Genomic DNA, 115343 nt, shown 5'->3' on the forward strand with positions numbered 1-115343 from the left:
CGCAACGTGCACAGAGTCAAATTTAATCACTTCTTTTAAAATCAATAAGATAAAAAGTTGGCACGGCATTTGTATTAATCATGGTGTGCAGGGTGCCAGGCACCTGAAATAATGACTAAAGAGGATTGAATTATGGGTATTTTTTCTCGTTTCGCCGACATCGTGAATGCCAACATCAACTCGCTGCTGGAAAAAGCGGAAGATCCGCAGAAGCTGGTACGCCTGATGATTCAGGAAATGGAAGACACGCTCGTTGAAGTGCGTTCCACCTCGGCTCGCGCGCTGGCAGAAAAGAAACAGCTTTCCCGCCGCGTAGAACAGGCCACCGCTCAGCAGGCCGAATGGCAGGAAAAAGCCGAACTGGCGCTGCGTAAAGATAAAGAAGATTTGGCCCGTGCGGCGCTTATCGAAAAACAGAACTTAACCGACCTGATCGCCACCCTGGAAGATGAAGTGGTTCACGTCGATGAAACCCTGGCGCGTATGAAAAAAGAAATTGGCGAGCTGGAAAACAAACTCAGCGAAACCCGCGCGCGCCAGCAGGCCTTAACGCTTCGTCACCAGGCCGCATCGTCTTCACGCGACGTGCGTCGTCAGCTGGACAGCGGTAAGCTGGATGAAGCAATGGCTCGTTTTGAGTCATTCGAACGCCGCATCGACCAGATGGAATCTGAAGCCGAAAGCCACAGCTTCGGCAAACAGAAGAATCTGGACACCCAGTTCGCCGAACTGAAGGCCGACGATGAAATCAGCGAGCAGCTCGCCGCGCTGAAAGCAAAAATGAACGGTCAGGATCGCGGTTAATTTTCCTTAACTGCGGTTGTGCGGGACACACCGCAGTTATTCTGAATTGTAAGGAGTACACATGAGCGCGCTTTTTCTGGCCATTCCGTTAACGATTTTCGTGTTGTTTGTTGCCCCCATCTGGCTGTGGTTGCATTACAACGATCGCGCAGCCAACGGCGGGCAGCTTTCACAAAGCGAACAGCAGCGGCTGGCACAGCTCACTGACGAGGCGCAACGTATGCGCGACCGTATTCAGTCGCTGGAACAGATCCTTGATGCCGAACATCCGAACTGGAGAGACAAATAATGGCGAATTCATTTTCCGGTCGTAAATTATGGCGAATCCCTGAAAAGGGCATGTTGAAGGGCGTCTGCGCGGGGATCGCGCAATACCTTGATGTACCTGTCAAATTGGTACGCCTGATCGTGGTTTTATCGATGATTTTTGGCCTGTTCTTCTTTGCGCTGGTGGCCTACATCGCCCTGACATTTATTCTCGATCCGATGCCCCACGGCGCGGATCGCGAAAAACCCCAGCCGACCAACAGCGACCTGCTTAACGAAGTGGACGCGCAGCTGGCCGAAGGGGAGCAGCGGTTACGTTCGATGGAGCGCTACATAACGTCCGATACCTTCACGTTACGCAGCCGTTTTCGTCAGCTTTAATCAAATCCCGGTTACCTCCCTCTCCTGGGGGAGAGGGCCGGGCTGAGGGCGTTCGGGCCGCACCACAATATCCTGATTTAAGGAGATCTCATGACTTCATTTCGCACCGCCGCGCAAAAAACCAAACCCGGCCTTAAGCTTGCGGGCAAACTGGTTCTGCTGACGGCATTACGTTACGGCCCTGCGGGCGTAGCGGGCTGGGCGGTGAAATCTGTCGCCCGTCGTCCGCTGAAAATTCTTATTGCGATGACGCTCGAGCCTCTGCTGGCGCGCGTTTTGCGCAAGATCTCGACCCGTTATAACGGCACGCTTCCACGCTAATCTGCCTTTCTTTCCGGGAAGGCAAAGAACCTCTTATCTGCTTAAGCCTCGTTACATATAAATTTGCGGTGCCTCACAAATATTTATTTTGAGGCGCCGCATTTGCGTTTTTTGCCCTCGTTTAAAGCCTGCCCGCGTTGACATAAAAATAAACGGGGAGTAGTCTCGCCTCTCGTGGTACCGCTCCCATGAGAAAACTAAAAATGCAGAAAATTAAAGAATTGCTGGATGCTATTTACGACAACGGGTTAGAAAAAGAGTTTGTTAGCGCTTTTATTGCCAGGGTTGAAAAAGCGAAAAACCAATCATTGCCGCTCAGAAAGCAGGGGTGGGATGAAAAAGATATCGTCCTGATTACCTATGCCGATCAATTCCACCTCGAAGGCGAAAAAACGCTTAAATCATTAGAAGATTTTTATCTTCGCTGGCTTAAGGACAGTTTTTCTCATATTCATCTCTTGCCCTTTTATCCATGGTCGTCTGACGACGGCTTTTCGGTTATCGATTATCATCAGGTCGACCCGATTGCCGGAAGCTGGCAGGATGTTTCGCACCTGAATAAGTCAGCGAAATTAATGTTTGATTTTGTCTGTAATCACATTTCGGCGAAAAGCGAATGGTTCAAGGGATATTTAACCGGACGGCCGGAATATCAGAATTTCTTTATTCACGTTGATCCCTCCGTTGATTTGTCTGCGGTAACACGACCGCGCGCTTTACCCTTGCTTTCGCCTTGTACCCTCGCGGACGGCACGCGGCAGCATATCTGGACGACCTTCAGCGACGATCAAATTGACCTGAACTTTGCCAATCCGCAGGTGCTGCTGGCGATGGTTGATGTCCTGCTGCACTATTTGCAGGAGGGGGCGGACTACGTGCGCCTGGACGCGGTTGGCTATATGTGGAAAACCGTTGGCACCTGCTGTATTCACCTCGAAAAAACCCACCAGCTTGTGAAGCTGTTCCGCGCCGTCGCCGATGAGGTAGCGCCGGGCACGGTGCTTATTACCGAAACCAACGTGCCGCACAAAGACAATATTTCTTACCTCGGCAACGGGTATGACGAAGCGCAGATGGTGTATCAGTTCCCGCTGCCGCCGTTGGTGCTGCACGCGATACATACCGGCTCGGCGCAGGTTATCAGCCGCTGGGCCGCTACGCTTGGGGAAACCGCGCAGGGCAATACCACCTGGTTTAACTTCCTCGCCTCCCATGATGGAATCGGGCTAAATCCGCTGCGCGGCATTTTGCCTGAGGAGGAGATACTCGCCTTGGTTAACGGCCTTCAGGAAGAGGGCGCGCTGGTTAACTGGAAAAATAACCCGGACGGTACGCGCAGCCCGTATGAAATTAACGTGACCTATATGGACGCGTTAAACCGTCGCGATGCGCCAGACGATGAGCGAATTGCACGCTTTATTCTTGCCCACGCTATTTTACTCGCTTTCCCAGGCGTTCCGGCCATTTATGTGCAAAGTATCATTGGTTCGCGAAATGATTATACGGGCGTCGAACGCCTCGGTTATAACCGCGCCATCAATCGGCAGAAATATAAATTAGATAATATAGAAGAAGAGCTGTCGGGCGGAAATGAATTGCGCCAGCAGGTTTATCAGCAGTTAACGCATTTAATTCAGGTGCGCAAGCAGCAGGCGGCTTTTCATCCGGACAGTTCATTTGAAGCACGGTGCGTAAATGAAAGTGTGTTGGAAATTAAGCGCGCGGCGAGTAACGGCGATAATATTCTTGCGCTGTTTAACCTCAGCGGTGAAATTACGTCATTCCCGCTGCCGAACCATAGTTTCAGAGAGCTGTTAACCGGCGAGATAATTAACGGCGATCGGTCTTACTCCATACGGCCTTATCAGGTGTTATGGCTTAGCTATTAATATAAGGGAATAACCATGAAAACCTATCAACCAATGCTGCTTGCAGCATTGATAGCCGCCGCTTTGCTTTCGGGCTGCAGGCAGGACGATGATAAACAGGTCACCATTGAATTTATGCATTCCTCCGTCGAGCAGGAAAGGCAGGCGGTAATTACCCATCTGATCGAACGTTTCAGCAAGGAAAACCCGCACATCGTGGTGAAACAGGTGCCGGTTGAAGAGGACGCCTACAACACGAAAGTGATTACCCTTGCACGCTCCGGCGCGCTGCCGGAGGTGATTGAAGTCAGCCACGACTATGCAAAAGTCATGGACAAAGAGCAGCTTATCGACCGCGAGGCGATTAAACAGGTCGTTTCAAGCGTAGGCGAAGCGAGTTTTTACGACGGCATTCTGCGCGTCGTCAGAACCGAGGATGCCAGCGCGTATACCGGCGTCCCGATCGGCGCCTGGCTTGGGGGCGTGTGGTACCGCAAATCTGCGCTGCAAAAAGCAGGGGTGAGCGAGCCGAAAAACTGGACAGAGCTTTTGGACGCCGCCCGCACCATGACGCGTGCCGCTGATAAAAAATACGGCATCGCGCTGCCGACGGCGGAAAGCGTGATGACCGAGCAAACCTTCTCGCAGTTCGCGCTTTCCAACGGGGCGAACGTCTTTGATGAAGCGGGAAACGTCACCGTTAACTCGGCTGCCATGCTCGAGTCGCTGAATTATTACCAGCAGCTCGCACGCTACACCATGCCCGGCTCGAACGACGTTATGGAAATCAAAGATGCCTTCATGAACGGCACCGCGCCGATGGCCGTCTATTCCACCTACATCCTGCCCGCATTTTATAAAGACGGCACTCCGCAGGATCTCGGCTTTATGGTGCCGACGGAAAAATCGCCGGCGGTGTACGGCATGATCACCTCGTTGACCATCACTTCAGGCCAGAGCAAAGACGAAACTGAAGCCGCCCAGAAGTTTGTCGGCTTCCTAGAGCAGGCGCATAACTCCGCCGACTGGGTGCTGATGTCGCCGGGCGCGGCGCTGCCGGTGACCAAAGCCGTTGCCCAGACGGAAAGCTACAGGGACAACCCGGTGATCAAGGCGTTCGGCACGCTGCCCGCCGAGCTGATTGCCCAGTTCCCTAACGTGCAGGTCTTTGGGTCGGTAGGGGAGAAAAACTTTACCCGCATGGGCGACATCACCGGTTCGGCCATTCTTAGCGAGATGGTTAATCAGGTCACGGTCGGCAAACAGGCCACGGCTCCGGCGCTGGATAACAGCCAGGCGCGCATCAATGAACTGATGAAACAACACTGAACTCCACAGGAAAAGTCATTATGAAGAAGTGGTTCTCAGGCCGCTCCGACATGCCCTTTGCCATGATGCTCCTCGCGCCCAGCCTGTTGCTGCTGGGCGGGCTGGTGGCCTGGCCGATGCTGTCGAACATCGAAATCAGCTTTCTGCGGCTGCCGCTTAATCCGAGCCTCAGCCCGCGTTTTATCGGGCTGCAAAACTACGTCAACATCCTGACCGATGCCGCATTCTGGCATTCGCTGTGGACCACCTTCTGGTACACCGCGCTGGTTGTTTTGGGCAGCACCGGGCTGGGGCTGGGCGTGGCGCTGTTTTTCAACCGCGAATTTCGCCTGCGCAAAACGGCGCGCTCGCTGGTGATCCTCTCTTACGTCACGCCGTCGATTTCGCTGGTGTTCGCCTGGAAATACATGTTCAACAGCGGCTACGGCATCGTGAACTATCTCGGCGTGGACGTGCTGCATCTGTTCAGCGAAGCGCCGCTGTGGTTCGACAACCCCGGCAGCAGCTTCTTCCTCGTGGTGCTGTTCGCCATCTGGCGCTACTTCCCGTACGCCTTTATTTCGTTCCTGGCGATTTTGCAGACCATCGATAAATCGCTCTACGAGGCGGCAGAGATGGACGGGGCCAACGGCTGGCAGCGTTTCAAAATCGTTACCCTCCCGGCGATTATGCCGGTGCTGGCGACGGTCGTAACGCTGCGCACCATCTGGATGTTCTACATGTTTGCGGACGTCTGGCTGCTCACCACCAAGGTGAACATTCTCGGCGTCTACCTCTATAAAACGGCCTTTGCCTTTAACGATCTCGGCAAAGCGGCTGCGATTTCGGTGGTGCTGTTCGTCATCATCTTCGCCGTCATCCTGCTGACCAGAAAACGGGTGAATCTGAAATGACCGCTAATAATCGCAAGCTGCTGGGGCGCGTGGGCTTCTACGCCGGGCTGGCGCTGTTTCTGCTGGTGACGCTGTTTCCTTTTTTCGTGATGTTGATGACCTCGTTTAAAACCTCGCAGGAGGCCATCTCGCTGCATCCGACCATCTTCCCGCAGGAGTGGACGCTACGGCACTACATCGACATTTTTAACCCGACCATCTTCCCGTTTTTGACCTATTTCAAAAACAGCATGGTGGTGTCGCTCACGTCGTCGGCCATCGCGGTGCTGATCGGCATTCTGGGCGCGTACGCGCTGTCGAAGCTGCGCTTCAAAGGCCGCATGACCATCAACGCCAGCTTCTACGCGGTGTACATGTTCTCCGGGATTTTGCTGGTGGTGCCGCTGTTCAAAATCATCACCGCGCTGGGCATTTACGACACGGAGATGGCGCTGATTATCACCATGGTGACGCAAACGCTGCCTACCGCGGTGTTCATGCTGAAAAGCTACTTCGACACCATCCCTGATGAAATCGAAGAGGCGGCGATGATGGACGGTTTAAACCGCCTGCAAATCATCTTCTATATCACCGTGCCGCTGGCGATATCCGGCCTGGTTTCGGTCTTCGTCTACTGCTTTATGGTGGCGTGGAACGACTACCTGTTCGCCTCAATTTTCCTCTCCAGCTCGGCAAACTTCACGCTGCCGGTGGGCCTGAGCACGCTGTTCAGCACCCCGGACTACGTGTGGGGCCGGATGATGGCCGCCTCGCTGGTCACCGCGCTGCCGGTGGTAATCATGTACGCGCTGTCCGAACGCTTTATTAAAAGCGGCCTGACGGCAGGCGGCGTGAAGGGTTAATCAATTCATCAATGTCGGGTGGCGCTGCGCTTAACCGACCTACAAAAGGTTACGAACTGGATTTTGTAGGGGGGATAAGCGCAGCGTCATCCACCGAAAAATATCAACGGAGTAATAAATGAAAAAGCTAATCGCAACCGCCCCGCGCGTGGCGGCACTGATGGACTACGAAGACCGCCCGGTGGCGGCGCATGAAGTGAAAATCAAAGTGGCCTATGGCGCGCCGAAGCACGGCACCGAAGTCGTTGATTTCCGCGCGGCCAGCCCGTTTATCGATGAGGAGTTTAACAGCGAGTGGAATCTGTTTATGCCCCGCGCCGAGGGTGCCACGCGCGGCATCGAGTTTGGCAAGTTCCAGCTCGGCAATATGGTGGTCGGTGAAGTGATTGAGAAAGGCGAGGCCGTCACCGAATACCAGCTCGGCGACCGGGTTTGTACCTACGGCCCGCTTCAGGAAACCGTGATCGCCAACGGCGTCAATAACTACAAGCTGCGCATAATGCCGGCCGGAGCAAGCTGGAAAAACGCCGTGTGCTACGACCCGGCGCAGTTTGCGATGAGCGGCGTACGCGACGGTAACGTGCGCGTGGGGGATTTTGTCGTCGTCGTGGGCCTGGGCGCAATCGGGCAGATAGCGATCCAGCTGGCGAAGAAAGCCGGAGCCGCCATCGTCGTCGGCGTCGATCCTATCGCACACCGCTGTGACATCGCCAGGCGCCACGGCGCGGACTACTGCTTAAACCCGATCGGCACCGACGTTGGGCTGGAGGTCAAAAAACTCACCGGCAAGACTGGCGCTGACGTGATCATTGAAACCAGCGGCAACGAGCAGGCACTACAGGCCGCGCTGCGCGGCATCGCCTATGGCGGCACCATCTCTTACCTGGCGTTTGCGAAACCTTTCCACGATTTCAACCTTGGCCGCGAAGCGCACTTCAATAACGCAAAAATCGTCTTTTCGCGCGGCAGCAGCGAGCCGAACCCGGACTATCCGCGCTGGAACCGCAAGCGCATCGAAGAAACCTGTTGGGAGCTGCTGATGAACGGTTATCTCAACTGCGAAGACCTGATCGACCCGGTGGTGAGCTTCCACGACAGCGCGGAAAGCTACATGAAATACGTCGACCAGCAGCCGGACCTGAGCATCAAAATGGGCGTTACCTTCTAATTTAAACGGACTTCAGATATGAAAATCGGTACTCAAAATCAGGCGTTTTTCCCTGCGGATATTCTTGAAAAATTTAAATACGTTAAGGCCATGGGCTTTGACGGCTTTGAAATCGACGGCAGGCTGCTGGTCGAAAACGTGGCGGCGGTGAAGGCGGCAATCGCCGAAACGGGGCTGCCGGTCACGACCGCCTGCGGCGGCTACGACGGCTGGATCGGCGACTTTATCGAAGAGCGCCGCCTGAACGGCCGGCAGCAAATCGCCCGTATTCTGGAAGCGCTTGCGGAAGTTGGCGGTAAGGGCATCGTGGTGCCGGGCGCCTGGGGCATGTTCACCTATCGACTGCCGCCGATGACCTCGCCGCGCAGCCAGGCGGGCGACCGCAAGGCCATTGGCGATTCCCTGCGCTATCTGGACGAAGTCGCCGGACGCACGGGCACTAACGTCTTCCTCGAGCCGCTCAACCGTTACCAGGATCATATGATCAACACCCTGGCGGACGCGCGCGCTTACATCGAAGAAAACCAGCTCAAGCACACAAAAATCATCGGTGATTTCTATCATATGAACATCGAAGAGGACGACATCAGCGCCGCGTTCCACGCCAACCGCGACCTGCTGGGCCACGTCCATATTGCCGATAACCATCGCTACCAGCCGGGCAGCGGCAGCATTGATTTTAAAAAGCATTTTGACCAGCTGCGCGCCGACGGCTACGAGGGCTATATCGTCTACGAAGGCCGCATCCGCGCGGAAGATCCGGCCATGGCCTATCAGCAATCGCTGCAGTTTTTGCGCACACTTTAAGGGCTAAACGATGAGCCGAAAACTCAGGGTGGCAATCGTCGGCGGCGGCCAGGTGGCTGAAACCGTGCATGCGTCGTATTACCTGACAAGAGATGATGTGGAGCTGGTGGCCGTCGTGGACAGCCATGTCGAGCGCGCGCAGGCGTTTGCCGCGCGCCTCGGCATTCCCCACGCCTACACGGACGCGGCGCTGATGTACCAGGAATGTCAGCCGGATATCGTTAGCGTCTGCACGCCAAATCGTTTTCACCACCAGCACGTGCTGCAGGCGCTCGAGAACGGCTGCCACGTTATGTGCGAAAAACCCCCGGCGATGACGGCGGAGCAGGCGGCTGAAATGCGCGACGCGGCGCGCGAGGCCGGTAAGGTGCTGGCCTACGATTTCCATCATCGTTTTGCCAGCGACACCCAGCTGCTGCGTGAGCAGGTTGTGGCCGGAACGCTCGGGGAGATTTACGTCACCAACGCCAAAGCGCTGCGCCGCTGCGGCGTGCCGGGCTGGGGCGTGTTCACCAATAAAGAGCTACAGGGCGGCGGGCCGCTTATCGACATCGGCATTCATATGCTGGATGCCGCGATGTACGTGCTCGGCTTCCCGGCGGTAAAACGCGTGTCCGCGCACGCCTTCCAGCGGCTGGGCAACCGCAGGCACAGCGGGCAGTTTGGGGAGTGGGACCCGGCAGCCTTTACCGTGGAAGATTCCCTTTTTGCCACGCTTGAGTTTCACAACGGCGGCATTCTGCGCCTGGAAACCTCATTTGCGCTAAACATCCCCGAGCAGTCGATATTCAACGTCGAGTTCTGCGGTGATGAGGCCGGTGCGACGCTGTTCCCGGCACATATTTATAAGGACGAGGCCGGGAAGTTAGTGACGCTGTCACAAAGAGAGGCTGCGGACGATAACCGCCACTTCAAAAGCATGCGCGCGTTTGTCGATCATGTCCTTGGCGCGCCGGTCAGCATTGCCGACGCCGAGCAGGGATACCTTATTCAACAGCTGGTTGCGGCGATTTACCGGGCGGCAGAACGTGGCGGGAGCGTCGAACTATGAGCAGCCTGACGACGCTTGCGGAAACGCAGTTCAGCCCGCATACGCTGAATAAATACGCCACGCTGATGGCCGCAGGAAACGGCTACCTCGGCCTGCGGGCCTGCCACGAAGAGGCCTATTCGGATCAGACCCGCGGCATGTATCTGGCGGGGTTTTATCACCGCGCATCGGCGATTGAAACCACCGAGCTTGTGAACCTGCCGGACGTGCTGCAAATGCGCATCGAGCTGGATGGGGAGAACTTCACGCTGCTGTCCGGTACCATCCTCGACTACCGGCGCGAGCTGAATTATGCCAACGGCGAACTGCTGCGTCGGGTCGAATGGCGGGCGGCAAACGGAAAACGCTACCTGATCGAATGCCGACGCTTCCTGTCTGCGGCGCGGCGTTCGCTGATCTGCTCGCGCATCGCCATTTCGCCGCTGGACGACGGGGCGTCGATTACCCTCAGCACCGGCATTGACGCCACGCAAACCAACAGCGGCCGCCAGCATCTGGACGAAACCAGCGTGCGCGTCTTTGAACAGCGCTATTTGCAGGGCAGCTACCGCGCGCTCGACGGCAGCAACGAGGTGGTTATCAGCAGCTTTTGCGCGGTATCCCCTGAAACCAGCAGTAGCTTTTTTGCCAAAAATCGTCGGCTGACCCAGCACTGCACCGCCGAGATCCCCCAGGGCGAAACCTTTGAGCTGGTGAAAACGACGTGGGTCGCAAGCTCCCTCGACGCGGACTACCGGCCTGAAGGCTGCGGCGCACTTTCACTGGCGAGCCTGGTGGCGTGCGTCGAGCTTGGCTACGACAGGCTGCTCGCTGAGTCCAGCGCCCGCTGGCGTGACATGTGGCAGCGCAGCCGCGTAGTTGTCGACAGCGACAACGCTCGGGACCAGCACGCGCTTGATTTCGCGCTCTATCACCTGTTTGCCATGACGCCGACGCACGGCGAACGGTGCAGCATCGCCGCGAAGGGGTTAACGGGCGAGGGCTACAAGGGCCACATTTTCTGGGATACCGAAGTGTTCCTCCTGCCGTTCCATCTGATGACCCAGCCGCAGGTGGCCCGCAGCCTGCTGAGCTACCGCTGGCACAACCTGGCTGGCGCGCGCGCAAAGGCGGTGAAAAACGGCTACGCGGGAGCCTTGTTCCCATGGGAAAGCGCGTGGTCGGGCGAAGAGGAAACGCCCGAGTTTGCGGCTATCAATATCCGCACCGGGCTGCGGCAGAAGGTTGCCTCGGCGCTGGCGGAGCATCATCTGGTCGCGGACATTGCCTGGGCGGTAGAAAGCTATTATCAGGCCACCGGCGACGAGGCGTTTATGCGCGAGCGCGGGGTGGAACTGTTGACGGAAACCGCGCGGTTCTGGATTAGCCGGACGGTGGAGGTGAACGGCAGGCTCGAACTGCACGACGTTATTGGCCCGGACGAGTACACCGAGCACGTGAACAACAACGCTTACACCAGCTACCTCGCGCATTACAACGTTGAGCTGGCGCTGCGCTACGCGAACGACGACTGGGCCTGGAGGCGGCAGGCGGAAGATTTTCTTGCACGTCTGCGGCTGCCCCAGCCGGACGATCGTCAGCTTATCGAGCAGGACGACACCTTCTTTAGCAAGCCAACGATTGACCTGACGAAATACAAAATGCAGCAGGGTACGCAGGCCATTTTGCTCGACTATTCCCGCGCCGAGGTCAACGAAATGCAGATCCTCAAGCAGGCCGACGTGGTGATGCTCTGCTACATGCTGCCATGGCGGTTTACGCCCCGGCAGCACGAGGCCAATCTCGACTACTACGAGCCGCGCACCATCCACGACTCGTCGCTAAGCAAGGCGATTCACGGCGTGGTCGCCGCCCGCTGCGGGCGTGCGGAACAGGCCTGGCAGCTCTGGCAGCAGGCGTGTCTTATCGACCTGGGTGACGAGCCGCACAGCTGCGACGACGGCATTCACGCGGCGGCGACGGGGGCCATCTGGCTAGGCGCGGTGCAGGGCTTCGCCGGACTGAGCGTTCAGCGGGGCGAGCTGCATCTGAATCCCTGCCTGCCGCAGGCTTTGCGCTCGATTGCGCTGCCGTTTTACTGGCAGGGTGAGCGCATAGAGCTGACCGTGACGCAGCGGCAGATTTCTCTTTCAAAGACATCGGTAAAACCGTTCGTCATCTGGCTTGGGCAGGAGCGCGTTGTCATACGCGAAGCTGAATTTTGCACGCCCGTAGCTGGGAGCGGTACCACGGCGGGGAGCTGGCAATGAAACCACAGGCGGTTATTTTCGATTTAGATGGCGTGGTGACCGATACCGCCCATCTGCATTTTATTGCCTGGCAGCAGGTAGCTCGCGAAATCGATATAGAGATCGACGAGCAGATTAACGAACGGCTTAAAGGCATCAGCCGCATGGGCTCGCTTGAGCTTATTCTGCGCGCTGGCGGTGCGGAGCAGCGGGTGAGCCAGCAGGCACGGCTGCGGCTGGCCGAACGCAAAAACGCGCTGTATGTGGCATCGCTAAAACAGCTCAGCCGGGATTCGGTGCTGCCGGGCATTGCGCCGCTGCTCGCAGAACTTCGCCAGCAGAAGGTTTTAGTCGGGCTGGCATCGGTATCGCTCAACGCGCCTGGCATTCTTAGCGCACTGGGGCTGAGCGACCGGTTCGACTTTTGCGCCGACGCGGGCCGTATTAAAAACTCAAAGCCCGACCCGGAGATCTTTCTCGCCGCGTGCGCGGGGCTTGGCGTTAGGCCGCAGAACTGTATCGGCATTGAAGACGCGCAGGCGGGGATTGCGGCGATTAACGGCTGCGGGATGGCTTCGGTCGGCATCGGCCCGCGGCTTGTCGACGCGGATCTGCTGCTGCCTTCCACGGCGGAACTGAGCTGGCCGCTTCTGCAAAGGCTTAGCGCTAAGACAGGTTTAACGGGCCGCGCGCGGCCAGATAACGAATAAGGGATAGACCATGGCACAACTTTCGTTGCAGCACATTCAAAAGATCTATAACAATCAGGTTCACGTGGTGAAGGACTTCACCCTCGAAATCGAAGATAAAGAATTTATCGTTTTCGTCGGGCCGTCGGGCTGCGGCAAGTCCACGACGCTGCGCATGATCGCCGGGCTTGAGGAAATAACCAGCGGTAAGCTTCTGATCGACGGCGTTTGCATGAACGACGTGCCCGCCAAAGCGCGCGGCATTGCGATGGTGTTTCAGAACTACGCGCTCTATCCGCACATGTCCGTCTACGACAACATGGCGTTCGGGCTCAAAATGCAGAAGCTCGATGCGAAGATCATCGACGAGCGCGTGCAGTGGGCCGCGTCGATTCTGGGGCTGAAAACCTATCTGGATCGCCGCCCGGCCGCGTTATCCGGCGGGCAGCGTCAGCGCGTGGCGCTGGGGCGCGCGATCGTGCGCGAGGCTGGGGTATTCCTGATGGATGAACCGCTGTCCAACCTCGACGCCCGGCTGCGCGTGCAGATGCGCGCGGAAATCAGCAAGCTGCATCAGAAGCTGAACACCACCATGATTTACGTCACCCACGATCAGACCGAGGCGATGACCATGGCGACGCGCATCGTGATCATGAAGGACGGCATCATACAGCAGGTTGGCGCGCCGAAAACGGTCTACAACCATCCGGCGAATATTTTCGTGGCGGGCTTTATCGGCTCGCCTTCAATGAACTTTATTCGCGGCACCGTCGATAACGGCTATTTCATTACCGAAACGCTTAAGCTGCCGTTGCCCGAAGGGAAAATTGAGCCGCTGCGCGAATATCAGCATAGGCCGGTCATTCTGGGTATTCGTCCTGAGGATATTATTACGGATGAAACGGGAGAGGGCGTAGACGCGTATATTACCGTGGCCGAGCTAACCGGCGCAGAATTTATGCTTTATGTCACCGTCGGCGGGCACGAGCTGACCCTGCGCGCCAATTCCGACGTGGATTATCGTGCGGCGCAAAATATTAAAATAGCCTTCGATATGAACAAGAGTCACTTTTTTGATGCTGAAACTGAATTCGCGATTGAGTGATATTTAACTGTACCCTGCCGGAGATTCTCGCCGGCATTCTTTCGTAAGCTGTTATTTTAACAAGGACCACCTTAATGAAAAGACTGTTGCAATGCGCGGCGTTATTCGCCTGCGCTGGAGCCGCCTGCGCGCAGGCCGGGGAAGAGAAAAGCTGGCACTATAATATCGGTGCAATGTATGAAATAGAAAACGTCGAAGGGCAGGCGGACGATAAAGACGGTTTATATGAACCTTCCGTCTATTTTAACGCCTCGTGGGGAGACTGGAGCATTGCACTGACCATGTATCAGGAAGGTGCCGCAGATTACGGTAACTTTACGCGCGGAACCTATTTTAACCGTCCGGAAATGGATATTCGCTATCAGTTTTATGAGGCAGAAGGCGGCACCTTCGGCTTTACCTCCGGCGTTCGTAATTACGGCTACCATTTTAAAAATGAAGACGGGTCCAACAACGGCACCGCCAATACCCAGCGCTATAAGTTCATGCCGGATTATTTAATTAAAATCAACGATGACTGGAGCTTTGGCGGCTGGCTGGCGTATTACCGCTTCGATAACGATCTTGATAAAACCGGCTATTCCGACAGCCGTGTTGAAACGGAAACCGGCGTCACCTGGCGAATCAACGAAACCTTCTCTCTGCGCGCCAATTACTATCTCGAACGTGGCTTTAATACCGACAGCGATAAAAACAACGGCGAGTTCTCAACGCAGGAGATGCGCATCTATCTGCCGATTAATTTAGGCAATACTGTGCTGACGCCTTATACCCGCCTGGGTCTGGACCGCTGGAGCAACTGGGACTGGTCGGAGGATATCGACCGCGAGAACCATGACTATAATCGCCTGGGCCTGCTGTATGCCTATGATTTCAATAACGGCCTGTCGATGACGCTCGAATACGCCTATGAATGGGAGCATCACGACGAGGGTGCGGATGATAAATTCCACTATGCGGGAATTGGCGTGAATTACGCTTTCTAAGTGAACCGTCCGTGTCGGGTGACGCCCGCGCTCACCCGACTTAAAAGCTGATGCGTTTATTCGATTAGCTAATCGAACCGTTCAGCGCAAGGGTGGTAGGAATAATCGTGCGCACCGGCGCTTTTTTCCCGGCGATTTTATCGAACAGCAGCGCGCTGCCCACCGCGCCTAATTCCAGCGTCGGCACCTCAATTCCGCCCGGCGGCGGCGAAAGTAGAAAGCTCAGCATGTCGTTGCTGTAGCCAACAACCGAAAGCTGCTGCGGAATCGAAATGCCTTTTTCGTGGGCGATGCGGTAAAGGCTCATTATTTTTAGGCTGTCGGTGGCAAATATTGCATCAGGTAGGAATTCGCCGCTCAGCAGCTTATCGGCAGCCCGTAGCGCCGTTTCGTTGGTATAGCCGCCGTCAACAATCCACTCTTCGCGCGGGGTAATATTCCTTTCACGCAGGCAGTCCTTAAAACCGGCAAGCCGGTCGACAGACACGTGATAGTCCAGCGGCGCATGCAGGCAGGCTATATTTTTATGGCCGTTATTCAGCAGGCTTTGGGTTAAGGTGATGCTGTCACGGTAATTATCGGTATCCACTGAACACACGTGCTTAAAGTCGCCGTCCACTTTGCCAATCACCACCACCGGAATAGCATATTGGTCTAATTCTTCAAAGAATGACTCATCGGTCGGCGAGCTGAGCATAATAATGCCCTTGATCATCTTCTGCTTTATTTTACTGACGCACTTTTGCAAATCTTCTTTACTGTTTTTGGATGTCTGCAAAATAACGTCAAAACCTTCCTGTTCGGCCCGCGCGGTAATGGCGTGCAGCACTTCAGAAAAGAACGGATTTCCCGCCGTGGTTTTGGTGGAGCGGGTGGAGATAACCATAATGGCGTCAAAACCCGACGAGGTGAGCGCCCGCGCAAGTTTATTCGGCTGATAATTAAGTTCTTCAATGGCCTTGAGTACCCGCTCGAGCGCTTCCGGGGAAATATTGGTTTGCTTATTCAACACCCGTGAAACGGTAGACTTAGAAACATTAGCCAAACGGGCAATATCGTAAATAGTCGGCGACATGGCTGAACCGGTCCTGTTCTGTGCCAAAAGATAACGCATATTACTGTCTGATAAACTGACTGTCTATTAAGGATGCTGCCGGGTAAATAGCGTGTAAAATTGCGCAATCCACTTTGATTTGCCAGAAATTAACCCCATTATTTCTTAATGCTCTTCAGAGCCAGGCAACCAGGACGCACATGAACAGAATCAAGAATGAACTGAATGCGCTTGTTAATCGCGGGGTGGACCGGCACCTGCGGCTCGCCGTCACCGGCCTTAGCCGCAGCGGCAAGACGGCCTTTATCACGGCGATGGTTAACCAACTTCTAAGCGTCAATAACGGCGCGCGCCTGCCGATGCTCGGCGCGGTGCGCGAAGAGCGGCTGCTCGGCGTGAAGCGCGTGCCGCAGCGCGACCTGGGCATCCAGCGTTTTACCTACGACGAAGGCCTGGCGCAGCTTTATGGCAATCCGCCAAGCTGGCCGACGCCGACGCGGGGCGTGAGCGAAATGCGCCTCGCGCTGCGCTATCGCTCCAACGATTCGCTGCTGCGCCATTTCAAAGATACCTCCACGCTGTACCTTGAGATCGTCGATTATCCGGGGGAGTGGCTGCTGGACCTGCCGATGCTGGCGCAGGATTATCTGAGCTGGTCCCGCCAGATGACGGGCCTGTTACAGGGTGACCGCGCGCAGTGGTCAGCCGAATGGCGCAGGCTGTGCGAAGGGCTTGACCCGTTAGCCCCGGCAGATGAAAACCGTCTCGCGGCGATTTCCGTGGCCTGGACGGACTATCTTCTGCGCTGCAAGCGTGAAGGCCTGCACTTTATTCAGCCGGGGCGCTTTGTGCTGCCGGGCGATATGGCCGGTGCGCCCGCACTGCAGTTTTTCCCGTGGCCGGACGTGGACGGCTTTGGCGAATCTAAACTTGCCCAGGCCGATAAATCCACCAACCTGGGCATGCTGCGTTCGCGCTTCGACTACTACTGCGACAAGGTGGTGAAGGGCTTTTATAAAAATCACTTCCTGAAGTTTGACCGCCAGATAGTGCTGGTCGACTGTCTGCAGCCGCTCAACAGCGGGCCGCAGGCGTTCAACGATATGCGCCTCGCGCTGACGCAGCTGATGCAAAGCTTCCAGTACGGGCAGCGCACGCTGTTCCGCAGGCTGTTTTCGCCGGTTATCGACAAGCTGCTGTTTGCCGCCACCAAGGCCGATCACGTTACCGTAGACCAGCACGCGAATATGGTTTCGCTCCTGCAACAGCTAGTGCAGGACGCATGGCAAAACGCCGCTTTTGAGGGCATCGACAGGGAGTGCATGGGCATCGCGTCGGTGCAGGCCACGCAGAGCGGGCTGGTTGACGTGCAGGGCGAGCAGATCCCCGCGCTGCGCGGCAATCGTTTAAGCGACGGCGCGCCGCTTACCGTTTATCCCGGCGAAGTTCCTGCGCGCCTGCCGGGCAGCGCGTTTTGGGAAAAGCAGGGCTTCCAGTTTGAGCAGTTCCGCCCGCAGATCATGGACGTTGACCGGCCGCTGCCGCATATCAGGCTTGATGCAGCGCTGGAATTTTTAATTGGGGATAAATTGCGATGAACGAACCTTTAAAACCGCGTATCGACTTCGCACAGCCGCTGGACGTTGAAAAAGAGGTGGTTTACAAAACGGCGCACGCCTTTAGCGAGCCGGAAGCCGAAAAGTTTACCCCCGCGCTGACGGCGCTTGATGAGGCGGAAGAGGAGAGCCGGGCGGAGGCGGTCGTCGAGGCCGCGCTGCGCCCGAAACGCAGCATCTGGCGGCGAATGGTCACCGCGGGCCTTGGGCTGTTTGGCATCAGCGTCGTGGCGCAGGGCATACAGTGGACGCACAACGCGTACATCACCCAGGACTGGATCGCGCTGGGCGGCGGTATCGCCGGTGGCCTGATCGTAGCCGCCGGGGTCGGGTCGATTGCCACCGAGTGGCGGCGGCTGTGGCGTTTACGGCAGCGTGCGGAAGAGCGCGACGAAGCGCGTGAACTGCTCAGCAGCCACAGCATGGGCAAGGGGCGAGCGTTTTGCGAGAAGCTGGCGCGGCAGGCCGGGCTTGACCAGGGCCACCCGGCGCTTCAACGCTGGTATGCTTCCATCCACGAAACGCAGAACGATCGCGAGGTTGTCGCCCTCTACGCCCAGCTTGTTCAGCCGGTGCTGGACGGCCAGGCGCGGCGTGAAATCAGCCGTTCCGCCGCCGAATCTACGCTGATGATAGCCGTCAGCCCGCTGGCGCTGGTGGACATGGCGTTTATCGCCTGGCGCAACCTGCGCCTGATTAACCGCATCGCCACGCTTTACGGCATCGAGCTTGGCTATTTCAGCCGCATCCGCCTGTTCCGCCTCGTGCTGCTGAATATCGCCTTTGCGGGCGCGAGCGAGCTGGTGCGCGAAGTGGGAATGGACTGGGTGGGGCAAGACATTGCCGCGCGCCTGTCAGCCCGCGCCGCGCAGGGCATAGGCGCGGGCCTGCTCACCGCGCGTCTGGGCATCAAGGCGATGGAGCTGTGCCGTCCGCTGCCGTGGCTGGAAGACGACAAGCCGCGCCTCGGCGATTTCCGCCGCCAGCTGTTGGTTCAGCTCAAGGAAACCATGAGCAAGAGCAAAACCAAGCCTTCGGCGTAACGCACCGGGCAATGCCGTGACCGTCAGGCTTTACGGCATTGCCCCATTCAACCACTTATCTGTCAACTTTTCTTCACACATCTCTTCTGACCGGCAGGTATCTGGAGTATCATCACCCCACCCAATATTTCCATTTACAGCGATGAAAGGTCACCTGCATGCGTCTGGAAGTCTTTTGTGAAGACCGACTGGGTCTGACACGCGAATTACTCGATTTGTTAGTCCTGCGCGGTATTGATTTGCGGGGCATCGAAATCGACCCGATTGGGCTTATTTACCTGAATTTTTCCACGCTGGACTTCGACTCATTCAGCAGCCTGATGGCTGAGATCCGTCGAATCCCAGGCGTGAAGGACGTGCGCACGGTGCCGTGGATGCCGTCCGAGCGCGAACACCGCGCCCTGAGCGCGCTGCTCGAAGCGCTGCCAGAACCCGTGCTGTCGCTGGATATGAAGAGCAAAGTGGAGCTGGCGAACCCGGCAAGCTGCGCGCTGTTCGGCCAGGGTGAGGAAAAGCTGCGTAACCACAACGCGGCAAGCCTGATTAACGGCTTCAACTTTATGCGCTGGCTGGAAGGCGCGCCGGCGGATTCGCATACCGAACACGTGGTGATCAACGGGCAAAACTTCCTGATGGAAATCACCCCGGTGCACCTGGACGGTGAGGACAGCCAGCCGATGCTGGTCGGCGCGGTCGTGATGCTGCGCTCAACGGTGCGCATGGGCCGCCAGCTGCAAAACATTACCCAGGCGGATACCAGCGCCTTCAGCCAGATTGTGGCGGTCAGCCCGAAAATGCGTCACGTCGTGGACCAGGCGCACAAGCTGGCGCTGCTCAACGCGCCGCTGCTGATCGTGGGCGATACCGGCACCGGTAAAGATCTGCTGGCCCACGCCTGCCACCTGAGCAGCCCGCGCGCGCAGAAGCCGTACCTTGCGCTGAACTGTGGCTCGATGCCGGATGACGTGGTGGAAAGCGAGCTGTTCGGCCACGCCGCGGGGGCCTATGCCAACGCGGTAGAGGGTAAAAAAGGCTTCTTCGAACAGGCCAACGGCGGTTCCGTGCTGCTGGACGAGATCGGCGAAATGTCGCCGCGCATGCAAACCAAACTGCTGCGCTTCTTAAACGACGGCACCTTCCGCCGCGTCGGCGAAGAGCACGAGGTGCATGTCGATGTGCGCGTGATCTGCGCGACGCAGAAAAACCTCGTCGAGCTGGTGCAAAAGGGCGAGTTCCGCGAGGATCTCTATTATCGCCTGAACGTGCTGACGCTGAATCTGCCGCCGCTGCGCGATCGCCCGCAGGACATCATGCCGCTCACCGAGCTGTTTGTGGCGCGCTTTGCGGATGAGCAGGGCGTGCCGCGTCCGAAGCTGGCGAACGATCTCAGCAACGTGCTAACGCGCTACGGCTGGCCGGGCAACGTACGCCAGTTAAAGAACGCGATCTACCGCGCGCTGACCCAGCTTGAAGGCTACGAGCTGCGCCCACAGGACATTCTGCTGCCTGATTTTGATACCGCGAGCCTGGCCGTGGGGGAAGAGGCGATGGAAGGGACGCTGGATGATATCTCGCGCCGTTTCGAACGTTCCGTGCTGACTCAGCTTTATCGCACCTATCCAAGCACCCGCAAGCTGGCAAAACGCCTCGGCGTGTCGCATACGGCGATTGCTAATAAGCTGCGTGAATACGGGCTAAGCAACAGGAAGACGGAAGAGTAATTTTTGGAAAAAGGCGGGTGGCGCAAACGCCACCCGCCCTACAATTCAGGTTGGTCGGGTAAGGCTAAGCCGCCGCCCGACATCACATCTTAAGCCTTCAGGGCTTCCAGCGCGGCAGCGTAGTCCGGCTCGTTGGTGATTTCATTCACTAACTGGCTGAAGACTACTTCATCTTTCTCATTGATAACCACAACCGCACGGGCGGTCAGGCCTTTCAGCGCGCCTTCGGCGATGCCAACGCCGTAGTCGTTCTGGAACTCTGGGTTACGCAGAGTGGACAGGGTGATGACGTTGCTCAGGCCTTCTGCACCGCAGAAGCGGGACTGGGCAAACGGCAGGTCGGCGGAAACGCACAGAACAACGGTGTTATCCAGTTCGGTCGCCAGCTGGTTGAATTTACGTACCGACGCGGCACAAACGCCGGTGTCGATGCTTGGGAAAATGTTCAGCACTTTACGTTTACCAGCGAACTGGCTCAGCGCAACATCAGAAAGGTCTTTGGCGACCAGAGAGAAGGCGGCAGCTTTGCTGCCAGCCTGCGGGATCTGACCTGCAACGGCAACGGGGTTGCCCTGGAAATGAACGAGTTGTGACATGTTTAATCTTCCTGTTTACATATAATTAACGCCGCCGACAGTGTATTCCAGGATTTAGCCGATGAATATAAAAAACTGAATCTGCACGCAAAAGTGTTGGCTCGCTATACTGAGCAGACACCCATAACGACAGGTTAACCATGAGAACAGTTAAGGTTTATCAGGAAGCATGGCCGCTTCACACGCCGTTTGTTATTTCGCGCGGGACGCGCAGCGAAGCAGTTGTTGTGGTGGTCGAACTGGAGGAGGACGGCATCAAGGCCGTCGGGGAATGCACGCCCTATCCGCGCTATGGCGAAAGCGATGCCTCGGTGCTGGCGCAGATCGCGACGATTATTCCGCAGCTTGAGCAGGGCATGACGCGAAGCGAGCTACAGGAAGCGCTTCCGGCGGGCGCGGCGCGCAATGCCGTAGACAGCGCGCTTTGGGATCTGGAGGCGCGTCGCAAAGGCTACTCGGTTTCGTATTTGTCCGGCGTGGAGCTGCCGGAAAGGATAACCACCGCGCAAACGGTGGGCATCGCCGCGCCTGAGCAAATGGCCGCCGCCGCCGCGCTGCTGTGGAGCAAAGGGGCGCGGCTGCTGAAGATCAAACTCGATGACCGCCTGTTCGCCGAGCGCATGGTGGCCGTTCGCGCGGCGGTGCCGGAAGCGGTGCTGATTGTCGATGCCAACGAATCCTGGCACAGCGAAGGGCTTGCCTCGCGCTGCCAGCTGCTTGCCGACCTCAACGTTGCCATGCTTGAGCAGCCGCTGCCGGCGGGTGTTGACAGCACGCTTGAAAACTTTATTCACCCGCTGCCGATCTGCGCAGACGAGAGCTGCCACACGCGCGACAGCCTGCCGTCCCTGAAAGGGCGTTATGAGATGATTAACGTGAAGCTCGATAAAACCGGTGGCCTGACCGAGGCGCTGGCGCTGGCGAAAGCCGCGCGCGATGGCGGCTTTGATGTGATGCTGGGCTGCATGCTGTGCACTTCTCGCGCGATTGCCGCTGCGCTGCCGCTGGCCGCAACGGTCCGCTTTGCCGATCTCGATGGCCCAACCTGGCTTGCGGTGGACGTTGAACCCGCGCTGCATTTCGAAACGGGTTCGCTTTTCACCTAGCCTCTAACGGTGCCAGTGCAGCAGGCCCATCATCGCATCAAGATAGCGCTCGCTGGCCTCGTCTGCCGATATCGGCGGAAACTCCGCCGTGATGCTCGGCAGGTTGAGGTCGGCGCACCAGCTGCCAAACGATCCCGGCGTTTCGTATCCCACGCTCGTTACCAGCGGCAGCTTTAAGGCTTCCGCCAGCCAGTTGCCCAACGCGGTATCATGCGGATCCTCAATACAGCCGAGCGGATCGTGAAAAGAGACTACCCACGCGGGCTGAAGGCTGTGAATCAGCTGGCATAAAGCGGTGGTTTCCGGTTCTGAACCGGGCTTCGCGCCCGTTGACAGCACCACGTCACGCTGGTCCGCGCTGCTGTTCCAGCGATAGACGGTTTCGCCTTCCTTCCAGTTAGCCGACGGAAAATTACGGTTGAGATCGACGCCGTTGGCGTTGGCGCGCAGGCCAAGCTGGCAGCCGTCCGGATTGACCGCCAGCACCACGTGATGGCGACGGTATTTTTCCTCAAGCGTGCGCATCGCGCAGGAAAGGGTGACTACCGCCGCGTTCTCATCGCCGTGGGTACCCGCGATAATCAGGCCGCTGCGGGTTTCGCTGGGGCTTGCCGGGAACCACAGCAGGGGCGCGCCGAAAACCGATTTACCGTAGCGCTCGCTGCCTGGAGGCAGACGGCCACGTTGGGAACGAGGGCGGTGACCGGGCATAGCAATCCTTATGTGAGAGGAGATCTTTCAACATTAATAGCAGTGTTTTGCATAAATCTCATCTGCAAACAGGCGGCTGCGGGAGGCCAACGGCGATTTTTGGCACATCTTTGCAGGACGACCCTGCGCGCGTCAAAGATTCCACATTTAATTATTCAATACGGTTGCATTGCCGCATGTTGTTTGCTTTTCTGAACGGTAAAACAAGCGATTGCGATAATTACCCGCCGTTTCTGGCGCGGGTCTGCCACCTGATAAAACCAATTCCTCAAGGGTAACTGATGAAAAAACCTTTTCGTATTACCTTCTGCGCGCTGGGCGTTGCCAGCCTGTTTTCCACCGCCTGGGCGGCGGATATTCCTGCCGGGACTAAACTCGCCCCGAAGCAGGAGCTGGTGCGCCATATTAAAGATGAACCCGCTTCGCTCGATCCTATTAAGGCCGTTGGCCTGCCTGAAATTCAGGTCATCCGCGATCTTTTTGAAGGCCTGGTCAATCAGAATGAAAAGGGCGAACTGACGCCCGGCGTCGCCACCAAATGGCACAGCAACGATAACCGTACCTGGACCTTTACCCTGCGCGATAACGCCCGCTGGTCGGACGGAACCGCCGTCACCGCCGACGATTTTGTCTATAGCTGGCAGCGGCTGGTCGATCCGAAAAACACCTCGCAGTTCGCCTGGTTTGCAGCCCTTGCCGGTATCACCAATGCGCAGGCTATTATCGATGGCAAAATGCCGAAGGATAAGCTGGGCGTCACGGCGGTTGACGCCCATACGCTGCGGATCCAGCTCGATAAACCCGTCCCGTACTTCCCGAACCTTACCGCAAACTTTTCGCTTTACCCGGTTCCTAAAAGCGTGGTGGAAAAGCTGGGGCAGGACTGGACCAAGCCGGGCAACCTGGTGGGCAACGGGGCCTTCACGCTTAACGAGCGCGTTGTAAACGAAAAGCTGGTTGTGGTGCCGAATAAAAACTACTGGGATGACAGGAAAACCGTGCTCACCAAAGTGACGTTTATTCCTATCAACCAGGAGTCCTCGGCGACCAAGCGCTATCTGGCGGGCGATATCGATATCACCGAATCCTTCCCGAAGAATATGTACCAGAAGCTGCTTAAGGATATTCCAGGCCAGGTCTACACGCCGCCGCAGCTAGGCACCTACTACTACGCTTTTAATACCCAAAAAGGGCCAACGGCGGATGCGCGCGTGCGCCTGGCGCTGAGTATGACCATCGACCGCCGCCTGATGGCTGAAAAAGTGCTGGGGACGGGTGAAAAGCCCGCGTGGCGTTTTACGCCGGACGTCACCGCAGGCTTCAAGCCCGAGCCGTCGCCGTTCGAGCAGATGAGCCAGGAGGAGCTGAACGCGCAGGCTAAAACCCTGCTGCGGGCGGCGGGTTACGATGGCACCAAGCCGCTGAAGCTGACGCTGCTGTACAACACCTCCGAGAACCATCAGAAGATTGCCATCGCCGTGGCGTCAATGTGGAAGAAGAATCTTGGCATCGACGTAAAGCTGCAAAACCAGGAGTGGAAAACCTACATCGATAGCCGCAACACCGGCAATTTCGATGTGATTCGCGCCTCGTGGGTTGGCGATTACAACGAGCCTTCGACCTTCCTTTCGCTGCTGACCTCAACGCATAGCGGAAACATCGCGCGCTTTAATTCTCCGGCTTACGACAAGGTGTTAACCCAGGCAAGCCAGGAAATCACCGATAGCGCGCGTAACAAAGATTACAACCAGGCAGAGAGAATTATTCAGGAGAAAGCGCCGATAGCGCCTATCTATCAGTACACCAACGGCCGCCTGATCAAGCCGTGGCTGAAGGGCTACCCGATCGATAACCCGGAAGACGTTGCCTACAGCCGTACGATGTACATTATTGCCCACTGATAGCCGATTTCCCTGCCCGTAAAGGGCAGGGAAGCCGCACCCGCTTGCCCCTTCGATTAAAAACCACGCGTTTTTCGTGCTATTATTAACCTTATGTCTTCGGCTTCCGGGAGGTGAAAAATGGCATCAGGCTGGGCAAACGATGATGCAGTACAGGAACAAATCGACAGCACCATAGGCGATGCTATCGCCCGTGCGCGCAGCGAGCTCCCAAAAGGCGAAAGCCTCACGCACTGCGAAGAGTGCGGCGACCCCATCCCCGAACAGCGACGTAAAGCCATCCCCGGCGTGCGGCTGTGCGTAAAATGTCAGCAGGAAGAAGACGCCAGAAGGTCTACCTTCTCCGGCTACAACCGTCGCGGTTCCAAAGACAGCCAGCTTCGTTAGAACTTTTCACCCGCGCTGTGCGAGAAATAACCTTTCCTGATGTAATTCAGCACTTTTGCCTGTCGCTGCGGGTTGCTTAACAACCCAGGATGGCTAGACTGACAGCTGAGTCTTTTCTGGCTGGGGGTAGGGTTGTGGATGTGATGAAAGGGGCCGAGCTGAACGTGCCGGATGCGGTATTTGCGTGGCAGCTGGATGGCCAGGGCGGCGTAAGGCCGATTGAAAACGACACCATCATCGATCGCGAGCATCCGTGCTGGCTGCATCTGAACTATACCAACCGCGACAGCGCCGACTGGCTGGCAACCACGCCGCTACTGCCAAATTACGTGCGCGACGCGCTGGCCGGCGAAAGCCTGCGGCCGAGAGTGTCGCGCGTTGGGGAAGGGACGCTCATCACGCTGCGCTGCATTAACGGCAGCACCGACGAGCGGCCCGACCAGCTTGTGGCGATGCGCCTGTACATGGACGAGCGTCTTATCGTTTCCACGCGGCAGCGGCAGGTTCTGGCGCTTGACGATGTGGTCAACGATCTCAATGAAGGGACCGGGCCAACGGACTGCGGGAGCTGGCTGGTGGACGTCTGCGACGCGCTGACCGACCACGCCAGCGACTTTATCGAACAGCTGCACGACAAAATTATCGACCTTGAAGACAACCTGCTCGACCAGCAAATCCCGCCGCGCGGCTTCCTCGCGCTGCTCCGCAAACAGCTCATCGTCATGCGCCGCTATATGGCACCGCAGCGTGACGTGTACGCGCGCCTGTCCAGCGAACGCCTGACGTGGATGACGGACGACCACCGGCGGCGGATGCAGGACATTTCAGACCGTCTGGGGCGCGGGCTGGACGAAATCGACTCGTGCATCGCCCGCACGGCGGTAATGACTGACGAAATCGCGCAGGTAATGCAGGAAGCTATGGGACGGCGCACCTACACCATGTCACTGATGGCGATGGTGTTTCTGCCCAGCACCTTCCTGACCGGCCTGTTCGGCGTTAACCTGGGCGGTATTCCCGGCGGCGGCTGGCATTTTGGCTTTAGCCTGTTCTGCATCATGTTGGTGGTTCTGATTGGTGGTGTTGCCTGGTGGTTACATCGCAGTAAATGGCTGTAAAATTTCACATTTTTAACAAAAATGACACTGAAAAAGGCCGCCTAATTTGAGCGAGGTCAATAAACTACCGGGCGGTTAGAGGCAATATCTCTCTCGCAGGTGAATGCAACGTCAAGCGATGGGCGTTGCGCTCCATATTGTCTTACTTCCTTTTTTAGAATTACTGCATAGCACAATTGATTCGTACGACGCCGACTTTGATAGTCGGCTTTTTTTTGTCTGCGATTTGTTGTCTATGCTTAAGGGGAGAGCTAACAGGAGGCGTTTATGACAAATCACCGTGGCATATTTCAGCTTAGTATTTCGATGAGTGACCCTTTCCCCAGCGATCCGGCACCGGTTCCCGATCCTATTCCAAGACCGCAGCCCATCCCAGAACCGCCTATCGACCCCGATCCGAAGCCAATAATCGATCCGCCACCGCACATGTAAGGGGTTCCCTCTCCGTAAAGGAGAGGGAAGGCAGGGCTATTTGATTTCGAGAACGTCGAGGCGCTGCAACGGCGCTTCGCTATCGTCTTCTTCCGGCTGCCAGCCCGCAGGCTGCATCGGCAGCTCTTCGCGGTCAAAGGCGAGATCGCCGCCGTCAACCACCTCAGCGCCGTGCTTCAGGCCTTTAAAGTCGAACAGTTCGGTATCGCACAGGTGAGAAGGCACCACGTTCTGCATCGCGCTGAACATGGTTTCGATGCGGCCCGGGTAGCGTTTGTCCCAGTCGCGCAGCATGTCACCGATCACCTGACGCTGAAGGTTAGGCTGTGAACCGCACAGGTTGCACGGAATAATTGGGTATTCGCGCGCGGTGGCGAAGCGTTCGATGTCTTTCTCACGGCAGTAGGCCAGCGGGCGAATAACGATATGCTTACCGTCGTCGCTCATAAGCTTAGGCGGCATGCCTTTCATCTTGCCGCCGTAAAACATGTTCAGGAACAGCGTCTGGAGGATGTCGTCGCGATGGTGACCCAGAGCGATTTTGGTCGCCCCCAGCTCGGTTGCCGTGCGGTACAAAATACCGCGACGCAGGCGGGAGCACAGTGAACAGGTGGTTTTACCTTCGGGGATCTTATCCTTAACGATGCCGTAGGTATTCTCTTCGACAATCTTATATTCCACGCCAATGCTTTCGAGATAGGCTGGCAGAATATGTTCCGGGAATCCCGGCTGCTTCTGGTCGAGGTTCACCGCCACCAGGCTGAAGCTAATCGGCGCGCTCTGCTGCAGATTGCGCAGGATTTCCAGCATGGTATAGCTGTCTTTACCGCCTGAAAGGCAAACCATGATACGGTCGCCTTCTTCGATCATATTGTAATCAGCGATCGCTTCGCCAACGTTGCGGCGCAGGCGTTTCTGTAATTTATTGAGATTGTACTGTTCTTTTTGACTGGTCATGGAATTCTCGGGCTGTAAACCAACACGCGTAACGCGTAATGCTGGCGTGTATGGTACGGATTGGTGCGCCGAATGCCAGCAAGTTTTAATGAAAGCTAAATGAGGGTAATAGAGCAAGGCTTTAGCGCTTTGAGATAGCGTCTTATGCAAGATACAATTAATTTTTAATTTTGTATTGATGGTAGTTATTAATGAAAAGGTTTCTGGTTATAAGTGCGGTTGTCGTTCTTGCTGGCTGCGTTAGCCATCAATGGGTTAAGGAAGGGGCAAGCGAGCAGGACAGAGAGCGGGCAGAAATCTCTTGTAAAGCTGAGGCGCTAAGGGATCTTCCCCCTAACTATGTTGTGACCAGCGCAACGACGTCAAAAGATAAGAAGCATGATACAAGCACCAAAAACTACTCCTCATCCGACGCCAATGAATTTCAGCGCAGCGTTTTGGTAAAGGACTGCATGTACAAAAAAGGTTGGGCTGAAATAGAAGTTCCGCGCTAAACCTTTCCCGTCTTTGATACCCGAAAAACTCAACGCCTGGTGCCATGGCGCGCTGAAAAATTTGTGCTAATTTTTTTATGGGTAATAAAAAGAGAGTAGGGCAATGAGTCAGCAAGAAGATCGTGCGCAGCTGATTGGCTGCGCCATTGGTGCCGCGGTGGTGAATTTGATAGCCGAGGGAACGGTGATCAATCGTGACAATATCGTGGATGAGCTTTACCGGCAGGGGAAAACCATTGGCGACGGCGTCGGGAGCGTTATCAGTCACGAAGCGGTCGAGATTGTGATGCGGGGGCAGTAGGGCAGTAAAAGATTAATTGGCTGAATTTCCCGGCGGCATGATGCTATCTTGTTTGCAATGATTAAAAGGGAGTAAATATGGGAAACCAGACCAAAGAGGAAGAACTGTACCAGGAAATGTGCCGCGTCGTGGGCAAGGTGGTGCTGGAGATGCGCGATCTGGGTCAGGAACCCAAACATATTGTGATTGCAGGCGTGTTGCGAACCTCGCTGGCAAATCAAAAAATAAAGCGTTCGGCGCTGACGGAAAAGGCGATGAGCACGGTAATAGGTGCGCTTTCCGGTGAGAGTATTAATTAAACAGTATGTGTATATAAAAAGACCCGCAAATGCGGGTCTTTTTTATACGACGCTAAATTAGAACTGGTAAACCAGACCTAAAGCAACGATATCATCGGTAGAGATGCCGTTGTCTTTATAGAAGCTGTCGTCTTCGTCCAGCAGGTTGATTTTATAATCAACGTAGGTGGACATATTTTTGTTGAAGTAATAGGTCGCGCCAACGTCGGCATATTTAACCAGGTCTTTGTCGCCATCTGCAACGTTCAGATCTTTACCTTTAGACATCAGGAAAGAAACAGCCGGACGCAGGCCGAAGTCGAACTGATATTGCGCAGTCACTTCAAAGTTCTGCGTTTTATTCGCAACGCCGTTACCGTCGCCATATGGCGTCATGTTGCGGGTTTCGGAATACATGGTTGCCAGATAGATATTGTTGGCGTCGTATTTCAGGCCGGCAGTCCACGCGTCTGCTTTATCGCCCTGTGCGGTGGTTTGGGTTTCCTGATCGTTGCTACGGTCAGAAGAGGCGTAAGCCGCGCCAGCGCTAAAGCCCATGCCCAGGTCGTAAGTAGAAGATAAGCCCCAGCCGTCGCCGTTTTCGTTACGAACGTCATTGCCGTTGTTGCGGTTAGCGGTACCTTCCTGAGAATTAGTAGAATTCTCGTTAGCACCCTGGTACTGCACCGCGATATTCAGGCCGTCAACCAGACCGAAGAAATCGTTGTTGCGGTAGGTCGCCACGCCGTTTGCACGGCCGGTCATAAAGTTATCGGCCTGGCTGTAGGAGTCGCCGCCGAATTCTGGCAGCATATCTGTCCAGCCTTCCACGTCATACAGCACGCCGTAGTTACGGCCATAATCGAATGAACCGTACTCGCCGAATTTCAGACCGGCGAATGCCAGACGGGTCCAGGACTGATTGCCGCTATTTTCAGTGTTATTTGCCTGAACGTTGTATTCCCATTGACCGAAGCCGGTCAGCATGTCGTTAATTTGAGTTTCACCTTTGAAGCCCAAACGAACATATGTCTGATCGCCATCTTTATTGGCATCGTCAGAGAAATAGTGCAGGCCATCAACTTTACCGTACAGGTCAAGTTTGTTGCCGTCTTTATTATAAATCTCCGCCGCGTGAACAGAACCCGCAGCCAATAATGCTGGGATTAAAATTGCCAATGTTTTTCTAAACATGAGAAAACCCTCTGAGTTTATTTTATTATCAATTAATTGTTTACTAATTGTACGAGATGACTCGTGAGCTCATCCTACTCAGTAAGTTCAGTTATGCTCACAGGATAAATGTAACAAAATTGAATATGATAATTCTAAAAGATACCGGTGAAATCATCATATATTTAATGAATGTATTTGGTTAATTCATTCTTAATTTGTATTTTAATTGTCGTTAATTAATTGGTAGCGTGAAGAGGTTCGTTATGTGCCAATAGCGTTCGTTATATGCTAAAGCTGTAATTTGTCTTTTAGCACCTCATTTAAAATGCTTCAAAAGCCTTTAGCCTGGATTTATCCAGGCTTTTTTTTCGCCAAAGAAAAATATTTAGTGATCGATGTCTCATTTCACACTGTTACATTTAGCGTCTGTTCCGCATGTGATCTTGCTCAGGGAAATGACCCTGGAACGTGATTCTGCTAGACTACGCGCCAGCCGCTGCCAGTCAGCCCCCTTATTGAGAGTACACACGTGACATCTTTTACAACTTTAAACACCCTGCCTGCGGAACTTCTCGCCAACCTTACCGAACTGGGCTACCACAGCATGACGCCGGTACAGGCGGAAGCGCTGCCCGCCATCCTTGCAGGTAAAGATGTCCGTGCCCAGGCGAAAACCGGCAGCGGCAAGACCGCAGCCTTTGGCCTGGGCCTGCTGCAGCACATCGATGCCAGCCAGTTTATTACCCAATCGCTGGTACTGTGCCCGACGCGTGAATTGGCCGACCAGGTTGCCAAAGAGCTGCGCCGCCTGGCGCGCTACATGCCGAATATCAAGGTATTAACCCTGTGCGGCGGCCAGCCGTTTGGCATACAGCGTGACTCTTTAATTCACGCGCCGCACATTATTGTGGCAACGCCGGGGCGCCTGCTGGATCACCTCAAGAAGGAAACGGTCAAGCTGGACGCGCTGCAAACGCTGGTGCTGGATGAAGCTGACCGCATGCTGGATATGGGCTTTGCCGACGCGATTGACGAAGTTATCAGCCACGCACCGGCCAAACGCCAGACGCTGCTGTTCTCCGCAACCTGGCCTGCGGCCATTGCCACCATCAGCAAGCGCGTGCAGAACGATCCGCTGACCATTGAAATTGATTCGGTTGACGAACTGCCGTCCGTTGAACAGCAATTTTATGAAGTATCGCGCGGCGGCAAAATTGGCCTGCTGCAAAAGCTGCTCAGCAAGCATCAGCCCGCTTCGTGCGTGGTGTTTTGTAATACCAAAAAAGACTGTCAGGCCGTGTGCGATGCGCTTAGCGAAAGCAACCAAAGCGTGCTCGCGCTGCACGGCGACATGGAACAGCGCGACCGCGACATGACGCTGGTGCGTTTCGCCAACGGCAGCAGCCGCGTACTGGTGGCAACGGACGTCGCCGCGCGCGGTCTGGACATTAAAGCGCTGGAAATGGTGATCAACTACGAGCTGTCCTGGGATCCGGAAGTGCACGTTCACCGCATCGGGCGTACCGCTCGTGCCGGGCAAAGCGGGCTGGCGATAAGCTTCTGCGCGCCGGAAGAAGCCCAGCGCGCAAGCGTGCTGGCCGAAATGCTAAACCTTTCCCTGAACTGGCAGCAGGCGCCGACCGGTATCACCATCAAGCCGCTGGAGGCCGAAATGGCAACGCTGTGCATCGACGGCGGCAAGAAAGCGAAAATGCGTCCGGGCGATATTCTGGGCGCGCTGACCGGCGACATGGGCCTGGAAGGGGCGGATATCGGCAAAATAGACGTGCATCCGATTCACGTTTACGTTGCCGTGCGCCAGCCCGTTGCCCGCCACGCGTGGAAGCAGCTCCAGCAGGGCAAGATCAAAGGCAAATCCGTTAAGGTTCGTTTGCTGAAGTAGCCCGCAGTCAATGTCGGTGGTGATGGCGCGTTGTCGGGTCGATAAGCGAAGCGCCATCCACCGTTTACCCGACGTAGGCTTCAAACGGTAGGGTGGATAAGCGAAGCGCCATCCACCGTTTACACGACGTAGGCTTCAAATCGTAGGGTGGATAAGCAAAGCGCCATCCACCGTTTACACAACCTAAGCTTCAAATCGTAGGGTGGATAAGCAAAGCGCCATCCACCACCGCAATCCCAGCGCCTAAGCCGCATCCGCCAGCACAAACATCCCGTACGGGTGAATCTCAAGATAATAATTATCCCCCACGTCGGGCTGTAGGCGCGTGGCGTTAACCTGTAGCAGCAGCGCCTGGCCGTGCCATTCCACCGTCACCTCATACTGCGGCCCCATATAGGCCACGTGCCGCACCACGCAGCGCTGGCTTTCCGCGCCTTGTTCGCTCAGCGTGATCGCTTCCGGGCGGACGCCAACCGTACCTTCGGCCTGTGAAATCGCAAGCTGCGGCGGGCGCGGCAGCCGGTAACCGTGGATCTCCACGAAGTCGCTGCCGAAGCGCGCCGGGAAGACGTTTGCATCGCCCATAAAGCTTGCCATAAAGCGCGACGCGGGCTGGCGATACAGCGTCTGCGGGCTGCCAATCTGCATGATCTCGCCTTTGTTCATCACCAGCACGGTATCGGAAACGGCGAACGCCTCGCTCTGGTCGTGCGTCACGTACAGCGACGTAATGTTGAACTGCTTTTGCAGCTCGCGGATTTTATCGCGCATGCTGCGCCTGAGGTTGGCGTCCAGGTTGCTGAGCGGCTCGTCGAACAGCAGCACCTTTGGCTTGAGGATCAGCGCGCGGGCCAGCGCCACGCGCTGCTGCTGCCCGCCGGAAATCTGGTCAACGAAGCGGTCTTCAAAACCGTCCAGGTCGACCATCGCCAGCGCCTCTTTTACGCGGGCTTTAATCTCCGCTCGCGGCGTGCCGAGCATTTTCAGGCCGTAGCCAACGTTATCCCCCAGCGACATATGCGGGAACAGGGCGTAGGACTGAAAAACCATGCAGATATCACGCTGTTGAATAGAACGATGCGTGACATCTTCGCCATCAATTAAAATCTGCCCTTCGGTCGGTTTCTCAAGCCCGGCAACCAGGCGCAGCACGGTGGTTTTGCCGCAGCCGGAGGGGCCGAGCAGCGTGACCATTTCCCCCTTCGAAATAGCCAGATTAATGCCGCCAAGCACGGTATTTGTGCCAAACCGTTTCGTGACGCCGCGCAGTTCTACAAAATGAGGTTGTGTCATGGGTTACTCCGTAATCACGCGTTGGTTTTGGCTTTCGAGCGGGAAATACGCGCCTCGCCAATCAGCCAGTCAAAAATAAAGATAATCGCCAGCATCACGACGATCAGAATCGATCCATAGGCGATCGCCACACCGTACTCGCCGTCTTCCACTCGGTTGAGGATATAGGCCGTTGCGACGCGGGTATCCGGCGTGACGAGGAAGACAATCGCGCTCACCGTGGTAATGGCGCGCACAAAGCTGTAGATCAGCGCGGAGAGAATCGCCGGGCGCAGCAGGGGCAGCAGAATGTTGATGATGGTGCGCATCGACCCGGCCCGCAGGCTAAGGGAAGCCTCGTCCAGCGATTTGTCGATTTGCCCAAGCCCGGCGATGCCCGCCCGGATGCCCACCGGCACGTTGCGCATCACCATCGACATAATCACGATGGCGGCGGTGCCCGTCAGGTAAACCGGCGCGCTGTTAAACGCGAGGATATAGGAAACGCCCGCCACGGTGCCTGGCACGGCGAAGCACAGCATGGTGGTGAACTCGATGGTCTTTTTGCCGCGGAACTGCTGGCGCACCACGATCCACGCAATCAGCAGGCCGAAGAAGGCGGTGATCGGCGCCGCGATACCGGCGTAGAGCAGGGTATCAAGCAGCGATGGCCACGCGCCGTCGCTCATGCCCTGGCCGAACAGCTTGGTGAAGTTATCCAGCGTCAGGGTGTAGTCCACGCCCCAGTTCACCGTAAAGCTGCCGTAGAAAATGCTGCCGTAGAGCAGGGCGTTAAAGGCAATCCAGATAGCCAGCAGAGCGATAACCGCCCACACCAGGGTCACCGGCAGCGGCTGCACGTCGCCACGGTTGGATTTGCCCGAAACCGTCACGTACGAACGTTTGCCGATCCACATGTACTGAATGCAGAACACCATCAGCGAGAACAGCAGCAGGAACGCGCCGAGCGTGCTCGCCGCCTGGTAATCAAGCTGGGAGCCGGTGATATAGAAATAGATTTGCGTGGCGAGCACGTCAAAGTTGCCGCCGAGCACCAGCGGGTTGCTGAAATCGGCAAGCGACTGGACGATGACAATCAGGAAGGCGTTAGCCAGCGCCGGTTTAAGCAGCGGCAGAAACACGCCTTTGAACGTTTTCCAGCGCGTGGCGCGCAGCGTATAGGAAGCCTCTTCGAGGGAAGGATGAATCGTTTTGATCGCGCCATCGAGGATCATAAATGCCATCGGCGTAAACGCCAGCACCTGCGCAAGCCAGATGCCGGTAAAGCCGTACAGCCAGTTGGTGTTGGTCAGCCCGAACCAGTCCACCATCAGCTCGGTGATATAGCCCGACCGGCCCATCATCAGCGTCACGCCAAGCCCGACCACAAACGGCGGCGTGACAATGGGCAGAATAGAAAAGATCCGCCCGATAATCGCGCTGCGTTTGGCGATGCGGGTGGTGTAAATCGCCAGCACCAGGCCGAAGAAGGTACAGCCGATGCCCACCGCAATCGACAGGCCGATGGAGTTAACGATCACCTGCACGATGTGCGCCTGGCCCAGAACCGCCATAAACGCCAGCGGCGCAAATTCCCCCGCCTCGTTGGTGAACATCGGAATGAAAATCGCGATGCTCGGCCAGACGATAAACACGCCGATAAGCGCCACGATGGCGACCAGCGAGCCGATCACAAAGCTGTCGCCGCCCAGCCATTCCAGCCGTGTAAGCGCGAGCGTGATAACCATGCCCAACGAGATAAACAGAACGATGCTCGCGTAGCCCAGGCCACGTTCGGTTACGGTCGCGCTGACCACGATAAAGGCCATGCACAGCAGCGCCCATCCAGCGTCAAAATAGTGGCGTTGCCTTTGCTCCGGCCCTTGTTCAGCGAAAGGGCGCAGCAGCAAAAGCGACGGCAGAATGTACCACAGCAGGCTGATGTTTAAGCCGGACCAGCTATAGGCGTCGAGCACCTCGTCGCGGGTGGATTCAAACAGGCCGTAATCCAGGCTCCAGCTCGGCAGCAGAGCAAAAGCCAGCCAGCACAGCGCCACCCACCAGAGAATAGCGTCCCGCTTTCGCGCAGGTCGCAAAAGTAAAGTTTCAGACATAAGTGCCTCATCGGCCGAAAGAAAAGAGGAAAAGCAGGTGACGTTACGTTGTCACCTGCGTGGGTTTATTTACCCATTTTCACGTCGGTTACCCATTTGCTGATGAGCGCCTTACGCATGTCGGTGGCGCCGTATTTGTCCATGTCGTAGCTAATCAGCTTCAGGTCGTCGAGCTTCAGTGAGAGCGGCGACGTTTCTGCGGTGGTGTTGGTCAGGATCTGGTAGGACTTGCCTTTCTGCCAGGAAAGCTCCTGCGCCTCTTTGGACAGCACCCAGTCCACGAACAGCTTAGCGTTGTCCATGTTGCGCGCGCCTTTCAGAATGCTCACGCCGCCGATTTCATAGCCCGTGCCTTCGCAGGGGGAAATCAGCTCCAGCGGCGCGCCGTTTTCTTTTTCAAGCGAATAGTCGTGCAGGAAGCCGATGCCGATGGCGGTTTCGCCGCGCGCGGCGTTACGCGCCGGGGCAATGCCGGATTTGGTGTACTGGGAAACGTTGCCGTTGAGTTTTTTCAGGTAGTCAAAGGCCTGGTCCTCGCCCCACAGCTGGGCAAAGGTCGCAAGCGCGGTATAGGCGGTGCCGGAGCTTTGCGGGTCGGCAATCTGGATTTCGCCCTTGTAGATTGGGTTGGTCAGATCCTTCCAGCATTTCGGCACCGGCAGGTTTTTCTCTTTCAGGCGCTGGGTGTTCACGCCAAAGCCGAGGATGCCAACGTACACCGCCGATGAGTAGTTGCCCTTGCGCTTAGCCGGGTCGCGGAACTGCGGCATGATCTGCTCGAGGTTGGCCGATTTGTAAGCCGTCAGCAGGTCCATTTCGCCCGCCTGGGACTGCGGATCCAGCGTGCCGCCGTACCACACGTCGGCCTGCGGGTTTTTCTTCTCGGCGTCAATTTTTGCCAGCGTGCTGCCGGAACCGTTGCGGATAAACGACGTTTTAACGTCATATTTTTCACCAAAGGCTTTGGTTTCCGTTTCGCACATTTCGTTGGTGGCGCTGCAGTAAACCACCAGGCGGCCTTTCGCCTGTGCGGCACCGGAAAGCGTCGCCAGCGCCACGCCTGCGGCAACCAGAGAAGAGAGCACGGTCAGTTTCATATTATTATCCTAAGTGTCCTGAGGTAAGGTGTTGGCCGGGTCCATGGCCCCAATACTCCTGTCCTGCGCGCTGATGCCCGCCATCAGCAGCGGCATCAGCAAAAATCCAATCATGGCGGCGGCGATGGTTAACAGCACGAACATCCCCGACCAGCCGTAATGTTCGATAACCTGCGACAAAGGCCAGCCCGCCAGCGCCGCGCCCAAATAGGCAAACAGCCCTAAAAATCCGGTCACGGTACCCGCCGCCTGCTTGTGGCTGCACTCCACGGCGGCAAGCCCTATCAGCATCTGCGGCCCAAACACGAAGAAGCCGATTGCAAAAAAGCACATCGCCAGCAGCGCGTAGTGGTGTACGGGCGACAGCCACAGCGCGGCGACGGAAATAAACAGCCCGAGGGCGAACAGCAAAATCATCGGCGCGCGCTGGCCGCGAAACAGCAGGTCGGAACCCCAGCCTGCAAACAGCGCGCCGAACAGCCCGCCCATCTCAAACAGCATCACCGTGGCGTTGGCGCTGAGCAGGTTGACGCCGTGGCTTTCCGCAAGCCAGATGTTGCCCCAGTCGTTCAGCGCGATGCGTATCAGATAGACCAGCACGTAGCTTGCGCCAAGCAGCCAGATCATCGGATTTTGCAGCACCGTGCCGCGAAACATTTGCCACAGCGGCATCGGCGGGCTTAGCTGCGCTTGGCGCATCTCGAGCGGGTCATGCCGCCATGCGCCCACCGGGGGCAGCCCGGCGTCTTCCGGCGTGCCGGTTAAACGGCGACACAGCCAGATGCCCATCAGGATGCCGATGACGCCCGGCACGAGCAGCGCCGCCTGCCAGCCAAACCACAGCGCCATCACGGCGGAAAGCAGCGGAACAGCCGCGCCGCCGAGGTTAATGGACGTGTTCCAGCAGCCCCACCAGAACCCGCGCTCGTTGCGGGAATACCAGTGCGTCAGCAGCCGCGCGCAGGGCGGCCATCCCCAGCCCTGAAAGAACCCGTTCAGCGTCCAGATAACCAGCAGCATCGGCAGGCTGTTGCCGAAGGCGAACAGCATGTTCAGCACGCCGGTTGCCAGCAGGCCCGCGCCCATAAACCAGCGTTCACCGCGCCGGTCGTGCCACAGCCCGGCGGCGAACTTCGACAGGCCGTAAGACAGATAAAACAGCGTGCCGAGCAGGCCGATATCGCTTTTGCTGAGGCCGAGATCGGCCTGCATCGCCGGGAGGACAAAGCTCACGCTTTTACGCGTCAGGTAAAACGCGGCGTAGCCCACCGCCATCGAAACCAGCAAACGCGGGCGGCGGTAGCGATACTCACGGCCAATGGCTTGCTCAGAAAGCATGAATTCCTCCGGGTTGCAGCGACTATAGAAAACGGCGTCGGAAAGGGGATGAGACAAGGTTTTAGTCGTCTAAGACTTTTTCCTGGTTATCCCTGACTTTGTTGAAAAAGTGTGGGCAGGTTAACAATTACGCGGGTGCCGGACTGACTTTCAAGATGCAGGTCGCCACCCAAAGCGCGGATGCGTTCGCTAATGCCCTGAAGCCCGAAGCCGCTCTGGGTAACGGCCGCAAAGCCCACGCCGTCGTCCTTTACCTCCAGGCGCACCCCCTTTGGCTGCGGCGAGAGGGCTATCTCAACGTGGCCCGCGCCCGCGTGTTTGCAGATGTTGTTCAGCAATTCCTGCACCAGGCGATAAAGCGTAAATACCACGGTATCGCTGGCGGGCTGTCCGGGCAGGTCGTAGGTAAAGCGGCAGACAATGCCGCGTTCGGCAAAGGCAAACTCCTGCACCAGATGGTGCAGCGCTTTCTCAAGCGACATTTCGTCCAGCACCGGCGGGCGAAGCTGGCGTAACAGCTGGCGGGTCGAGTGGTGGATGCGCTGGGCGAGCTGGTTGATTTGTTCGGCGGCAAGCGTCGCGGCCTCGCCGCCTGCGGTTCGCTTCACGAGCATCGACTGGATCTGAATAGCGGTGATGTTCTGGCCTATCTCATCGTGCAGCTCGCGGGCGAGCTCTTTGCGCGTGTCCTCTTCGGCATGCACCAGCTGTTCCATCAGCTCGCGGCGGGCCTGAAGTTCGATCTCCAGCCGCTGCCGGTAACGGTGCAGATTGTTCGCCAGGTGCTGCTGGCGGCTTATCGCAATCCCCAGACAGATGCCGAGCAGCGCCTGGGTGGAAAGAAACAGCTCCATCTCCATCAGGCCGTTGAAGCCGCTGCCTAGCTGCCGGGCGATGGTGATCATCATGCTGCCCAGCAGCGCCGCCAGCACGCCTCCCTGCCAGCCGAATTTGTACGCCATCACCACGTTCGGCAGAAACACGAGGATCAGCAACAGGCGCTCGATTTCCGGAGACAGCACCATCTGCGCGCCCACGCCGATGATAAAGAACAGGCTGCACCAGATAAGCAGCGAGGTGCGCAGCGGCGGGTTCGGTGTTTCCTGGGCGAGCAGGCTCTCCAGATGCTGCTGGCGCAGATATTCATAAATCAAATAGACGAACGGCGTGAGAAGAATGCCGCCGGTAAAGGCGGTCAGCAGCGTCTGGGACGCGGGGCTTGCGATAAACGCGCTAAGCGTCAGCGTTTGCAGCAGCGCGTCGCCGGTTATCGCCGCCATCAGCAGCGACAGGCGCTGCCAGTAGAGCGTAAAGCGATGCCAGTAACGCTGCGCCAGCCACGCCGGAAGCGCGCTGAGAAACGGCGAAACCAGCATTACCGGCTCGGTCATCAGCTGCTGCTGCCAAAGCGCGCCAAGCAGCAGGATGACCGGCGCAAAAAGGGCGGGCCAGTAGCGGCGGCTGAGCAGGATCAAAAGGGCGAGATGCACGCCCTGGGGCAGCAGCAGCGCGGCCTGCTGGCCGTTGTTGGTGAGCGAAAAGCTGATGGTCCACAGCGCCAGCCAGCCCAAACCCCAGGCGAAAAAGATAAACAGCGACAGCAGCAGGTGACGCCAGGAACGACTCATCTAGTGCCCGGTCAACAGCTGATGGTCGAGAGCAAAATGCACCAGCTCGATAGTGCTTTCACACTGAAGCTTGCCGAGGATATTGGCGCGATGGACGTGCACCGTTTTGTGACTGAGCGCGAGCATATCGGCGATGTGCTTTACGCTTTCGCCCTTCACCAGCAGGTCAAAAACCTCGCGTTCGCGGGGCGTTAGCCCTTCCAGCGCTTTGGCGGGCTTCCCGGCGTGACGCAGGGCGCGCAGCGCGTCGGCACAGAGATAATGCCCGCCCATGCCAACGGTGCGTACGGCCTGCACCAGCTCTTCCGGCCCGCAGCGTTTGGTGAGATAGCCGCTGGCCCCGGCATCCAGCGCGCTTTGCACGAACGCCGTGGTGTCGTAGATGCTCAGGATAATGGCGCGAAAACCGGGGCGCTGCTGGCGCAGTCGCTTAAGCAGGCTCAGGCCGTTCTCGTCGGGCATCGCCACGTCGAGGACGGCGACGTCAGGGGGATTTTTATTCAGCGCGGGCCAGGCGTCCGCGGCGGAGCTGTACTGCCCGACAATCTGAATGTCGGTTTCCAGGCTCAGAAGCTGGGCAAAACCGGAACGCACCACCACGTGGTCATCGACTAAAGCAACGGCAATCATTGTCAGGCTCGGTGAGAGAAAGAGGACGATATCATGCGGGTGAATATATTCTTCGCAATGGTGATGTTGGGAATATGTTACGGGGGTAGCAAAAAAATGGCATGCCGAGGTTATGTCGCGTGGCGCTTCGCTTAGCCGACCTACGACTGTACTGAGGGTAGGTAAGCGCAGTGTCAGCCACCAAATGAAAACCCCGCCGGGTGGCGGGGTTTGATGATTACTCGCTGCTCGCCTTCTCGGCTTTCCCAGCCATCTGCGCCAGGAAATCATAGCGTTTTTGCAGATCTTCGGCGGCGTCCTTCCACAGCTGCTCCGCGACTTCCGGCTGCTGCGAGTTCAGGCGGCGGAAGCGCTGCTCTTTCATCAGCGTATCCGCCAGCGCGTCTGACGGCGGACGCGAATCCAGCGCCAGCGGCAGCTTGCCTTCATCCGCGCGACGCGGGTCGAAGCGGTAGAGCGGCCAGAAGCCGGTGGCGGTGAGCTGGCGCATCTGATCGTGGCTGAGCGCCAGGTCATAGCCGTGCTCCTCGCAAGGGCTGTAGGCGATGATCAGCGACGGGCCAGGATAGGCTTCCGCTTCCTGAATCGCTTTGACGGTCTGGTTTAGCTGCGCGCCAAGGGAAATCTGCGCCACGTAAACGTGCCCGTACATCATCATGCTGACGCCGAGATCTTTACGCGCCTTGCGCTTGCCGTGCTCGCCAAACTTGGTCACCGCGCCGAGCGGGGTGGCCTTCGAGGCCTGGCCGCCGGTGTTGGAATAACACTGCGTATCCAGCACAAGGATGTTGACGTTTTCGGTCAGGCTCAGCACGTGGTCAAGGCCGCCGAAGCCGATGTCGTACGCCCAGCCGTCGCCGCCGATAAGCCAGATGGATTTCTCTACCAGCGCGTCGGCGTCGTTCATCAGCTGACGGGCGTCGGCATCGTCGATGTTCGCAAGACTCTGGCGCAGGGCGTTAACCTGCTCGCGACGAACTTCCGGCGTGGCCTCGGCGTGCAGCTGCTCGTTAAGCTCGGCAGGAAGCCGGTCAGCAAATTTTTCCAGCAGGCGCATGACGCGCGCGCGGTGCTGATCGACCGTCAGGCGGAAGCCCAGGCCAAACTCGGCGTTATCTTCGAACAGCGAGTTCGCCCATGCCGGGCCGCGACCGTTTGCGTCCGTGGTGTACGGCGTGGAAGGCAGGTTGCCGCCGTAAATAGATGAACAGCCGGTGGCGTTGGCGATGAGCATACGGTCGCCGTAGAGCTGGGTCAGCAGCTTGATGTACGGCGTTTCGCCACAGCCGGAGCACGCGCCGGAGTATTCGAACAGCGGCGTTAAAAGCTGCGAGGTACGGATGTCGATACGCTCAAGGCTTGTGCGATCCATTTCCGGCATGCTGAGGAAGAAGTCGTAGTTCTCTTTTTCTTCTTCAACGTGCTCAAGGCGCGACATCATATTGATGGCCTTGATTTCCGGGTTCTGGCGGTCTTTCGCCGGGCAGACTTCCACGCACAGGTTACAGCCGGTGCAGTCTTCCGGCGCGACCTGCAGAACGTATTTCTGGCCGCGCATATCGCGGGACTTCACGTCCAACGATTGCAGGGCGGCTGGGGCGTTTTCCATCGCTTCCGGCTGGACAACCTTGGCGCGGATCGCCGAGTGCGGGCAGGCCGCCACGCAGTGGTTACACTGGGTGCAGATGTCCGGCTTCCAGATAGGGATCTCTTCGGCGATGTTGCGTTTTTCCCACTGCGTGGTGCCCATCGGCCAGGTGCCGTCCGGCGGCAGCGCGGAAACGGGCAGCGCGTCGCCAAGACCTGCGAGCATCGCCGCGGTAACGGTTTTAACGAAGTCAGGCGCGGCGTCGGAAACCACCGGCGGACGCATCGGGCTGCTTTCGCTAACGGGCTGCAGCGTGACTTCCGCCAGCAGCTCGCGGGACAGCGCCAGCGCCTGCCAGTTACGTTCAACCAGCTCCTGGCCTTTGCTGCTATAGCTTTTGGCGATAGCGCCCTGCAGCTGGGCCAGCGCGCTGTCGCCCGGCAAAATGTTGGTCAGATGGAAGAACGCCATCTGCATCACGGTGTTGATACGCGCGCCAAGCTGGCACTCGCGGGCGATTTTCGCCGCGTTGACCACGAAGAAGCGCGCCTTTTTCTGGTTGAGCACGGCCTGCACTTCCTGCGGCAGGCGGTGCCAGACTTCGTCCGCGCCGTAAGGCGTGTTAAGCAGGAAAATACCGCCGGGCTTGAGCCGCTCGGCCATCTGATATTTGTCGATAAACTGCAGCTGGTGACAGCCGACGAAATCGGCTTTTTCAATCAGATAGGTCGAGTTGATCGGCTGCTCGCTGACGCGCAGGTGGGAAACCGTCAGGCCGCCTGCTTTTTTGGAGTCGTAGACGAAATAGCCCTGCGTAAACCACGGCGTGGAGTTACCGATGATCTTTATGTTGTTCTTGGTCGCCGAGACGCTGCCGTCGCTGCCGAGGCCGTAGAACAGCGCTTCGAGCTTGGCGCGGTTGGGGAGGGTGTTTTCCGGCAGCGGCAGGGACAGGTTGGTGACGTCGTCGTAGATGCCGACGGTGAATCGCGGGCGCGGCTTCGCTTCCTTCAGCTCGTTAAACACCGCCAGCACGCATTCCGGGCCAAACTCTTTAGAGGACAGGCCGTAGCGGCCGCCGATGACGCGCGGCAGCGTTTCGCGCTCGCCGCGGTTGAAGGCTTCGGCAAGCGAGGTCATCACGTCGAGATACAGCGGCTCGGCCAGCGCCCCCGGCTCTTTGGTTCTGTCGAGAACGGCAATCTGGCGCACCGTTTCTGGCAGCACGGCCAGCAGATGCTCCGCCGAGAACGGGCGGAAAAGGCGAACTTTCAGTACGCCGACCTTTTCGCCCTGGGTAAGCAGCTCGTCAACCACCTCTTCACAGGTGCCGATGGCGGAACCCATCAGAATAATGACGCGTTCTGCCTGCGGGTGGCCGTAATACTCAAACGGGCGATACTGGCGGCCCGTGGCCCTGGCGAAGCTGTCCATCGCCTGCTCAACGTGTTCGTAAACCGCGTTGTACCAAGGGTTTGTCGCTTCCCGGGACTGGAAGTAGGTGTCCGGGTTTGCCGAGGTGCCGCGAATCACCGGATGTTCCGGGTTAAGGGCGCGGGCGCGGTGTTCGTCGATTTCCTTCTGCGGCAGCAGTTCAAGAATGGTGCTGTCCGCCAGCGGGGCGATTTTGTTGATTTCGTGCGAGGTGCGGAAGCCGTCGAAGAAATGAATAAACGGCACGCGGCTTTTTAAGGTGGCGATGTGCGAAATCAGCGCGAAGTCTTGTGCTTCCTGAACGCTGCTGGCGCACAGCATGGCGCAGCCCGTCTGGCGAATCGCCATAACGTCGGAGTGATCGCCAAAAATAGACAGCGCGTGGGTGGCAACGGTGCGCGCCGCAACGTGCAGAACAAACGGCGTTAGCTGACCGGCCAGTTTGTAAAGCGTCGGGATCATCAGCAGCAAACCCTGCGATGAGGTAAAGGAGGTGGAAAGCGCACCGGTCTGCAACGCGCCGTGCACGGTGGCGATTGCCCCGGCCTCCGACTGCATTTCTACGACACGAGGCGTGTCTCCCCAAACGTTTTTGCGGCCGTCACCGGACCAGGCATCGGCCTGTTCCGCCATGGTCGAACTGGGAGTTATCGGGTAGATGGCAATAACTTCGCTGGCGCGAAACGCCACGGAGGCGACTGCACCATTGCCGTCGGTAGTGATCATAAGACACCCTTACATTGCGCAAATTACAGAATATGAAATGACCCGCGTCAAAACCGCGAGTCAAAAATTATCCGTTAAGTTTAGCAAAGGGCTGGTTAAATGATTTTCGCTTTTGTGTCATCGGCCCGCCCGGATGGCCGGGCCGAAAATTCAAATCACAATGTGACTGTTTATTTTCTTAATCTGGATAGCGCCGCTATTTCTGCGAGCCAGTTCCGGGCTTGACAGACGCGGCATTGAGCCGCTTTCCAGTCGATGGAAGGCTAGAATATGATCGCTTCCTGAACGACCGAAAAGTTCGACCATTTTGGCACTCTCAACACTGTTGTCATTTACCAGGAAAATTAGCTGTGTAAGGCGACTGATTGTTTCAGCATTAATAAGCGCATTAGCTGTATTATTCCGAGCAAAGCTAATTAGTTCACTGACAGACCATGGCGTGAACAGCCCCTTTGCCGCAGGGGAGTTTTTCATGCTCAGGGAATAGGCGTCATCGTTTGATCGTAAAGCTATATGGCTTGTTTCATGAATCACGGTGGCTGCAATATCATCTAAATGCATTCGCCCACAGTTAATTGAAGAGAGCGCAATATATTGCTTCTTCACGCGATTAATAAGTCCTTGAGAGTCAAAGCAAATTACGTAAGCGATAGTCTCTGAACCGGCTTCAAGCAGTAAATCATCCAGGTGAAAACAGTCCGGTGTTAATCCATCAAGGCAGGCTTTAATTTTACGAAGGGATTTAACAAGGGCATGGCGTGTACTGCTATCATGCGCGCCAACCAGCTTGTCAAGCATGTCTTTGGTTTGTTGAAACCGATTTTTGCTCCCCGATGAATGGGATTCTATAGCCTTTATTGCTCCCGCAACGATCCTTCTGGAACGGAGAATGATCTCAGGCAAATTATTTCGTAAGCGTAATTCTGCAGGATGCATTTTATATCCTTCTAAAATCAACCTTTGGAGGGGGGATTGAATCAACTGCCCCTTCGTATTATGTAAATCTATACACAGGGTGCAGAAAAAGAGTGATGTGGAAAAGTGAATAATAGATTAATTTTAAATTGCTCTCGACGGCTTGTTTTGAGCTCGTCTATGATATACGAGTTTTGCAACGTTCACGGGGAGAAGAGGAATGCGCGCTGCGTTTTTGGCCGGCTGTGCCGCACTGTTGTTATCAACATCACTGTTATCGGCATGCAGTAGTAATGAACCACCTCAACAGGCCACCGCGGCTCACGTTCCGCCGGGAATGCGTGCGGCAATGTCGAATCAGGGGCAGGCGAGTTGTGCAATGATCGGTGGGACGCTTAGCGCCGCGCGTCAGCTTGATGGAACCGCAATGGGAATGTGCGCGCTGCCCAACGGCAAACGCTGTAGCGAGAACGCGCTTGCCGCCGGGACCTGTGGAGCCTACTAGTCCGTTTAGTTGACCAGATCGGCCAGTTTATACACCAGAGTATGCTGGCTGGTTTTAAGGGTTAGCTGCTGCTGGGTGAGGCCAACTTTAGCGCCTGTCGTCAGCATATCGTTAATCATGTGATCGAGCTGGTTCAGCTGCGGCTCGGCGCACATCATCATCGTCATTCCCAGGCCTTTCGCCTTCAGCGTGTTATCGGCAAGCGTTGCCTGACCCATAAAGCGGTTACACATCGCGCCCGAAATATGCATATTTTCACCGAAGCTCAGCTCCGGCATACGTTTGATGCCGTCCAGCGGCTTGCCGTCTACAGTTTGCAGAACGTAGCGGTGGTGCTGCAGATCCTGAGCGGTGACCGTTCCTTTATCACCAGACTGCGCGCAGCCGGCTAACACCATGGTAGCCAGCATCAGTGAAGCTAATTTTTTCATTTCTTCTCCCTAAGTTATTCATTTCATCAATGAGTTGGCGACACTTTGGCAAAATGCGCGCCATGTTGCAGTAAGGATTATCTTAAAAAGCGGGGTGGAGGTTGCGGGTAAAATGTCGGGTGGTGCTGCGCTTGCCCGACCAATTTAAGCCGCGATTTACCCGTAAACAGGGCGGACAGGCGCAGGCGCTGTCCGCCAAAAATATCAGTTAACCTGATTCGGGCAAGGCTCACCGGCCTCGAGCTGGCGCAGGTTTTCCAGCGTGGTTTCGGAGATGCTGGTCAGCGCCTCGGCGGTCAGGAAGGCCTGGTGCCCGGTGAACAGCACGTTGTGGCAGGCGGACAGGCGGCGGAAAACGTCATCCTGAATCACGTCGTTGGACTTATCTTCAAAGAACAGGTCGCGCTCGTTTTCATAAACGTCCATGCCCAGCGCGCCGATTTTCTGCGTTTTCAGGGCCTCGATGGCGGCCTGAGAATCAATGAGCCCGCCGCGGCTGGTGTTGATAATCATCACGCCGTCCTTCATCTGCTCAAACGCGGAGCGGTTCAGCAGATGGTAGTTTTCCGGGGTCAGCGGGCAGTGTAGGGAGATAACGTCGGACTGCGAAAACAGCGTTGGCAGGTCGACGTACTCCACGCCCAGCTCGAGCGCTGCGGCGCTTGGATAGGGATCGAACGCCAGCAGACGCATGCCGAAACCTTTCAGAATGCGCAACGCGGCTACGCCAATTTTGCCGGTGCCGATGACGCCTGCGGTTTTGCCGTGCATGGTAAAGCCGGTCAGCCCTTCAAGAGAGAAGTTGGCGTCGCGGGTGCGCTGATAGGCGCGGTGAATACGACGATTCAGGCACATCATCATGCCGACGGCATGCTCGGCGACCGCTTCTGGGGAGTAGGCCGGTACGCGTACGACGGGCAGACCCAGCTCTTTCGCCGCGTCCAAATCGACGTTATTAAAGCCCGCACAGCGCAGGGCGATAAACTTCACGCCGTGCTTCTTAAGCTCTTCCAGCACCGGGCGGCTGCCGTCGTCATTAACGAAAATACACACGCCTTCGCAGCCGTTAGCCGTTTTGGCGGTCTTTTCCGTTAAAAGGAAGTCATAAAATTCAAGTTCAAAGCCATATTCCTGGTTAACGTTCTCCAGATACTTCTTGTCGTACTGTTTTGTGCTATAAACGGCAAGTTTCATAAGACTTTTCTCCAGATGATTTTAGGCTAAAATTAACATGCTTAAAATTTTCGTACAATTCTTAAAAATTAGTTTTTTAAGGCGGGTGATACCCACCGCTGGCACCTGATCTAAGCTTAGTCGATGGCGGCTGACTTCACGGCCAGGCCAAAACATGCCAGAATAATTGCACACTTCGGCATAAATTGTCGCTGAATCAGGATATTAACTGCCCATGAAGGGTAAATATAAAGCCATTATTGCGCTGGCGCTGCTGCTTATTCTCGTCCCGCTGGCGCTGCTGTTGACCATCGCCAACTGGTTGCCGACCCTGGCCGGTATCTGGCTCCCGCAGGGCACACGCATTGCTATGGAAAGCAGCCCGCGCCTGAGCCGTGGGGCGATCGTTATCCCCGATCTTCGCTATCTCGCCGGCGACTGCGAGCTGGCAAACCTCAAAAACGCCACGCTGAGCCATCCGAGCCGCTGGCGCATGCATATTAATGAGCTGAACCTCAACCCGGACTGCATCAGCAAAATCCCGATGAACGATTCCGGGCCAGCCGCGCCGCGCACGCTCGCCGAGTGGCAATCGCTTCTGCCTTACACGCTGCTGACCGTCGATAAAGTGAATGTGACGCCGTGGCAGCAGTTTGCCGGTGGCCTGCGCGTGTCGCTTACGCCCGCCCAGCAGGAGGTGCATTATTCCGGCCCGCTGCTGGCCGTCGATGCCAAACTGAAAGGCCAGTCGCTCGAGCTGCAACGGCTAAAGCTTGGCGCATTCGAAGGCATGGCTCCGGTCGAGCTGGTGGGCACCTTTACGCTGCCGCTGGTGCCGAACGGCCTGCCGGAACAGGGGCATATCGCCACCGCGCTGCGCATTCCCCAGGAACCGGAGCTTATTAATGCCGTGCTCGACTGGCGCGAAGACCAGGGCGTCCTCGCGCTGCGCAAATCCGCCGATGCCGAACCGCTGGTGACCTTACCCTGGACGATTAGCGAAAAGATTTTCGAAATCAACGGCGGGCAGTGGAACTGGCCTTATCAGGGCTTTCCGCTGCGCGGAGGCGTTGCGCTGCGCGTCGACGACTGGCAGCAGGGCCTTGAGAATGCGACGGTGAGCGGCCGGATGAACGTGGTCACTCAGGGCAGCGCGGGCAAGGGCAATGCGGTATTAAACATCGGGCCGGGCAGGCTGAGCATGACCAACACCCAGCTTCCCCTACAGCTCACCGGCGAAGCCAAGCAGGACGCGCTGGAGTTTTACGCCGTGCTGCCGGGCGAACTGACCGGAGCGCTCACCGATCCGCAACTGCTTTTCAGGCCGGGCGCGCTGCTGCGTTCGCGCGGGCGAGTTATTGATTCGCTGGATATCGACGAGATTCGCTGGCCGCTGGCGGGCGTTCGCGTCACCCAAAAGGGCGTCGACGGGCGGCTACAGGCCATCGTACGCGCGCATGAAAATGAAATGGGCAGCTTCGTGCTGCACATGGATGGTAAAGCCGAGGACTTCCTGCCTGATGCCGGCCTGTGGCAATGGCGCTACTGGGGCAACGGCGCGTTCAGGCCGATGAACGCCCGCTGGGACGTGAGCGGCAAGGGCGTATGGCGCGATAGCGCGATTGAGCTGACCTCGCTGTCGACGGGCTTCGACAGGCTCGAATACGGCTCGATGCTGATGAACAAGCCGCGCCTGAAGCTTGAAAAACCTATCCACTGGCAGCGCGATGCGGAACATCCTTCTTTTACCGGCGCGCTATCGCTGGATGCCGGGAGCACCAGCTTTAGCGGCGGCAGCACGCTGCCAGCCTCAACGCTCAAGTTTGCCGTTGACGGAACCGATCCCACCTCGTTTCAGTTTAAAGGCGATCTCCGCGCCGGGGAAATTGGCCCGGTACGCGTGATGGGCCGCTGGGACGGTGAACGCCTGCGCGGCAACGCCTGGTGGCCGAAGCAGGCGCTGACCGTCTTTCAGCCGCTGATCCCGCCGGATTGGAAGATGGATTTGCAGGGCGGCGATCTGTATGCCCAGGTGGCGTTTTCCGCCGCCAGCGGGCAGGGCTTTGAGGCAGGCGGGCACGGCGTAGTGAAGGGCGGGAGCGTCTGGCTGCCGGACAACCAGATCAACGGCGTCGACTTCGTGCTGCCGTTCCGCTTCAGCGATTCGACATGGCATCTCGGCACGCGCGGCCCGGTGACGCTGCGCATCGGCGAGGTCGTCAATCAGGTGACGGCACGCAACATCACCGCGGACCTCGAAGGCTGGTATCCGTGGAGCGACGGACAGCCGCTGTCTTTAAGCAACGTTAGCGTTGACGTGCTGGGCGGGAAAGTCACGATGCAGCAGCTGAGAATCCCGCAGCACGACGCCGCGCTGCTGCGTTTGCAGGATATCTCGTCAAGCGAGCTGGTCAGCGCGGTTAATCCTAAGCAGTTTACGATGTCCGGGCGCGTTACCGGCGCGCTGCCGCTGTGGCTTAACCATCCGCAGTGGATTATTAAAGACGGCTGGCTGACCAACCCCGGTCCGCTGACCTTCCGCATGGATAAAGACATGGCCGACGCCATCGTAGCCAATAATATGGCGGCGGGCGCGGCGATAAACTGGCTGCGCTATATGGAGATTTCGCGCTCATGGACGAAAATTAACTTAGATAATCTGGGCGTGGTGACGATGAGCGCAAGCGTAACGGGCATTAGCCACGTTGAAGGCAAGAAAAACACCGTCAACCTTAACTACACCCATCAGGAAAACCTTTTCACGCTGTGGCGCAGCCTGCGCTTTGGCGACAATTTACAGACCTGGCTGGAACAGCACGCCGCGCTGCCGAGCGCGCGCTGTCAGACTCCCGGCGTTGCATGTGAGGAAACACAATGAAGATTTTAATCGCCGCAGGGCTTGCAGCCGGAACGCTGCTGCTTTCAGGCTGCACGCCGCGTATAGAGGTGGCCGCGCCGAAAGAGCCGATCACCATTAATATGAACGTGAAGATCGAACATGAGATCCACATCAAAGTGGATAAAGACGTCGAAACCCTGCTGAAAAGCCGCAGCGACCTGTTCTGATGAGGACCGACTAATGAAAACCGTACTCAAAGGCGCGCTGATTTTCACCCTGCTGTTCAGCCAGCCGCTGCTCGCCGTGACCCTGAGTGAAGCCCGTCAGCAGGGGCTGGTAGGGGAAACGCTGAGCGGCTATATCGCGCCCATCAAACAGGACAAAGAAACCCTGGCGCTGGTAAAAAGCATTAACGAGGCGCGGGCCGCGCACTACCAGCAGTTGGCCGACAGCAACAATATTTCCGTGGACGAGGTGGCAAAACTTGCGGGACAAAAACTTGTGACGCGCGCCCAGCCGGGCGAGTACGTACGCGGCTTAAACGGACAGTGGATGAAGAAGTAGGGCAAGGCGGCTCAACAATTTACGGTGGATGGCGCAGGCGCTTATCCACCCTACGAATTTCACCATGCTACATTTTGTAGGTCGGGTAAGGCGCAGCTGCCACCCGACCTCTTAACGGTTATGAAATACTCAGCACCCGACGCGTTTTACCCGAGCTGAGATAATCCGCGATGTAATCCTGCGAAATCTCCCCGCTGTAGCGCCCGTCTTCGTCAACGATCGGCATCCACACCATATTGTGCTCGTACAGCTTGGAGAGCACGATACGCAGGTTGTCCTCCGCGCGCCCGGTCACCCGGAACGGGTGCAGCAGATCTGAACAGGAACCGGCTGCACCACGTGCTTCGCGGCGTTTCACAAAGCCCAACGGCTTGCCCTGTCCGTCGACAACCGTAATCGAGCGCATGTCGTTGTCGTCCATGGTGGCGAACGCCTCCGGCAGCGGGGTGGATTCGCGCGCGGTAACCGTCGGCTGCTGGTCGGTGACGTCGCCCGCCTGCACCAGCAGCAGGCGTTTTAGCGTGCGGTCCTGGCCGACGAACGAGCCAACGAATTCGTTGGCGGGTTTTGCCAGCAGCTCGTCCGGGCTTGCGCACTGTACGATCTTACCCTGACGGAACACCGCGATACGGTCGCCGAGCTTCAGCGCTTCGTCGATATCGTGGCTCACCAGCATGACGGTTTTCTTCAGCTGGCGCTGCATGTCGAGAAACTCGTTCTGAATCACTTCGCGGTTGATAGGGTCTACCGCGCCGAACGGTTCATCCATCAGCAGGACCGGAGGATCCGCCGCAAGCGCGCGGATCACGCCGATACGCTGCTGCTGGCCGCCGGACATTTCGCGCGGGTAGCGGTGGAGGAACTTAGTCGGATCGAGCGCCACCATGCTCATCAGCTCGCTTGCGCGCTCCTTGCAGCGGGCTTTGTCCCAGCCCAGCATGCGCGGCACGACGGTGATGTTTTCTTCAATTGTCATGTTCGGGAACAGGCCGATCTGCTGGATTACGTAGCCGATGTTGCGGCGCAGCGTCACGGTGTCCAGCTCGTTGGTGTTTTTGCCGTTGATCAGGATGTTGCCGCCGCTTGGCGCAATCAGACGATTAATCATCTTAAGCGTGGTGGTTTTGCCGCAGCCGGAAGGGCCGAGCAGGACGCACATTTCGCCTTCCGGCACGTTCAGGCTGACGTTATCAACCGCGTTAAAGGTCTGCCCGTTTTTCTGAACGAACTGCTTGGTGAGATTTTCCAGTTTTATCATTATCGAATCCCCTTCGGTGTCAGTACCAGCTGCAGGCGGTGCAGCAGCCAGTCAAGCACAATGGCCAATACACAAATCATTACGGCTCCGGCAATCAGCATACGAATATCGCTGCCGCCGATACCATTAAGTAACAACAGGCCCAGACCGCCCGCGCCGATCACGGCGGCGATGGCCATAACGCCAATATTCATCACCACTGCGGTACGAATACCGCCAAAAATCACCGGCAGCGCCATCGGGATCTCCACCCAGCGCAGACGCTGCCAGAAGGTCATGCCGATACCGCGACCCGCTTCGCGCAGGCCGGGCGGCAGGCTATCCAGCGCCGTATGCGTGTTGCGCACGATCGGCAGCAGGGAATAAAGGAACACGGCGGTAATGGCAGGCAGCACGCCAATGCCCTGGCCGACCATCGAAAACAGCGGGATCATCAGCCCGAACAGCGCGATGGAGGGGATGGTCAGCACGATAGTGGCGATACCCAGTACCGGCGTCGCCAGCCACTTGTGGCGGACGATCAGAATGCCCAGCGGCACGCCGATAATAATCGCCAGGCCCACGGCCATCAGCACCAGCAGCAGGTGCTGGAGGGTCAGGCTGCCGAGATATCCAGCGTTATCAATCATGTAATGCAACGTGTCCATGATGCCTCCTTAGAGCAAGCCTTTTTGCTGCAGGAACTCGCGGGCGACCTGCTGCGGGGTTTCATGGTCAATATCTACCTTCGCGTTCATGGTAGAGATCGCATCGTTATCAAGCTGGGCGGAAAGCGTATTCATCGCCTCTTCAAGCCCCGGATTCGCTTCGAGCACGTCTTTACGAACGACCGGCGTCACCGCGTAGCTCGGGAAGAAGCCTTTGTCATCTTCCAGCACCTTCAGGTCGAAGCCCTTCACGCGGCCGTCGGTGGTGTAGACCAGCCCGGCGTCCACAAAGCCGTCGCGTATCGCGTTATAAACCAGGCCGGGGTCCATCTGGCGGATCTGCGGGCGGTCAAGCGGCATGCTGTAAGCCTGCTGCAGCGGCTTCATGCCGTCGCTGCGTCCGGAAAACTCAAGATCGAGGCCCAGCATCCAGTTCTTTTTAGGATTGGTTTTGCGGATTTGTTCAACCTTCGCCACCAGCTCCGACATGGTGCTGATGTTTTCTGCTTCCGCGCGCTTACGCTGCATCGCAAAGGCGTAGGTGTTGTTCATGTTGGCCGGTTTAAGCCACACCAGGCCAAGCTTAGCGTCCAGCTTTTTCACCGTGTCGTAGGATTCCTGCGGCGACATCCGCTTATTGATGTGGTTGAAAATAATCAGCGAGGTGCCGGTATATTCCCAGGTCATATCAACCTGCTTGTTGATCATCGCGTTGCGGGAAATCACCGTTGCGATATTGGTCTGCGGCGTGACCTTAAAGCCCTTTTTCGCCAGGTATTGGGTGGTCATTGCCGAGAGAATATGCTGCTCGGTAAAGCTTTTTGTCGCCAGAACCAGCGGGGCGGCCTGCGCCGTTCCGGCCAGCATCGTCGTGGCGGCAAACGCGGCCAGCAGACGTTTAAAAGGTTTCATTCAACGCTCCTTATTGTTGTTATTTGGCCGTGTGCGGGCTTAAAACGCGGCCCAGACCGGCTAACGCGACGTCGAGGATCAGCGCAAACAGCGCCGTGGCGGCCGCGCCCAGAATCAGCGTTGGGAAATCGTTCAGATAGATGCCCGGGAAGATAAGCTCGCCGTAGCTGCTGGCACCAATCAGGAACGCCAGCGGTGCGGTACCAACGTTAATGGCCGTCGCGATACGAATCCCTGACAAAATCACCGGCCACGCGTTGGGAATTTCAACCTGGCGCAGGCGCTGCCATTTGGTCATCCCAATACCGTTTGCCGCTTCGATAAGCGAACCCGGCACGCCGCACAGACCGGCGTAGGTGTTACGCACGATGGGCAGCAGCGAGGCGAGGAACAGGGCGATAATCGCCGGTTTGTCGCCGATGCCGATAATCACCATCGCCAGCGCCAGAACCGCCAGCGGCGGCAGGGTGTTGCCGACGTTGAAGATCTGCATGACATACTCAGCCCAGCGGCGCGCCGCAGGACGGCTAAGCAATACGCCGCTAGGAATGCCGACCAGCAGGGCCAGCGCCATCGAGCTGAACACCAAAATCAGGTGCTGTTGCCCGAGATAAACCAAATCGACCTGTCGCGCCTTGATGGTTTCCGGCCCGATACCCCAGACCAGCAGCCCAAGCGCGATAATCAGCGCCAGAGCGCCCAAAAGGGCACGTTTTATGAAGGATGCGTTTTGCATTGCAGTGTGTCTCCCTGGTGCACGCGTTATAGCTACCCGCAGGTGGCCTGTTGTTATGCCTTGTGTCGGCAGGGTGTTGAAACCTATAGCAACGTGTCGGGGAGGACGCCAGCCAGCGTGACCATTAAGCGGCTAATGATTTATGACATAAACCATTGATTTAGCCTTGTGCCGCCTCGCTTGGGCAGGCTACGTAAAGAATTGTCTTAAAAATGTTAACGCGAGGTTACGGTGTAACTTTGTGAGCGTGTTTTTGGAAAGTGTCGGGTGGCGCTAGCGCTTACCCGACCTGCCAAAAAGGCGTCATCGAAAGGTTTTGTAGGGTGGATAAGCGCAGCGCCATCCACCAAACAGGCATGAGCGAAAGGTTTTGTAGGGTGAATAAGCGAAGCGCCATCCACCAAACAGGCATGAGCGAAAGGTTTTAATAGGGTGGATAAGCGCAGGCGCCATCCACCACGGCTCAGATTCTTAGAAGTGCAGCTCTTTCGCGGCGACGGGAATCAAAAGCCCTTCGCGCCAGTTGGCAAGGGTCAGACGGGTAAGCTCGCCCAGGCCCTGGTAGAACGGATGCCCCGCGTTTTCGATAAACAGCTCCAGGAAACGACCGGCCCACGGCAGCAGGTGCCAGGCGAGCAGTTCGTCAACCAGCTGGCGGTGGCCGGATTCGGCAAGCCAGGCGGCCAGCATCAGGAGGGTGCCGATGTGGTCTTCCGGCTCGTTCTGATCGAGCTGCAGGCCGATCTCTTTTTTGCGCATCCAGCGGCGCAGCTCAAGGGTTGAGTCGCCAAACAGCACGTTTTCTTTATCCAGATAGACTGAACCCCAGGGGGCCGCTGGCAGCGCATGAGGCCCGATGAACAGGCGCTGGTAGGCTTCGCTCAGGGTTTCGTTCGTGTCGCTCAGCCCGTCGGTCATGCGGCTGGCAATCTCTGTCAGCTCCGGCGTCTGTACCGGCCATTGCTCGTGCCATGCAGGGTCCGCAAGCGATGCGTAAAGCGACGCCGCGTCCTGGCTTTGTGGCCCCTGATGGTAGAGGATGCCCAGCACGCGTCCGGTAAGTTCGATAATCGCCAGTCTTTGCGAATCTTGAGATGACATTCTTATTCCTTGTGTAAAACAGCATTGTATACGCGGGTTTCCCCGCGCATTTTGTACAAATTAACCCGCAACCGCCATACCGACGGTCATATGCAGGCCGTAGAAAATACCACGGCCAATCAGTTCCCCGGCAACAACCAGCACAAAACCTGCAAATAAAGCGAAAGTTTGCGGCGGCATGCGGCGAGCCAGCGGGCAAATCCAGCAGCCGAGGCCCAGCGCTATCAGCACCATGCGCCACACCTGCAGCGAGGCATAGTCCGGCACCAGCGCGGTGGCCTGCTGCACCGAACTGCTGATGCCCGGCAGGCTAAAGCTCTGCAAAATCACCGCGGCCATCGCCACAAACAGCGCCAGCACGCTCAGACCGGCAAGCTTTTTACCGTTAAGCGGGAAGGACGCCGCGCGCAGCAGCATAGCCCCAAGCAGCGGGCCGCCCAGCACAACGGTGAGGAAGAAACTCAGCGTGGTGTAGCCGTTATACCAGGTCGGCACGGTGTCAATCTGGTAGACACGCGTCATTGCCCAGACGAACACCAGCCCCAGTACCATGGTCAGCAGCAGCCAGATCTTGCCGAGGCCAGCGGGCATTTTCTTCAGCACGGCGACCAGCCACCAGAACCCGCCCACGGCAAAGAACACCGAACCGCTGGCGATTTCGTTGCTCAGCGCCGACTGTCCGATGCGGTTGAGCGAGTTGAACGCGCGCAGCGGCGAACCCAGGTGCATAACCGAGGCGATAAACGCCACGCCCATTATCACCCACAGGAAAAACATCGCGCGGACGATTTTGTTTTGCAGCTCGCTGTTGTTGCTGGCCGACATCCATGCCATCCCCATAACAATCGTGCCGCCCGCCACGCACTGGCCGAGTACGGTAAACAACACCAGCGGCCATTCATGCCATCCACTGCCCATTTCAGACCTCCTTCGGGTTGGCCAGATAACCGGTTTTATCCCCACACGGGCGGCTGTTGGCGTTAGGTTTAATCACGATATTGGGTTTGGTGAAGTGCGCCGACGGCAGCGGGGCGATTGCCGCCTGCTCGCCGTATTTTTTGCGCAGTTCGTCAATCGGGGCCATGTCCAGCGCGCGCAGCGGGCAGGACTCGACGCAGATTGGCTTTTTGCCGTCGGCGATGCGGTCGTAGCAGCCGTCGCATTTGGTCATGTGGCCTTTTTCGGCGTTGTACTGCGGCGCACCGTACGGGCAGGCCATGTGGCAGTAGCGGCAGCCGATGCACACGTCTTCGTTGACCACCACAAATCCGTCTTCGCGCTTGTGCATCGCCCCGCTCGGGCAGACCTTGGTGCAGGCCGGATCCGCGCAGTGGTTGCAGGCAATCGACAGGTAGTAGGCGAAGACGTTCTGATGCCAGACGCCGTTGTCCTCCTGCCAGTCGCCGCCCGCGTACTCATAGATGCGGCGGAAGCTGACGTCCGGGCCTAAGTTTTTGTAGTCCTTGCAGGCCAGCTCGCAGGTTTTGCAGCCGGTGCAGCGACTCGAATCAATATAAAATCCATATTGGGTTGTCATCTGCTATTCCTTACGCCTTTTGGATGTCGACCAGGTTGGTGTGCTGTGGATTACCTTTCGCCAGCGGCGAAGGGCGGTGCGTGGTGAGCGTATTGATGCACGAGCCGTGATCGACGCGGTCGCCGGTCATGTTGGCTTCGTGCCAGGCCCCCTGGCCCATCGCCGTGACGCCCGGCATGATGCGCGGCGTAACTTTGGCCGGGATGCGTAACTCACCGCGTCCGTTGAATACGCGCACCATATCGCCGCTGGCGATACCGCGTTTTTGCGCATCAATCGGGTTAATCCACACTTCCTGGCGGCAGGCGGCTTTCAGAATGTCGATGTTGCCGTAGCTGGAGTGCGTGCGGGCCTTGTAGTGGAAACCAAACATTTGCAACGGGTAAGTGCTGCGTTCCGGCGCGTCCCAACCGTCGAAGGTGGAGGCGTAGACCGGCAGCGGGCTGATGGTTTCGTCTTTTTCCAGCTCCCAGCCTGCGGCAATGTCCGCCAGCCTGCTGGAATAGATTTCGATTTTGCCGGAAGGCGTTTTCAGCGGATTCGCTTGCGGATCGTTTCTGAAATCTTTATAGGCCACAAAGTGCTCGTTCGGGTCTTTGCGCTTGTAGATGCCCATCGCGCGCAGTTCTTCATAGGATGGCAGCGCCGGATCTTTTGCGAGCATTTTGGCGTACAGGTGTTTAAGCCACTCTTCCTGGGTACGGCCCTCGGTGAATTTCTGGTACACCTCTGGCCCAAGACGCCTTGCGACCTCGCTGGTAATCCAGTAAATCCCTTTGCGTTCGAACTTCGGCTCCGTGGCGGGCTGAATAAAGATCAGGTAGCCCATGTTGCCCGCATAATCGTTCGGGATAATGTCTTCCTGCTCGACGGTCATCAGGTCCGGCAGCAGGATATCCGCGTACTTCGCCGAGGAGGTCATGAAGTTTTCGATGACGACAATCATCTCGCACTTGCTGTCATCCTGCAGGATATCGTGAGTTTTATTGATGTCGGAGTGCTGGTTGATAATGGTATTTCCAGCGTAGTTCCAGATGAATTTAATCGGCACGTCCAGCTTGTCTTTGCCGCGCACGCCGTCGCGTTTGGCGGTCATTTCAGGGCCGCGCGCTATCGCATCCGTCCAGCTAAAGCAGGAGATCTGCGTTTTCACCGGGTTGGTCAGCACCGGCATACGTTCGATGGTGATGGTGTAAGTGGATTCACGCGCGCCGCTGTTGCCGCCGTTAATGCCGACGTTGCCGGTCAGAATTGGCAGCATGGCGATGGCGCGGGAGGTCAGCTCGCCGTTTGCCTGGCGCTGCGGCCCCCAGCCCTGGGCGATATAGGCAGGTTTGGTGCTGCCAATTTCACGCGCCAGCTTGATGATGCGGTCGACGGGAATGCCGGTAATCGCGGCGGCCCACTGCGGGGTTTTCTCCACGCCGTCATCGCCCTGGCCCATAATATAGGCTTTATAGTGCCCGTTCGCAGGCGCGCCTTCCGGCAGCGTTTTTTCGTCATAGCCGACGCAGTATTTATTGAGGAACGGCTGGTCAACCAGGTTTTCGTTTATCAGCACGTGAGCGATACCGGCCACCAGCGCCGCGTCGGTGCCCGGACGAATCGGGATCCACTCGTCTTCGCGCCCGGCTGCGGTATCCGTATAGCGGGGGTCGATAACGATCATGCGGGCGTTGGAACGCTCGCGCGCCTGCTCAAGGAAGTAGGTAATGCCACCGCCGCTCATGCGCGTTTCGGCCGGATTATTGCCAAACAGCACGACCAGCTTGCTGTTTTCGATATCGGATGTGCTGTTACCGTCGTTGGTGCCGTAGGTGTACGGCATAGCGCAGGCGATTTGCGCGGTGGAGTAGGTGCCGTAGTGGCTCAGGAACCCGCCGTAGCAGTTCATCAGGCGGGCAACCAGTGACGCATAGGGCGAGGAGCGGGTGATATTCCCCCCGACGATCCCGGAGGTGTAGTTAATGTACACCGCCTCATTACCGTATTTTTCAACGGTGCTCTGTAGGCTTTTGGTGATGGTATCTAACGCTTCGTCCCATGAAATGCGCTCGAATTTACCTTCCCCGCGCTTGCCCACGCGCTTCATCGGGTAATTAAGACGTTCGGCATGATTGATGCGTCGACGAATAGAGCGCCCGCGCAGGCAGGCCCGCACCTGATGATCGCCATACTCGTCGTGGCCGGTGTTATCGGTTTCTACCCAATAAACTTCGTTATCGCGCACGTGCAGGCGCAGGGCGCAGCGGCTGCCGCAGTTGACGGAGCAGGCGCCCCAGACGACTTTATCGGCAGGCTCTTCAAGCGCGCCGCCTACGGCAACGGCGGCGGCTTTCACGCCGAAAGGCAAAGAGATCCCCCCGGCGGCAAGGGCAAGGCTTCCCAGCGCGGTGGATTTCACCAGGGAACGGCGGCTTATCCCGCCTGGGTTGTTAGGGTTTGACATAGCTCACTCCATGACTGGTGTCCCTTGAGGGGGAGGTGTCATTTTTGGTTTATTGTTGTGGAACTGATTGCAGCGAAGGGGTGCGAAATGCCGATTCATTACCAGACAAATAATACCCCACGGGCCGAACTATACTTATTTGGGGGTATAACTTTTTAACGCTCGTCAATATTGAGAGCGTTTAGGGTGAGCAAATGTCAAAAATGGAACGGGGCGCAGAATACGCCCCGCGGGGGATTACTGAGGTTCGTTTTCTGGCGCAGACTGAGACTGGCCGCCTGCGCCTTCATTGCCGCTGCTGGTGCGGCTGTAGAGAATCTTCTGCGTGTCGTTGCCGCAGTGCCCAACGACCTGGGCGTCAGGCTTATCCGCCTGGTCGTTCGGCACGATCGTCAGGGTAAATCCTGATTCCGGCACGCCGTTATTAATGATTTTTTGCTCAATATCCGCCTTGACCCTGTCGCAGGAGGACTGTGCCGCCAGCACCGGCGTGGAGGCTATGAGCAGTAACGCGCCCATCCAAACAGATCGTTTCATCGTCTCTTCCTTATGTTGAGGATGTTCACTAAGGATAGACCTTCTAGTGTAAATATCTGTATTTGCTTATATCATAAGTCTTCATTTCAGACGCGAAACAGGACTAACGTGAAGAAAATCATTGTGCTTTGCGCGCTGGTTGCGGCGCTTAGCGGATGCGATAAGCATGACGAACCGCAGGCCTACACCCCGGAAATGGCGAGTTTTTCAAACGAGTTTGATTTCGATCCGCTACGCGGACCGGTGAAAGAATTTAGCGAAACGCTGATGAACGAGCAGGGCAAGGTGGTCAAACGCGTGTCCGGCTCCGTTTCAACGGAAGGGTGCCTCGATACCTTTGAGTTCCACGATCTGGAAAACAACACCGGCGCGGCGCTGGTGCTGGATGCCAATTACTATTTGGACTCCATCAGCCGCGAAAAGCGCGTCAGGCTCCAGGGCAAATGCCAGCTGGCCGAACTGCCCGCTGCGGCAGTCACCTACGACACGGACGATAACGGTTTTGTGGTTGCGGCAAAGGGCAAAGACATTGCCATCGAATACCGCTACGACGCCGACGGCTACCCGCTGGGGAAAATCAGCAAGGTAAAAGACGCGACGCTTGCGGTAATGGCGACAGCCGGAAACGACAAAAAGAAAAAGCTGGATTACACCTCGGTGAGCACGCTGAACGGCAAGGCGGTGGCAAAGGCGAAGCAAAGCTGTGATTACGACAGAAAGTTTAACCCGGTTTCGTGCGAGCTGGTTTTAACGGACGACAGCGTTTCGCCACCGGCGGTCACGCGTTACTCCATCGAAAACACCATCGATTATTATTGATGTGCGACGGATGGTGCGATGCGCCATCCGCCCAAAAATCACTGCGCGGTCGGTTTTAAAATCGTGCCGGAAGGCCGGTGCGTATCCAGATACTGCTGCTGGAAAATACACATTCGGATCGTGTTGCGGTATTCACCGTTGATAAAGAACTCGTGAATCAACTCGCCCTCCACCATAAAGCCAAGCTTCTTGTAGATGTGAATGGCTTTCTCGTTCTCTTTATCCACGATCAGATAAAGCTTGTAGAGATTCAACACGGAAAACCCGTAGTCCATGGCGAGCTTGGCGGCGCGGGAGGCAAGGCCTTTGCCCTGATATTCCGGGGAGATGATGATCTGAAACTCGGCGCGGCGATGCACGTGGTTAATCTCTACCAGCTCGACCAGACCGGCTTTTTCACCGTCGCACTGCACCACAAAGCGGCGCTCGCTCTGGTCGTGGATGTGCTTGTCATACAGGTCGGACAGCTCAACAAAGGCTTCGTACGGCTCTTCAAACCAGTAACGCATCACGCTTGCGTTGTTGTCCAACTGATGGACGAAACGAAGATCTTCGCGCTCGAGAGGGCGAAGTTTAATACTGAGTTCGTTACTCATGGGGCTTCCTTTGACGGATGAATTTTATCATCAGTTTAAGGCTTCCCGAACGGGAAGCCTGAGATTCACAACGTACTGACTTAAGGCGCGACTACGCGGCCGGTGCGACGATCGAGGCAGCGCAGGGTGTTTGGCTCCCAGTAGGCGTTAAGGTTAGCGCTTTTCTGGCAGTTGTCGCGGGCATCGAACGCCACGTCGTCTTTGTCCCACTCTTTTTCTACGCGCTTGTTCACTTTCTGGCGCAGGGAGCGTGTGTCATTCCATTGCTCTTTTTCCATCGCGGCTTCCTGACGAGTCTGCGCGTTGTCACCGGATTCGATAATCAACTTGCTGGTCTCGGCATGGGCCGCCTGGGTCAGCGCGAACGCACTCAGCAGTAACGCCGCAGGCAGCAGAGCCTGGGAAAGACGTTTGCGAAGGATTGTGTTCATTGCAGTTTCCTTTTAGGGTGAAGCTCAATTAACTATAACATTGTGAAGAGAGTGCGCCACAGGGTGCGCCATTTAGTCCCTATTATCCCAGACATAGTTCAATATGATCAAAACAAGCTTGCTGATTTTTACCACCGCTTTTGGCGGATTCATGCGTTAACTCTGACGCTTTACACCTTTATCACCTCCTTTACTTCTTTATTGTCTGCCGAAATAGTCGCCTGAAAAGTGTGACTCAGCCCGTCAAAATTCAATAAATATACTTGTATGGTAGTAAGGTCAGGTTTATTTTCATCCACATTGTCACTCCTGGAAACTCTCCGCAGTAAGGAACGCAGAATGAAAATTGTTAAGGCTGAGGTCTTTGTCACCTGTCCCGGACGTAACTTCGTTACGCTGAAAATTACCACCGACGACGGGCTGACCGGCCTGGGCGACGCCACGCTAAACGGCCGCGAGCTGCCGGTTGCCTCGTATCTGGAAGATCACGTTTGTCCGCAGCTGATTGGGCGCGACGCGCACCGTATCGAGGACATCTGGCAGTTCTTCTACAAGGGCGCGTACTGGCGTCGCGGGCCGGTCACCATGTCCGCTATCTCCGCCGTGGATATGGCGCTGTGGGATATCAAAGCCAAGGCCGCAGGCATGCCGCTGTACCAGCTGCTCGGCGGCGCATCCCGCGAAGGGGTGATGGTTTATTGCCACACCACGGGCCATTCCCTGGACGACGTGCTGGAAGACTACGCGCGCCACAAAGAGATGGGCTTCAAGGCAATTCGCGTGCAGTGCGGCGTGCCGGGTATGAAAACCACCTACGGCATGTCAAAAGGCAAGGGGCTGGCGTATGAACCGGCCACCAAAGGCCACTGGCCGGAAGAGCAGCTTTGGTCGACGGAAAAATACCTCGACTTCACGCCAAAACTGTTTGACGCGGTGCGCAGCAAGTTCGGCTTTAACGAGCACCTGCTGCACGACATGCACCACCGCCTGACGCCAATCGAAGCCGCGCGTTTTGGCAAGAGCGTGGAGGATTACCGCCTGTTCTGGATGGAAGACCCAACGCCTGCCGAAAACCAGGAGTGTTTCCGCCTGATTCGCCAGCATACCGTCACGCCAATCGCCGTCGGCGAAGTGTTTAACAGCATCTGGGACTGCAAGCAGCTCATCGAAGAGCAGCTTATCGACTACATCCGCACCACGATTACCCACGCGGGCGGCATCACCGGCATGCGCCGTATCGCTGACTTTGCTTCGCTTTATCAGGTGCGCACCGGCTCACACGGCCCGTCCGATTTGTCACCGGTCTGCATGGCGGCGGCGCTGCATTTCGACCTGTGGGTGCCAAACTTTGGGGTACAGGAATACATGGGCTATTCCGAACAAATGCTCGAAGTCTTCCCGCACAGCTGGACCTTCGACAACGGCTACATGCACCCGAGCGACAAACCCGGTCTGGGCATCGAGTTTGACGAAAAGCTGGCTGCGAAATATCCCTACGAACCCGCGTATCTGCCGGTCGCCCGTCTTGAAGACGGCACGCTGTGGAACTGGTAACAGGAGAATTAATCATGAAAAGCGTCACTATCCAACAGCCGGGCACGCTGGTCATCGAAGACCGCCCACAGGTTCAGCCGCAGCCGGGTGAAGTCCGCATTCGCGTGTCGAGCGCCGGGATTTGCGGTTCAGATGTCCACATTTATCGCGGCCACAACCCGTTCGCGAAATATCCGCGCGTTATCGGCCACGAGTTCTTTGGGCATATAGATGCAGTAGGGGACGGCGTGGACGCATCGCGCATCGGCGAGCGCGTGGTTGGCGACCCGGTCGTGAGCTGCGGCCACTGCTATCCGTGCTCGGTAGGGCGTCCTAACGTCTGCGCCGAACTGCAGGTTATCGGCGTGCACCGCGACGGCGGGTTTAGCGAATACGTCACGCTGCCCGCCAAAAACGCCCACGTTGTGCCGGACAGCATTCCCGACAACGAAGCCACGATGGTCGAACCTTTCACCATCGCCGCCAACATCTGTAGCCAGATGAACCCCGGCCCGCTTGATACCGCGCTGGTCTACGGCGCGGGGCCGATGGGGCTAACGTCCATTCAGGCGCTGCGCGGCGTCTACGGCGTGAAGGAGATCGTTGTCGTCGACCGTATCGACGAACGCCTGGCGATGGCGAAAGCCAACGGCGCGGATCGCGTGATCAACAACGCCAGCCTCGATCTTAAAGCCGAGCTGGAATCTCTGGGCATTCGCCCGACGCTGATTATCGACGCCGCCTGCCATCCGTCGATTTTGCCAGAAGCTATCGGCCTTGCGTCGCCCGCCGCGCGAATCGGCATCATGGGCTTCTCCTCCGATCCCTGCGTGCTCAGCCAGCAGGCGATCACCAGTAAAGAAATCACCATCTTCAGCTCGCGCCTGAACAGCAACCGCTTCCCGCAGGTTATCAGCTGGATGAGCGAGCAAAAAATACGGCCCGAAAAGCTGATCACCCACCAGTTCCCCTACACGCAGGTGCTTGAAGCGATGGACATCTTCGAGAAAGACCAGAAGCAGTGCTGCAAGGTCCTCTTGACGTTCTAAGCAACAACCTCTGTACCCGATGATTTGCTGTACCTACAACGACAAATTGCAGAGAACTGAAAGATGAATATTACAAACCACAACACGGCTCAGCCGGAAAGAAGCACCGCAGATTTGGTGAAGGCCGCAGTTTCAGGCTGGCTCGGCACAGCGCTGGAATTCATGGACTTCCAGCTTTACTCGCTTGGCGCAGCCCTTGTATTCCACGAAATTTTCTTCCCGGAACAGTCCGCCGCCATGGCGTTAATTCTGGCGATGGGCACCTATGGCGCGGGCTACATCGCGCGTATCGCGGGCGCGTTCTTCTTTGGCCGCATGGGGGACACCATCGGGCGTAAGAAGGTGCTGTTTATCACCATCACCATGATGGGGATCTGCACAACGCTAATCGGCGTACTGCCGACCTACGCGCAGATCGGGATTTTCGCGCCGCTGCTGCTGGTGCTGTTGCGCATCATTCAGGGCTTAGGGGCGGGCGCGGAGATTTCCGGCGCGGGCACCATGCTTGCGGAATACGCGCCGAAGGGCAAACGCGGCATCATCTCTTCGCTGGTGGCGATGGGCACCAACTGCGGCACCTTATCCGCCACCGCAATCTGGGCGGTCATGTTCTTCTTCCTGTCTAAAGAAGAGCTGTTGGCCTGGGGCTGGCGCGTGCCGTTCCTGGCAAGCGTGGTGGTGATGATCTTCGCCATCTGGTTGCGTATGAACCTCAAAGAAAGCCCGGTATTCGAAAAGGTGAGTGACGAAGGGGTAACGACCGCTGCGGCAAAAAAAGCGGCCGACAAAACGCACTCCCTGGGCGCGATGTTTACCAGCAAGTCATTCTGGCTGGCAACCGGCCTGCGCTTTGGTCAGGCGGGCAACTCGGGTCTGATTCAGACGTTCCTCGCGGGCTATCTGGTGCAAACCCTGCTGTTTGAGAAAAGCATTCCCACCGATGCGCTAATGATAAGCTCGGTGATCGGCTTTATTACCATCCCGTTCCTGGGCTGGCTGTCGGACAAAATTGGCCGCCGCATTCCTTATATTATCGTTAGCATCTCCTCCATCATTCTCGCGTACCCGATGCTGTCGATGATTATGGACAAGAGCAACGACGTGAACGTGATCATGGCCTCCATCATCATTATTCACAACGTCGCGGTGCTCGGCCTGTTCGCGCTGGAAAATATCACCATGGCGGAAATCTTCGGCTCGCGTAATCGCTTCACCCGCATGGCGATTTCCAAAGAGGCTGGTGGACTGGTCGCGGTTGGTTTTGGCCCGGTGCTGGCGGGGATCTTCGTCAACATGACCAACGCCTGGTGGCCGATCGTGGTGATGATGATTGCCTACTCGGTGATTGGTCTGATTTCTGCCGTCATCATGCCGGAGGTAAAAGACCGTGACCTGAGCGTACTGGAAGACGCCGCAGAGAAGCCAAAAGCCCAGCGCGTGGTGAAAGGTCTGCCCGTCTGAAAGTCACAAATGTGAGTTGTCATACAACTATGAAATTTGTGTCATACCAAATCACATAAATTTAATTCAAATCAAGAAGCAGACTACCATAGCAGGTAGTCTGTTGCTGTCCCGAGTTCCTTAAACAGCGAGTTTTAAAATGGAAAACAAGCTCTTAACTGCAAAAGCCATCGTTCCGCACTACGACCGTAACAAACTTGTTCCACGCATCGTTCACCTGGGTTTCGGCGCCTTCCACCGCGCGCACCAGGCGGTGTATACCGACATTCTTGCTCAGGAACACGGCAGCGATTGGGGTTACTGCGAGGTAAACCTGATCGGCGGCGAACAGCAGATTGCCGATCTCAAACAGCAGGACAACCTGTACAGCGTGGCGGAAATGTCCGCCGATGGCTGGCAGTGCCGCGTCGTGGGCGTGGTTAAAACCGCTCTACACGCGCAGGTTGATGGCCTCGAGGCCGTGCTGAACGCCATGACCCAGCCGGAAGTCGCCATTGTCTCGCTGACCGTGACCGAAAAAGGCTACTGCCACAGCCCGGCGACGGGCACGATTTTGCTCGACCATCCGTTCATCGTGCATGACCTGGCGAATCCTCATCGGCCGCAGTCTGCGCCTGGCGTTATCGTTGAAGCCCTGGCGCGCCGCAAGGCGGCCGGTCTGCCTGCGTTCAGCGTTATGTCCTGCGACAACATGCCGGAAAACGGCCACGTTACCCGCAACGTGGTAACGGCCTATGCCGAAGCGATCGATCCGGCGCTGGGCGCGTGGATCAAAGCGAACGTCACCTTCCCGTCAACCATGGTTGACCGCATCGTGCCCGCCGTGACGCCAGAAACCCTGGCGCAGGTAGCCGAGGCGACGGGCGTTGCCGATCCGGCCGCCGTGGCCTGCGAACCGTTCCGCCAGTGGGTAATCGAAGATAATTTCGTCGCTGGCCGCCCGGCATGGGAAAAGGCGGGCGCGGAGCTGGTAAAAGACGTTCTGCCGTACGAAGAGATGAAGCTGCGCATGCTGAACGGCAGCCACTCGTTCCTCGCGTATCTCGGCTACCTGGCGGGCTATCAGCACATTTCCGACTGCATGCAGGATGAAAACTACCGCCGCACCGCGCACGCGCTGATGCTGGAAGAACAGGCTCCAACGCTGAAAGTGCAGGGCGTGGATCTCGGTAAATACGCAGACTCCCTCATCGCGCGCTACACCAACCCGGCGCTGCGCCACCGCACCTGGCAAATCGCGATGGACGGCAGCCAGAAGCTCCCGCAGCGCTGGCTGGACTCTATCCGCTGGCATCTGGCAAACGGCAGCAGCTTCAACCTGCTGGCGCTGGGCGTCGCGGGCTGGATGCGCTACGTAGGCGGCGTTGACGAGCAGGGTGAAAAAATCGAAGTCAGCGATCCGCTGCTGCCGGCAATTGTGCAGGCCGTGGCGGCAAGCCAGGAAGGGGAAACCCGCGTTCAGGCGCTGTTAGGCCTGAAAACCATCTTCGGCGAAGATTTACCGGCCAACGCGCGGTTCGTGAAGCAGGTGACGGACGCGTATCTCACCCTGCGTGAGAACGGCGCAAAGGCGACCGTATCGCGATATTAATATAACGGCGGGTGGCACTTCGTTTACCCGCCCTACAACGTTAATGTGGTTGTAGGGTGGATAAGCGCCAGCGCCATCCACCTTCCTACCAAAACCTGCCGACCTTACTCCTCGCTAAACCACTCGCTGTTTTCCTGACGAATCAACAAAATAGACTGGCTTATCTCGTGCAGATGGCGGTGCATCGCCTGGTCCACGGCCTCCTCGTCGTGCTTTTTCAGCGCTTCGAAAATGGCGTAGTGCTGTTCGAGCAGCATCTCCGGCGGCGAAACGTGGTCAAGGCTCATATAGCGCACGCGGTCCATCGTCGCCTTAATGTTCTCCACCGTATCCCACGCCAGGCGGCAGTCGGCGACCAGCGCGAGCTGTTCATGGAACTCGTCGTCAAGCTGGAAGAAATCGTCAAGCTGGCCGCGCTGGATGGCGACGCGCTGCTGGCTCAGCAGCTGTTCGAGCATATACAGATGGCTATCCGTCGCCATGCTTGCCGCACGTTTTACCACCGCGCGTTCGATGGCCTCGCGAATAAAGCAGCCGTTCTTCACGTGGTTCACGGAAATCTTATTCACGTAGGTGCCGCGCTGCGGGCGAATCTGCACCAGCCCCGTTTCGGCAAGCTTGATAAAAGCCTCTCGCACCGGCTGGCGTGAAACGTTAAAGCGAACGGAAACTTCCTTTTCGGAAAGCGGGGTACCCGGAGGAATCAGGCAACGAACAATATCGCTGCGCAGAATACGGTAAATTTGTTGGTTAACCGGCTGCGTAGGATTAAGAACCGAAGGTGATGGCATGACGCTGTTTCTTATTTAGAAAAAACCTAACCAAATTTAACACTTATTTGGTAAATCGCCCATACCCGGACGGGGGTTCCGGGTATGGGGCAGGCGTTATTCCTCGCGGTGAACGCTCAGTCCGGCGAAGGTCTGGCTCACCGGCATCATTTCTAAGGTATTGATGTTGACGTGTTTTGGCAGATTAGCCACCCACCAGACCGCTTCCGACACGTCTTCTGGCGTCAGCGCGTTAGCGTTTTCGTAAGTTTTGCCCGCCTTACCGTCGTCGCCCTTAAAGCGCACGTTGGAAAACTCGGTGCCGCCCACCAGGCCCGGTTCGATATCCGTCACGCGGATGGCGGTTTTGTGCAGATCGGTACGCAGATTGAGGCTGAACTGGCGCACGAAGGCTTTGGTCGCGCCATAAACGTTGCCACCGGCATACGGCCAGCTGCCGGCGGTAGAGCCGATGTTGATGATATGCCCACGGTTGCGTTCAACCATGCCCGGCAGCACGGCGCGGGTCATGTAAACCAGGCCTTTGTTGTTGGTATCGATCATGGTTTCCCAGTCGTCCGGGTCGGCCTTGTGCGCCGGTTCCATGCCCAGCGCAAGCCCGGCATTGTTCACCAGCACATCGATATCGCGCCACTCGGCGGGCAGATTTTCCATCGCCTGTTCGATGGCCGCGCGGTTACGCACGTCGAGCTGCAGCGTCAGAATGCTGTCGCCCAGTTCGTCTTTCAGCTCGATCAGGCGCTCGTGGCGACGACCGGTCGCGATAACTTTATGGCCGTTAGCCACGAAACGACGGGTAATGCTCTCACCAAATCCAGCGGTTGCGCCGGTTACCATAATAATCATGTCACTGTTCCTCAACGCTTTTTATGTCGTAATACCTTAGCACGCCACGGGGTCTTACGATAATTGAAGTTTTGTTACAACACGCTGCGCGGGCCTGGTGCAGAAGCCTGCCGCCGTGCTGCTTTTAGGTGCAACAAGCGTAGCTCAAAACGGCCCTGCGGATCGTTCTGGAATAGGCAACCGATTGCTAATAATGGCATCAAGTTTGCAACAATCAATTAACTATTCATGGACTCACGGCAGGAACTGCGATGGTCGTTAACTACACGCAGGCGCTACGCGCCGAATTTTTTGATATCACCCGGCCTGGGGCTTCGGCGCAAGAACTCGCCGCGCACGCCCGCCATATTGAAGACGGCCTGCTGTTTCTGAACGGCGGCACCGTTACCGGGCTTATGCCGTGGGAGGAAGGGCGCAGCCAGCTGCTTCACGACGGGGATTATCTGGACTTTCGCGGCAGGCTGATTATTCCGGGCTTTGTCGACACGCATCTTCACTATCCGCAAACCGAAATGATCGGCGCCTACGGCGAGCAGCTCCTTGAATGGCTGCAGGCCTACACCTTCCCGGTGGAAGGCCAGTACGTCAGCCACGACCACGCCGCGCGCATGTCGGCCTTTTTCCTCAGCCAGCTGCTCAGCAACGGTACCACCACCGCGCTGGTGTTCGGCACCGTTCACCCGCAGTCCGTCAACGCGTTATTCAGCGCGGCGGAACGCGTCGGCATGCGCATGATCGCCGGAAAGGTGATGATGGACAGGAACGCGCCGGACTACCTGACGGAAACGCCCGAGCAAAGCTATCGCCAAACCCGCGACCTGATCCTGCGCTGGCACCGACGCGGGCGGCTGAACTATGCCCTGACGCCAAGGTTCGCGCCGACGTCCTCACCGGAACTGCTAGGCGCGGTGCAAAAGCTGCGCGAAGAGTTTCCGGACACCTGGCTGCACACGCACCTCAGCGAAAATAGCGACGAAGTGGCGTGGGTAAAATCGCTGTGGCCCGAACACGACAGCTACCTCGGCGTGTATCACCACTACAACCTCACCGGCAGGCGCAGCGTCTTCGCCCACGGCATCCATCTTCAGGAGTGCGAATGGGACTGCCTGCACCGCACCGACTCCTCGCTGGCCTTCTGCCCAACCTCCAACCTGTTCCTCGGCAGCGGGCTGTTCAATCTCAAAAAATGCCGCGAGAAGGGCGTGCGGATGGGCATTGGCACCGACGTCGGCGCGGGAACCACCTTCAACATGCTGCAAACGCTTGCGGAGGCGTACAAAGTTGCCCAGCTGCAAAGCTATCGCCTGTGCGCCAGCGAAGCCTTCTATCACGCCACGCTCGGCGGTGCGCACGCGCTGGATCTGGATGACAAAATTGGCAACTTCCAGACCGGCAAAGAGGCGGATTTTGTCGTGCTCGACCCGGCGGTGACCGCGCTGCAAAAGCTGCGCTACGCCAACAGCCGCGATATTTACGAACGGCTATTTATGCTGATGACGCTGGGCGACGACCGCAACATCTGGCAAACCTGGGTGGACGGCAAATGCGTCTGGCGGCGCGACGCGCTGGAGGTGGCGGTATGATCCGATTCCTGCTCAACCAGACGCTGAAAACCCTCAGCGACGTCGATCCTAACACCACCGTGCTCGGCTGGCTGCGGGGCGTGGAGTATCGCTGCGGTACAAAAGAAGGCTGCGCCTCCGGGGACTGCGGTGCCTGCACGGTAGTGCTGGGCCGCGTGGACGGCGACACCCTGCGCTACGACACGGCGAACGGCTGCATCACGCTTATCGCCCAGCTCGACGGCAAACAGCTCCTGACGGTAGAGGATCTTGCCGATAACGGCACGCTTCACCCGGTGCAGCAGGCGATGGCGGACTGCCACGCGTCGCAGTGCGGCTTCTGCACGCCGGGCTTCGTTATGTCGGCGTTCGCGCTGCAAAAGTCGCACAGCGAAGCGACCCTGCACGATATCGAACAGCACCTCGGCGGAAACCTGTGCCGCTGCACCGGCTATCGTCCGATAGTCGAAGCGGCGGAGCTGGCCTGCAAAACCCGCGATGATAAATTCGCGCGCGCCCAGCCGCAGACCCTTGCGCGGCTAAAGGCGCTGAAAACCGCTGAAACGGCCATCCTGCAAAAATCCAGCCGCTGCCTGCTGCCCAAAAGCCTGGCGGAACTGGCCACGCTTTACGCGCAAAACCCGCAGGCGCGGCTGCTCGCTGGCGGCACCGATCTGGCCCTCGGCATCACCCAGCGGTATCAAACGCTGCCGCTGATGATTGCCATGAACCAGGTGGAAGAGCTGAAGGCTATCGTCATAAGCGAAGAGGAAATCCGCATCGGCGCGACGGCGACGCTTGAGGAGTGCCAGCGCGCGCTGCAACGGGCGCTGCCGGTCTTTGCTCGCGTGCTGGAACGCTTTGCCTCGCGCCAGATCCGCAACCACGCCACCGTGGCGGGAAATCTGGCGAACGCTTCGCCAATCGGCGACCTTGCCCCAATGCTGCTGGCGTTGAACGCCACGCTTGAACTGCGCGCCGGCGCACAAACCCGCACGCTGCCGGTCAGCGACTTCTTCCTCGCCTACCGTAAAACGGCGCTCGAACCGGGGGAGTTCATCAGCCATATCGTCATTCCACGCGTGACAGTGTCACCTGCATTTGCCGCATGGAAGGTTTCTAAACGCCGCGATGACGACATATCAACGGTTTTCGGCGCGTTTAACCTGCACCTTAACGAAGGCGTGGTAATGAGCGCGATGATTGCCTTTGGCGGCATGGCCGCAACCCCTGCGCGCGCCAGGCGGTGCGAACAGGCGTTACTCGGCCAGCCGTTGGATGCTCAAACGCTCGATAGCGCCTTTCTGGCACTGGCCGAGGATTTCCAGCCGCTGAGCGACTTTCGCGGAACGGGCCGCTACCGCCTCGCGGTGGCGCAAAACCTGCTGCGCCGCCTGGCGCTACGGCTCGCCGCGCCCGACTGCGCCACGGAGGTACAGAACTATGTCAACTAACCCGCAGCGGCTTGCACAGCAGGCGCTAATCGAGCGATTTTCCCGCGAGCTGCACGGCGGCGCGGGCCGCAGCCGCAAACATGAAAGCGCGGATAAACAGGTCAGCGGCCTGGCGGAATACGTCGACGACAGGCTAAGCCTGCCGGGGCTGCTGCACCTCTGCCCGGTGCTGAGCGAACACGCCCACGCGAGAATAGTCAGTATTGATACCCGCGCCTGCCTGGACATCCCCGGCGTGGTGCGCGTTTTTGGCTGGCAGGACGTGCCCGGCGAGCTGGATATCGGGCCGCTTGCGCCGGGCGACCCGCTGTTTGCCAAAGACGTGGTGGAATACAACGGCCAGGTCGTGCTGACGGTTGCCGCCGACACGCCGGAAGCAGCCCGCGAGGCGGCACAGCTCGCAAAAATTGAGTATCAGGTGCTTGAGCCGCTGCTGGACGTTGAGGAAGCACTGCGCCGCGAAAGCTACGTCCAGCAGCCGCACGTGCACCGGCGTGGCGACGCCCGCACGGCGCTAAAAGCCGCCGCGCACCGCGTGCAGGGGCAGTTTCACATCGGCGGCCAGGAGCATTTTTACCTCGAAGGGCAAATCGCCACGGTGCAGCCGGGGGAAGACGGCTGCGTTTCGGTCTGGTCGTCCACGCAGCATCCGACCGAGGTACAAAAACTGGTGGCGTCGGTGCTGGGCGTCACGATGAACAAAGTCACCGTCGACATGCGCCGCATGGGCGGCGGATTCGGCGGCAAGGAAACCCAGGCGGCGGGCATTGCCTGCCACGCGGCGCTGGCGGCCACGCTTACCGGGCGACCGGCGAAAATGCGTCTTTCCCGGCGCGACGACATGCTGATTACGGGCAAGCGCCATCCGTTTTTCGTGCGCTATGACGTGGGCTTTACGGAAGACGGCGTGCTGCACGGCGTGGTTATCGATCTGGCGGCCAACTGCGGCTACTCGCTCGATCTTTCGGGGTCGATCTGCGATCGCGCCATGTTCCACGCCGACAACGCCTACTATCTTGGCGACGCGCTGATAACCGGCTACCGCTGCCGCACCAACCTTGCCTCCAACACAGCCTATCGTGGTTTCGGCGGGCCGCAGGGCATGGTCGCTATCGAACAGATAATGGACCACATCGCCCGCGAGCTGGGGCTTGACCCGCTCGACGTGCGCAAACGCAACTATTACGGCGGCGAAGGGCGCAACGTCACCCATTATCACCAGCAGGTCGAGCACAATATTCTGCCGGAGATCACTCGCCAGCTTGAGAAAAGCGCGGATTACGCGACGCGGCGGGCGGAAATCAACGCGTTTAACCGCCAAAGCCCGGTGCTCAAGCGCGGGCTGGCGCTGACGCCGGTCAAGTTCGGCATTTCGTTTACCTCAAGCTTCCTCAACCAGGCCGGGGCGCTGATTATCGTCTACACCGACGGCACCGTGCAGCTCAACCACGGCGGCACGGAGATGGGCCAGGGGCTGAACACCAAGGTGGCGCAGATCGTCGCCGAGGTGCTGCAAATTCCCTTCGAGCAGATTCAGGTCTGCGCGACCAGCACCGGCAAGGTGCCCAACACGTCGCCCACGGCGGCATCATCCGGCGCGGATCTCAACGGCAGGGCGGCGGAAATTGCCGCGCTCGCTATCAAAGAGCGGCTGGTCGAAATGCTGGCGCGGCTGCACCAGTGTGGGCCTTCGGACATCGTTTTTCGCAACGGCGTGATTAAAGTGCCCGGTCATCATTTCACCTTTGCCGACGTTGCCAACCTGGCCTGGCTAAACCAGGTGCCGCTGTCGGCCACCGGCTTTTACAAGGTGCCGGGCATTCACTACGACCGGGCGGCGGGGCGCGGGCAGCCGTTCTACTACTTCTCGTTCGGGGCGGCGTGCTCAGAAGTGATTATCGACACCCTGACCGGCGAGTATCGCCTGCTGCGCACCGACATCCTGCACGACGTCGGCACCTCGCTGAACCCGGCGCTGGATATCGGCCAGATAGAAGGGGGCTTCGTGCAGGGCGCGGGCTGGCTGACCTGCGAAGAGCTGGTGTGGAACGACCAAGGGCGGCTGGTGACCGACGGTCCGATGAGCTACAAAATTCCGGCAATTAGCGACGCGCCGCCGGATTTTCGCGTGGCCCTGCTGGCGAACCACGCCAATCCGCAGCACACGGTCTACCGCACTAAGGCCGTAGGGGAACCGCCGTTTATGCTGGGGATCTCCGTCTGGTGCGCACTGCAGGATGCGGTTTCGAGCCTTTCCAGCTACCGCAAACACCCGCAGCTTGACGCGCCCGCCACGCCGGAGCGCGTATTCTGGGGCTGTCAGGAGGCAAGATGAACGATGAATGGATCGCCGTTTTGATGCAGCTGCGCGAGCGACGCGAACCCTGCGTGCTGCTGACGCTGCTCGAGGACAAAGGGTCGGTGCCGCGCAACGGCGGCACGAAAATGGTGGTCGCGCGGGAACAGGCCTGGCTGACCATCGGCGGCGGGCATCTGGAATATCAGTGCATCGCCATGGCGCGCGACATGCTGGCAGGCCGTGCGGCGCTGCCCCATACCGAGCGCTTCAACCTTGGGGCGCGGCTCGGGCAGTGCTGCGGCGGCATGACCACCGTGCTGTTCGAACCGCTGATCCAGCCGCAGCCGCAGATAGTCGTCTTCGGCGCGGGGCACGTCGGCAGGGCGCTGGTTTCACTGCTTGCCACGCTGCCGTGCCGCATCACCTGGGTTGACGAGCGCGTGGAGCAGTTCAGCAGCGTGCCGCAGGGCGTGCAAACCCTACGGCTTGACGACCCAACCGATGCGGTGAAATCCGCCGCGCCGCAAAGCTATTTCGTGGTAATGACCCACCACCACCCGCGCGATCTGGAGCTGGCGGAGGCGATACTCAAACGCGGCGACTCGCGCTACTTCGGCCTTATCGGCTCGCGCACCAAGCGCCAGCGCTTTGAATATCGCCTGGCGGGCAAGGGCATATCAGCGCTTGCGCTTGATCACATGCGCTGCCCGGTCGGGCTTCCCGACGTCAAGGGCAAGCTTCCCGCCGAGATAGCCGTAGCGATTGCGGCGGAAATCATTGCCGTTTATCAGGCCAGCGCCTGAGATTGGCGGGTGACGCTCGCGCATAAGCGCCCTACAATCAATGCATCCGTTTCTTCCCTGCTGGAGTAAAGAATGCCGTCAGACAACCCTTTTTTCCACGTCAGCCTGCTGCCGTACCAGGCCCCGCGGTTCGACCAGATTAACGACAGCCACTACCGCCCGGCGTTTGACGAAGCTAAACGCCGCAAGCTGGGCGAAGTGGCGCTCATCACCCAAAACCTCGATGCGCCCACCTTAGAAAACACCTATCTGGCACTTGAACAGGCCGGGCAGATGCTCTCCCGCGTGGTCAACGTCTTCTTCGCCATGACGGCGGCGCACACCAACGACTACCTGCAAAAGCTTGACGAAGAGTTTGCCAGCGAGCTGGCCGAACTGGCCGATGAAATCCGCCTGAACGAAGTGCTGTTCAGCCGCCTTGATGCGGTTTACCAGCAGCGCGATGCGCTTGAACTTGACGCTGAATCCCGCCGCCTGATGGACGTCGTCTGGCAGCAGTTCAAGCTGGCGGGCGCGACGCTTACCGACGAGCAGAAATCACGCCTGAAGGCGCTCAATAAAGAGGCCGCCCAGCTAAGCAGCCAGTTCAACAACCGCCTGCACGCCGCCGACAAGGCGGGTGGCCTGGTGCTGGACGACGTGCGGCAGCTTGACGGCCTGAGCAAAAGTGAAATCGCCGCGGCGAAACAGGCCGCGGAAGGGAAAGGGCTGCACGACCGCTGGCTGATCCCGCTGCTGAACTGCACCCAGCAGCCCGCGCTGCAATCGCTAACCGACCGCGCAACGCGTGAAAAACTCTTTGAAGCCGGATGGAACCGCACGCAGCGCAACGACGGCAACGACACCCGCGCCATCGTGGCCAGGCTCGCTACGCTGCGCGCGGAGCAGGCGCAGCTGCTGGGCTTTGAAAGCTTTGCCGCGTGGAAAATTGCCGACCAGATGGCAAAAACCCCCGAGGCCGCGCTCGGCTTTATGCGCAATATCGTTCCGGCGGCGACGGCCCGCGCCCGGCGCGAGCTGGCGGATATCCAGCAGGTGATTGACGATCGCCAGGGCGGCTTTGAGGCGCAGGCTTGGGACTGGGCGTTTTACGCAGACCTGGTTCGCAGCGCAAAATACGACCTCGACGAAGCGCAGATTAAACCCTATTTCGAACTCAACGGCGTTATCGACAACGGCATGTTCTGGGCCGCAGGCAAGCTTTTCGGCCTCAAGTTTGTCGAACGCTTTGATATCCCGACCTATCACCCGGACGTGCGCACCTGGGAAATCTTCGATAACGACGGGCGCGGCATGGCGCTGTTCTACGGCGACTATTTTGCCCGCGACAGCAAGGGCGGCGGGGCGTGGATGGGCAACTTCGTCGAGCAGTCGACGCTGTTCCAGAACGCGCCGGTCATCTACAACGTCTGCAACTACGTGAAGCCCGCGGCGGGCGAACCGGCGCTAATCTCCTGGGACGACGTCGTAACGCTGTTCCACGAGTTTGGCCACACGCTGCACGGCCTGTTCGCTAAACAGCGTTACGCCTCGCTTTCCGGCACCAACACGCCGCGCGACTTTGTGGAATTCCCGTCGCAGATCAACGAACACTGGGCGCGTCAGCCGGACGTCTTCGCCAACTACGCCCGCCATTACGAAACCGGCGAGCCGATGCCGGATGCGCTGCGCGAAAAGCTGTTCAAGGCCGCGCGGTTCAACAAGGGCTACGACATGACCGAGCTGCTGGCGGGCGCGCTGCTGGACATGAACTGGCACAGCCTGCCGCACGGCGCAAAAGTGGAAGACGTGCCGCAGTTTGAGGCAGGCGCGCTGGAAAAAGAGCGCATCAACCTGCCTGCGGTACCGCCGCGCTACCGCAGCAGCTACTTCGCGCATATCTTCGGCGGCGGCTACGCGGCGGGATATTACGCCTACATCTGGACGCAAATGCTGGCGGACGACGGCTACCAGTGGTTTGTTGAGCAGGGTGGATTAACGCCGGAAAACGGTAAAAAATTCCGCGAGGCGATACTTTCGCGCGGCAACAGCAGCGATCTCGCGCAGCTCTACCGCGAATGGCGCGGGCACGATCCGTATAGCGAACCGATGCTGAAAAATCGTGGGCTAGCTGAATAGCGGTTTCGTTTGGGAAAGATTATTTCCTCAACCCGCGAGCGTCAGAGGAGGCATTTGCCTCCTCTGACGCCTTTCGTTATCAGGCATAACAACGATCGTTCCACGAATCACGATAGATAATATTTCCTTCCGTATATTTCCAGACGATCGCCTCATAACGCAGTTCGAGCGTTTCAAGGTGAGTACTGCTCAGGCCGTTAGGCGCCAGGTAGGGCGCAACCGTTGTGAACTTGACGTTCTCCAGAATGATATTGAAATATTCGGCCTCGATGCCTGATTCCAGGATACGGTACATCTTGATCGTCGCCTTCTTCATGGTTTGGCCCTCGCAAACGGCGCGGTAGAGAAGCGGTGTTGTCCGATCAAACTCTTTCACTATCGTAATAGGGCGGTGAACGCGCGTGCCGGTAAGTTTTCCCCAGTTTGGATCCACCGGAATAGTGACGCCGTGGGAGAATGACTTTAACTCGATAGAACCCTGGCGCATTGGCATTTGACAACTTCCAACAATCGGAGAGCCATTTTCATCATCAAGCCACAAATGTGCGGGAGTAGACATATAATATCCTTATTAGTGAGTTTTAAATATCAGTAAGGTTATCGCTTCACCATTTCACATAACGACCAAAAATATATAGCATGAATAGGAGGAAGACTGGCACGGGCCATAAAGGCCCATCAGGGAAAATTTGCAACAAAACGACTGCGAACAAAATGGTTAGCAAGGCAGGGCCATACATCGAAAATAATGACCTGAATATCCGCCTGAAAATTCTTTTTATAATATTCATAATGGTTATCGGATCATCCTAGTGATGATGTCAGCAATGCCTTCATCTGATGTCATCTGTTTGAACGCGCCCGCTTTCTCAAACAGTGGCTCTATTAGAAAATACATCATTTCTAACTTTTGAGTATACAGAGCAGTATAGTAAGCAGGACTGGTGATGAGAAGACGATGTGCGCTATCTGCCGCTTTATGAACAACACCATATATACCAACGGTCGCAATGCCCCTCGATGCCCAGCCATTGATTAATCCTCTGATTTCGAAGCTTAAATTTGTGCCGGTTGCGACAGATGATGCTGCAGCAAAAGTAAATCCTAGGTTTGTGAGTGACGTGGCGGCAATATGGATGTTTACAGCCATTAGCATTTCTTTTATGTAATCTATTTGATTGGATGTTTTGTGTCGGAAAATGTCTTCAAAGTAGATTTTAAGCATTTCATAAACAACATCCTTACCTCTCAGAATTTGGTAAATGCCTTTGGAAAATCGGATATCCTCGGTCCTTTGTCGCTGACAAACATCCTGATAGTCGTCCGTAAAGCAGGAGGTATAATACAGCGCACGCGTTGCACCTGCGCCTAAGGTTTCAATTTGATTTGTTACAGCCTTTCTAACACCCGTTAATGCATGCTCAAACTTCAGTGCAAGAATCTTATTCGCCTGCAAATAGCTAATAACTTCATTTCTGTAGTACATAATCGCTCCTTGCTAATTTTAACTCGTCCATTTGTTCTTTTTTATCCCCGGGAAAGCCTCCTGTAAATAGCTGCCCGCAAAAAAAGAGGCCGCAACGTTATCCGCTGCGGCCTCGGTCAAAAGCTTAACGGGCTGCTCGCCCGGTTTGCTTTGTTAAAGCTATTTATTCTTCGCGTCGTTATTTACGGAAGATTCAGCAATTGTCGTTAACTTACCGTCTGCGGCTTTTTCTTCAACCAGCGTTTCGCCTAAGAGTTTCTTGGCGTCGTTATAGCCTAATGCTGCGGCGAGCGTGCACAGCGTCCCATAGGCGGCAATCTCATAGTGTTCGACCTTTTGCGCGGCGGCAATTAAGCCCGCGTCGCGTACCGGCCCTTTATCAATAGAATCAATTACTTCCTGTCCTTCCTCAATCAGGCCTTCCATCGCCACGCATTTGATTCTTTTCAATTTTAAATCCGGAATGCTCTCCACCACGCCGTCGATACGCTCCATCTGGATACGGGTTTCTTCCAGGTGGCTGGTGAATGCCTCGCGAAGCTGGGCGTTATCCGCCGCTCGGGCAAGCTTCGGCAGCGCTTTGGTCAACTGCTTTTCAGCGCTGTAGGTATCTGAAAGTAAATGAACAAACAGCTCTTCGATCGTCGAGATATGCATAGTATTGACTCCGATTGCGTTTCATAAAAAGAATGCAGAATGAATACTTGTCGATTTACTTCGCTCATTAACCTTAGCTTAGGGGGGGAGTAATACAAGGCGCTATTTGTCTGTCGAATACGTGCAGCGCCGTCCACCACGATGCGTCGGAGGCGCTGCGCGGGCCGGTTAAATCCTCTCCAGCAGTGCCCGTAATTTCTCGCGATGCACAGAGCCTACGTCGTGCGGATGGCGATAGCCGATGTTTTCCACCGCGCGGGCGTACAGCGCAACCAGCCAGTCATAGACGTAGCTGGCGTTGCCGCGAGCGGGCGTATCGCCAAGCCTGGTCAGGCGTTTCGATGCCTGCGCCTGGGCCGCAGGGGCAAATACCGCGGCACCCTTGTTGACGCGGCTTGCCGGGCGGCTGGCCTGCGGCACGCGCGCGTACCCCAGCCAGTTCACGAAGTCGCCGAGCACGCTGCTGGCGCAGGTGATCTCCTGGGCCATGGTGCCGTCGCCTGCCTGGAGCATCTCCTCCAGCTGATCCGGCAGCGCCAGGCGGTAGCTGGCAACAATCAGCAGATCGCACAGCGCCTGTAGCTGGGCGTTATCCAGCCCAAACTGCTGGGCGACCTCAGCCCTCTGCGCAAGGCGTCTAAGGTGCGCAACCCACAGCTGATGCACCTCCAGCGCGTAGCTCACCGGGTTTACCTCGCGCAGCTCATCGGCGTCGTCTTCCGCAAACAGATCGATATCCAGCTGGAAAGCCGCCGGCTTTTTCTGCCGCTGTTGGTGATGGCGCTGCCAGCACTGCTGTAGCGCGTGGCGGTCCGGCACCAGGCCTGCCAGCAGCTCGCCGTGCAGGGCGGCGCTGGCCTGCAGCGCGCGAACCAGGCCTTCCGCCTGGCGACGGGCCGCTTCCGGGACGATGTTGTGCGCCGTGGTAAGGCGCTGGAAAAGCTCGACGGTCTGCGCGTCCAGCGCGGCCTGTAGACCCTCAACGCGCTGGGTGCGACGGTCGCTATTCATGGCATCGGTCAGCCACTCCAGCAGGCGATGCATATTGCGACCGTCCAGCGCCTGCAGCGTTCCCCAGCGCTTTCCCGCCTGGCCAATCAGGCGCTGCACGCCGTCGTCCACGCCCGCGCCGCCGGTGAAACGTGCGTCAAACGGCGTGATCGTCCAGATCAGGCCCGGCAGGGTGGCCTGGCTTCCCTGGGTGTTATCCACCCAGCGGGCAAGGATTTTACCCGCCGATTTCACCTGCGCGCGCTCGGCGGCGGCGTTGCAGACCAGCAGCGTGTCGGGCTGCAGGCGGTCGGTGTAGTAATCGAGCTGCTCAAGTGGGATATCGATGATATCGACGTCGCCAAGCGCCGGGGCGTTGCCTACCGTCAGGCAAACTTCCGCGCACAGCGCCAGAAGATCGCGCTGGGCCAGGCTTACCGGGGAACCGGCCTCACCGCCGTTGAGCGGGCAAATCATCACGTCGGCCTGAATTTCCGGCTCGTCGGGCGTAGCCGGGATCAGAAAGCCTTCGGCGGGCAGCAGGAAGGTATCGACGAGCAGGCTGGCGGGTGCCATAAACCTTGTGGCGTCGCCGACGTGGTGCAGCGTGTCGCTAAGATGGTGCCACCGTGCGGTCAGCGTGGCGTCATCGCCCCACAGCATTGCCAGCAGCGATACGCGATCCGCGGTGGTCAGCCACGGCAGCAGGTCGGCCATTTGTTGCCACAGCGCGTCGTCCAGATGGTGCTGGCGGCGCAGCTGGGCGTGGTAGCAGCGGGCGATATCGGCAACCTGCTGGGCGGAAATGCCCGGCACAATTTGCGCCTGGCGGCGGGTTTGCAGCTCTGCGATACGCGCCGCAATCACGCTCGACTGCGCCACGCGCGGTTCGGGCTGGCGGTGATAATCGCGGATGGTGCGCTGCGCCAGATCGCTTTCGCCGAACAGCGTCAGCAGCAGCGGGAAGTTATCGACGGCGGGCGCGGCCCTGGCGGTAAAGCGCACGGCAAGGGCGGCGGCGTGGCCGGGGTTAACGTGGGTGAGGTAATCCAGCGTTTTTTCACCCAGCGTCACCTCGATGCGCCCGGCGGGATTCGCCAGCAGCGCGCTCAGCAGATGGTGCTTTCCGGCAACGGAATGACCGTACAACCCCAGCGCCAGAGGCTGGCGGCTTAACGCATCAATCTGGTGCTGGCGGCGCTGCAACGGCAGCAGGCGCGCAAGCAGGCTGTCGGCCTCGTTTTCCAGCAGCGGGGCGTGCGGGCGAGTTTCCTGAACCCAGTTTGCCAGCTGGCGCAGCGCCGCCTTTTTATGACTCACGGTTGGCTGATTCATTTTTGGTAGACGCTCCCGCTGTCGATCCAGTAGTGGCTGGCGCCGCTGTAGCTGCCGGCCAGGGTATTCAGTTTAAAACTCAGCTGGCTGAGCGGCACTTTGCTGCCGTCCTGCAGCCAGGCTTCGGCGAGCGTAAAGGCATCCGCCTCGCGCGTTTGCTGGAGGCGTACGTTAAGCACGCCGTCACCGGCAATGGCTTTAGCAAGTGACGCCGAGTTAATCGCCAGGGTGTAAAGCGGCGTAGCGGGCCAACGGGCGTTATCCAACTGGCGGAAGCCAAGGCAGGCGTTGCCGCGCAGCGGGAAGTGCAGGCGCGTGTCGAGCGTGGCCTTGGGATTGTCCAGATCGATATCGCGATACCAGACGTTTTCCTCGCTCAGCACGTTGTTGCCGTCGAGCATGCCGAGGTAGCGCACGGTGGAATAGGCCTGAATGTCCGACGCCTTAAAGTTAAAGCCCGGCAGGCGCAGGTCCATCGCCAGGCTGCACAGCATCGCGCCCACGGCGGCGGTGGATTTCGGGTTGCCGATGCGGCCCTGCTGGCTGAACGGATACCATTCGTGGGTCTGGTAGTTATCGAGCCAGACGATGCGGTTGACCGGCACGGGCTGAAGGTGGCGCAGCAGGGCCTGCACGCCGGGCAGGCAGGCCGGGCGGCCGGTGACCAGCAGCACGTCGCAGCAGTAGTGGCTGATAACCTCGCACAGCGCCTGGAGCGGGGCGGTCAGGGTGAACTGACCGGCCATCAGCGCTTCCTGAAGCGCTACCAGCTCGACGTGAATCGGCACGCTGAACAGGTCGAAAAGCGGCGCGTCCGCAGGCAGCGCGTGCTGCACGGCGTGCTGAACGTAGTTAATCACGTTGTCGGTCGGGCGCTGGGCGAGCAGTTCGCCAAAGGTCGCCTCGAGCGTTGCATGGCGATCGTCGGGATCGCTGTTTTCCCAGTAGTTCAGCACCGCGTGGCCGAGGGGAATAAACAGCTGCAGTGCGGTCTGCTGGCGCAGCGTGCCGCGCGTGTCCATGCGGCCCGACTCGCCGAACAGCGTGGTCATCAGCCCGGTCACGTCGGCGACGCCCGCCTGGTGAATCTTCGCCTGCAGCGCCGGAAGCACGCAGCGCTGGATCACGTCCAGCAGAATATCGTCGCCCGCCACCTTAAAGCCTTCGCGGAACAGCAGGCGCGGGGCGATTTTCACGTTGCTGCCCACGCCGTCGTCAAGCTGGTACTGGGTGATTGCCATGTCGGTGGTGCCGCCGCCGATGTCGATAGACGCCACGCGCAGGGTCTTGCCCAGAGGTTCGTCATCGCTCAGCAGGCGGTCGGGGCGCGCCAGGCTTTTGAAAAAGGTGCCGCTTTGCCCGGCGTAGTTCACGATGGCTTCGTTATACAGCCAGACGAGCTGCCCGCAGGTCGCCTCGTCCCATTCCATGTGTACGGTGGGCACCGGCACCACGCTTTTCTCTTTGTCGCGATCGCTGGTAAAGCCGTCGTCCGCCGGGTGCCACTCCATCGCTTTCCACACCAGGCCTACGGCTTCGCGCATCCGCTGGCTGAACAGCTCGCGCTCCTGCTTCGGCATGGCGGACGGCAGGGTGAGGATCAGGTTGCGCAGCTGGCGCGGGGCGTTGAGGTGGCCCATGCTCTGGCGCGAGCCGACGCTGTTGATCTGCATCAGCGCCTGCGACAGCAGCTCGCAGAGCATCAGCGTCATCAGCGAGCTGCGGCTGTACTGCGGGGAAAAGACCGGCAGGCGCTCGTCCATCGGCAGGTCGTAGAGCGGCTGGCCGTCGTCGTTCATCAGGTTCATCAGCGGGAAGGCGGTGGCAAGCGGCTCGCGCTGGGTTTTTACGCCCATCTGGCTAAAGCGCCAGTCCTGGGCTGCCGGGGTTTCGTCCCACAGATAGCGGCGCGGGCTTGAGATCCCGCTGGCGCCTTCCGTACCGAGGCGCACGCTCGCCATGCGGCGGGCCTCGCTGCCGACGCGGGCAATGGACGGCCAGACGAAGGCGTCATCGCGCCCGCTTTCCACGGAAAAGTGCTGCTTGCCGAACTTCGCTTCCGAAAACTCCAGGCGGCTGGTGAACATCGCCTCGTTGATAAACTGCGGCTCGCTGAGCGAGCGGATCTGCAGCTCGGCGGTCTGGCGCAGGCCGTCGTTCGCCTCGCCGTGATCCTCAATCAGCACGCCGCAGGTGTGGGTGTTGCCCACGTCCAGCACCAGATCCACCGGGATGGCCGGCGCCTGAAGCGTGGCGGTGACGATTTTCACCTCCGGCACCGCAAGCTGCGCGCCGAGCATTTCGAGGATGTTCAGGTAGTGCGCCTGGTACTCGAACATTTTCATCGCGGCGGTGATTTCGCGCTCGGTGCGCGATTCGTGGCGCGTCACGTACTGGGTGAACACCTCGCGCAGCCAGCCGTCGACCCAGGTCTGGTCGAGGAAATCGTGGATCTCCTGATTCTGCCAGGCCAGCGCAAAGCGCGCGCCGTTGCGCACGTCGTTCTGCGTCGGGGCAAGATGCGCGGCAGGGCTGTCGTCGGCGTAGATTTTGGTGTCCAGCGCGATGCTGATGCGCACCGTGTTGCCCGCGGAATCCGGCGTTTCCAGGCTGCGGATCTGCACGCGCGCCCAGTTGTCCGGCCCGCCCACAAAGGTGCGCGGCGGATTAAAACGGTGGAAGGGCAGCGGCAGCCAGATTTTGTCCATTACCTTGAGCGAGTGGCCAAGGGTGAGGGTGGTTTCCGGCTTCACCACTTCGGGCGCGCCGCCTTCGCTGTCGGGCAGCGTGAACTTGCCGGGCACCACGTCGTAATCGAGGCGCAGCAGCGGGCCGTTGGCGGTTTTACGCACAAAACGCCCGGTGTGCGGGGCGTTCGGCTGCGGGGCAAGGCCAAAATCCAGGAACTGGATGCCGCTGTCTTTAATGAGCGTCACGCTCGGCTTGTACGGGAACAGGTTGGCAAGCATAGGGTTAATCACTCACTTTTTTAAACGTCATCGGCACCACGGTATCGCTTTCGTAGCGCCCGCTGCACTCGGCCACGCCGCCGTCGCCCGGCTTGCAGGAGATTTCCGGCATCGGGTAGCGCGCCCCGTCGCTACAGCGCGCGCTGCCGCGGGTTTTGATCATCAGCGTGCCGGACTGCTGCAGGCCAGAGAACACCTCCACTTTGCACACGATGTTGTCGCCGTGCACGAGGCGAGCGGTGCCTTTGTTATTGGCAATCTGGTAGCGCAGGCTTGGCGGCTTGCCGGTAATCGGATCTTTCACGTCGAGAGTGACTCGCCAGGTGCCGTTGAGGAATTTAGTGGAGCCAGCTTTCAGCGCGTCGGCGGCCATCACCAGCGCGTTTTTCGGCACGATGACCGGGGCGGCTGGCGCTTCTTCAACGGCGGGCTCTGGGGCAGGCGGCGCGACCACGGCGGCCTCGACCAGCGGCAGGGTCGATTTCACCGGTGCGGCATCAGCGGGTTGAATAGCCGGGGGCGCAATAGTCTGCGGCTTGGGTTCTGCCTGCGCGACGGCTAAAGGTTGCGGAGCCGGGGCCGATAAGAATTTGTAGGCAACGGGCGTGGCGATTAGCGCCACGGCGGCGGCGGCAACGGGTAGCAGCCAGAGGCGGGATTTTCGCTTAACGGCAGCCGGCTGCGGCGCGGGCGCGGCTTCTTCGATAACGGGTTCAGGCTTGGGCGTCACGGCGCGGGGCTGTGCGGTATACACCAGCGGCTCGTCGGGATCGCTTAAGACGACCTCTGTTACGACGACGGGCTGGGCGGCAGGCGGTTCGCTCACCGGCGCAGGCTCGGCCTCCGGCTGCGGCTCGGGGATAAATTCGATTACCGGCTCAGGCACATCCGCCACGCGCAGGCAGTCGAGCACGTCTTCGCGCGCGCCCTGGTTGAGGTTTACAAAGCCCCAGAAGGTGATAACCGGTTTACCATCCACCAGATAAACGTGCTGGCTGCCGGGAAACTGCAGGGCGTTGGCGAGCAGCGAGCCGAAAAGCTGGATGGCGGTTTTATCGGCCTGCTTACAGCGCTGAATCAGCGTGGCGACGTTGGCCTGGCAGTTATCGAGATAGCGCAGCGCTTTTTTACGCTGCTCGTCGCTGGCGGCGGCCCAGCTCAGCACGCTGCCTTCGAACGGCGCGTACCAGTCAACGCGGTCGCCTTCGTCGTTGGGCTGGGGAATCGCGAGGCTGTCCGCCACCGCGTGTTGCTTTCGCAAGCGTAGGGTTTCGCGTATCTGTAACGCCGAGTCGAACACCGCCTGTCCGTTTTCGCCCAGCGCGAGGAAATCATCCAGGCATCCGCTGCGCAGTAAAGTTTTTGCCACGTCTTTTATCCTGCCGTTAACGGCTCGTTTCGAGTCATTTTCACGCATGACATTTTACTGATTCCTGCCTTAAGCAAACGGCGGAAGAGACGGCTATTTTTTCCAATTATTGGCGGATTGCGGTTAAGTCACTGGGGGAGGCGTGAAATCTATGCTAATCATAAATCTCTTACCGACGCTTAAGGACGCACAAGCTATGCCTGAACAACTCCCGTTATTGCTGGTTCAAATGGGCCACCCGCCTGCCGATATTCGCGCGGCGGTGGGCGAGCAGCCGCAGTGGTTTCGCGCCGCCCTGGGCGACGTCGGGCCGGTGCGCGTCGTTTGTCCGTTTGAAGGGGAGCCGCTGCCGGTGGCCGGAACGTTCCGCGCGGCGGTGATTTCCGGCTCCTGGTCGATGGTCACCGACCGCGAAGAGTGGAGCGAGCGTACCGCCGCCTGGGCGCGGGAGATGATTCTGGCGGGCGTGCCGCTGCTCGGCGTCTGCTATGGGCACCAGCTGATGGCCCACGCGCTGGGCGGCGTGGTGGACTATCATCCAAAAGGCAGCGAAGTGGGGCAGATAGCCGTGTCGCTAAACGATAGCGCCCAGCACGACCGGCTGCTGCGCGATTTACCGGCGACGTTCGACACCTTCTTAAGCCACGAGCAAAGCGTGATCGTGCTGCCGCCGGGTGCCGTGGCGTTAGGGGCATCCAGCCACGATCCGCACCAGATCGTCCGCTATTCACCCACCGCGCTCTCGGTGCAGTTTCACCCGGAGTTTACCGCCCCGGTGATGAACAAAATCATCACCAGCCGCAGCGAGCGAATAGCCATGAAGGGCAAAGACCGCGACGCGCTGCTGGCAAACGTGCGCGATACGCCGGTTTCCCGTTCTATTTTGCAGCGGTTTGAGGCGATGACGCGTTAATCATTTACCCCGTTCGCCTGGGGGAGAAAGTTGGCATCTGGGCGACCCAATGCCGAAAACAACCCTCACCCCGGCCCTTTCCCTGAGGGCGAGGGGGAAAATCGTCCGCCAGTTTTATCCTCTGCTTCCGATTCAAAAACGAGCAAATTCCACCAAAAAAGCATAAGACGATAGCCGTTTGTTATTTGCCGATGGCGTTCTGCTGTGCTGTTATTAATGCTCAAAATAATAAATGTTCAAATCATTTGGCAAGCAAATCAAAAGGCAAAAACATGTCCACAGGGAAAACGCTTCTCGGGCTGCTGCTTAGCGCTCTGTTACCCACGGGTGCGGCTTTCGCGGCGTCCAACAACAGCACCATCGTCTACTGCTCCGAGGCCTCGCCGGAATCCTTCAACCCGCAAATCGCCAGCTCCGGCCCGACGTTTGTCGCAAGCTCCCAGACGCTGTACAACCGCCTGGTGGATTTCCGCGCCAGCGACAACCTGCCGATTCCTTCGCTGGCAACCGAATGGAAAATCAGCCCGGACGGTAAAACCTATACCTTCACCCTGCGCCAGGGCGTGAAGTTCAACAGCAACAAATACTTCAAGCCAACGCGCGATTTTAACGCCGACGACGTGATCTTCTCGGTGATGCGCCAGAAAGACGCCAACAACCCGTACCACAAGGTGTCGCAGGCGAACTACGAATACTTCAACGACGTGGGTCTCGACAAGCTCATCACCGACGTGAAGAAAATCGATGACTACCACGTGCAGTTCACGCTGAGCGAGCCGAACGCGGCGTTCCTCGCCGACTGGGGGATGGACTTTGCTTCTATTCTTTCGGCGGAATACGCCGATGCGATGCTGAAAAAGGGCACGCCGGAGCTGGTTGATACCCAGCCTATCGGCACCGGGCCTTACGCGCTGCAGGAATACAAGGTGGACTCGCTGATTCGCTACGTGGCGAACCCGAACTACTGGAACGGCGAGGTGCCGACCAAACGCCTGATCTTCTCGATCACGCCGAACGTGCAGACCCGTCTTGCCAAGCTGCAAAAGAACGAATGCCAGATTATCCCGGCCCCAAGCCCGGTGCAGTTCGACGCAATCAAAGCGAACAAAGACCTCGCGCTGCACACCGTCGACGGCCTGAACGTCGGCTATCTGGCGTTTAACACCAGCAAAAAGCCGTTTGATAACGTGCTGGTGCGCCAGGCGCTGAACTACGCGGTGGACAAAAAGGCCATTATCAACGCGGTATTTATGGGCTCCGGCACGGTGGCAAAATCACCGATTCCACCGGCCATGCTGGGCTACAACAAAGATCTGAAGGATTACGGCTACGATCCGGAAAAGGCCAGGGCGCTGCTGAAGCAGGCCGGGTTTGAGAAAGGCTTTGATACCGACCTGTGGTCGATGCCGGTGCAGCGCCCGTACAACCCGAACTCGCGCCGCATCGCGGAGATGATTCAGGCCGACTGGGCGAAAGTGGGCGTTAACGCCAAAATCGTCACCTTCGAGTGGGGCGAATACCTGTCCGGCATGCGCAAAGGCGAGCACTCGTCGGCGCTGTTCGGCTGGATGTCCGACAACGGCGACCCGGATAACTTCGCGGATACCCTGCTAGGCTGCGGCAGCATCGAAAGCGGCTCCAACGCCGCGCGCTGGTGCGACAAGCAGTATGACGCGCTGACCCAGAAGGCGAAGCTCACCAGCGACCCGGCGGCCCGCGCCAAACTCTACGAGCAGGCGCAGGAGATTTTCTACCAGCAGGCGCCGTGGATCCCGCTTGCCAACGGCAAAACCTTCTATGCCACGCGCAGCAACGTGACCGGGTATAATGTCAGCCTCAGCGGCAGCGATTTCTCGAAGGCCAGGCTGAATTAATATCCGAACTTCTGGCCCCTCCCTGAACGGAGGGGCAACAGGTCAAACAAAAGGAGCACTCATGGCACATCTGGACGACGTTATCGCCCGCGTAGACGCAAAAATCACCGAAAACAGCATCGAACATATGAACGAACTGCTGATTGAACTGAGCGAAGACGCTGAATTAAGCCGCGAAGACCGCTATGCCCAGCAGCAGCGCCTGCGCAACGCCATCGCCCACAAGGGCCATCATCAACGAGAAGAGGCGGAAGAGCGCCGGGACGCGTTAACCAAAGGCGGCAGTATTATTTAAATCTGCGATTTTTTATTTTCGCATTGACTCGGCGGATAAGCGTTAGCGCCATCCGCCAGTTTGCACCATTAAAGAAAATATCATTGAACATCGGCGCTAATAGAGTGCAAATATAAAATAAGAAAAAATTATACTTATTTTAACCTCCTGTAATTCCTGCTCATTTTAAAACTGGCACAATAACTGCTTTGTCACTCTCATCTTGTATACCAGATGGGATGCCAGTCTATGTCCGTATTAACCTTGTCGGAGTGGGTCGCGCAGTATCGCCAGCAGCCGCAGGAGCTGGTAGGCGCATTTCAGCAGCTAAATAGACGTTTATCGCCTGACGATAATGCGTGGATATATATCGCCAGCGCCGACGAAATTTACGCGCAGCTCACTCAGATCTTTCAGCCGATCAATTCTGGCGAGAAACAGGCCGCAGATTTTCCGTTATTAGGCGTACCCTTCGCCGTAAAAGATAATATCGACGTGGGCGGCATGCCGACCAGCGCGGGCTGCCCGGCGTTCACCTACGTGGCACAACGGGACGCGACGGTGGTCGCCCGTCTTAAAGCCGCGGGCGCGGTGGTGGTGGGCAAAACCAATCTCGACCAGTTCGCAACGGGCCTTGTGGGCACGCGTTCGCCGTTTGGCGCGGTAAAAAACACCTTTAATCCACTTTACGTCAGCGGCGGCTCAAGCTCCGGTTCGGCGTCGGTTGTCGCGCGCGGGCTGGTGTGCTTCGCGCTGGGAACCGATACCGCAGGATCGGGGCGCGTGCCCGCAGGCTTCAACAATATCGTCGGCCTGAAGCCGACCAAGGGCTGGCTCTCCACCCGTGGCGTGGTGCCCGCATGCCGCCTGCAGGACTGCGTTTCCGTCTTTGCCCTAACGGTTGAAGACGCGCAAGCGGTGGCCAAGGCGGCGGGCGGTTACGATCCGCAGGATCCCTATTCCCGAGCGAACCCGCAAACGGCTCCGGCAAGGTTTAGCCAGGCACCGCGCTTCGCCATTCCCGACAGGCTTGAGTTTTTCGGCGATGCGCAAAGCGAAGCCACCTTTGCCAACACGCTCGCACGCCTGAGCGAGCAGGGCGCGGAGCTGGTGCCCGTTGATTTCACCGCCTTCAGCGAGCTTGCCGGGCAGCTTTACCAGGGCGCGTGGGTGGCGGAACGCACCGTTGCGGTGGGCGATATCTTCCACGCCCGGCCGGAAGCGATGGACCCGACGGTGCGCGGCATCGTGGCAAACGGCCTTAACTTCACGGCCTGCGACGCGTGGCGGGCGGAATACACCCGTGCCGAACTGGCCCGCAAAATCAACGAGCAGCTTACCGGGTTTGATGCGCTGGTGGTGCCCACGTCGCCCACCATTCACACCATCGCCGACATGGCGCTGGAGCCGGTGCGGCTTAACTCGCAGTTCGGCACCTACACCAACTTTACCAACCTCGCCGATCTCTGCGCGCTGGCGCTGCCGGGGGATTTTCGCGCCGACGGCCTGCCCGCAGGCATTACGCTGATTGCCCCGGCCTGGCACGACCGCGCGCTGAGCCACTTCGGCAGCGCATGGCAGGCCGCGCTAAACCTGCCGCTGGGCGCAACCGACGGGCTGCCGCCGGAAAGCTCGCCGCCAAAACCCTCTGCGGATCACGTGCGCGTTGCCGTTGTAGGCGCACACCTGCGCGGCATGCCGCTCAACCACCAGCTCACCGCGCGAAATGCGGTATTTATCGAAGAATCGCACACCGCTAATAACTACCGACTTTATGCCTTAGCCAACACCCAGCCGGCCAAACCGGGCCTTGCCCGCGCGTGCGACGGCCGGCCGATTGCGGTCGAGCTGTGGGATATACCGCTGGCGCGCTTTGGCGAGTTCGTGGCGGAAATCCCCGCGCCGCTCGGCATCGGGACGTTAACGCTCGAAGACGGGCGCAGCGTGAAGGGCTTTATCTGCGAATCGTCTGCCCTGGCGGACGCCACGGACATCACCGCGTGGGGCGGCTGGAAGGCCTGGCTCGCCCGTCACCACAGCGCCTGAGGAGGGAGCATGTTCAGCACAGTATTGATTGCTAACCGCGGTGAAATCGCCGTCCGCGCCATCAAAACGCTCGACAAAATGGGCATTACCAGCGTGGCGGTCTATTCCGACCCGGATGCGAACGCCCGGCACGTGAAGGACGCGGATATCGCCATCGCGCTCGGCGGCGAAACGGCGGCGGAAAGCTATTTAGACATCGACAAAATCCTCGCCGCCGCCAAAGAAAGCGGCGCGCAGGCGATTTTCCCCGGCTACGGTTTTCTTTCCGAACGCGCCGAGTTTGCCCAGGCCTGCGAGGACGCGGGGATCGTGTTTATCGGCCCGACGGCGGGGCAGATCCGCGACTTCGGCCTCAAGCACCGCGCCCGCGAGCTGGCGTTTAAGGCCGACGTGCCGATGACGCCCGGCACCGGCCTGCTGCTCACCCTTCAGGAAGCCCAGCTCGCGGCGGCTGAAATCGGCTATCCGGTCATGTTGAAAACCACGGCGGGCGGCGGCGGAATAGGGCTTACGCGCTGTGAAGACGAAGCCGCGCTGCTGGACGCCTGGTCAAGCGTGAAGCGCATGGGCCAGCAGTTTTTCAGCGACGACGCCGTGTTTATCGAACGTTTTGTTGACCGCGCACGCCATCTCGAAGTGCAGATTTTCGGCGACGGCACGGGCAGGGTCGTGGCGCTCGGCGAGCGCGACTGTTCGCTCCAGCGGCGCAATCAGAAGGTTGTCGAAGAAACCCCGGCACCTAACCTGCCGCAGGCCACGCGGGAGGCGATTCATGCTGCCGCCGTGGCGCTGGGCGAATCCGTGAAGTACCGCAGCGCGGGCACCGTGGAGTTCATCTACGACGCCGCCCGCGACGCGTTCTACTTCCTCGAGGTGAACACGCGGCTGCAGGTTGAGCACCCGGTAACGGAAATGGTCACCGGGCTCGATCTGATCGAGTGCATGATAAACGTCGCCGCAGGCCTAACGCCGGACTGGCAGCGCATGGCTCGACCGCCGCAGGGCGCGTCCATCGAAGTGCGGATCTATGCGGAAGATCCGCTGAAGAACTTCCAGCCGTCACCCGGCGTGCTGACCGACGTTGCCTTCCCGGAGGACGTGCGCGTTGACGGCTGGGTCAGCGCCGGTAGCGAGGTGAGCGCGTTCTACGACCCGACGATCGCCAAGGTGATCGTCCACGGCGACGATCGCCAGCAGGCGTTAAGTAAACTGAACTCGGCGCTGGCGGCCATCCGTCTGCACGGCATCGCCACCAACCTCGACTATCTGCGCCAGATCGTGCAGCTCGCCGAGTTTAAAGCGGGCGTGATGTGGACGCGGCTGCTTGATAGCGTGGTCTACCAGGCCCACGCCGTTGAGGTGCTGGAGCCGGGCACCTGGAGCAGCGTGCAGGACAGCCCAGGCCGCCTCGGCTATTGGGACATCGGCGTGCCGCCGTCCGGGCCGATGGACGATTTCGCGTTTCGCCTCGCCAACCGCATCGTCGGCAACCATCCGTCGGCGGCGGGCCTCGAGTTTACGCTGCAGGGGCCGACCCTGCGCTTCCACTGCGCGGCGACGATCGCCCTGACCGGTGCAGACTGCCCGGCGACGCTCGACGGACAGCCGGTGGCGTACTGGCAGCCGGTGATTGTCAAAGCGGGGCAAACGCTGAAGCTGGGCCGCGCTGCGTCAGGCTGCCGCACCTATCTTGCGGTGCGCAACGGTTTCGACGTGCCGGTTTATCTCGGCAGCCGCTCGACCTTCGCGCTGGGGCAGTTTGGCGGCCACGCCGGGCGCACGCTGCGCGTCGCTGACGTGCTGGCGATTTCCCAGCCGAATCTGGCGGCCTGCACCACGCCCGCGCCGATCTCGCTGCCGCAAACCCCAGAGCCTGCGCTCATCCCGCAGTACGGCGACCTGTGGGAAATCGGCGTACTGTACGGGCCGCACGGCGCGCCGGACTTCTTCACCCCGGACGCCATGCAGACGTTTTTTGACGCCGAATGGCAGGTTCACTACAACTCGAACCGCCTCGGCGTGCGCCTGGTCGGGCCAAAACCCGAGTGGACCCGCGCCGACGGCGGCGAGGCGGGGCTGCACCCGTCCAACGTTCACGACTGCGAATACGCCATCGGCGCTGTGAACTTTACCGGCGACTTCCCGGTGATCCTGACCCGTGACGGCCCGAGCCTCGGCGGCTTCGTCTGCCCGGTGACCATCGCCAAAGCGGAGCTGTGGAAGGTCGGGCAGGTGAAGCCCGGCGACCGCATTCGCTTCCACGCCATCACCTTTGAGCACGCGCAGTCGCTGGAAATTGCCCAGGAAGTGGCGGTCACCAATCTGCTGCACGTCGCCACGCTGCCGGATCTCCATCCGGGGATTGCCCCCAGCACGACCTCAAGCGCGGCGATTCTTGCGGAACTTGCCCCGCAGGCCGGGCTACCGGCGGTGGTTTATCGCCAGGCGGGGGACAACTACGTGCTGATCGAATACGGCGACAACGTGCTGGACCTGGCGCTGCGCCTGCGCATCTACCTGCTGATGAAGGCGATTAAACAGTCCGGAATTTCCGGCGTCGAGGAGCTATCGCCCGGCGTGCGTTCGCTCCAGGTGCGCTACGACAGCCAGCATATTTCCCAGACGCAGCTTTTAACCCTGCTGCTGGGCCTCGAAAAACAGCTCGGCGACGTGACGAAGCTGAAAATCCCGTCACGCATCGTGCATCTGCCGATGGCCTTCGAGGACAGCGCGACGCTCGCGGCGGTGGAGCGCTACAGGGAAACGGTGCGCGCCGACGCGCCGTGGCTGCCCAACAACGTCGATTTCATTCAGCGCACCAATGGCCTGGCGCATCGTGACGAGGTAAAGCAGGTGATTTTTGACGCCAGCTATCTGGTGCTCGGGTTGGGTGACGTGTATCTCGGCGCGCCCTGCGCCGTGCCGCTCGACCCACGCCATCGTCTGCTCAGCTCGAAGTACAACCCGGCGCGAACCTGGACCGCCGAAGGCACCGTGGGTATTGGCGGCATGTATATGTGTATCTACGGCATGGATTCGCCGGGCGGCTATCAGCTGGTCGGGCGCACGGTGCCTATCTGGAACAAATTCCTCAAGAACGCACAGTTTGGCGACGAGCCGTGGCTGCTGAAGTTCTTCGACCAGGTGCGTTTCTACCCCGTAAGCGAAGAGGAGCTTACCGCGTTCCGCACCGCATTCCGGGAAGGGCGCGCCGAGGTGCGAATCGAAGAGGTGGAGTTTGACTTCGCCGCCTACACGCAATTCCTCGCCGACAACGCCGACGATATCGCCGATTTCCGAAAGCGCCAGCATGCGGCGTTCAACGGCGAGGTCGCGCACTGGAAAGAGCAGGAGGGCGCGGCGGTGGAAAGCGCCATGCCGGTTGAGCAGACGAGCGGTGAAAACGACGCGGGGCGCCTGGTGAGCGCGGATCTGAACGGCAACGTCTGGAAAATTCTCGTCGAGCCGGGCCAGGCGGTGAAGCAGGGCGAGCCGCTCGTCGTCGTCGAAGCCATGAAGATGGAGCTGCTGGTCGCCGCCCCGTGCGACGGCACCGTATTGCGCATCAGCTGCCAACAGGGCCGCCCGGTGGGGCCGGGTGACGCGCTGCTTTGGCTGGATGCGGTGTGATTTGATGGTGGATGGCGCGCTGCTTATCCACCCTACGAACCGAGCCACGTAGGGCGGATAAGCGAAGCGCCATCCGCCGTGAGGTAAACATGCTGAACACGAAAAAACCAGCCGGCATCGCCGAACGCATCTACCGGCGGCTGAAACAGGAGATCTTCGACTTTCAGCTGCTCCCCGGCGACCGCTTTAGCGAAAACGACGTGGCGGTGCGCATGGACGCCAGCCGCACGCCGGTGCGTCAGGCGCTGTACGCGCTGGAGCAGGAGGGGTACGTCGAGGTGCAGCCCCGCAGCGGCTGGCAGATCAAAGCGGTGGATTTTGACTATCTCGAATCGCTTTACGACCTGCGCATCGTGCTCGAGCTGGAGGCGGTGAAGCGGCTTTGTACCCGGCCGGAGGAGCTGCAGCCGCGAGCGTTGCAAATGCTTCGGCAGTTCTGGATTGACTCGCCGCCGCTTGCGGACGGCGGGGCCGTGGCCGGGTACGACGAGGCGTTTCATATGACGCTGGTCGACGCGGCGGGCAACCCGGAAATGGCGCGGGTGCATCGGGATATCACGGAAAAAATTCGTATTGTGCGGCGGCTGGACTTCACCCAGCGGCCGCGCGTGAGCGCCACTTACCACGAGCATGGGCTGATTTTGCTCGCCGTTTTGAACCGACAGCTTCAGGAGGCGCAGAGCCGTTTACACGACCACATAGCCGCAAGTCAGAAAGAGGTTCGTCAGATTACCCTCCACATGCTTCATCAGGCGAGGCATGGGGTTATTCGCTAGTACACACAGCTAATTTTTGGAGTGAGACTTATGCAACGTCGTACTTTTATCAAAGCTTTTGCGCTCTCGGCATCCGTTGTCAGCATGGGGCTGGCGTTTGGCGCACACGCCGCCGACACCATCAAAGTGGGCATCATGCACTCGCTGTCCGGCACCATGGCGATATCAGAAACGCCGCTTAAAGACGTGGCGCTGATGACCATCGCTGACATCAACGCGAAGGGCGGCGTGCTGGGCAAGCAGCTTGAGCCGGTGGTGGTCGACCCGGCCTCCAACTGGCCGCTGTTCGCGGAAAAGGCCCGCCAGCTGTTGAGCCAGGACAAAGCCGCCGTGGTGTTCGGCTGCTGGACGTCGGTATCGCGCAAGTCCGTGCTGCCGGTGTTTGAGGAGCTAAACGGGCTGCTGTTCTACCCGGTGCAGTACGAGGGCGAAGAGATGTCGCCGAACGTGTTCTATACGGGTGCTGCGCCCAACCAGCAGGCCATTCCGGCGGTGGAATACCTGATGAGCGAGGACGGCGGGGCGGCCAAACGCTTCTTCCTGCTGGGCACGGATTACGTCTATCCGCGCACCACCAACAAAATCCTCCGCGCGTTCCTGCATTCCAAAGGGGTGCAGGATAAAGACATCGAAGAGGTTTACACCCCGTTCGGCTACAGCGACTACCAGACCATCGTCGCCAACATCAAGAAGTTCTCGGCGGGCGGCAAAACGGCGGTGATTTCAACCATTAACGGCGACTCTAACGTGCCGTTTTACAAGGAGCTGGCGAACCAGGGGCTGAAGGCGACGGACGTGCCGGTGGTCGCCTTCTCGGTGGGCGAAGAGGAGCTGCGCGGCATCGACACCAGGCCGCTGGTCGGCAACCTTGCGGCGTGGAACTACTTCGAATCCGTGGATAACCCAACCAATAAGCAGTTTGTCGCCGAATGGAAAGCCTATGCCAAAGCGCACAAGCTGCCGAACGCCGACACGGTGGTGACTAACGACCCGATGGAGGCCACCTACGTGGGCATTCATATGTGGGCGCAGGCGGTGGAAAAAGCGGGCACGACGGACGTGGACAAAGTGCGCGCGGCGATGGCCGGGCAGACCTTTAAGGCCCCGTCAGGCTTCACGCTGACCATGGACGCCACCAACCACCACCTGCACAAGCCGGTGATGATCGGTGAAATCGAAGGCAACGGCCAGTTTAACGTGGTGTGGCAGACCGACGGCCCGGTTCGCGCCCAGCCGTGGAGCCCGTTTATTGCCGGAAACGACAAGAAGCCGGACGCGCCGGTGAAAACGGCGAGTAATTAACTAAGCGGCGGGTGGCGCTACGCTTACCCGCCCTACATTCGAGCACGTAAGGTGGATAAGCGACAGCAGTCACCATCCAGATACGTAGGGTGGATAAGCGACAGCGCCATCCACCATTTTAACCGCAGGAGACGCCCATGAATCTCACCAAATGGCTGCCGATCGTCGCCTTGCTGCTGCCGCTGCTCGCCCGCGCCGGGGACGCCGACGACTTTGCGGCGGCAAACCGCACGCAGCAGGCGAAGCTGTTGCAGCATTGGGCGGCTTCCCCCGACGCGCTAAGGCTGCCGCTGCTGGAGGCGCTGGCGCGGGAAAACCTCGTCATCGACGAACGGCATCACGCCTTTGCGCAAACCGACGGCGTGCTGACGCCCCTGGATGCGGCACAGACTCCGGTCGGCGAGGTGAAAAAAGTGCGCCTCACCAACCGCCTGCGGGTTCTCGCGGGCAGCGCCTTAGCCAGCCATCGGTTGGTAAGTGACAACGTCACTGTTCGCCTGCAGGCGGCCAAAGACCTCCAGCGGGACGCCGAACCCGATCTGCTTCCTTTGCTGCAACAGCGGCTTAAGGCCGAACGGAGCGAAGACGTGCGCACCGCGCTTGAAGGCGCGCTTGCCCGTCTACGGCTGGCAAGCCCTGACGCCAGCGTGCGTTTACACGCCGTCGAGCTGCTTGGCCATTCTGCCGATCCCGATACCCAGGCGCTGCTCAAGCCGCTCGCCGACGCGCAGACCGAAACCAACCAACGGGTGCGTGAAGCCGCGGCGGAAGGGCTGCGTAAAATCCAGCACCGCCTGATGCTCGGCGATATTCTCGGCCAGGCGTTTATGGGGCTTTCGCTGGGATCGATTCTGCTGCTGGCCGCCCTTGGCCTCGCCATCACCTACGGCCTGCTGGGGGTGATCAACATGGCGCACGGCGAAATGCTGATGCTGGGCGCGTATTCCGCGTGGCTGGTGCAGACCGCCTTCCAGCAGTATGCCCCGGCCTGGCTAACGTTTTACCCGGTCGTCGCGCTGCCCGTGGCGTTCGCGATTACCGGCGGCATCGGCATGGCGCTGGAGCGCACGGTTATCCGCCACCTCTACGGCCGCCCGCTGGAAACCCTGCTGGCGACATGGGGCATCAGCCTGATGCTAATCCAGACCGTGCGCATGGCGTTCGGCGCGCAGAACATGGAGGTGGCGAACCCGGCGTGGCTGTCCGGCGGCGTGCAGGTGCTGCCGAACCTTATCCTGCCGTGGAACCGCCTGGTGGTTATCGGCTTTGTGATGCTGGTGCTGCTGTTTACCTGGCTGCTGCTCAGTAAAACACGCCTGGGCATGAACGTGCGGGCCGTCACGCAAAACCGCGCGATGGCCGCCTGCTGCGGCGTGCCGACCGGACGCGTGGACATGCTTGCCTTTGGCCTCGGCTCCGGCATCGCCGGGCTGGGCGGTGTGGCGCTGTCGCAGCTCGGCAACGTCGGGCCGGAGCTGGGCCAGGGCTATATCATCGATTCCTTCCTGGTGGTGGTGCTGGGCGGCGTGGGCCAGCTGGCCGGAAGCGTGGCCGCGGCGTTCGGGCTGGGCATCTTCAACAAAATCCTCGAGCCGCAGATTGGCGCGGTGCTGGGGAAAATCCTCATCCTTGTGCTGATCGTTCTGTTTATTCAGAAGCGTCCGCAGGGCCTGTTTGCGCTGAAAGGAAGGGTGATTGACTGATGAGCCAACCGCTGACCTTAACCCTGAGCCGCAAAGCGCCGCGCCTTAGCCTCGCGCTCGGCACGCTGTTTGTCGTTCTGCTGCTGACGCTGCCGTTTCTAACGCTGCTGCCCGCCGCGCATCCTTTGGCGTTATCCACCTACACGCTGACGCTGGTCGGCAAAATCCTCTGCTATGCGACCGTCGCCGTGGCGCTCGACCTGGTGTGGGGCTACGCGGGTTTACTGTCGCTCGGGCACGGCCTTTTCTTTGCGCTGGGCGGCTACGCGATGGGTATGTACCTGATGCGCCAGGCCGCGGGCGACGGGCTACCCGCGTTTATGTCCTTCCTGTCGTGGAGCGAGCTGCCGTGGTACTGGTGGGGCACGGAACACTTTGCCTGGGCGATGGCGCTGGTCGTGCTGGCGCCGGGAGGGCTTGCGCTGGCGTTCGGCTACTTTGCCTTCCGCTCGAAGATCAGGGGCGTGTACTTTTCGATTATGACCCAGGCGCTGACCTACGCCGGGATGCTGCTGTTCTTCCGCAACGAAACCGGCTTCGGCGGCAACAACGGCTTCACCGGGTTTACGACGTTGCTGGGCCTGTCGATTACCGCGACGGGCACGCGCATCGGGCTGTTTATCGCCACGGTTTTGCTGCTGCTGGCAAGCCTGGCGCTGGGTTTTGCACTTGCGCGCAGCAAGTTTGGCCGGGTGCTGACCGCCGTGCGCGATGCGGAAAACCGCCTGGTGTTCTGCGGCTACGACCCGCGTGGCTTCAAGCTGCTGGTATGGACGCTTTCCGCCGTGCTTTGCGGGCTGGCGGGGGCGCTTTACGTGCCGCAGGTGGGGATCATCAACCCCGGCGAAATGTCGCCGACCAATTCCATCGAAGCGGCTATCTGGGTGGCGCTCGGCGGGCGCGGCACGCTGATCGGGCCGATCCTCGGCGCAGGGCTGGTTAACGGCGCGAAAAGCTACTTCACCATGGCGGTGCCGGAATACTGGCAGCTGTTCCTCGGGCTTATCTTCATCCTCGTGACGCTGTTTCTGCCGCGCGGCGTGATTGGCCTGCTGCGCAAAGGAGAAAAATGATGCAACCCGGCGAGCCGCTGTTTACCCGTCAGCATATGACGGACAGGTATCGCGACCGGACCGATCCGGTGCTGATGCTGGACAATATCAACGTCAGCTTTGACGGCTTTCAGGCGCTGACTAACCTTTCGCTCAATATTGGCGTGGGCGAGCTGCGCTGCGTGATAGGCCCAAACGGCGCGGGGAAAACCACGCTGATGGACGTGATTACCGGCAAAACCCGCCCGCAGTCCGGCAGGGCTTTTTACGACCAGACCACGGACCTGCTGAGCCTGGAGCCCGCCGACATTGCCAGGAAAGGCATCGGGCGCAAGTTCCAGAAGCCGACGGTGTTTGAGGCGCTGACGGTGTTCGAAAACCTGGAAATCGCCCAGAAGGCGGAGAAAACCGTGTGGGCGAGCCTGCGGGCGAAGCTTGACGGCGAACGGCGCGACCGCATCGACGAGATGCTGACCACGCTGCGCCTGGGCGCGGAACGCCACCGGCAGGCGGGGCTGCTGTCCCACGGGCAGAAGCAGTTTCTGGAAATCGGCATGCTGCTGGTGCAGGAGCCGCACCTGCTGCTGCTCGATGAACCGGCGGCAGGCATGACCGACGCGGAAACCGAATACACCGCCGAGCTGTTCCGCGAGCTTGCGGGCAGGCATTCGCTGATGGTGGTGGAGCACGATATGGGCTTTGTGGAAACCATCGCCGACCGCGTGACGGTACTGCATCAGGGGCAGGTGCTGGCGGAAGGGTCGCTGCGCGAGGTGCAGGCGGACGAGCGGGTGATTGAGGTTTATTTAGGTCGTTAAATTTACGCAGAAACTTGTAGGGCGGATAAGCGAAGCGCATCCGTCGGGAGGGATAACAGATGCTAGCGGTCAACGATTTAAACCAGTTCTACGGCGGCAGCCACATCCTGCGCGGCGTCACTTTTGAGGCAAAAATCGGCGAGGTGACCTGCCTGCTGGGCCGCAACGGCGTTGGGAAAAGCACGCTGCTGAAATGCCTGATGGGGCTGATCCCGGCAAAATCCGGCACGGTGAGCTGGCAGGACAAAAATATCACCGCGCGTAAACCGCACCAGCGCGTGCAGGCGGGAATCGCCTACGTGCCGCAGGGCCGCGAAATCTTTCCGCGCCTGACCGTGGAGGAGAATCTGCTGATGGGGCTTGCGCGCTTTTCAGGCCGGGAAACGAAACGGGTGCCGGAAGAGATTTACCGGCTGTTCCCGGTGCTGCAGGAGATGAAGCACCGGCGCGGCGGCGATCTCTCCGGCGGGCAACAGCAGCAGCTGGCGATTGGCCGGGCGCTGGCCTGCCGCCCGCAGCTGTTGATTCTGGACGAGCCGACGGAAGGCATTCAGCCGTCGGTGATCAAAGAGATCGGGCAGGTGATCGGCCAGCTTGCCGCCAGGGGCGACATGGCCATTCTGCTGGTCGAGCAGTTCTACGACTTCGCCGCCGTTCTGGCGGACAGCTATCTGGTGATGTCACGCGGGGCGATTATCCAAAGCGGCGCGGGCAGGAACATGGAGCAGGACGGCGTGCGGGGGCTGGTGGCAATATAAGTGGTTCGAAAAAAATACCGCATTGTGGTTCTTTTTGCCGTGCCACTTAATCGCCTATAGTCAAAGCACATTCCCGATCCTCTGGAGGTCTACTTTGACTGGAGCAACAAATGAATTTCTGCAACCTATTGGCGACGCGCTGCCTGACTGGCAGCCTCGCGCTTATCCCGACCGCGTAACGCTGCAAGGGCGATACTGCCGCCTTGAGCCGCTCAATCCTGCCAACCATACTAAATCGCTCTGGAAAGCGTGGAGCAAAGCCCAAGACGGGCGCGACTGGACCTACACCTTCGCCGGGCCTTTTGCGAACGAGCAGCAGTATGCCGACTACATCGTGACGGCGGCGGCGAGCAATGACCCGCTGCACTTTACGGTTATCGACCAACGGTCCGGCCACGCGCTGGGTACGCTTTCGCTGATGCGCATCGACCCGGCAAACGGCACCATCGAGGTCGGCTCCGTGACGTTTTCCCCCGAGTTGAAAAACACCGTACAGGGAACGGAAGCGCATTTTCTGCTGATGAAATACGCTTTTGACGCGCTGGGCTACCGCCGCTACGAGTGGAAGTGCGATAGCCTGAACGGCCCGTCGCGTCGCGCCGCGCTGCGTCTGGGTTTCCGCTTCGAGGGGCTATTCCGTCAGGTGGTGGTTTACAAGGGGCGCAATCGGGATACGGCGTGGTTTTCCATCACAAGCGTAGAATGGCCGCTGGTGAAGTCGGCCTTTGAGGCCTGGCTTGCCGATGACAATATCCGCGGGGGCAAACAGGTGCAAAGCCTGGCCGCGCTGCGTGACGGCCTGGCGGCTAACAATACCCGACCGGGGAAAACGGCGGTGGACGTGCGCCCGCTTGCCGAAGGGGATTACGCCGCGTGGTATGAACTCTGGCAGGCCTACCTGACGTTTTACGATACGAAGCTGACGGATGAGGTGACGCTGTTTAACTGGCGGCGCATGCTTTCCCCGACGGAGCCGATGTACGCGCTCGGCGCGTTCGACGAACAGCAAAGGCTGCTGGGCATCGTGCATATGGTTTATCACCGCGGCACCTGGGCGAAGCGCGATCACTGCTATCTGGAGGATCTGTTCACCGTTCCGGCGTCACGCGGCAAGGGCGTTGGCCGATCGCTTATCGAAGCGGTTTATCGACATGCGCAGGAGAACAACGCGTCGCGGGTTTATTGGCACACGCACGAAACCAACGCCACGGCGCAGACGCTTTACGATAAGGTCGCCGATAAGCCGGGGTTTATTCAGTATCGGAAAGAGTTGGAGTAAGGGGAATTGTCGGGTGGCGGCTGCGCCTTACCCGACCTACGTTTGGGGTTTGTTTTGTGGTTTTGTCGGGTGGCGGCTGCGCCTTACCCGACCTACGTTTTGGGTTTGGTTTGTGATTTTGTCGGGTGGCGGCTGCGCCTTACCCGACCTACGTTTTGGGGTTGGTTTGTGGTTTTGTCGGGTGGCGGCTTCGCCTTACCCGACCTACGTTTTGGGGGTTGGTTTGTGATTTTGTCGGGTGGCGGCTTCGCCTTACCCGACCTACGTTTTGGGTTTGTTTTGTAGGATGGATAAGCGCTAGCGCCATCCACCATTAGCCCGCAAACGACACCGCCTTCACCGCCATTCCTTTCACAATCGTCCAGTACGCCAGCGCGATGGCGACCATCAGCACCACGAACAGCATCGACGGCGCAAACCACGTCAGCATCAGGCCGGTAAACAGCGGGTTGCACGCGCCGCCAAGCCAGCCAAGCTGCTGCGCGGAAAAGTAGCTCGCCTTCAGGCCCTGAGGGGCGATGTTATCCACCAGCATGTATTCCCCCGGCGCGTAGATCAGCTCGCCGAGGGTAAAGACCGCCGCCGAAATCCCCCACAGCAGCAGGTTGCTGCCCGACAGCATAAAGCCCGCCAGCCCGGCGATAAAAAACAGCGTGCCGTAGCACATCAGCTTTTTGATGTTATCCGGCCTGATGCGCTTGCCCACCGCGTACTGGAAGACGACCACCACAAAGGCGTTCACCGGCAGCACCACGCCGACGACCTTTTCCGCAAGCCCGGAATCGGAAATGGCGATCGCGTACTGCGAAAGACACGCCGCAAAAGAGCCGTAAACCAGCGAGCCTAAAAATGCCGAAAGGGTGAAATACATCAGCGCCCGGTCTTTGAGCATGCTGCGCGGCGAAAGCACGACGTTTGCGCTTTGGCCGCCCGCATTCACCGGCGCGCTGTGCACGTAGCGGCTAATCAGAATGAAGGGGATCACCGCCGTCATGCCGGAAAGCCAGAACGGCAGGTTGGTGCTGTAGAGCACGGCGAGGGTGCCAATCGGCGGGCCGACCGTCCAGCCGATATTAGAGAACGTGTAGTTAAGCGAAAAAACCTTCGGCTTCTGGTGTATTTCTAGCGTGTCGGAAAAATAGCCTTTAAGCACGGTCGAAAATACCGAGTAGGCGCAGTTGATTAAGGAGTAGAAAACCACCACCAGCACCGCGTTATTCACCAGCGGGATCGCCACAAACCCGCCGAGAAAAAGCGTGATGGCGATAAGCATATATTTTTTCTTATCAAATTTATCCGCCAGAATGCCGAACCACAGGCTGAAAAATACCCCAGCGGTCAGCGCGATTGTCAGCGCCAGGCCTATCTCCTGCAGCGGCATATCGTACTGTCGCGACAGGTAGATTGTCATAAACGGCAGGGTCAGGCCGCGCCCAACGGTGAGCAGTAGGGAGGCGATAAGTAAAACGCTTGTTGATAATGTCTTGCCGGTAAACCACTTGCTAAAGATGGCCATGGTTATCGTTATCTGTTTAAGGCATGGGAGTAGACGGTCAGATTTATCATGAAGAAACAGCGAAGTACAGGCGGGCACGGGCGATCGGCACAACACAACACATCTGTATGGCAGGGATTTATTGCGATCTGTATCTGTTCAGCCGCGCGCTTTAGGCATAGATTTTAACAAATTTATAAAATATGACAGGGGCGGGTATGACGCGGAAGGACGGACTGCTGGCGATGCTGGTGGTGGTAGTGTGGGGGCTGAATTTTGTGGTGATAAAAATGGGGCTGCATAATATGCCGCCTTTGATGCTGGCGGGCCTGCGGTTTTTACTGGTGGCTTTCCCGGCGCTGTTATTTGTGGCGCGCCCAAAGATCCCGTTTCGCCTATTAGCCGCCTACGGTTTGACAATTAGTTTTGGCCAGTTCGCCTTTCTGTTCTGTGCGATTAAATTCGGTATGCCCGCGGGCCTTGCCTCGCTGGTATTACAGGCGCAGGCCTTTTTCACTATTATCCTCGGCGCGTTTGTCTTTCACGAAAGGTTGCAGACAAGGCAGATCGCCGGGATCGCCCTTGCCGTGGTCGGCGTGCTGATCCTGATTGATGGCAGCCTCGGCGGCCAGCACGTTGCGCTGCTCGGCTTTATGCTGACGCTGGCGGCGGCCTTTAGCTGGGCGTGCGGCAACATCTTCAATAAGAAGATTATGCAGCTGCCGTCGCGCCCGCCGATTATGTCGCTTGTGGTGTGGAGCGCGCTGATTCCGGTCATTCCGTTTTTTATCGCCAGCCTGCTGATGGACGGCCCGACGCTGATGCTGCAAAGCCTGGTGTCCATCGATACGGTGACCGTGCTGTCGCTGGTCTACCTGGCGTTTATCGCCACCATCGTCGGCTACGGCATCTGGGGGAGTTTGCTCGGGCGCTATGAAACCTGGCGCGTGGCGCCGCTGTCGCTGCTGGTGCCGGTGGTCGGCATGGGAAGCGCGGCCCTTCTGCTGGACGAAACGCTTAGCGCCACGCAGCTGGTCGGCGCGGTGCTGATCATGGCGGGGCTGTATATCAACGTGTTTGGCCTGCGCGTCAGGCGGGCGGAAAAGAGAACGGTGTAATCTCAACCCCCTGCGTTGTTGCAGGGGGCTTTCGGGTTACGCTAGCTTTCGCAGCGGGTTGGGATCAGCACATCTTTGCTTTGGTACTTATAGGGAATGAAGTATTCCTTGTGTCCCTGTTCTTCGCTTTTGCTCTGCTGGCCCTCGGCAATCGCCAAAACCTGCGCGTCCATGGAGCCCACCAACGGTGCGCGGGACGCGCAGGGTGCCATGGCCGCGATGACCCGGCATTTCGATACGGCGGTAAATTCGCTGATTGAAAAGGGCGAGCAGATAAAGCTCGTGGAGTAAGCCGCGCTTAAAAAGCAAAACGCCCGATGCGGGGCATCAGGCGTTAAGGTTAACAGCGTTTTGCTCTGTTAATTATTATGGTAATACGGCGTGCCGAGCTGTTCTGATTTATCGCTCACGGTGTTGCTCGCGCGGGCGTTGCTGTCAGTTGGAGGAACGATCATTCCTCCGTGGTTAGCCGGGGTGACGTTAAAATTACCGGGCTGTTCCGCCATTACGTTACCCGAAGCCAGGACAAACAGCAGGGCAGCGGCGGATACAAAGCGTTTCATGATTTCCTCATTACATCTGTTTAGACGATTAACTCAGGTTTACTGCTCAATGATTTAGCGGATGAATGTACTTTCCGTCACCGGCAAGGTGCGTCACGCGGTACTTATGCGGCGGCACGGAGAAGTAATTCTTGAACGTGCGGGTGAGCGTTTGCTGCGACTCAAACCCGTAACGTTCTGCTAAATAAAGGATCGGCTCGTTGCTGTCTTTAAGCTTGAGGGCGATCTCGGTCAGTTTGCGATTGCGGATGTACTGGCCTAATGAATGGCCGGTTTCTTTTTTGAACATCCTTTGCAGGTGCCACTTAGAGTAGCCAGAACGCTGGGATACCTTCTCAAGCGAGAGTGGGGTTTCCAGATTCTCTTCTATCCAGTCCAAAATGCTGTGTACCGTTATCGCATCGTTGTTGCGTCTGGACATCGTCTCACCTCTTTTCAGCTTTACGGCAATACCTTTGTTAGCAGGTGATAAAGTGCATCGACTTCATCTGCCGTCAGGTTTTTTGTCAGTTCTCGATTCAGGTCTTGCCCAACCAGGCTGTGGCACTTCTCACACAGCGTCTTCCCCTCAGGCGTTAGCCTGACTAAAACACCGCGCTTATCGTTCGGGTTCGGCAATCGCTCAATCCATCCTTTGCAAAGTAGGCGATCGAGCATGCGGGTCAGCGCGCCCAGGTCGACCGACAGCACTTTTTTCAGCTCAACCGGTGTAATGCACACTTCGCAATAGATGGAGCAAAGCACCTTGAATTGCGTCGCGGTGATATCCAGCGGCGAGAGGTAATCATTGAGCAGTCGGTCTTTGTGCTGGTTAACCATATGAATCAGCCGCCCGAGCGGGATCATTTCGTTAAACAGGTCACTTGTGCTTTTCACTATGGTTGCCCAGGCAAGTAGATTAATCACGCGAGATATTATTGCCAGGGCAAGTATAAGTCAACGTGATGATTCACCCGCTGACGCAGGATCACACGAATAGCTAAAACGCTTCCGCAAGCAGAGCAGCATTGCTCTGAAACGACCTGAAAAAGCAAGATAATTAGCGAGCTTTTAAGGGGTATCTGGCGATTTATTTTGTGTTGATGGCGCACGCTGAAGGTTCGCACTACACCTCAATAATATTCACGCAATGAATATCAAACGATGTGATACAAAACGTCGGGGCCAGGTAACGACGTTTGGCTGCTATACTTGCCCAGCTGCAAGTAACGGATATTAAGGAAAAAAATATGATGGATTTGATGAAGGCTATCGGGCTGGGCCTCGTCGTGCTGCTCCCGCTGGCCAACCCGCTTACCACGGTGGCGCTGTTCCTCGGCCTCGCCGGGAACATGAACAGCAGGGCGCGCAACCGCACGGCGATGATGGCCTCGATAAACGTGTTCGTTATCATGATCGTCGCCTACTACGCGGGCCAGGTGGTGATGAATACCTTCGGGATTTCTATTCCGGGGCTGCGTATCGCCGGGGGGTTAATCGTTGGGCTAATCGGCTTCCGCATGCTGTTCCCGCAGCAAAAGGCGCATGAATCCCCGGAATCCAAAACCAAAAGCGAAGAGCTGAGCGAAGAGCCGGACGCCAATATCGCCTTCGTGCCGCTTGCGATGCCAAGTACCGCAGGGCCGGGGACTATCGCGATGATCATAAGCTCGGCCTCCACGATCAAACACGGTGTTGATTTTGCGCCGTGGGTGGTGCTGGTGGCACCGCCGCTGATTTTCGGGCTGGTTAGCCTGATCCTGTGGGGCAGCCTGCGCAGTTCCGGGGCCATTATGCGCCTGGTCGGCAAGAGCGGCATCGAAGCCATTTCACGCCTGATGGGCTTCCTGCTGGTGTGCATGGGCGTGCAGTTCATCATCAACGGCGTTATCGAAATCATTAAAACCTGGCCGCTATAAGAGGGGGAAAAGATGAAAAACCTGAAGCTGCCCGCCGACGACTACAACGGCGTCGTCGCCCATATCGTCGACTATATGGAAGACAAGCATGATCTTCAGCTCGGCCAGTTTGAAGCCGAGTTCTTTCTGGACGAGCTGGTGAAAAAGATCGCGCCGCTTTTTTATAATCAAGGGCTTAATAAGGCCATGGACGTTATCAACAACAACGTGCTGACGCTCGAAGAGCTGCTGGATTTAGAAAAGGAAGTTTGAATAAAAATTGCGCTGTGACAGAGTCTCGGTATGTCATATAATGAATATAACGCATATATCCACTACGCAACGAGGTGAGTCATGGGCGCAAAAGCAAATATCGCCAGGCGTGAGCGTCATCCTTTTGAAGTTCAGTCGCTGAGCGGCGACGAGCTGCACCGCATCGATTTCAAAACCGAGTCCGAATACCTGCTTATCGATCTAGGCAGCGTGGCGGGCCGCCGCAAAGATTTTAACGAACTGCTCGAAATGGCGATGAGCGCCGCCGTAAACGCGGCGGTTGCTTCACTGAATGCCATAAGCAATGAAGCCCCAGCCACAAGCCCGGGCGAAAAGGCGCGTAAACCTGCACGCACGGCCCGCAATATCCGCAGGCAGGACGAACTTAACGAGCGCATCCTGAACGAGGCCGTGTGGCTCTCTGCCCGCGAGCTGTCAGAGAAAGCCAGCTTTAACAACACCAACCCAAGCGCAGGGCCAAACCGCTGGAAGGCCGCAGGGCGCATTTTCGCCGTACAGATCGGCGGCAAAGATAACTATCCCGAATACCTACTGGACGAAGGCTACCGTCCGCTACCCGTGGTGAAAGAGATCCTCGCGACGTTTGGCGACAGCAAAACGCCGTGGGGCCTGGCTATCTGGTTCGGCTCGGAAAACAGCTGGCTCGGCGGCAGGAAACCAAAGGATGTTTTGACGGAAATGCCGGAGCAGGTGCTGACGGCGGCCCGAGAAGAGCGCGAAGGCGGTGTTCATGGCTGATACAGAACACAGGGACGTGTCTGGTGTGGAACGCGGGCTGGCCGCGCCAAGGGTGAACCTGAAAATAAACGTCGCGACATGGCCAGCAGGTCAGCGCATATATCGCATTCATTCTGATAAATTCACCGCTCTCCAGTTCAACCCCGGCATGGGAAACGCGCGCTTTAGCCCGATGTTGAACGGCGTCGCCACGCTCTATGGCGGGGCCACTACAGGCGTTGCCGTTATGGAAACGCTTTTTCATGACGTACCGCTTCATTCCGATGGAAAGCCTTTCGACCTCAGACGCGCACAGGGGCTGGTTCACTCCGTGCTCAGCGCAACAACGGATTTAACGCTGGCCGATTTTAATCCGAAAACGCTGCGCAAAATGGGCGTCAGGCGAGCCGACCTTCTTGATTCCAGCGCAGACCATTATCCCTTTACCAGAGAATATTCACTCGCCGTTCATCGGGCATACCCTGACGTTCACGGCCTGCAATGGTCGTCACGCCAGCATGGCGGCCAGGCAGTCATGCTCTTCGGCGACAGAATTGCGGCGGGGCAGCTCGACGTTGAAATAGAATCGCAGCGGCTGCTTGAGTCAGATTTGCTGATGGAGAGTATTGAAGAAGAGGCAGATCAGCTGGGAATCGTGCTGCTCGAACCGGGCGGTGGGCAACATCATGGATAACAAAAGCATGCCGGGTAGCCCATCGCTACCCGACATTGACACTAGCCGTGGTGCGGCTGTTCTTCTAAGGCCACCGGCCAGCGGCGGAATATCAGCACTGACCAGATGAGCGCCGCAACGGCAGGCACCGCGCCAACCCAGCCGATGCTTGCCATCGACAGGTGCAGGCTGACCTGGTTGCCCAGCAGCGCGCCTGCGCCAATCCCGATATTGAAAATTCCCGAAAACAGCGACATGGCGACGTCCGTCGCGTCCGGGGCCAGCGCCAGCACTTTCACCTGCATCCCGAGTCCAATCACCATAATGGCGACGCCCCAGAACATGCTCAGCACCGTGAGGTTAACGTTGCTGGTCGAGGCGGGAAGCAGCAGCACGAGGCAGAGAACCAGCAGGGCGATCGCGCCGCTAATCAGCGGTGACGCATATCTGTTGCCGAGTTTGCCGAACAGAATGCTGCCCAGGATACCCGCGCCGCCCAGTACCAGCAGCAGCACGGTCGCGAAGTTTGCGCTCAGGCCCGCCACGCTTTGCACGAACGGTTCAATGTAGCTGTAGGCGGTATAATGCGCGGTGACCACCACGGCGGTCAGCACGTAAATGCTCACCAGCGCCGGGCGGCGGAACAGCTGCGGCACGCTGCTGAGCGAGCCGGAATGTTCGCTTGGCAGCTTCGGCAGCAGCTTCATCAGGCAGACCAGGGTTATCGCCGCCACCACGCCAATGGCGAAGAAGGTGGTGCGCCAGCCGAAGTATTGCCCAACGATACGGCCCAGCGGCAGGCCTAAGACCATCGCCAGCGCGGAGCCCGTTGCAATCAGGCTCAGCGCCTGGGCCTTTTTACCCGCCGGGGCCATGCGAATCGCCAGCGAAGCGGTAATCGACCAGAAAATAGCGTGGGCAAAGGCGATGCCGATACGGCTTATCACCAGCACGGTAAAGTTCCACGCGAGGAAAGAGAGCACGTGGCTTGCGATAAACAGCACGAAGATGCCGATAAGCAGCCTGCGGCGCTCTACCATGCTTGTCAGCAGCATAAACGGCAGTGACATCAGCGCCACCACCCAGGCGTAAATCGTCAGCATGATGCCGACCTGCGCCGTTTCCATGCCGAAGCTCTGCGCGATATCCGACAGCAGCCCGACGGGCACGAATTCAGTGGTATTGAAGATAAACGCCGCGACAGCAAGAGTAACGACCCGCAGCCACGCTGTACGGCGTGAGACTGTGCTTAGTGTCATAAAATAGTTTCGCGTAGGTAAATGAAAAGTTCTGAAGAGGCGTCGATCATAAAACCATCAACCGGGGCATACAACCCATTTTGTGATTTATGTCTCATTTTTTTACCCCTCTGTGAGCGCATAAAAAAATGAATGCATCGGGCGGGCGTGTCATGGCATGGTAGACGCCATGCAGTCACCAATAACAATACGGGGTTTACGCTATGCAACCAATTGACTTTTATATGGTAGATGCCTTTGCCGATACGACGTTCGGCGGCAATGCCGCGGCGGTATGTCCGCTCACGGAATGGCTGCCGGATGACGTCCTGCTGAAGATGTCAAAACAGCATAACCAGTCGGAAACCGCCTACTTTGTCACTACCGACGAGGGCTTTGAGCTGCGCTGGTTTACCACCCAGGGCGAAATTAACCTCTGCGGCCACGCGACCCTTGCCGCGGCGCACGTGATTTTTGAACACCTTGACTACCCGCACGCCACTATTCATTTCACTACCCGCTTTGTTGGCCCGCTGTCCGTGACCCGCAACGGCGAATGGCTGACGCTGGATTTCCCCGCCTGGTCTACGGAGCCGGTGATGCCGCTGCCGCTGCTGCTGGAAACGCTTGGCATCAGCGAATGCAAAGAGGTGCGCGTCGCCCGTGATTACATGGTGGTGCTGGAAAACCAGCAGCAGGTTGAAAACGTGCGCCCGAACATCAACGCCATGATCCCGCTGGATAAAATGGTCTGCATTACCGCGCCGGGAGAAGGCGAATACGATTTTGTCAGCCGCTTCTTCTGCCCTGGCGAATCGGTGCCGGAAGATCCGGTCACCGGCTCCACGCACAGCATGCTGATCCCCTATTGGGCAGAAAAGCTCGGTAAAACGCAGATGCTGGCCCGCCAGGTTTCCGAACGCGGCGGGGATTTGCGCTGCCAGCTGGTCGGCGACCGGGTGCACATCGGCGGCAAAGCGGCCACCTATCTGATTGGGAAAGTTTTGCTGCGCTAGTTTTAACCTTCACCTGAACGAGAAATCATATGGATTTGATACACAAACGCGCGGCGATATTTATCGCCGCAATGCTGCTGCCCGCCGCCGTTTCCGCCACCACCACGCTCAGATATATCGATCACGAACCGCTGGGCGGCATGCGCACCCGGTTTATTAACGATGTGTTTTTCCCGGCGATTGAAAAGGAGTCGAAGGGGCGGCTGAAGGTTGAGGCGCACTGGAACGGCGAACTGGCGAAAAGCTACGACGAGCTAAGCGCCGTCAGCGAAGGCCGGCTGGCGGATATGGCCGTGGTCGTGCCGGAGTACACGCCGAAAGAGCTGCCGTTGCACCAGATTTTTAAAAGCTTTCCGGTGGGGCCTGCGGGCGGCGCGCAGATAGACTTCTTCCGCTGCGTTTATCAGCAGATCCCCGCGTTTTCTGCGGAACTAGAGAAAGCCAACGTCGTGAACGTCTTTTTCGCCACCGGCTTTCCGGTGGCGTTTTTCAGCGCTAAACCCATGAACGGCCTGGAAGACATCAAGGGGACGAGGTGGCGTTCGGCAAGCTTCTGGCATCAGGATTTCCTTAAAAATGCCGGCGCCATCCCGGTTTCTATGCCGTGGAACGACGGCATTTACAAAGCCCTGCAGGCGGGCACGTTGGACGGCCTGATGGTCAACGTCGACAGCGGCTATCAGCTTGACGTGCAGAAAACCGCGCCTCATGTCCTGCTGTCAAAGGATCTGTGGCTCGGGCACATCTATCTTCTGGCGATGAATAAAAAGACGTGGGACGGCCTTGCGCAGGAAGATCGGGCCGCGATTGGCCGCGCCGCGGAGGCCGCGTATCAATCTCTGGGTTCAGCGATGGAGCGGGGTATGAACGAGCAGGTTGAGGATCTCAAAAAGGACGGCGCGACGGTGCGCATCCTGAAAAAAGATGAAGTCCTGAAATGGCAGGCGGCGACGGGCTACCGGCAGGCTCAGGCCAGCTGGGTGAAGGAGCAGCAGCAGAAGGGGGTGAACGACGCGGGGGCGACGATGGAAAAAGTCACCGCCGTGATGAACGAAACCCTGCGCTAATCCTCAAGTTATGCCCTCGGAAAGGGGGCATTTTATTGCGTTCAACGCTACACCGCCTCATCCAGCAGCCCCATAAACGCCTCCAGCTGGCGGGTTTTCGCGCCGCGCCGCCAGATTAGCCAGGTTTTAAGATAGCGCCAGTCCGGCGGCAGCGGCCACGCGCTCGCCTGGTGGCTGCCGGGCATGCTTTCTAACATGCTGCGCGGCATCAGGGCCAATCCGGCCCCGGCGATAACGCAGGCCAGCATGCCGTGGTAGGACTCCATTTCGTGGATTTTGCCGGGGATGGCCTGGTCGTGATGGAACCAGCTTTCGAAATGGCGGCGGTAGGAGCAGTTCGCGCGAAAGGCGTAGATATTCGCGCCGTTCACCTGCCGGGCGCGCTCAATGGGCGGGTGGTCGATGGGGGCGACAATCACCATTTCCTCTTCGTACACCGCCAGCCCTTCTAATGCCGGGTGCAGCACCGGCCCGTCAACGAAGGCGGCAGATAGTTTACCCTCCAGCACGCCGTCAATCTGGTCGCCCGACGGGCCGGTAGACAGCGAAAGCTGGATCTTCGGGTAGCGCTGGTTAAACATCGCCAGCACGCCGGGGATTCTGACCGCCGCCGTGCTTTCCAGCGAACCCAGCGCCAGCATGCCCTGCGGCTCGTCGCCAGCCACCACCATTCGCGCCTCGTCGACCAGCGCTAAAATGCGCCTGCTGTATTGCAGAAAGCTGTGCCCGGCGGGCGCGAGCTTCAGCCGCTGGTTCTCGCGGATAAACAGGTCGACGCCCAGATCCGCCTCGAGCTGCTTGATGCGCGTGGTGAGGTTGGACGGCACGCGGTGCACCTTCTGGGCGGCGGCGTTAATGCTGCCCGTTTCCGCAACGGCGTTAAACATTTCGAGCTGGACAAGATCCATGGCTATTCTCATTTCGTGAATGGTCGGCTTAGTATTATTCATTTTTCACCACTCATCCTCAAGCGTAAGGTAAACGGACATTCAGACAACAGGGCGACACCATGCAATCAGTAACCGCACAAACACACGCGATCTCGCTTAACCCGGCTAACGGCCAGCGGCTCGCCGCCTATCCCTATGAATCCGACGCCCAGCTTGACGCGGCGCTTGAGCAAAACCACCGCGCGTTTCTCACCTGGCGCGGTCTGTCCGTCAGCCAGCGCGCGCAAAAACTTCGCGATCTCGCCGCCGCGCTGCGTGACGGTGCCGAAGCAATGGCGCAGATGATTACCGCCGAAATGGGCAAACCCATCGCTCAGGCGCGGGCAGAGGTGAGCAAATCCGCCAACCTTTGCGACTGGTACGCGGAGCACGGCCCGGCGATGCTGGGCGCGGAGGCAACCCAGGTGCCGGATGACAAAGCGGTCATCGAATACCGCCCGCTTGGCCCGATTCTCGCCGTAATGCCGTGGAACTTCCCGCTGTGGCAGGTGCTGCGCGGCGCGGTGCCGATTCTGCTGGCGGGCAACGGCTACGTGCTCAAGCACGCGCCGAACGTGATGGGCTGCGCTTCGCTGATCGAAGAACTGTTCGTCCAGGCCGACTTCCCCGCCGGGCTGTTTACGCTTATCAACGTGACGCCAGAAGGCGTGAGCCGGGCCATCAACGATCCGCGCATCGCCGCGATTACCGTGACGGGGAGCGGGCGCGCCGGTGCGGCAATCGGGGCGCAGGCCGGTGCGGCGCTGAAGAAATGCGTGCTGGAGCTTGGCGGCTCCGACCCGTTTATTGTCCTTAACGATGCCGATCTCGACGAGGCCGTCAAAGCCGCCGTGGCCGGGCGATTCCAGAATACCGGGCAGGTTTGCGCGGCGGCAAAACGCTTTATCGTGGAAGCTGGCGTAGCTGACGCCTTCACCGCTAAATTCCTTGCGGCAACGCGGCAGATGAAGGTGGGGGACCCGACCCTTGAAGCGACTCAGATTGGGCCGATGGCGCGTTACGACCTGCGCGACGAGCTTCATGCTCAGGTGACAACGTCACTTCAACAGGGCGCTACGCTGCTGCTTGGCGGCGAAAAAAACGCCGGGGAAGGCAACTACTACGCGCCGACCGTGCTGGGCAACGTAACGCCAGAAATGACGGCGTTTCGCCAGGAGCTGTTCGGCCCGGTCGCCGCCATCACCGTTGCGCGCGACGCGGAGCATGCGCTGGCGCTGGCAAACGACAGCGACTTCGGTCTTTCCGCCACCGTGTTCACCGCCGACAGCATGCTTGCCACGGACATGGCCGCGCGCCTGGAATGTGGCGGCGTGTTCATCAACGGCTACAGCGCAAGCGACCCGCGCGTGGCGTTTGGCGGCGTGAAGAAAAGCGGCTTTGGCCGCGAGCTTTCGCACTTCGGCCTGCACGAATTCTGCAACGTGCAGACGGTGTGGCGGGACCGCAAATAGCGGTTTGTAAAGCATCGCGTGGCGCTTCGCTTATGCGACCTGCGAGTGCGTAGGGTGGCTAAGCGATAGCGCTATCGCCGCATCGATTCGCGCGGCGGCAGTCTGTTATACTGGCGGGCGTAAAATCCCGCCGGTCAGGAGCATTTGGTGCAAGGTTCGTTAGATAATCAGCTGCTGGAAGATATTCTGGCGCAGGTCAGGCCGCTTATCGGCAAGGGTAAAGTTGCCGACTACATTCCCGCCCTGGCGGAAGTTCCCGCCGATAAACTCGCCATCGCCGTCTGCACCGTGGGCGGCGAGGTTTTTTGCGCGGGTGACGCGCAGGAACGTTTTTCCATTCAGTCCATTTCCAAAGTGCTGAGCCTGGCACTCGCCATGGGCCGCTACGAAGAGGACGAAATCTGGCGGCGGGTGGGCAAAGAGCCGTCGGGCCAGCCGTTTAACTCCCTGTTGCAGCTTGAGCTGGAGCAGGGCAAGCCGCGCAATCCGTTTATCAACGCCGGGGCGCTGGTCGTCTGCGATATGCTGCAAACCCGCCTCAGCGCGCCGAAGCAGCGCATGCTGGAAGTGGTGCGCCAGCTTGCCGACCAGCCCGATCTTGCCTATGACACGCGCATAGCCAAGTCCGAATTTGAGCATTCCGCCCGCAACGCCGCCATCGCCTGGCTGATGAAGTCGTTCGGCAACTTCGATAACGACGTAATCACCGTGCTGCAAAACTATTTCCACTACTGCGCGCTGAAGATGAGCTGCCTCGAGCTTGCGAAGACGTTTCTGTTTCTGGCGAATCAGGGCGTATCGCCCCAGTTGGATGAGCCGGTGATCAGCGCCCAGCAAACCCGGCAGATCAACGCCCTGATGGTCACCAGCGGGATGTACGACGGCGCGGGCGAATTTGCCTATCGCGTCGGCATGCCGGGGAAATCGGGCGTTGGCGGGGGGATTATTGCCATTGTGCCGCATGAAATGTCGATCGCCGTCTGGTGCCCGGAGCTGGACGCTTCGGGCAACTCGCTGGCCGGAACCGCCGCGCTGGAAATTCTCGCCCAGCGCATCGGCCGCTCTATTTTCTAAACGCCCTCAGTAGAAGACCGGCAGGCCCAGCCCGCGTTTAACCTCGACGAGGGTTTGCTGGGTCTGCTCCCGCGCTTTCTCCGTACCGGCCCGCAGTACCGACATCAGATAGCCTTTGTCCTGCATCAGCTCGGCGCGCCTTTCGCGAATCGGCGCGAGCAGCGTTTGCAGACGGTCGTTGAGCACGTTCTTACACTGCCGGTCGCCCAGACCGCCCTGACGATACCGGGTTTTTAGCTCGGCGACATACTCCGCGTCGTCA

The 115343-nt window shown here is 58.4% G+C and carries 104 protein-coding genes (1 of these 104 cut by a window edge); 62 read left to right on the forward strand and 42 right to left on the reverse strand.

Annotation, left to right across the window (positions count from 1 at the left end):
* Positions 1 to 132 precede the first annotated feature (132 nt).
* From pspA to ACSPHG_RS11395, 15 genes are all read left to right on the forward strand, one after another.
* Positions 133 to 804, forward strand: a complete 672-nt coding sequence (gene pspA, locus ACSPHG_RS11325) for a phage shock protein PspA (RefSeq protein ID WP_435953575.1) — start codon at positions 133 to 135, stop codon at positions 802 to 804.
* Between the two features lie 61 nt (positions 805 to 865).
* Positions 866 to 1093 carry an envelope stress response membrane protein PspB gene (gene pspB, locus ACSPHG_RS11330; protein WP_435953576.1) on the forward strand — a complete coding sequence of 76 codons (228 nt, stop codon included), beginning with the start codon at positions 866 to 868 and terminating at the stop codon, positions 1091 to 1093.
* Positions 1093 to 1452, forward strand: coding sequence for an envelope stress response membrane protein PspC (gene pspC, locus ACSPHG_RS11335; RefSeq protein ID WP_435953577.1), 360 nt, complete (start codon positions 1093 to 1095; stop codon positions 1450 to 1452). The genes pspB and pspC overlap by 1 nt, the downstream gene beginning before the upstream one ends.
* A 90-nt stretch (positions 1453 to 1542) precedes the next feature.
* Entirely contained in the window at positions 1543 to 1773 is a 231-nt protein-coding gene (gene pspD, locus ACSPHG_RS11340) for a phage shock protein PspD (protein WP_435953578.1), read from the forward strand.
* Between the two features lie 203 nt (positions 1774 to 1976).
* Entirely contained in the window at positions 1977 to 3662 is a 1686-nt protein-coding gene (locus ACSPHG_RS11345) for a sugar phosphorylase (RefSeq protein WP_435953579.1), read from the forward strand.
* A gap of 15 nt (positions 3663 to 3677) precedes the next feature.
* Positions 3678 to 4970, forward strand: coding sequence for an ABC transporter substrate-binding protein (locus ACSPHG_RS11350; protein ID WP_435953580.1), 1293 nt, complete (start codon positions 3678 to 3680; stop codon positions 4968 to 4970).
* Positions 4971 to 4990: 20 nt separating this feature from the next.
* Entirely contained in the window at positions 4991 to 5863 is an 873-nt protein-coding gene (locus tag ACSPHG_RS11355) for a carbohydrate ABC transporter permease (protein ID WP_435953582.1), read from the forward strand.
* On the forward strand, positions 5860 to 6705 hold the full coding sequence (locus ACSPHG_RS11360; RefSeq protein WP_435953583.1) for a carbohydrate ABC transporter permease: 846 nt from the start codon (positions 5860 to 5862) through the stop codon (positions 6703 to 6705). Before ACSPHG_RS11355 ends, ACSPHG_RS11360 begins: the two co-directional genes overlap by 4 nt.
* Before the next feature lie 118 nt (positions 6706 to 6823).
* Entirely contained in the window at positions 6824 to 7873 is a 1050-nt protein-coding gene (ycjQ, locus tag ACSPHG_RS11365) for a D-guloside 3-dehydrogenase (RefSeq protein WP_435953584.1), read from the forward strand.
* Positions 7874 to 7891: 18 nt separating this feature from the next.
* The gene (ycjR, locus tag ACSPHG_RS11370) at positions 7892 to 8680 is read left to right on the forward strand and encodes a 3-dehydro-D-guloside 4-epimerase (protein ID WP_435953585.1); all 789 of its coding nucleotides are present in this window, start codon (positions 7892 to 7894) and stop codon (positions 8678 to 8680) included.
* A gap of 10 nt (positions 8681 to 8690) precedes the next feature.
* Positions 8691 to 9731: a D-glucoside 3-dehydrogenase gene (gene ycjS / locus ACSPHG_RS11375; RefSeq protein WP_435953586.1), complete on the forward strand. Its 1041-nt coding sequence runs from the start codon at positions 8691 to 8693 to the stop codon at positions 9729 to 9731.
* Positions 9728 to 11980, forward strand: coding sequence for a glycoside hydrolase family 65 protein (locus ACSPHG_RS11380; RefSeq protein WP_435953587.1), 2253 nt, complete (start codon positions 9728 to 9730; stop codon positions 11978 to 11980). The genes ycjS and ACSPHG_RS11380 overlap by 4 nt, the downstream gene beginning before the upstream one ends.
* Positions 11977 to 12669 (forward strand): beta-phosphoglucomutase, encoded by a 693-nt coding sequence (gene pgmB, locus ACSPHG_RS11385; protein WP_435953588.1) that lies wholly within the window; start codon positions 11977 to 11979, stop codon positions 12667 to 12669. Before ACSPHG_RS11380 ends, pgmB begins: the two co-directional genes overlap by 4 nt.
* 10 nt (positions 12670 to 12679) lie before the next feature.
* A complete protein-coding gene (locus ACSPHG_RS11390) occupies positions 12680 to 13753 on the forward strand; it encodes an ABC transporter ATP-binding protein (protein ID WP_435953589.1) in 1074 nt (357 codons plus the stop codon).
* Between the two features lie 74 nt (positions 13754 to 13827).
* Entirely contained in the window at positions 13828 to 14739 is a 912-nt protein-coding gene (locus ACSPHG_RS11395) for an OmpG family monomeric porin (RefSeq protein ID WP_435953590.1), read from the forward strand.
* Between the two features lie 64 nt (positions 14740 to 14803).
* Here the strand turns inward: ACSPHG_RS11395 and ACSPHG_RS11400 are convergent, their stop codons facing one another.
* Positions 14804 to 15814, reverse strand: coding sequence for a LacI family DNA-binding transcriptional regulator (locus ACSPHG_RS11400; RefSeq protein WP_435953591.1), 1011 nt, complete (start codon positions 15812 to 15814; stop codon positions 14804 to 14806).
* A 179-nt stretch (positions 15815 to 15993) separates the two neighbouring features.
* Here ACSPHG_RS11400 and ACSPHG_RS11405 point away from each other — a divergent pair, with 179 nt between their 5' ends.
* The 3 genes from ACSPHG_RS11405 (at position 15994) to tyrR (ending at position 20173) form a co-directional block, all read left to right on the forward strand.
* Positions 15994 to 17391 carry a YcjX family GTP-binding protein gene (locus ACSPHG_RS11405; protein ID WP_435953592.1) on the forward strand — a complete coding sequence of 466 codons (1398 nt, stop codon included), beginning with the start codon at positions 15994 to 15996 and terminating at the stop codon, positions 17389 to 17391.
* Entirely contained in the window at positions 17388 to 18452 is a 1065-nt protein-coding gene (locus ACSPHG_RS11410) for a TIGR01620 family protein (RefSeq protein ID WP_435953593.1), read from the forward strand. Before ACSPHG_RS11405 ends, ACSPHG_RS11410 begins: the two co-directional genes overlap by 4 nt.
* 158 nt (positions 18453 to 18610) lie before the next feature.
* Positions 18611 to 20173 carry a transcriptional regulator TyrR gene (gene tyrR / locus ACSPHG_RS11415; protein ID WP_435953594.1) on the forward strand — a complete coding sequence of 521 codons (1563 nt, stop codon included), beginning with the start codon at positions 18611 to 18613 and terminating at the stop codon, positions 20171 to 20173.
* Between the two features lie 89 nt (positions 20174 to 20262).
* Here tyrR and tpx read toward each other — a convergent pair whose 3' ends face one another.
* Positions 20263 to 20769: a thiol peroxidase gene (tpx, locus tag ACSPHG_RS11420; RefSeq protein WP_435953595.1), complete on the reverse strand. Its 507-nt coding sequence runs from the start codon at positions 20767 to 20769 to the stop codon at positions 20263 to 20265.
* Positions 20770 to 20909: 140 nt separating this feature from the next.
* Between tpx and ycjG the strand changes: the two genes are divergently transcribed.
* The gene (gene ycjG / locus ACSPHG_RS11425; RefSeq protein WP_435953596.1) at positions 20910 to 21875 is read left to right on the forward strand and encodes an L-Ala-D/L-Glu epimerase; all 966 of its coding nucleotides are present in this window, start codon (positions 20910 to 20912) and stop codon (positions 21873 to 21875) included.
* 3 nt (positions 21876 to 21878) lie between these two features.
* Here the strand turns inward: ycjG and mpaA are convergent, their stop codons facing one another.
* Positions 21879 to 22586, reverse strand: coding sequence for a murein tripeptide amidase MpaA (mpaA, locus tag ACSPHG_RS11430; protein WP_435953597.1), 708 nt, complete (start codon positions 22584 to 22586; stop codon positions 21879 to 21881).
* 281 nt (positions 22587 to 22867) lie between these two features.
* On the opposite strand from mpaA, the gene ACSPHG_RS11435 reads away from it, so the two are divergent.
* The 4 genes from ACSPHG_RS11435 to ynaL all read left to right on the forward strand — a co-directional run bounded on the left by ACSPHG_RS11435 (position 22868) and on the right by ynaL (position 26424).
* On the forward strand, positions 22868 to 24487 hold the full coding sequence (locus ACSPHG_RS11435) for a peptide ABC transporter substrate-binding protein (protein ID WP_435953598.1): 1620 nt from the start codon (positions 22868 to 22870) through the stop codon (positions 24485 to 24487).
* A 120-nt stretch (positions 24488 to 24607) separates the two neighbouring features.
* A complete protein-coding gene (locus ACSPHG_RS11440; protein ID WP_435953599.1) occupies positions 24608 to 24874 on the forward strand; it encodes a DksA/TraR family C4-type zinc finger protein in 267 nt (88 codons plus the stop codon).
* Positions 24875 to 25017: 143 nt separating this feature from the next.
* Positions 25018 to 25992, forward strand: coding sequence for a zinc transporter ZntB (gene zntB, locus ACSPHG_RS11445; RefSeq protein WP_435955999.1), 975 nt, complete (start codon positions 25018 to 25020; stop codon positions 25990 to 25992).
* Between the two features lie 267 nt (positions 25993 to 26259).
* Entirely contained in the window at positions 26260 to 26424 is a 165-nt protein-coding gene (gene ynaL, locus ACSPHG_RS11450; protein WP_435953600.1) for a proline-rich small protein YnaL, read from the forward strand.
* A gap of 36 nt (positions 26425 to 26460) precedes the next feature.
* Here ynaL and ttcA read toward each other — a convergent pair whose 3' ends face one another.
* Entirely contained in the window at positions 26461 to 27381 is a 921-nt protein-coding gene (gene ttcA, locus ACSPHG_RS11455) for a tRNA 2-thiocytidine(32) synthetase TtcA (RefSeq protein ID WP_435953601.1), read from the reverse strand.
* A gap of 191 nt (positions 27382 to 27572) precedes the next feature.
* Between ttcA and ACSPHG_RS11460 the strand changes: the two genes are divergently transcribed.
* From ACSPHG_RS11460 to fumD, 3 genes are all read left to right on the forward strand, one after another.
* Positions 27573 to 27875, forward strand: coding sequence for a hypothetical protein (locus ACSPHG_RS11460; RefSeq protein ID WP_435953602.1), 303 nt, complete (start codon positions 27573 to 27575; stop codon positions 27873 to 27875).
* A 103-nt stretch (positions 27876 to 27978) separates the two neighbouring features.
* Positions 27979 to 28176 carry a hypothetical protein gene (locus ACSPHG_RS11465; RefSeq protein ID WP_435953603.1) on the forward strand — a complete coding sequence of 66 codons (198 nt, stop codon included), beginning with the start codon at positions 27979 to 27981 and terminating at the stop codon, positions 28174 to 28176.
* 77 nt (positions 28177 to 28253) lie between these two features.
* Positions 28254 to 28475, forward strand: a complete 222-nt coding sequence (fumD, locus tag ACSPHG_RS11470) for a fumarate hydratase FumD (RefSeq protein ID WP_435953604.1) — start codon at positions 28254 to 28256, stop codon at positions 28473 to 28475.
* A gap of 57 nt (positions 28476 to 28532) precedes the next feature.
* Here fumD and ompC read toward each other — a convergent pair whose 3' ends face one another.
* On the reverse strand, positions 28533 to 29648 hold the full coding sequence (ompC, locus tag ACSPHG_RS11475; RefSeq protein ID WP_435953605.1) for a porin OmpC: 1116 nt from the start codon (positions 29646 to 29648) through the stop codon (positions 28533 to 28535).
* 511 nt (positions 29649 to 30159) lie between these two features.
* Between ompC and dbpA the strand changes: the two genes are divergently transcribed.
* The gene (gene dbpA, locus ACSPHG_RS11480; protein WP_435953606.1) at positions 30160 to 31533 is read left to right on the forward strand and encodes an ATP-dependent RNA helicase DbpA; all 1374 of its coding nucleotides are present in this window, start codon (positions 30160 to 30162) and stop codon (positions 31531 to 31533) included.
* A gap of 243 nt (positions 31534 to 31776) precedes the next feature.
* Here the strand turns inward: dbpA and fbpC are convergent, their stop codons facing one another.
* From fbpC to ACSPHG_RS11520, 8 genes are all read right to left on the reverse strand, one after another.
* Positions 31777 to 32826 (reverse strand): ferric ABC transporter ATP-binding protein, encoded by a 1050-nt coding sequence (gene fbpC, locus ACSPHG_RS11485; RefSeq protein ID WP_435953607.1) that lies wholly within the window; start codon positions 32824 to 32826, stop codon positions 31777 to 31779.
* Between the two features lie 14 nt (positions 32827 to 32840).
* The gene (locus ACSPHG_RS11490; RefSeq protein WP_435953608.1) at positions 32841 to 34919 is read right to left on the reverse strand and encodes an ABC transporter permease; all 2079 of its coding nucleotides are present in this window, start codon (positions 34917 to 34919) and stop codon (positions 32841 to 32843) included.
* A 65-nt stretch (positions 34920 to 34984) separates the two neighbouring features.
* Complete coding sequence (locus ACSPHG_RS11495) at positions 34985 to 36016, reverse strand: ABC transporter substrate-binding protein (protein ID WP_435953609.1); 1032 nt, start codon at positions 36014 to 36016, stop codon at positions 34985 to 34987.
* Positions 36017 to 36025: 9 nt separating this feature from the next.
* Positions 36026 to 37354: an MFS transporter family glucose-6-phosphate receptor UhpC gene (gene uhpC / locus ACSPHG_RS11500; protein ID WP_435953610.1), complete on the reverse strand. Its 1329-nt coding sequence runs from the start codon at positions 37352 to 37354 to the stop codon at positions 36026 to 36028.
* 86 nt (positions 37355 to 37440) lie between these two features.
* Positions 37441 to 38982, reverse strand: a complete 1542-nt coding sequence (locus tag ACSPHG_RS11505) for an MASE1 domain-containing sensor histidine kinase (RefSeq protein WP_435953611.1) — start codon at positions 38980 to 38982, stop codon at positions 37441 to 37443.
* The gene (locus tag ACSPHG_RS11510) at positions 38983 to 39612 is read right to left on the reverse strand and encodes a response regulator (protein WP_435953612.1); all 630 of its coding nucleotides are present in this window, start codon (positions 39610 to 39612) and stop codon (positions 38983 to 38985) included.
* A 217-nt stretch (positions 39613 to 39829) separates the two neighbouring features.
* Entirely contained in the window at positions 39830 to 43360 is a 3531-nt protein-coding gene (gene nifJ, locus ACSPHG_RS11515) for a pyruvate:ferredoxin (flavodoxin) oxidoreductase (protein ID WP_435953613.1), read from the reverse strand.
* 150 nt (positions 43361 to 43510) lie between these two features.
* Positions 43511 to 44296: a hypothetical protein gene (locus ACSPHG_RS11520; RefSeq protein ID WP_435953614.1), complete on the reverse strand. Its 786-nt coding sequence runs from the start codon at positions 44294 to 44296 to the stop codon at positions 43511 to 43513.
* Positions 44297 to 44495: 199 nt separating this feature from the next.
* Here ACSPHG_RS11520 and ACSPHG_RS11525 point away from each other — a divergent pair, with 199 nt between their 5' ends.
* The gene (locus ACSPHG_RS11525) at positions 44496 to 44780 is read left to right on the forward strand and encodes a putative hemolysin (RefSeq protein ID WP_435953615.1); all 285 of its coding nucleotides are present in this window, start codon (positions 44496 to 44498) and stop codon (positions 44778 to 44780) included.
* Between the two features lie 5 nt (positions 44781 to 44785).
* Here ACSPHG_RS11525 and hslJ read toward each other — a convergent pair whose 3' ends face one another.
* Positions 44786 to 45211, reverse strand: coding sequence for a heat shock protein HslJ (hslJ, locus tag ACSPHG_RS11530; protein WP_435953616.1), 426 nt, complete (start codon positions 45209 to 45211; stop codon positions 44786 to 44788).
* Positions 45212 to 45415: 204 nt separating this feature from the next.
* Positions 45416 to 46405 (reverse strand): 2-hydroxyacid dehydrogenase, encoded by a 990-nt coding sequence (locus ACSPHG_RS11535; protein WP_435953617.1) that lies wholly within the window; start codon positions 46403 to 46405, stop codon positions 45416 to 45418.
* Between the two features lie 214 nt (positions 46406 to 46619).
* On the opposite strand from ACSPHG_RS11535, the gene ACSPHG_RS11540 reads away from it, so the two are divergent.
* From ACSPHG_RS11540 to ACSPHG_RS11550, 3 genes are read left to right on the forward strand one after another with little or no spacing between them, the layout of a single operon-like run.
* Complete coding sequence (locus tag ACSPHG_RS11540; RefSeq protein ID WP_435953618.1) at positions 46620 to 49262, forward strand: YdbH family protein; 2643 nt, start codon at positions 46620 to 46622, stop codon at positions 49260 to 49262.
* Positions 49259 to 49450, forward strand: a complete 192-nt coding sequence (locus ACSPHG_RS11545) for a YnbE family lipoprotein (RefSeq protein WP_435953620.1) — start codon at positions 49259 to 49261, stop codon at positions 49448 to 49450. Before ACSPHG_RS11540 ends, ACSPHG_RS11545 begins: the two co-directional genes overlap by 4 nt.
* A 13-nt stretch (positions 49451 to 49463) precedes the next feature.
* Positions 49464 to 49787 (forward strand): YdbL family probable chaperone protein, encoded by a 324-nt coding sequence (locus ACSPHG_RS11550; protein WP_435953621.1) that lies wholly within the window; start codon positions 49464 to 49466, stop codon positions 49785 to 49787.
* A gap of 118 nt (positions 49788 to 49905) precedes the next feature.
* Here ACSPHG_RS11550 and osmV read toward each other — a convergent pair whose 3' ends face one another.
* The 9 genes from osmV to ACSPHG_RS11595 form a co-directional block, all read right to left on the reverse strand.
* A complete protein-coding gene (gene osmV / locus ACSPHG_RS11555; RefSeq protein WP_435953622.1) occupies positions 49906 to 51045 on the reverse strand; it encodes an osmoprotectant ABC transporter ATP-binding protein OsmV in 1140 nt (379 codons plus the stop codon).
* Positions 51045 to 51692 (reverse strand): osmoprotectant ABC transporter permease OsmW, encoded by a 648-nt coding sequence (osmW, locus tag ACSPHG_RS11560; RefSeq protein WP_435953623.1) that lies wholly within the window; start codon positions 51690 to 51692, stop codon positions 51045 to 51047. The genes osmV and osmW overlap by 1 nt, the downstream gene beginning before the upstream one ends.
* A gap of 9 nt (positions 51693 to 51701) precedes the next feature.
* A complete protein-coding gene (gene osmX, locus ACSPHG_RS11565) occupies positions 51702 to 52604 on the reverse strand; it encodes an osmoprotectant ABC transporter substrate-binding protein OsmX (RefSeq protein ID WP_435953624.1) in 903 nt (300 codons plus the stop codon).
* Positions 52605 to 52623: 19 nt separating this feature from the next.
* Positions 52624 to 53340, reverse strand: coding sequence for an osmoprotectant ABC transporter permease OsmY (gene osmY, locus ACSPHG_RS11570; RefSeq protein WP_435953625.1), 717 nt, complete (start codon positions 53338 to 53340; stop codon positions 52624 to 52626).
* A 471-nt stretch (positions 53341 to 53811) separates the two neighbouring features.
* Complete coding sequence (gene dmsD, locus ACSPHG_RS11575) at positions 53812 to 54441, reverse strand: Tat proofreading chaperone DmsD (protein WP_435953627.1); 630 nt, start codon at positions 54439 to 54441, stop codon at positions 53812 to 53814.
* A 60-nt stretch (positions 54442 to 54501) separates the two neighbouring features.
* The gene (locus tag ACSPHG_RS11580; protein ID WP_435953628.1) at positions 54502 to 55359 is read right to left on the reverse strand and encodes a dimethyl sulfoxide reductase anchor subunit family protein; all 858 of its coding nucleotides are present in this window, start codon (positions 55357 to 55359) and stop codon (positions 54502 to 54504) included.
* A 1-nt stretch (position 55360) separates the two neighbouring features.
* Positions 55361 to 55978 carry a DMSO/selenate family reductase complex B subunit gene (locus ACSPHG_RS11585; RefSeq protein ID WP_435953629.1) on the reverse strand — a complete coding sequence of 206 codons (618 nt, stop codon included), beginning with the start codon at positions 55976 to 55978 and terminating at the stop codon, positions 55361 to 55363.
* 10 nt (positions 55979 to 55988) lie between these two features.
* A complete protein-coding gene (ynfE, locus tag ACSPHG_RS11590) occupies positions 55989 to 58427 on the reverse strand; it encodes a selenate/tellurate reductase subunit YnfE (RefSeq protein ID WP_435953630.1) in 2439 nt (812 codons plus the stop codon).
* A gap of 237 nt (positions 58428 to 58664) precedes the next feature.
* The gene (locus tag ACSPHG_RS11595) at positions 58665 to 58964 is read right to left on the reverse strand and encodes a DUF1161 domain-containing protein (protein ID WP_435953631.1); all 300 of its coding nucleotides are present in this window, start codon (positions 58962 to 58964) and stop codon (positions 58665 to 58667) included.
* A gap of 108 nt (positions 58965 to 59072) precedes the next feature.
* Here ACSPHG_RS11595 and ACSPHG_RS11600 point away from each other — a divergent pair, with 108 nt between their 5' ends.
* A complete protein-coding gene (locus ACSPHG_RS11600; protein WP_435953632.1) occupies positions 59073 to 59783 on the forward strand; it encodes a YnfC family lipoprotein in 711 nt (236 codons plus the stop codon).
* Positions 59784 to 59821: 38 nt separating this feature from the next.
* Here ACSPHG_RS11600 and speG read toward each other — a convergent pair whose 3' ends face one another.
* Positions 59822 to 60379, reverse strand: coding sequence for a spermidine N1-acetyltransferase (gene speG / locus ACSPHG_RS11605; RefSeq protein WP_435953633.1), 558 nt, complete (start codon positions 60377 to 60379; stop codon positions 59822 to 59824).
* Between the two features lie 80 nt (positions 60380 to 60459).
* A complete protein-coding gene (locus ACSPHG_RS11610; protein ID WP_435953634.1) occupies positions 60460 to 60810 on the reverse strand; it encodes a DUF1283 family protein in 351 nt (116 codons plus the stop codon).
* Positions 60811 to 61149: 339 nt separating this feature from the next.
* Between ACSPHG_RS11610 and rspA the strand changes: the two genes are divergently transcribed.
* From rspA to ACSPHG_RS11630, 4 genes are all read left to right on the forward strand, one after another.
* A complete protein-coding gene (gene rspA, locus ACSPHG_RS11615) occupies positions 61150 to 62364 on the forward strand; it encodes a starvation-sensing protein RspA (protein WP_435953635.1) in 1215 nt (404 codons plus the stop codon).
* Positions 62365 to 62378: 14 nt separating this feature from the next.
* Positions 62379 to 63392, forward strand: coding sequence for a Zn-dependent oxidoreductase (locus tag ACSPHG_RS11620; RefSeq protein WP_435953636.1), 1014 nt, complete (start codon positions 62379 to 62381; stop codon positions 63390 to 63392).
* Positions 63393 to 63455: 63 nt separating this feature from the next.
* Positions 63456 to 64853 carry an MFS transporter gene (locus ACSPHG_RS11625; RefSeq protein ID WP_435953637.1) on the forward strand — a complete coding sequence of 466 codons (1398 nt, stop codon included), beginning with the start codon at positions 63456 to 63458 and terminating at the stop codon, positions 64851 to 64853.
* A gap of 139 nt (positions 64854 to 64992) precedes the next feature.
* Positions 64993 to 66444 carry a mannitol dehydrogenase family protein gene (locus ACSPHG_RS11630; protein ID WP_435953639.1) on the forward strand — a complete coding sequence of 484 codons (1452 nt, stop codon included), beginning with the start codon at positions 64993 to 64995 and terminating at the stop codon, positions 66442 to 66444.
* Between the two features lie 104 nt (positions 66445 to 66548).
* Here the strand turns inward: ACSPHG_RS11630 and ACSPHG_RS11635 are convergent, their stop codons facing one another.
* The gene (locus tag ACSPHG_RS11635; protein WP_435953640.1) at positions 66549 to 67235 is read right to left on the reverse strand and encodes a GntR family transcriptional regulator; all 687 of its coding nucleotides are present in this window, start codon (positions 67233 to 67235) and stop codon (positions 66549 to 66551) included.
* 96 nt (positions 67236 to 67331) lie between these two features.
* Positions 67332 to 68081 carry a bifunctional NADP-dependent 3-hydroxy acid dehydrogenase/3-hydroxypropionate dehydrogenase YdfG gene (ydfG, locus tag ACSPHG_RS11640; protein ID WP_435953642.1) on the reverse strand — a complete coding sequence of 250 codons (750 nt, stop codon included), beginning with the start codon at positions 68079 to 68081 and terminating at the stop codon, positions 67332 to 67334.
* 251 nt (positions 68082 to 68332) lie between these two features.
* Here ydfG and guaD point away from each other — a divergent pair, with 251 nt between their 5' ends.
* The 5 genes from guaD to dcp all read left to right on the forward strand — a co-directional run bounded on the left by guaD (position 68333) and on the right by dcp (position 76317).
* Positions 68333 to 69664, forward strand: a complete 1332-nt coding sequence (gene guaD, locus ACSPHG_RS11645; RefSeq protein WP_435953643.1) for a guanine deaminase — start codon at positions 68333 to 68335, stop codon at positions 69662 to 69664.
* Positions 69661 to 71097, forward strand: a complete 1437-nt coding sequence (xdhA, locus tag ACSPHG_RS11650) for a xanthine dehydrogenase small subunit (protein WP_435953645.1) — start codon at positions 69661 to 69663, stop codon at positions 71095 to 71097. The genes guaD and xdhA overlap by 4 nt, the downstream gene beginning before the upstream one ends.
* A complete protein-coding gene (xdhB, locus tag ACSPHG_RS11655) occupies positions 71087 to 73432 on the forward strand; it encodes a xanthine dehydrogenase molybdopterin binding subunit (protein WP_435953646.1) in 2346 nt (781 codons plus the stop codon). Before xdhA ends, xdhB begins: the two co-directional genes overlap by 11 nt.
* Positions 73429 to 74199, forward strand: coding sequence for a xanthine dehydrogenase accessory protein XdhC (xdhC, locus tag ACSPHG_RS11660; RefSeq protein ID WP_435953647.1), 771 nt, complete (start codon positions 73429 to 73431; stop codon positions 74197 to 74199). The genes xdhB and xdhC overlap by 4 nt, the downstream gene beginning before the upstream one ends.
* Positions 74200 to 74271: 72 nt before the next feature.
* Positions 74272 to 76317, forward strand: a complete 2046-nt coding sequence (gene dcp / locus ACSPHG_RS11665) for a peptidyl-dipeptidase Dcp (RefSeq protein WP_435953648.1) — start codon at positions 74272 to 74274, stop codon at positions 76315 to 76317.
* A gap of 79 nt (positions 76318 to 76396) precedes the next feature.
* Here dcp and ACSPHG_RS11670 read toward each other — a convergent pair whose 3' ends face one another.
* The 6 genes from ACSPHG_RS11670 to ACSPHG_RS11695 form a co-directional block, all read right to left on the reverse strand.
* A complete protein-coding gene (locus ACSPHG_RS11670) occupies positions 76397 to 76876 on the reverse strand; it encodes an Hcp family type VI secretion system effector (protein ID WP_435953649.1) in 480 nt (159 codons plus the stop codon).
* Between the two features lie 237 nt (positions 76877 to 77113).
* Complete coding sequence (locus tag ACSPHG_RS11675) at positions 77114 to 77803, reverse strand: hypothetical protein (protein WP_435953650.1); 690 nt, start codon at positions 77801 to 77803, stop codon at positions 77114 to 77116.
* 159 nt (positions 77804 to 77962) lie between these two features.
* Positions 77963 to 78460, reverse strand: coding sequence for a YciE/YciF ferroxidase family protein (locus tag ACSPHG_RS11680; RefSeq protein WP_435953651.1), 498 nt, complete (start codon positions 78458 to 78460; stop codon positions 77963 to 77965).
* 168 nt (positions 78461 to 78628) lie between these two features.
* Positions 78629 to 80785, reverse strand: coding sequence for a virulence factor SrfC family protein (locus tag ACSPHG_RS11685; protein WP_435953652.1), 2157 nt, complete (start codon positions 80783 to 80785; stop codon positions 78629 to 78631).
* The gene (locus ACSPHG_RS11690) at positions 80782 to 83754 is read right to left on the reverse strand and encodes a virulence factor SrfB (protein WP_435953653.1); all 2973 of its coding nucleotides are present in this window, start codon (positions 83752 to 83754) and stop codon (positions 80782 to 80784) included. Before ACSPHG_RS11690 ends, ACSPHG_RS11685 begins: the two co-directional genes overlap by 4 nt.
* 4 nt (positions 83755 to 83758) lie before the next feature.
* Positions 83759 to 85123 carry an SrfA family protein gene (locus ACSPHG_RS11695; RefSeq protein ID WP_435953654.1) on the reverse strand — a complete coding sequence of 455 codons (1365 nt, stop codon included), beginning with the start codon at positions 85121 to 85123 and terminating at the stop codon, positions 83759 to 83761.
* A 196-nt stretch (positions 85124 to 85319) separates the two neighbouring features.
* On the opposite strand from ACSPHG_RS11695, the gene ACSPHG_RS11700 reads away from it, so the two are divergent.
* The 12 genes from ACSPHG_RS11700 to ACSPHG_RS11755 all read left to right on the forward strand — a co-directional run bounded on the left by ACSPHG_RS11700 (position 85320) and on the right by ACSPHG_RS11755 (position 101548).
* Complete coding sequence (locus tag ACSPHG_RS11700; RefSeq protein ID WP_435953655.1) at positions 85320 to 86036, forward strand: glutamine amidotransferase; 717 nt, start codon at positions 85320 to 85322, stop codon at positions 86034 to 86036.
* Positions 86037 to 86308: 272 nt separating this feature from the next.
* On the forward strand, positions 86309 to 87910 hold the full coding sequence (locus ACSPHG_RS11705; protein WP_435953656.1) for an ABC transporter substrate-binding protein: 1602 nt from the start codon (positions 86309 to 86311) through the stop codon (positions 87908 to 87910).
* A 61-nt stretch (positions 87911 to 87971) separates the two neighbouring features.
* Positions 87972 to 88205, forward strand: coding sequence for a DUF2526 family protein (locus ACSPHG_RS11710; protein WP_435953657.1), 234 nt, complete (start codon positions 87972 to 87974; stop codon positions 88203 to 88205).
* A gap of 228 nt (positions 88206 to 88433) precedes the next feature.
* Positions 88434 to 90230 (forward strand): allophanate hydrolase, encoded by a 1797-nt coding sequence (gene atzF, locus ACSPHG_RS11715; protein WP_435953658.1) that lies wholly within the window; start codon positions 88434 to 88436, stop codon positions 90228 to 90230.
* A 9-nt stretch (positions 90231 to 90239) separates the two neighbouring features.
* The gene (uca, locus tag ACSPHG_RS11720) at positions 90240 to 93860 is read left to right on the forward strand and encodes an urea carboxylase (RefSeq protein ID WP_435953659.1); all 3621 of its coding nucleotides are present in this window, start codon (positions 90240 to 90242) and stop codon (positions 93858 to 93860) included.
* An 89-nt stretch (positions 93861 to 93949) separates the two neighbouring features.
* Entirely contained in the window at positions 93950 to 94636 is a 687-nt protein-coding gene (locus ACSPHG_RS11725) for a GntR family transcriptional regulator (protein WP_435953660.1), read from the forward strand.
* 30 nt (positions 94637 to 94666) lie between these two features.
* Positions 94667 to 95938 carry an urea ABC transporter substrate-binding protein gene (gene urtA, locus ACSPHG_RS11730; protein ID WP_435953661.1) on the forward strand — a complete coding sequence of 424 codons (1272 nt, stop codon included), beginning with the start codon at positions 94667 to 94669 and terminating at the stop codon, positions 95936 to 95938.
* 137 nt (positions 95939 to 96075) lie between these two features.
* Complete coding sequence (gene urtB, locus ACSPHG_RS11735; RefSeq protein WP_435953662.1) at positions 96076 to 97641, forward strand: urea ABC transporter permease subunit UrtB; 1566 nt, start codon at positions 96076 to 96078, stop codon at positions 97639 to 97641.
* The gene (gene urtC, locus ACSPHG_RS11740) at positions 97641 to 98714 is read left to right on the forward strand and encodes an urea ABC transporter permease subunit UrtC (RefSeq protein ID WP_435953663.1); all 1074 of its coding nucleotides are present in this window, start codon (positions 97641 to 97643) and stop codon (positions 98712 to 98714) included. Before urtB ends, urtC begins: the two co-directional genes overlap by 1 nt.
* Positions 98714 to 99511, forward strand: coding sequence for an urea ABC transporter ATP-binding protein UrtD (urtD, locus tag ACSPHG_RS11745; protein WP_435956000.1), 798 nt, complete (start codon positions 98714 to 98716; stop codon positions 99509 to 99511). The genes urtC and urtD overlap by 1 nt, the downstream gene beginning before the upstream one ends.
* A gap of 59 nt (positions 99512 to 99570) precedes the next feature.
* Positions 99571 to 100269, forward strand: coding sequence for an urea ABC transporter ATP-binding subunit UrtE (gene urtE / locus ACSPHG_RS11750; protein ID WP_435953664.1), 699 nt, complete (start codon positions 99571 to 99573; stop codon positions 100267 to 100269).
* Positions 100270 to 100363: 94 nt separating this feature from the next.
* Positions 100364 to 101548, forward strand: coding sequence for a GNAT family N-acetyltransferase (locus ACSPHG_RS11755; RefSeq protein WP_435953665.1), 1185 nt, complete (start codon positions 100364 to 100366; stop codon positions 101546 to 101548).
* A gap of 313 nt (positions 101549 to 101861) precedes the next feature.
* Here ACSPHG_RS11755 and ydeE read toward each other — a convergent pair whose 3' ends face one another.
* Entirely contained in the window at positions 101862 to 103064 is a 1203-nt protein-coding gene (gene ydeE / locus ACSPHG_RS11760; protein WP_435953666.1) for an efflux MFS transporter YdeE, read from the reverse strand.
* 197 nt (positions 103065 to 103261) lie between these two features.
* Between ydeE and eamA the strand changes: the two genes are divergently transcribed.
* Entirely contained in the window at positions 103262 to 104161 is a 900-nt protein-coding gene (gene eamA, locus ACSPHG_RS11765; protein ID WP_435953667.1) for an O-acetylserine/cysteine exporter, read from the forward strand.
* Positions 104162 to 104202: 41 nt separating this feature from the next.
* Here the strand turns inward: eamA and ACSPHG_RS11770 are convergent, their stop codons facing one another.
* The 4 genes from ACSPHG_RS11770 to marR form a co-directional block, all read right to left on the reverse strand.
* On the reverse strand, positions 104203 to 104334 hold the full coding sequence (locus tag ACSPHG_RS11770) for a hypothetical protein (protein WP_435953668.1): 132 nt from the start codon (positions 104332 to 104334) through the stop codon (positions 104203 to 104205).
* A gap of 186 nt (positions 104335 to 104520) precedes the next feature.
* A complete protein-coding gene (marB, locus tag ACSPHG_RS11775; protein WP_435953669.1) occupies positions 104521 to 104724 on the reverse strand; it encodes a multiple antibiotic resistance regulatory protein MarB in 204 nt (67 codons plus the stop codon).
* Positions 104725 to 104770: 46 nt separating this feature from the next.
* Entirely contained in the window at positions 104771 to 105145 is a 375-nt protein-coding gene (marA, locus tag ACSPHG_RS11780) for an MDR efflux pump AcrAB transcriptional activator MarA (protein ID WP_435953671.1), read from the reverse strand.
* A gap of 20 nt (positions 105146 to 105165) precedes the next feature.
* Positions 105166 to 105600 (reverse strand): multiple antibiotic resistance transcriptional regulator MarR, encoded by a 435-nt coding sequence (gene marR / locus ACSPHG_RS11785; RefSeq protein WP_435953672.1) that lies wholly within the window; start codon positions 105598 to 105600, stop codon positions 105166 to 105168.
* Positions 105601 to 105953: 353 nt separating this feature from the next.
* Here marR and ACSPHG_RS11790 point away from each other — a divergent pair, with 353 nt between their 5' ends.
* The 4 genes from ACSPHG_RS11790 to ACSPHG_RS11805 all read left to right on the forward strand — a co-directional run bounded on the left by ACSPHG_RS11790 (position 105954) and on the right by ACSPHG_RS11805 (position 108306).
* Entirely contained in the window at positions 105954 to 106622 is a 669-nt protein-coding gene (locus ACSPHG_RS11790; protein ID WP_435953673.1) for a MarC family NAAT transporter, read from the forward strand.
* A gap of 12 nt (positions 106623 to 106634) precedes the next feature.
* The gene (locus ACSPHG_RS11795) at positions 106635 to 106874 is read left to right on the forward strand and encodes a DUF2164 family protein (protein ID WP_435953674.1); all 240 of its coding nucleotides are present in this window, start codon (positions 106635 to 106637) and stop codon (positions 106872 to 106874) included.
* Between the two features lie 81 nt (positions 106875 to 106955).
* On the forward strand, positions 106956 to 107633 hold the full coding sequence (locus ACSPHG_RS11800; protein ID WP_435953675.1) for an integrase: 678 nt from the start codon (positions 106956 to 106958) through the stop codon (positions 107631 to 107633).
* Entirely contained in the window at positions 107626 to 108306 is a 681-nt protein-coding gene (locus ACSPHG_RS11805; protein ID WP_435953676.1) for an RES family NAD+ phosphorylase, read from the forward strand. The genes ACSPHG_RS11800 and ACSPHG_RS11805 overlap by 8 nt, the downstream gene beginning before the upstream one ends.
* A gap of 41 nt (positions 108307 to 108347) precedes the next feature.
* Here the strand turns inward: ACSPHG_RS11805 and ACSPHG_RS11810 are convergent, their stop codons facing one another.
* Positions 108348 to 109544: a sugar transporter gene (locus ACSPHG_RS11810; protein ID WP_435953677.1), complete on the reverse strand. Its 1197-nt coding sequence runs from the start codon at positions 109542 to 109544 to the stop codon at positions 108348 to 108350.
* Between the two features lie 203 nt (positions 109545 to 109747).
* Between ACSPHG_RS11810 and ACSPHG_RS11815 the strand changes: the two genes are divergently transcribed.
* Both ACSPHG_RS11815 and dctP read left to right on the forward strand, forming a co-directional pair.
* The gene (locus tag ACSPHG_RS11815; protein ID WP_435953678.1) at positions 109748 to 110539 is read left to right on the forward strand and encodes a PhzF family phenazine biosynthesis protein; all 792 of its coding nucleotides are present in this window, start codon (positions 109748 to 109750) and stop codon (positions 110537 to 110539) included.
* A 29-nt stretch (positions 110540 to 110568) separates the two neighbouring features.
* On the forward strand, positions 110569 to 111606 hold the full coding sequence (dctP, locus tag ACSPHG_RS11820) for a TRAP transporter substrate-binding protein DctP (RefSeq protein ID WP_435953680.1): 1038 nt from the start codon (positions 110569 to 110571) through the stop codon (positions 111604 to 111606).
* A 47-nt stretch (positions 111607 to 111653) separates the two neighbouring features.
* Here the strand turns inward: dctP and ptrR are convergent, their stop codons facing one another.
* A complete protein-coding gene (ptrR, locus tag ACSPHG_RS11825; RefSeq protein WP_435956001.1) occupies positions 111654 to 112514 on the reverse strand; it encodes a putrescine utilization regulator PtrR in 861 nt (286 codons plus the stop codon).
* Positions 112515 to 112615: 101 nt separating this feature from the next.
* On the opposite strand from ptrR, the gene ACSPHG_RS11830 reads away from it, so the two are divergent.
* Together ACSPHG_RS11830 and glsB are read left to right on the forward strand one after the other, a co-directional pair.
* On the forward strand, positions 112616 to 114007 hold the full coding sequence (locus ACSPHG_RS11830; protein ID WP_435953681.1) for an aldehyde dehydrogenase family protein: 1392 nt from the start codon (positions 112616 to 112618) through the stop codon (positions 114005 to 114007).
* 147 nt (positions 114008 to 114154) lie between these two features.
* The gene (gene glsB / locus ACSPHG_RS11835) at positions 114155 to 115081 is read left to right on the forward strand and encodes a glutaminase B (RefSeq protein WP_435953682.1); all 927 of its coding nucleotides are present in this window, start codon (positions 114155 to 114157) and stop codon (positions 115079 to 115081) included.
* Positions 115082 to 115087: 6 nt separating this feature from the next.
* Here the strand turns inward: glsB and trpS are convergent, their stop codons facing one another.
* A protein-coding gene (trpS, locus tag ACSPHG_RS11840; RefSeq protein WP_435953683.1) for a tryptophan--tRNA ligase crosses the window boundary here: on the reverse strand, positions 115088 to 115343 show its 3' portion. The gene runs 764 nt beyond the window's last position; the window shows 256 of its 1020 coding nt (coding positions 765-1020); the start codon falls outside the window, past its right edge; the stop codon is at positions 115088 to 115090.

This window comes from Dryocola baronae (genome assembly GCF_051297175.1).
Classification (GTDB): Bacteria; Pseudomonadota; Gammaproteobacteria; order Enterobacterales; family Enterobacteriaceae; genus Dryocola.

Bases quoted from the DNA above. Each gene is read 5' to 3' on its own strand.
- dctP (WP_435953680.1), top strand. From the start codon at position 110,569: ATGGATTTGATACACAAACGCGCGGCGATATTTATCGCCGCAATGCTG.
- ptrR (WP_435956001.1), bottom strand. From the start codon at position 112,514: ATGGATCTTGTCCAGCTCGAAATGTTTAACGCCGTTGCGGAAACGGGC.
- ACSPHG_RS11635 (WP_435953640.1), bottom strand. From the start codon at position 67,235: ATGCCATCACCTTCGGTTCTTAATCCTACGCAGCCGGTTAACCAACAA.
- ACSPHG_RS11585 (WP_435953629.1), bottom strand. From the start codon at position 55,978: ATGACAACCCAATATGGATTTTATATTGATTCGAGTCGCTGCACCGGC.
- ycjR (WP_435953585.1), top strand. From the start codon at position 7,892: ATGAAAATCGGTACTCAAAATCAGGCGTTTTTCCCTGCGGATATTCTT.
- ACSPHG_RS11355 (WP_435953582.1), top strand. From the start codon at position 4,991: ATGAAGAAGTGGTTCTCAGGCCGCTCCGACATGCCCTTTGCCATGATG.
- uhpC (WP_435953610.1), bottom strand. From the start codon at position 37,354: ATGCTTTCTGAGCAAGCCATTGGCCGTGAGTATCGCTACCGCCGCCCG.
- ydfG (WP_435953642.1), bottom strand. From the start codon at position 68,081: ATGATTATTATGGTAACCGGCGCAACCGCTGGATTTGGTGAGAGCATT.
- marA (WP_435953671.1), bottom strand. From the start codon at position 105,145: ATGTCCAGACGCAACAACGATGCGATAACGGTACACAGCATTTTGGAC.
- ompC (WP_435953605.1), bottom strand. From the start codon at position 29,648: ATGTTTAGAAAAACATTGGCAATTTTAATCCCAGCATTATTGGCTGCG.
- osmX (WP_435953624.1), bottom strand. From the start codon at position 52,604: ATGAAACCTTTTAAACGTCTGCTGGCCGCGTTTGCCGCCACGACGATG.
- ACSPHG_RS11630 (WP_435953639.1), top strand. From the start codon at position 64,993: ATGGAAAACAAGCTCTTAACTGCAAAAGCCATCGTTCCGCACTACGAC.
- tpx (WP_435953595.1), bottom strand. From the start codon at position 20,769: ATGTCACAACTCGTTCATTTCCAGGGCAACCCCGTTGCCGTTGCAGGT.
- ACSPHG_RS11700 (WP_435953655.1), top strand. From the start codon at position 85,320: ATGCCTGAACAACTCCCGTTATTGCTGGTTCAAATGGGCCACCCGCCT.
- ACSPHG_RS11535 (WP_435953617.1), bottom strand. From the start codon at position 46,405: ATGAAACTTGCCGTTTATAGCACAAAACAGTACGACAAGAAGTATCTG.
- ACSPHG_RS11610 (WP_435953634.1), bottom strand. From the start codon at position 60,810: ATGAACACAATCCTTCGCAAACGTCTTTCCCAGGCTCTGCTGCCTGCG.
- urtC (WP_435953663.1), top strand. From the start codon at position 97,641: ATGAGCCAACCGCTGACCTTAACCCTGAGCCGCAAAGCGCCGCGCCTT.
- pgmB (WP_435953588.1), top strand. From the start codon at position 11,977: ATGAAACCACAGGCGGTTATTTTCGATTTAGATGGCGTGGTGACCGAT.
- guaD (WP_435953643.1), top strand. From the start codon at position 68,333: ATGGTCGTTAACTACACGCAGGCGCTACGCGCCGAATTTTTTGATATC.
- ACSPHG_RS11410 (WP_435953593.1), top strand. From the start codon at position 17,388: ATGAACGAACCTTTAAAACCGCGTATCGACTTCGCACAGCCGCTGGAC.
- hslJ (WP_435953616.1), bottom strand. From the start codon at position 45,211: ATGAAAAAATTAGCTTCACTGATGCTGGCTACCATGGTGTTAGCCGGC.
- pspA (WP_435953575.1), top strand. From the start codon at position 133: ATGGGTATTTTTTCTCGTTTCGCCGACATCGTGAATGCCAACATCAAC.
- ACSPHG_RS11465 (WP_435953603.1), top strand. From the start codon at position 27,979: ATGAGTCAGCAAGAAGATCGTGCGCAGCTGATTGGCTGCGCCATTGGT.
- ACSPHG_RS11550 (WP_435953621.1), top strand. From the start codon at position 49,464: ATGAAAACCGTACTCAAAGGCGCGCTGATTTTCACCCTGCTGTTCAGC.
- ACSPHG_RS11830 (WP_435953681.1), top strand. From the start codon at position 112,616: ATGCAATCAGTAACCGCACAAACACACGCGATCTCGCTTAACCCGGCT.
- ACSPHG_RS11440 (WP_435953599.1), top strand. From the start codon at position 24,608: ATGGCATCAGGCTGGGCAAACGATGATGCAGTACAGGAACAAATCGAC.
- xdhB (WP_435953646.1), top strand. From the start codon at position 71,087: ATGTCAACTAACCCGCAGCGGCTTGCACAGCAGGCGCTAATCGAGCGA.
- rspA (WP_435953635.1), top strand. From the start codon at position 61,150: ATGAAAATTGTTAAGGCTGAGGTCTTTGTCACCTGTCCCGGACGTAAC.
- pspD (WP_435953578.1), top strand. From the start codon at position 1,543: ATGACTTCATTTCGCACCGCCGCGCAAAAAACCAAACCCGGCCTTAAG.
- ACSPHG_RS11805 (WP_435953676.1), top strand. From the start codon at position 107,626: ATGGCTGATACAGAACACAGGGACGTGTCTGGTGTGGAACGCGGGCTG.
- ACSPHG_RS11345 (WP_435953579.1), top strand. From the start codon at position 1,977: ATGCAGAAAATTAAAGAATTGCTGGATGCTATTTACGACAACGGGTTA.
- ACSPHG_RS11685 (WP_435953652.1), bottom strand. From the start codon at position 80,785: ATGAATCAGCCAACCGTGAGTCATAAAAAGGCGGCGCTGCGCCAGCTG.
- ACSPHG_RS11725 (WP_435953660.1), top strand. From the start codon at position 93,950: ATGCTGAACACGAAAAAACCAGCCGGCATCGCCGAACGCATCTACCGG.
- ACSPHG_RS11670 (WP_435953649.1), bottom strand. From the start codon at position 76,876: ATGTCTACTCCCGCACATTTGTGGCTTGATGATGAAAATGGCTCTCCG.
- pspB (WP_435953576.1), top strand. From the start codon at position 866: ATGAGCGCGCTTTTTCTGGCCATTCCGTTAACGATTTTCGTGTTGTTT.
- ACSPHG_RS11490 (WP_435953608.1), bottom strand. From the start codon at position 34,919: ATGTCTGAAACTTTACTTTTGCGACCTGCGCGAAAGCGGGACGCTATT.
- ACSPHG_RS11680 (WP_435953651.1), bottom strand. From the start codon at position 78,460: ATGCATATCTCGACGATCGAAGAGCTGTTTGTTCATTTACTTTCAGAT.
- speG (WP_435953633.1), bottom strand. From the start codon at position 60,379: ATGAGTAACGAACTCAGTATTAAACTTCGCCCTCTCGAGCGCGAAGAT.
- ACSPHG_RS11705 (WP_435953656.1), top strand. From the start codon at position 86,309: ATGTCCACAGGGAAAACGCTTCTCGGGCTGCTGCTTAGCGCTCTGTTA.
- xdhA (WP_435953645.1), top strand. From the start codon at position 69,661: ATGATCCGATTCCTGCTCAACCAGACGCTGAAAACCCTCAGCGACGTC.
- ACSPHG_RS11520 (WP_435953614.1), bottom strand. From the start codon at position 44,296: ATGCATCCTGCAGAATTACGCTTACGAAATAATTTGCCTGAGATCATT.
- ACSPHG_RS11505 (WP_435953611.1), bottom strand. From the start codon at position 38,982: ATGAGTCGTTCCTGGCGTCACCTGCTGCTGTCGCTGTTTATCTTTTTC.
- zntB (WP_435955999.1), top strand. From the start codon at position 25,018: ATGAAAGGGGCCGAGCTGAACGTGCCGGATGCGGTATTTGCGTGGCAG.
- ACSPHG_RS11545 (WP_435953620.1), top strand. From the start codon at position 49,259: ATGAAGATTTTAATCGCCGCAGGGCTTGCAGCCGGAACGCTGCTGCTT.
- ycjG (WP_435953596.1), top strand. From the start codon at position 20,910: ATGAGAACAGTTAAGGTTTATCAGGAAGCATGGCCGCTTCACACGCCG.
- ACSPHG_RS11495 (WP_435953609.1), bottom strand. From the start codon at position 36,016: ATGAAACTGACCGTGCTCTCTTCTCTGGTTGCCGCAGGCGTGGCGCTG.
- mpaA (WP_435953597.1), bottom strand. From the start codon at position 22,586: ATGCCCGGTCACCGCCCTCGTTCCCAACGTGGCCGTCTGCCTCCAGGC.
- osmW (WP_435953623.1), bottom strand. From the start codon at position 51,692: ATGGACACGTTGCATTACATGATTGATAACGCTGGATATCTCGGCAGC.
- ACSPHG_RS11460 (WP_435953602.1), top strand. From the start codon at position 27,573: ATGAAAAGGTTTCTGGTTATAAGTGCGGTTGTCGTTCTTGCTGGCTGC.
- ttcA (WP_435953601.1), bottom strand. From the start codon at position 27,381: ATGACCAGTCAAAAAGAACAGTACAATCTCAATAAATTACAGAAACGC.
- ACSPHG_RS11435 (WP_435953598.1), top strand. From the start codon at position 22,868: ATGAAAAAACCTTTTCGTATTACCTTCTGCGCGCTGGGCGTTGCCAGC.
- nifJ (WP_435953613.1), bottom strand. From the start codon at position 43,360: ATGATCACTACCGACGGCAATGGTGCAGTCGCCTCCGTGGCGTTTCGC.
- dmsD (WP_435953627.1), bottom strand. From the start codon at position 54,441: ATGTCATCTCAAGATTCGCAAAGACTGGCGATTATCGAACTTACCGGA.
- urtA (WP_435953661.1), top strand. From the start codon at position 94,667: ATGCAACGTCGTACTTTTATCAAAGCTTTTGCGCTCTCGGCATCCGTT.
- ACSPHG_RS11395 (WP_435953590.1), top strand. From the start codon at position 13,828: ATGAAAAGACTGTTGCAATGCGCGGCGTTATTCGCCTGCGCTGGAGCC.
- ACSPHG_RS11390 (WP_435953589.1), top strand. From the start codon at position 12,680: ATGGCACAACTTTCGTTGCAGCACATTCAAAAGATCTATAACAATCAG.
- eamA (WP_435953667.1), top strand. From the start codon at position 103,262: ATGACGCGGAAGGACGGACTGCTGGCGATGCTGGTGGTGGTAGTGTGG.
- ACSPHG_RS11380 (WP_435953587.1), top strand. From the start codon at position 9,728: ATGAGCAGCCTGACGACGCTTGCGGAAACGCAGTTCAGCCCGCATACG.
- ACSPHG_RS11675 (WP_435953650.1), bottom strand. From the start codon at position 77,803: ATGTACTACAGAAATGAAGTTATTAGCTATTTGCAGGCGAATAAGATT.
- urtD (WP_435956000.1), top strand. From the start codon at position 98,714: ATGCAACCCGGCGAGCCGCTGTTTACCCGTCAGCATATGACGGACAGG.
- atzF (WP_435953658.1), top strand. From the start codon at position 88,434: ATGTCCGTATTAACCTTGTCGGAGTGGGTCGCGCAGTATCGCCAGCAG.
- ACSPHG_RS11360 (WP_435953583.1), top strand. From the start codon at position 5,860: ATGACCGCTAATAATCGCAAGCTGCTGGGGCGCGTGGGCTTCTACGCC.
- ACSPHG_RS11525 (WP_435953615.1), top strand. From the start codon at position 44,496: ATGCGCGCTGCGTTTTTGGCCGGCTGTGCCGCACTGTTGTTATCAACA.
- tyrR (WP_435953594.1), top strand. From the start codon at position 18,611: ATGCGTCTGGAAGTCTTTTGTGAAGACCGACTGGGTCTGACACGCGAA.
- ycjS (WP_435953586.1), top strand. From the start codon at position 8,691: ATGAGCCGAAAACTCAGGGTGGCAATCGTCGGCGGCGGCCAGGTGGCT.
- fbpC (WP_435953607.1), bottom strand. From the start codon at position 32,826: ATGACACAACCTCATTTTGTAGAACTGCGCGGCGTCACGAAACGGTTT.
- ACSPHG_RS11580 (WP_435953628.1), bottom strand. From the start codon at position 55,359: ATGGGCAGTGGATGGCATGAATGGCCGCTGGTGTTGTTTACCGTACTC.
- ynfE (WP_435953630.1), bottom strand. From the start codon at position 58,427: ATGTCAAACCCTAACAACCCAGGCGGGATAAGCCGCCGTTCCCTGGTG.
- osmY (WP_435953625.1), bottom strand. From the start codon at position 53,340: ATGCAAAACGCATCCTTCATAAAACGTGCCCTTTTGGGCGCTCTGGCG.
- xdhC (WP_435953647.1), top strand. From the start codon at position 73,429: ATGAACGATGAATGGATCGCCGTTTTGATGCAGCTGCGCGAGCGACGC.
- ACSPHG_RS11690 (WP_435953653.1), bottom strand. From the start codon at position 83,754: ATGCTTGCCAACCTGTTCCCGTACAAGCCGAGCGTGACGCTCATTAAA.
- pspC (WP_435953577.1), top strand. From the start codon at position 1,093: ATGGCGAATTCATTTTCCGGTCGTAAATTATGGCGAATCCCTGAAAAG.
- ACSPHG_RS11405 (WP_435953592.1), top strand. From the start codon at position 15,994: ATGAACAGAATCAAGAATGAACTGAATGCGCTTGTTAATCGCGGGGTG.
- ACSPHG_RS11620 (WP_435953636.1), top strand. From the start codon at position 62,379: ATGAAAAGCGTCACTATCCAACAGCCGGGCACGCTGGTCATCGAAGAC.
- urtE (WP_435953664.1), top strand. From the start codon at position 99,571: ATGCTAGCGGTCAACGATTTAAACCAGTTCTACGGCGGCAGCCACATC.
- dcp (WP_435953648.1), top strand. From the start codon at position 74,272: ATGCCGTCAGACAACCCTTTTTTCCACGTCAGCCTGCTGCCGTACCAG.
- ACSPHG_RS11710 (WP_435953657.1), top strand. From the start codon at position 87,972: ATGGCACATCTGGACGACGTTATCGCCCGCGTAGACGCAAAAATCACC.
- ycjQ (WP_435953584.1), top strand. From the start codon at position 6,824: ATGAAAAAGCTAATCGCAACCGCCCCGCGCGTGGCGGCACTGATGGAC.
- ACSPHG_RS11810 (WP_435953677.1), bottom strand. From the start codon at position 109,544: ATGACACTAAGCACAGTCTCACGCCGTACAGCGTGGCTGCGGGTCGTT.
- ACSPHG_RS11350 (WP_435953580.1), top strand. From the start codon at position 3,678: ATGAAAACCTATCAACCAATGCTGCTTGCAGCATTGATAGCCGCCGCT.
- urtB (WP_435953662.1), top strand. From the start codon at position 96,076: ATGAATCTCACCAAATGGCTGCCGATCGTCGCCTTGCTGCTGCCGCTG.
- ACSPHG_RS11540 (WP_435953618.1), top strand. From the start codon at position 46,620: ATGAAGGGTAAATATAAAGCCATTATTGCGCTGGCGCTGCTGCTTATT.
- ACSPHG_RS11770 (WP_435953668.1), bottom strand. From the start codon at position 104,334: ATGGACGCGCAGGTTTTGGCGATTGCCGAGGGCCAGCAGAGCAAAAGC.
- uca (WP_435953659.1), top strand. From the start codon at position 90,240: ATGTTCAGCACAGTATTGATTGCTAACCGCGGTGAAATCGCCGTCCGC.
- ACSPHG_RS11625 (WP_435953637.1), top strand. From the start codon at position 63,456: ATGAATATTACAAACCACAACACGGCTCAGCCGGAAAGAAGCACCGCA.
- ACSPHG_RS11400 (WP_435953591.1), bottom strand. From the start codon at position 15,814: ATGTCGCCGACTATTTACGATATTGCCCGTTTGGCTAATGTTTCTAAG.
- ACSPHG_RS11790 (WP_435953673.1), top strand. From the start codon at position 105,954: ATGATGGATTTGATGAAGGCTATCGGGCTGGGCCTCGTCGTGCTGCTC.
- ACSPHG_RS11800 (WP_435953675.1), top strand. From the start codon at position 106,956: ATGGGCGCAAAAGCAAATATCGCCAGGCGTGAGCGTCATCCTTTTGAA.
- ACSPHG_RS11595 (WP_435953631.1), bottom strand. From the start codon at position 58,964: ATGAAACGATCTGTTTGGATGGGCGCGTTACTGCTCATAGCCTCCACG.
- ACSPHG_RS11795 (WP_435953674.1), top strand. From the start codon at position 106,635: ATGAAAAACCTGAAGCTGCCCGCCGACGACTACAACGGCGTCGTCGCC.
- fumD (WP_435953604.1), top strand. From the start codon at position 28,254: ATGGGAAACCAGACCAAAGAGGAAGAACTGTACCAGGAAATGTGCCGC.
- ynaL (WP_435953600.1), top strand. From the start codon at position 26,260: ATGACAAATCACCGTGGCATATTTCAGCTTAGTATTTCGATGAGTGAC.
- osmV (WP_435953622.1), bottom strand. From the start codon at position 51,045: ATGATAAAACTGGAAAATCTCACCAAGCAGTTCGTTCAGAAAAACGGG.
- ACSPHG_RS11510 (WP_435953612.1), bottom strand. From the start codon at position 39,612: ATGATTGCCGTTGCTTTAGTCGATGACCACGTGGTGGTGCGTTCCGGT.
- marB (WP_435953669.1), bottom strand. From the start codon at position 104,724: ATGAAACGCTTTGTATCCGCCGCTGCCCTGCTGTTTGTCCTGGCTTCG.
- ydeE (WP_435953666.1), bottom strand. From the start codon at position 103,064: ATGGCCATCTTTAGCAAGTGGTTTACCGGCAAGACATTATCAACAAGC.
- ACSPHG_RS11815 (WP_435953678.1), top strand. From the start codon at position 109,748: ATGCAACCAATTGACTTTTATATGGTAGATGCCTTTGCCGATACGACG.